This is a genomic window from Pseudonocardia sp. NPDC049635, from assembly GCF_040659795.1.
Taxonomy (GTDB): Bacteria; Actinomycetota; Actinomycetes; order Mycobacteriales; family Pseudonocardiaceae; genus Pseudonocardia.
The window spans coordinates 110,734-195,567 of record NZ_JBFAON010000006.1 but is presented as its reverse complement, the minus strand read 5'-3'; the positions used below and the strand labels follow the sequence as shown (position 1 = coordinate 195,567).

General features: G+C 73.8%; 80 protein-coding genes and 1 tRNA gene (1 of these 81 only partly in view). 33 read left to right on the top strand and 48 right to left on the bottom strand.

Translation table 11 applies throughout. From position 1 onward, the window contains the following. Nucleotides 1–119 precede the first annotated feature (119 nt). Nucleotides 120–192: transfer RNA gene (locus AB0J24_RS10525), tRNA-Gly, on the top strand. 14 nt (nucleotides 193–206) lie between these two features. Here AB0J24_RS10525 and AB0J24_RS10520 read toward each other — a convergent pair. From AB0J24_RS10520 to AB0J24_RS10500, 5 genes are all read right to left on the bottom strand, one after another. Then, on the bottom strand, nucleotides 207–1,031 hold the full coding sequence (locus tag AB0J24_RS10520) for an SDR family oxidoreductase (protein ID WP_358678602.1): 825 nt from the start codon (nucleotides 1,029–1,031) through the stop codon (nucleotides 207–209). A gap of 155 nt (nucleotides 1,032–1,186) precedes the next feature. Continuing rightward, nucleotides 1,187–1,873, bottom strand: a complete 687-nt coding sequence (locus AB0J24_RS10515; RefSeq protein ID WP_358678599.1) for a maleylpyruvate isomerase family mycothiol-dependent enzyme — start codon at nucleotides 1,871–1,873, stop codon at nucleotides 1,187–1,189. Further along, nucleotides 1,870–2,715, bottom strand: coding sequence for a fumarylacetoacetate hydrolase family protein (locus AB0J24_RS10510; RefSeq protein WP_358678596.1), 846 nt, complete (start codon nucleotides 2,713–2,715; stop codon nucleotides 1,870–1,872). The genes AB0J24_RS10515 and AB0J24_RS10510 overlap by 4 nt, the downstream gene beginning before the upstream one ends. Before the next feature lie 30 nt (nucleotides 2,716–2,745). Continuing rightward, nucleotides 2,746–3,855 (bottom strand): cupin domain-containing protein, encoded by a 1,110-nt coding sequence (locus AB0J24_RS10505; protein ID WP_358678593.1) that lies wholly within the window; start codon nucleotides 3,853–3,855, stop codon nucleotides 2,746–2,748. Beyond that, the gene (locus tag AB0J24_RS10500) at nucleotides 3,852–5,147 is read right to left on the bottom strand and encodes an MFS transporter (protein WP_358678591.1); all 1,296 of its coding nucleotides are present in this window, start codon (nucleotides 5,145–5,147) and stop codon (nucleotides 3,852–3,854) included. The genes AB0J24_RS10505 and AB0J24_RS10500 overlap by 4 nt, the downstream gene beginning before the upstream one ends. A gap of 48 nt (nucleotides 5,148–5,195) precedes the next feature. Here AB0J24_RS10500 and AB0J24_RS10495 point away from each other — a divergent pair, with 48 nt between their 5' ends. Together AB0J24_RS10495 and AB0J24_RS10490 are read left to right on the top strand one after the other, a co-directional pair. Next, entirely contained in the window at nucleotides 5,196–5,969 is a 774-nt protein-coding gene (locus AB0J24_RS10495) for an IclR family transcriptional regulator (protein WP_358678588.1), read from the top strand. Between the two features lie 92 nt (nucleotides 5,970–6,061). Then, nucleotides 6,062–6,313, top strand: coding sequence for a type B 50S ribosomal protein L31 (locus AB0J24_RS10490; protein WP_358678585.1), 252 nt, complete (start codon nucleotides 6,062–6,064; stop codon nucleotides 6,311–6,313). Between the two features lie 77 nt (nucleotides 6,314–6,390). Here the strand turns inward: AB0J24_RS10490 and AB0J24_RS10485 are convergent, their stop codons facing one another. Continuing rightward, nucleotides 6,391–7,719, bottom strand: coding sequence for an FAD-dependent oxidoreductase (locus AB0J24_RS10485; RefSeq protein ID WP_358678582.1), 1,329 nt, complete (start codon nucleotides 7,717–7,719; stop codon nucleotides 6,391–6,393). Between the two features lie 102 nt (nucleotides 7,720–7,821). Then, nucleotides 7,822–8,658, bottom strand: coding sequence for a metallophosphoesterase (locus AB0J24_RS10480; protein WP_358678579.1), 837 nt, complete (start codon nucleotides 8,656–8,658; stop codon nucleotides 7,822–7,824). A gap of 164 nt (nucleotides 8,659–8,822) precedes the next feature. Here AB0J24_RS10480 and AB0J24_RS10475 point away from each other — a divergent pair, with 164 nt between their 5' ends. After that, on the top strand, nucleotides 8,823–10,184 hold the full coding sequence (locus tag AB0J24_RS10475) for a cytochrome P450 (protein WP_358678576.1): 1,362 nt from the start codon (nucleotides 8,823–8,825) through the stop codon (nucleotides 10,182–10,184). Nucleotides 10,185–10,191: 7 nt separating this feature from the next. On the opposite strand, the gene AB0J24_RS10470 is transcribed toward AB0J24_RS10475, so the two are convergent. The 4 genes from AB0J24_RS10470 to AB0J24_RS10455 form a co-directional block, all read right to left on the bottom strand. Further along, entirely contained in the window at nucleotides 10,192–10,671 is a 480-nt protein-coding gene (locus AB0J24_RS10470) for a DUF6069 family protein (protein ID WP_358678573.1), read from the bottom strand. 278 nt (nucleotides 10,672–10,949) lie between these two features. After that, the gene (locus AB0J24_RS10465; protein WP_358678570.1) at nucleotides 10,950–11,393 is read right to left on the bottom strand and encodes a DUF3037 domain-containing protein; all 444 of its coding nucleotides are present in this window, start codon (nucleotides 11,391–11,393) and stop codon (nucleotides 10,950–10,952) included. Continuing rightward, complete coding sequence (locus tag AB0J24_RS10460; protein WP_358678567.1) at nucleotides 11,390–12,259, bottom strand: HipA family kinase; 870 nt, start codon at nucleotides 12,257–12,259, stop codon at nucleotides 11,390–11,392. Before AB0J24_RS10460 ends, AB0J24_RS10465 begins: the two co-directional genes overlap by 4 nt. A 128-nt stretch (nucleotides 12,260–12,387) precedes the next feature. After that, nucleotides 12,388–12,855, bottom strand: a complete 468-nt coding sequence (locus tag AB0J24_RS10455; protein ID WP_358678564.1) for a DoxX family protein — start codon at nucleotides 12,853–12,855, stop codon at nucleotides 12,388–12,390. Between the two features lie 528 nt (nucleotides 12,856–13,383). On the opposite strand from AB0J24_RS10455, the gene pgi reads away from it, so the two are divergent. Then, entirely contained in the window at nucleotides 13,384–15,069 is a 1,686-nt protein-coding gene (pgi, locus tag AB0J24_RS10450; RefSeq protein ID WP_358678561.1) for a glucose-6-phosphate isomerase, read from the top strand. Continuing rightward, nucleotides 15,066–15,707: a phosphatase PAP2 family protein gene (locus AB0J24_RS10445; RefSeq protein WP_358678558.1), complete on the top strand. Its 642-nt coding sequence runs from the start codon at nucleotides 15,066–15,068 to the stop codon at nucleotides 15,705–15,707. The genes pgi and AB0J24_RS10445 overlap by 4 nt, the downstream gene beginning before the upstream one ends. Before the next feature lie 33 nt (nucleotides 15,708–15,740). Here the strand turns inward: AB0J24_RS10445 and AB0J24_RS10440 are convergent, their stop codons facing one another. The 5 genes from AB0J24_RS10440 to AB0J24_RS10420 form a co-directional block, all read right to left on the bottom strand. Continuing rightward, a complete protein-coding gene (locus tag AB0J24_RS10440) occupies nucleotides 15,741–16,322 on the bottom strand; it encodes a hypothetical protein (protein WP_358678555.1) in 582 nt (193 codons plus the stop codon). A gap of 183 nt (nucleotides 16,323–16,505) precedes the next feature. Further along, nucleotides 16,506–17,147, bottom strand: coding sequence for a response regulator transcription factor (locus AB0J24_RS10435; protein WP_358678764.1), 642 nt, complete (start codon nucleotides 17,145–17,147; stop codon nucleotides 16,506–16,508). Between the two features lie 38 nt (nucleotides 17,148–17,185). Beyond that, on the bottom strand, nucleotides 17,186–18,661 hold the full coding sequence (locus AB0J24_RS10430) for a sensor domain-containing protein (protein ID WP_358678552.1): 1,476 nt from the start codon (nucleotides 18,659–18,661) through the stop codon (nucleotides 17,186–17,188). Between the two features lie 256 nt (nucleotides 18,662–18,917). Then, nucleotides 18,918–19,316 (bottom strand): cytochrome c oxidase subunit 4, encoded by a 399-nt coding sequence (locus tag AB0J24_RS10425; RefSeq protein WP_358678550.1) that lies wholly within the window; start codon nucleotides 19,314–19,316, stop codon nucleotides 18,918–18,920. A gap of 14 nt (nucleotides 19,317–19,330) precedes the next feature. Continuing rightward, nucleotides 19,331–20,239 carry a cytochrome c oxidase subunit II gene (locus tag AB0J24_RS10420; RefSeq protein ID WP_358678761.1) on the bottom strand — a complete coding sequence of 303 codons (909 nt, stop codon included), beginning with the start codon at nucleotides 20,237–20,239 and terminating at the stop codon, nucleotides 19,331–19,333. Between the two features lie 348 nt (nucleotides 20,240–20,587). Here AB0J24_RS10420 and asnB point away from each other — a divergent pair, with 348 nt between their 5' ends. Next, nucleotides 20,588–22,534 carry an asparagine synthase (glutamine-hydrolyzing) gene (asnB, locus tag AB0J24_RS10415; RefSeq protein WP_358678547.1) on the top strand — a complete coding sequence of 649 codons (1,947 nt, stop codon included), beginning with the start codon at nucleotides 20,588–20,590 and terminating at the stop codon, nucleotides 22,532–22,534. Between the two features lie 142 nt (nucleotides 22,535–22,676). Here asnB and AB0J24_RS10410 read toward each other — a convergent pair whose 3' ends face one another. From AB0J24_RS10410 to AB0J24_RS10400, 3 genes are all read right to left on the bottom strand, one after another. Beyond that, nucleotides 22,677–23,612, bottom strand: a complete 936-nt coding sequence (locus AB0J24_RS10410) for a carbohydrate kinase family protein (protein ID WP_358678758.1) — start codon at nucleotides 23,610–23,612, stop codon at nucleotides 22,677–22,679. Between the two features lie 146 nt (nucleotides 23,613–23,758). Beyond that, entirely contained in the window at nucleotides 23,759–24,136 is a 378-nt protein-coding gene (locus AB0J24_RS10405; protein WP_358678544.1) for an iron-sulfur cluster assembly accessory protein, read from the bottom strand. A 164-nt stretch (nucleotides 24,137–24,300) separates the two neighbouring features. Next, entirely contained in the window at nucleotides 24,301–25,428 is a 1,128-nt protein-coding gene (locus AB0J24_RS10400) for a glycerate kinase (RefSeq protein ID WP_358678541.1), read from the bottom strand. Between the two features lie 38 nt (nucleotides 25,429–25,466). Between AB0J24_RS10400 and AB0J24_RS10395 the strand changes: the two genes are divergently transcribed. From AB0J24_RS10395 to AB0J24_RS10385, 3 genes are all read left to right on the top strand, one after another. Then, on the top strand, nucleotides 25,467–26,135 hold the full coding sequence (locus AB0J24_RS10395; protein WP_358678538.1) for a DUF3043 domain-containing protein: 669 nt from the start codon (nucleotides 25,467–25,469) through the stop codon (nucleotides 26,133–26,135). Between the two features lie 111 nt (nucleotides 26,136–26,246). Further along, nucleotides 26,247–28,049: a bifunctional adenosylcobinamide kinase/adenosylcobinamide-phosphate guanylyltransferase gene (locus tag AB0J24_RS10390; protein WP_358678535.1), complete on the top strand. Its 1,803-nt coding sequence runs from the start codon at nucleotides 26,247–26,249 to the stop codon at nucleotides 28,047–28,049. After that, nucleotides 28,046–28,921 carry an adenosylcobinamide-GDP ribazoletransferase gene (locus AB0J24_RS10385; protein ID WP_358678532.1) on the top strand — a complete coding sequence of 292 codons (876 nt, stop codon included), beginning with the start codon at nucleotides 28,046–28,048 and terminating at the stop codon, nucleotides 28,919–28,921. Before AB0J24_RS10390 ends, AB0J24_RS10385 begins: the two co-directional genes overlap by 4 nt. A gap of 108 nt (nucleotides 28,922–29,029) precedes the next feature. On the opposite strand, the gene AB0J24_RS10380 is transcribed toward AB0J24_RS10385, so the two are convergent. The 3 genes from AB0J24_RS10380 to AB0J24_RS10370 all read right to left on the bottom strand — a co-directional run bounded on the left by AB0J24_RS10380 (nucleotide 29,030) and on the right by AB0J24_RS10370 (nucleotide 32,746). Next, nucleotides 29,030–30,151: a branched-chain amino acid aminotransferase gene (locus AB0J24_RS10380; RefSeq protein ID WP_358678529.1), complete on the bottom strand. Its 1,122-nt coding sequence runs from the start codon at nucleotides 30,149–30,151 to the stop codon at nucleotides 29,030–29,032. 99 nt (nucleotides 30,152–30,250) lie between these two features. Next, complete coding sequence (gene gcvT, locus AB0J24_RS10375) at nucleotides 30,251–31,366, bottom strand: glycine cleavage system aminomethyltransferase GcvT (protein ID WP_358678526.1); 1,116 nt, start codon at nucleotides 31,364–31,366, stop codon at nucleotides 30,251–30,253. 18 nt (nucleotides 31,367–31,384) lie between these two features. Next, nucleotides 31,385–32,746, bottom strand: coding sequence for a hypothetical protein (locus AB0J24_RS10370; protein WP_358678523.1), 1,362 nt, complete (start codon nucleotides 32,744–32,746; stop codon nucleotides 31,385–31,387). A 170-nt stretch (nucleotides 32,747–32,916) separates the two neighbouring features. Here AB0J24_RS10370 and AB0J24_RS10365 point away from each other — a divergent pair, with 170 nt between their 5' ends. After that, nucleotides 32,917–34,449 carry a leucyl aminopeptidase gene (locus AB0J24_RS10365; protein WP_358678520.1) on the top strand — a complete coding sequence of 511 codons (1,533 nt, stop codon included), beginning with the start codon at nucleotides 32,917–32,919 and terminating at the stop codon, nucleotides 34,447–34,449. 16 nt (nucleotides 34,450–34,465) lie between these two features. Here AB0J24_RS10365 and AB0J24_RS10360 read toward each other — a convergent pair whose 3' ends face one another. Next, a complete protein-coding gene (locus AB0J24_RS10360; RefSeq protein WP_358678517.1) occupies nucleotides 34,466–35,023 on the bottom strand; it encodes a Uma2 family endonuclease in 558 nt (185 codons plus the stop codon). Nucleotides 35,024–35,136: 113 nt separating this feature from the next. On the opposite strand from AB0J24_RS10360, the gene AB0J24_RS10355 reads away from it, so the two are divergent. Beyond that, nucleotides 35,137–35,979 (top strand): SDR family NAD(P)-dependent oxidoreductase, encoded by an 843-nt coding sequence (locus tag AB0J24_RS10355; protein WP_358678514.1) that lies wholly within the window; start codon nucleotides 35,137–35,139, stop codon nucleotides 35,977–35,979. A 5-nt stretch (nucleotides 35,980–35,984) separates the two neighbouring features. Here AB0J24_RS10355 and AB0J24_RS10350 read toward each other — a convergent pair whose 3' ends face one another. Further along, on the bottom strand, nucleotides 35,985–36,356 hold the full coding sequence (locus AB0J24_RS10350; protein WP_358678511.1) for an oxidoreductase: 372 nt from the start codon (nucleotides 36,354–36,356) through the stop codon (nucleotides 35,985–35,987). A 210-nt stretch (nucleotides 36,357–36,566) separates the two neighbouring features. On the opposite strand from AB0J24_RS10350, the gene lpdA reads away from it, so the two are divergent. The 6 genes from lpdA (at nucleotide 36,567) to AB0J24_RS10320 (ending at nucleotide 43,367) form a co-directional block, all read left to right on the top strand. Beyond that, nucleotides 36,567–37,961: a dihydrolipoyl dehydrogenase gene (gene lpdA / locus AB0J24_RS10345; RefSeq protein ID WP_358678508.1), complete on the top strand. Its 1,395-nt coding sequence runs from the start codon at nucleotides 36,567–36,569 to the stop codon at nucleotides 37,959–37,961. Between the two features lie 55 nt (nucleotides 37,962–38,016). Next, nucleotides 38,017–39,801 (top strand): 2-oxoglutarate dehydrogenase, E2 component, dihydrolipoamide succinyltransferase, encoded by a 1,785-nt coding sequence (gene sucB, locus AB0J24_RS10340; protein ID WP_358678505.1) that lies wholly within the window; start codon nucleotides 38,017–38,019, stop codon nucleotides 39,799–39,801. A 146-nt stretch (nucleotides 39,802–39,947) separates the two neighbouring features. Then, a complete protein-coding gene (locus tag AB0J24_RS10335; RefSeq protein ID WP_358678502.1) occupies nucleotides 39,948–40,838 on the top strand; it encodes a TIGR01777 family oxidoreductase in 891 nt (296 codons plus the stop codon). Beyond that, nucleotides 40,835–42,106 (top strand): FAD-dependent oxidoreductase, encoded by a 1,272-nt coding sequence (locus tag AB0J24_RS10330; protein ID WP_358678499.1) that lies wholly within the window; start codon nucleotides 40,835–40,837, stop codon nucleotides 42,104–42,106. Before AB0J24_RS10335 ends, AB0J24_RS10330 begins: the two co-directional genes overlap by 4 nt. A 10-nt stretch (nucleotides 42,107–42,116) precedes the next feature. Then, nucleotides 42,117–42,839, top strand: a complete 723-nt coding sequence (gene lipB / locus AB0J24_RS10325; RefSeq protein WP_358678496.1) for a lipoyl(octanoyl) transferase LipB — start codon at nucleotides 42,117–42,119, stop codon at nucleotides 42,837–42,839. 36 nt (nucleotides 42,840–42,875) lie between these two features. Beyond that, complete coding sequence (locus AB0J24_RS10320) at nucleotides 42,876–43,367, top strand: helix-turn-helix domain-containing protein (RefSeq protein WP_358678494.1); 492 nt, start codon at nucleotides 42,876–42,878, stop codon at nucleotides 43,365–43,367. A 28-nt stretch (nucleotides 43,368–43,395) separates the two neighbouring features. On the opposite strand, the gene AB0J24_RS10315 is transcribed toward AB0J24_RS10320, so the two are convergent. Then, complete coding sequence (locus AB0J24_RS10315) at nucleotides 43,396–44,334, bottom strand: LLM class F420-dependent oxidoreductase (protein ID WP_358678491.1); 939 nt, start codon at nucleotides 44,332–44,334, stop codon at nucleotides 43,396–43,398. 36 nt (nucleotides 44,335–44,370) lie between these two features. Here AB0J24_RS10315 and AB0J24_RS10310 point away from each other — a divergent pair, with 36 nt between their 5' ends. Genes AB0J24_RS10310 through AB0J24_RS10300 form a run of 3 tightly spaced genes read left to right on the top strand, consistent with a single transcriptional unit; the run spans nucleotide 44,371 to nucleotide 47,082 of the window. Further along, nucleotides 44,371–45,297 carry an SDR family NAD(P)-dependent oxidoreductase gene (locus tag AB0J24_RS10310; RefSeq protein ID WP_358678488.1) on the top strand — a complete coding sequence of 309 codons (927 nt, stop codon included), beginning with the start codon at nucleotides 44,371–44,373 and terminating at the stop codon, nucleotides 45,295–45,297. Further along, nucleotides 45,294–46,298: a lipoyl synthase gene (lipA, locus tag AB0J24_RS10305; RefSeq protein ID WP_358678485.1), complete on the top strand. Its 1,005-nt coding sequence runs from the start codon at nucleotides 45,294–45,296 to the stop codon at nucleotides 46,296–46,298. The genes AB0J24_RS10310 and lipA overlap by 4 nt, the downstream gene beginning before the upstream one ends. A 46-nt stretch (nucleotides 46,299–46,344) precedes the next feature. Next, nucleotides 46,345–47,082, top strand: coding sequence for a DUF4191 domain-containing protein (locus tag AB0J24_RS10300; protein WP_358678482.1), 738 nt, complete (start codon nucleotides 46,345–46,347; stop codon nucleotides 47,080–47,082). A gap of 37 nt (nucleotides 47,083–47,119) precedes the next feature. Here the strand turns inward: AB0J24_RS10300 and AB0J24_RS10295 are convergent, their stop codons facing one another. Continuing rightward, a complete protein-coding gene (locus AB0J24_RS10295) occupies nucleotides 47,120–47,593 on the bottom strand; it encodes an RDD family protein (RefSeq protein ID WP_358678480.1) in 474 nt (157 codons plus the stop codon). A gap of 184 nt (nucleotides 47,594–47,777) precedes the next feature. On the opposite strand from AB0J24_RS10295, the gene glnA (AB0J24_RS10290) reads away from it, so the two are divergent. Beyond that, the gene (glnA, locus tag AB0J24_RS10290; protein WP_358678477.1) at nucleotides 47,778–49,199 is read left to right on the top strand and encodes a type I glutamate--ammonia ligase; all 1,422 of its coding nucleotides are present in this window, start codon (nucleotides 47,778–47,780) and stop codon (nucleotides 49,197–49,199) included. A 121-nt stretch (nucleotides 49,200–49,320) separates the two neighbouring features. Here glnA (AB0J24_RS10290) and AB0J24_RS10285 read toward each other — a convergent pair whose 3' ends face one another. The 5 genes from AB0J24_RS10285 to AB0J24_RS10265 all read right to left on the bottom strand — a co-directional run bounded on the left by AB0J24_RS10285 (nucleotide 49,321) and on the right by AB0J24_RS10265 (nucleotide 51,891). After that, a complete protein-coding gene (locus AB0J24_RS10285) occupies nucleotides 49,321–49,575 on the bottom strand; it encodes a hypothetical protein (protein ID WP_358678770.1) in 255 nt (84 codons plus the stop codon). Beyond that, the gene (locus AB0J24_RS10280; protein ID WP_358678474.1) at nucleotides 49,473–49,814 is read right to left on the bottom strand and encodes a siderophore-interacting protein; all 342 of its coding nucleotides are present in this window, start codon (nucleotides 49,812–49,814) and stop codon (nucleotides 49,473–49,475) included. Before AB0J24_RS10280 ends, AB0J24_RS10285 begins: the two co-directional genes overlap by 103 nt. A 240-nt stretch (nucleotides 49,815–50,054) precedes the next feature. Then, a complete protein-coding gene (locus AB0J24_RS10275; RefSeq protein WP_358678471.1) occupies nucleotides 50,055–51,350 on the bottom strand; it encodes an isochorismate synthase in 1,296 nt (431 codons plus the stop codon). Continuing rightward, nucleotides 51,343–51,474 (bottom strand): hypothetical protein, encoded by a 132-nt coding sequence (locus AB0J24_RS10270; RefSeq protein ID WP_358678468.1) that lies wholly within the window; start codon nucleotides 51,472–51,474, stop codon nucleotides 51,343–51,345. The genes AB0J24_RS10275 and AB0J24_RS10270 overlap by 8 nt, the downstream gene beginning before the upstream one ends. 150 nt (nucleotides 51,475–51,624) lie before the next feature. Further along, nucleotides 51,625–51,891, bottom strand: coding sequence for a GlsB/YeaQ/YmgE family stress response membrane protein (locus tag AB0J24_RS10265; RefSeq protein WP_358678465.1), 267 nt, complete (start codon nucleotides 51,889–51,891; stop codon nucleotides 51,625–51,627). Between the two features lie 217 nt (nucleotides 51,892–52,108). Here AB0J24_RS10265 and AB0J24_RS10260 point away from each other — a divergent pair, with 217 nt between their 5' ends. Further along, the gene (locus AB0J24_RS10260; protein ID WP_358678462.1) at nucleotides 52,109–53,194 is read left to right on the top strand and encodes a 2-oxoglutarate and iron-dependent oxygenase domain-containing protein; all 1,086 of its coding nucleotides are present in this window, start codon (nucleotides 52,109–52,111) and stop codon (nucleotides 53,192–53,194) included. Between the two features lie 316 nt (nucleotides 53,195–53,510). Here the strand turns inward: AB0J24_RS10260 and AB0J24_RS10255 are convergent, their stop codons facing one another. From AB0J24_RS10255 to AB0J24_RS10240, 4 genes are read right to left on the bottom strand one after another with little or no spacing between them, the layout of a single operon-like run. After that, nucleotides 53,511–53,945 carry a heme-binding protein gene (locus tag AB0J24_RS10255; protein WP_358678460.1) on the bottom strand — a complete coding sequence of 145 codons (435 nt, stop codon included), beginning with the start codon at nucleotides 53,943–53,945 and terminating at the stop codon, nucleotides 53,511–53,513. A gap of 34 nt (nucleotides 53,946–53,979) precedes the next feature. Beyond that, on the bottom strand, nucleotides 53,980–54,402 hold the full coding sequence (locus AB0J24_RS10250) for a nitroreductase family deazaflavin-dependent oxidoreductase (protein ID WP_358678457.1): 423 nt from the start codon (nucleotides 54,400–54,402) through the stop codon (nucleotides 53,980–53,982). A gap of 25 nt (nucleotides 54,403–54,427) precedes the next feature. Then, nucleotides 54,428–55,141: a M50 family metallopeptidase gene (locus AB0J24_RS10245; RefSeq protein ID WP_358678455.1), complete on the bottom strand. Its 714-nt coding sequence runs from the start codon at nucleotides 55,139–55,141 to the stop codon at nucleotides 54,428–54,430. 30 nt (nucleotides 55,142–55,171) lie between these two features. Beyond that, a complete protein-coding gene (locus tag AB0J24_RS10240) occupies nucleotides 55,172–56,125 on the bottom strand; it encodes a TIGR03619 family F420-dependent LLM class oxidoreductase (RefSeq protein WP_358678452.1) in 954 nt (317 codons plus the stop codon). Here AB0J24_RS10240 and AB0J24_RS10235 point away from each other — a divergent pair. Continuing rightward, nucleotides 56,099–57,040: a MerR family transcriptional regulator gene (locus tag AB0J24_RS10235; RefSeq protein ID WP_358678450.1), complete on the top strand. Its 942-nt coding sequence runs from the start codon at nucleotides 56,099–56,101 to the stop codon at nucleotides 57,038–57,040. The genes AB0J24_RS10240 and AB0J24_RS10235 overlap by 27 nt on opposite strands. On the opposite strand, the gene AB0J24_RS10230 is transcribed toward AB0J24_RS10235, so the two are convergent. Together AB0J24_RS10230 and AB0J24_RS10225 are read right to left on the bottom strand one after the other, a co-directional pair. Continuing rightward, complete coding sequence (locus tag AB0J24_RS10230) at nucleotides 57,022–60,057, bottom strand: bifunctional [glutamine synthetase] adenylyltransferase/[glutamine synthetase]-adenylyl-L-tyrosine phosphorylase (protein WP_358678447.1); 3,036 nt, start codon at nucleotides 60,055–60,057, stop codon at nucleotides 57,022–57,024. The two genes, AB0J24_RS10235 and AB0J24_RS10230, sit on opposite strands and share 19 nt — an antisense overlap. A 79-nt stretch (nucleotides 60,058–60,136) precedes the next feature. Continuing rightward, on the bottom strand, nucleotides 60,137–60,586 hold the full coding sequence (locus tag AB0J24_RS10225; RefSeq protein WP_358678444.1) for a Rid family hydrolase: 450 nt from the start codon (nucleotides 60,584–60,586) through the stop codon (nucleotides 60,137–60,139). 44 nt (nucleotides 60,587–60,630) lie between these two features. Here AB0J24_RS10225 and AB0J24_RS10220 point away from each other — a divergent pair, with 44 nt between their 5' ends. Next, complete coding sequence (locus AB0J24_RS10220; RefSeq protein WP_358678440.1) at nucleotides 60,631–61,110, top strand: MarR family transcriptional regulator; 480 nt, start codon at nucleotides 60,631–60,633, stop codon at nucleotides 61,108–61,110. A 67-nt stretch (nucleotides 61,111–61,177) separates the two neighbouring features. On the opposite strand, the gene AB0J24_RS10215 is transcribed toward AB0J24_RS10220, so the two are convergent. The 3 genes from AB0J24_RS10215 to AB0J24_RS10205 all read right to left on the bottom strand — a co-directional run bounded on the left by AB0J24_RS10215 (nucleotide 61,178) and on the right by AB0J24_RS10205 (nucleotide 65,146). Continuing rightward, nucleotides 61,178–62,011, bottom strand: a complete 834-nt coding sequence (locus AB0J24_RS10215) for an alpha/beta hydrolase (protein WP_358678437.1) — start codon at nucleotides 62,009–62,011, stop codon at nucleotides 61,178–61,180. Between the two features lie 57 nt (nucleotides 62,012–62,068). After that, nucleotides 62,069–63,412, bottom strand: coding sequence for a type I glutamate--ammonia ligase (gene glnA, locus AB0J24_RS10210; RefSeq protein ID WP_358678434.1), 1,344 nt, complete (start codon nucleotides 63,410–63,412; stop codon nucleotides 62,069–62,071). Between the two features lie 93 nt (nucleotides 63,413–63,505). Next, nucleotides 63,506–65,146: an alpha/beta hydrolase gene (locus AB0J24_RS10205; protein ID WP_358678431.1), complete on the bottom strand. Its 1,641-nt coding sequence runs from the start codon at nucleotides 65,144–65,146 to the stop codon at nucleotides 63,506–63,508. Between the two features lie 172 nt (nucleotides 65,147–65,318). On the opposite strand from AB0J24_RS10205, the gene panB reads away from it, so the two are divergent. Beyond that, a complete protein-coding gene (gene panB, locus AB0J24_RS10200) occupies nucleotides 65,319–66,173 on the top strand; it encodes a 3-methyl-2-oxobutanoate hydroxymethyltransferase (protein ID WP_358678429.1) in 855 nt (284 codons plus the stop codon). 60 nt (nucleotides 66,174–66,233) lie between these two features. On the opposite strand, the gene AB0J24_RS10195 is transcribed toward panB, so the two are convergent. Beyond that, on the bottom strand, nucleotides 66,234–67,409 hold the full coding sequence (locus tag AB0J24_RS10195; protein ID WP_358678426.1) for a glutamate-cysteine ligase family protein: 1,176 nt from the start codon (nucleotides 67,407–67,409) through the stop codon (nucleotides 66,234–66,236). Between the two features lie 149 nt (nucleotides 67,410–67,558). Here AB0J24_RS10195 and AB0J24_RS10190 point away from each other — a divergent pair, with 149 nt between their 5' ends. Both AB0J24_RS10190 and AB0J24_RS10185 read left to right on the top strand, forming a co-directional pair. Next, on the top strand, nucleotides 67,559–67,726 hold the full coding sequence (locus tag AB0J24_RS10190; protein WP_358678423.1) for a hypothetical protein: 168 nt from the start codon (nucleotides 67,559–67,561) through the stop codon (nucleotides 67,724–67,726). A gap of 5 nt (nucleotides 67,727–67,731) precedes the next feature. After that, on the top strand, nucleotides 67,732–68,493 hold the full coding sequence (locus tag AB0J24_RS10185) for a hypothetical protein (RefSeq protein ID WP_358678420.1): 762 nt from the start codon (nucleotides 67,732–67,734) through the stop codon (nucleotides 68,491–68,493). A gap of 15 nt (nucleotides 68,494–68,508) precedes the next feature. Here AB0J24_RS10185 and AB0J24_RS10180 read toward each other — a convergent pair whose 3' ends face one another. The 3 genes from AB0J24_RS10180 to AB0J24_RS10170 form a co-directional block, all read right to left on the bottom strand. Continuing rightward, nucleotides 68,509–69,300, bottom strand: coding sequence for a maleylpyruvate isomerase family mycothiol-dependent enzyme (locus AB0J24_RS10180; protein ID WP_358678417.1), 792 nt, complete (start codon nucleotides 69,298–69,300; stop codon nucleotides 68,509–68,511). Further along, entirely contained in the window at nucleotides 69,297–70,136 is an 840-nt protein-coding gene (locus AB0J24_RS10175; RefSeq protein ID WP_358678414.1) for a fumarylacetoacetate hydrolase family protein, read from the bottom strand. The genes AB0J24_RS10180 and AB0J24_RS10175 overlap by 4 nt, the downstream gene beginning before the upstream one ends. A gap of 131 nt (nucleotides 70,137–70,267) precedes the next feature. After that, a complete protein-coding gene (locus AB0J24_RS10170; protein WP_358678411.1) occupies nucleotides 70,268–72,640 on the bottom strand; it encodes a xanthine dehydrogenase family protein molybdopterin-binding subunit in 2,373 nt (790 codons plus the stop codon). 121 nt (nucleotides 72,641–72,761) lie between these two features. Here AB0J24_RS10170 and AB0J24_RS10165 point away from each other — a divergent pair, with 121 nt between their 5' ends. Continuing rightward, entirely contained in the window at nucleotides 72,762–74,411 is a 1,650-nt protein-coding gene (locus tag AB0J24_RS10165; protein ID WP_358678408.1) for a fumarate hydratase, read from the top strand. A 35-nt stretch (nucleotides 74,412–74,446) separates the two neighbouring features. On the opposite strand, the gene AB0J24_RS10160 is transcribed toward AB0J24_RS10165, so the two are convergent. Genes AB0J24_RS10160 through AB0J24_RS10150 form a run of 3 tightly spaced genes read right to left on the bottom strand, consistent with a single transcriptional unit; the run spans nucleotide 74,447 to nucleotide 79,279 of the window. Further along, nucleotides 74,447–77,155 carry a GNAT family N-acetyltransferase gene (locus AB0J24_RS10160; RefSeq protein ID WP_358678405.1) on the bottom strand — a complete coding sequence of 903 codons (2,709 nt, stop codon included), beginning with the start codon at nucleotides 77,153–77,155 and terminating at the stop codon, nucleotides 74,447–74,449. A gap of 20 nt (nucleotides 77,156–77,175) precedes the next feature. Continuing rightward, nucleotides 77,176–78,348 carry an acetoin utilization protein AcuC gene (locus AB0J24_RS10155; RefSeq protein ID WP_358678402.1) on the bottom strand — a complete coding sequence of 391 codons (1,173 nt, stop codon included), beginning with the start codon at nucleotides 78,346–78,348 and terminating at the stop codon, nucleotides 77,176–77,178. 34 nt (nucleotides 78,349–78,382) lie between these two features. Next, nucleotides 78,383–79,279, bottom strand: a complete 897-nt coding sequence (locus AB0J24_RS10150; RefSeq protein WP_358678755.1) for a sulfurtransferase — start codon at nucleotides 79,277–79,279, stop codon at nucleotides 78,383–78,385. Nucleotides 79,280–79,372: 93 nt separating this feature from the next. On the opposite strand from AB0J24_RS10150, the gene AB0J24_RS10145 reads away from it, so the two are divergent. Next, a complete protein-coding gene (locus tag AB0J24_RS10145) occupies nucleotides 79,373–80,089 on the top strand; it encodes a metal-dependent transcriptional regulator (protein ID WP_358678399.1) in 717 nt (238 codons plus the stop codon). 87 nt (nucleotides 80,090–80,176) lie between these two features. Further along, nucleotides 80,177–81,145, top strand: a complete 969-nt coding sequence (galE, locus tag AB0J24_RS10140) for a UDP-glucose 4-epimerase GalE (RefSeq protein WP_358678397.1) — start codon at nucleotides 80,177–80,179, stop codon at nucleotides 81,143–81,145. A 5-nt stretch (nucleotides 81,146–81,150) separates the two neighbouring features. Here galE and AB0J24_RS10135 read toward each other — a convergent pair whose 3' ends face one another. Further along, a complete protein-coding gene (locus AB0J24_RS10135; protein ID WP_358678394.1) occupies nucleotides 81,151–82,293 on the bottom strand; it encodes a DUF4192 domain-containing protein in 1,143 nt (380 codons plus the stop codon). 239 nt (nucleotides 82,294–82,532) lie between these two features. On the opposite strand from AB0J24_RS10135, the gene AB0J24_RS10130 reads away from it, so the two are divergent. Together AB0J24_RS10130 and sthA are read left to right on the top strand one after the other, a co-directional pair. Further along, nucleotides 82,533–84,023, top strand: coding sequence for an FGGY-family carbohydrate kinase (locus AB0J24_RS10130; protein ID WP_358678391.1), 1,491 nt, complete (start codon nucleotides 82,533–82,535; stop codon nucleotides 84,021–84,023). A 58-nt stretch (nucleotides 84,024–84,081) separates the two neighbouring features. Continuing rightward, nucleotides 84,082–84,834, top strand: the 5' portion of a protein-coding gene (gene sthA, locus AB0J24_RS10125) for a Si-specific NAD(P)(+) transhydrogenase (protein WP_358678388.1). The gene runs 681 nt beyond the window's last position; only the first 753 of its 1,434 coding nucleotides appear in the window; its start codon is at nucleotides 84,082–84,084; its stop codon lies off the right edge, out of view.

Here is an 84,834-nt window from a genome sequence, read left to right as displayed (position 1 = left end):
ATTTCTTCTTTGTTGTCCTGTGTCCTCACCTCCCTCCCGGCCCGCGCCCCCCGCCCCCCCCCCACGACACCCGTGTGCGCTAGGGTTGCCCCGCAGATCGCGCCGGTGACGGTGCGGGTGCGGACGTAGCGCAGCTGGTAGCGCATCACCTTGCCAAGGTGAGGGTCGCGGGTTCGAGTCCCGTCGTCCGCTCGGGACTCGGCCCCTCAGGGGCGCCATCCGTTGCGGTGCCGCGCGAACCCGCCCTCGGAGGCGATCACCTGACCGGTGATCCAGTACGCCTCGTCGGTGCACAGCCAGGCGATCAGCCGGGCCGGGTCGTCCGGCTCCCCGAAGCGGCCGAACGGGAACATCTCCGCCATCGCGCGGAACGCCTCCGGCCCCAGGTAGCCGGTGTCGACCGGCCCCGGATTGACCGTGTTGACCCGGATCCGCCGGTCCGCCAGCTGATCGGCCAGGGTGAGCGTGATCCCGGCGACGGCGGCCTTCGCGGCCGCGTAGGCGACCTCACCGGGCATCGGGCCCTCCGCCTGACCGGAGGTCAGGAGCACGATCGCCGCGCCGGGGCGGTCGTCGTCGTGGGTGTTCGCGTACGCCTGGGCGAGCAGTATCGACGCCCGGGCGTCGACCGCCCAGTGCCGGTCCAGCTCCTCCCCCAGTTCCCCGAGCGGGCCGTCCGAACCGGACAGCGCCTGGTTCGCGACCAGCAGGTCCAGCGGGCCGGCGAGCCGGCGGGCGGTCTCGACGAGCTGCTGTGGGCCCGCCGGGTCGGCGAGGTCGGCGTGCACGTCGGCGACGATCGCGCCCTCGGCGGCCAGATGGCCGCGCACCTGTGCCACGGCGGCGGTGACGTCGTCGGCGCCCCACTCCTGGGTCGCGTCGTGCGGCGCGAAGTGGTGCACGACGACGCTCGCACCGTAGGCGGCGAACCGGCACGCCGTGGCGTGCCCGATCCCGCCGCGCCGCCCGGCGCCGGTGACGAGCGCGGTCCGGCCGCGCAGGGGCATCGGATCCCGCCGCAGGCTGTTCACCGCACCGGCATACCGGACGGCGCGGGCCACGTGCGACCCGATTTCACCCGCGGGACCGGTGCGCGGGCCGCTCGGTCCCCCGGGCGGGCGCCGGGCCGCCCGTCGTCACTGCGCCCGCGGCGCAGCCGCGTCACTGCGCCCGCGGCGCGGCGCCGTCAGAGCCACCGGGGCAGCTCCGGCAGGTCCGGCCGGGCCGGGCCGCGCCCGACCAACCAGGCCGCGGCCATCGCCACCGGCAGCTCCACCTTCTGCCGGTCGCCCTTGCCCGGAAGCTCGTGCAACGTCCGCGGGGTGCGCAGCACCACGGGCGGGCCGGTGCGCGAGGAACGCCAGGTCACCACGTCCTCGATCAGCGCGACCAGGAAGTCGGCCGGCAGGTCGGTGAACCGGACCCCGGCGTCGAGGTCGACCGCGTGGATGCAGGTCTCCCGGGCGCGCAGCCAGATCGTCTCCGCGGCCCGCACCGTGCGCCCCTGGGCCGTCACCACCGGTGCGGTCCAGGCGAGTGCCGGCATCGCGTCCATCGCCACCGCCAGCCGCTGCGCGGTGTCGCGGACCCGTTCCCGCAGATCCGGCCGCAGCGCCCCGGACTCGATCTCCGCGGCACGCTGCTCGGCGGAGGCGTACATCGGGTTCTCGACCCCGGTCCGGGCCCAGTCCAGCAGCCGGCCGAGCGCCTCGGCGTTCGACGCGACGTGGGCGAGCAGGTGTCTCCTGCTCCAGCCGGGCAGCGCGCACGGCAGGTCCAGCGCCGCGTCGTCGAGGGTGTCCACGGCGTCGAGCAGCAGCCGGGTCCCGGCGTCGGCCCAGGTGCGCGCGGCGGAGGTGGTCGCCGCCGTCACGCCGGCACCGAGGCGGGCGCGGCGACCGCGTTGCGCTGCGCCCCGAGACCCTCGACGGCGGTCTCGAGCACCGCACCGTCGGTGAGGTAGCGGCGCGGATCGCGGGCGTGCCCGACGCCACCCGGTGTGCCGGTGGCGATCACGTCACCCGGGTTGAGGGTGACGATGGTGGAGATGTAGGCGATCAGTGCGACCGGGTCGAACACCAGGTCGGAGGTGTCGGCCCGCTGGACGGTCTCGCCGTCGACGGCGCAGCTCAGGTCGAGCGCCGGGCGGACCCCGCCGGGCAGCTCGTCCGGGGTGACCAGCTGCGGGCCGAGCGGCGTCGTGGCTTCGAACGTCTTGCCCTGCAGCCACTGCACCGAGCGGTACTGCCAGTCCCGCATGGTCACGTCGTTGAGCACGGCGAATCCGGCGATGGCCGCCGCCGCCTCGGCCTCCGACGCCCGGCGGGTCCGCCGGCCGACGACGACCGCCAGCTCGGCCTCCCAGTCGACGCTCGACGACACGACGTCGAGCTCGATCACGTCGTTCGGGCCGATCAGCGCCTCGGGGAACTTCGCGAACAGCGTCGGGTGCTCGGGAAGCTCCCGGCCCATCTCCAGGATGTGCGAGCGGTAGTTCAGCCCGACGCAGAAGATCTTGCCGGGGTTCGGGACGACCGGGGCCAGGTCGGCGCCTGCCAGGTCGTGCCGCGGCCCGTCGGCCGAGGCGGCGCGTGCCTCCCACGTCGGGTCGGCGAGCAGGGCACCGAGGTCGGGGGCGCCGATCTCGACGGCCGTGTCACCGTCGATCCGGGCCGCCCGGTTGCCGGCGGGGGTCCGCAGGGTGGTCAGTCGCATGCTGTGTTCCTCTTTCTTCTCTGGTGGAGTTCAGGGGTTGTCGAGCTGGACGCGATCGAGGTGCAGACGTTCGAGGATCGGCGCGTCGCTGAACCGGAACAGGTCCAGTCCGGTCGCGGCGGTCACGGTGAGCGGTGCCCAGGACGGGACCGTCACCAGGTCGCCCCGGTGCACCGGCCACTCGCGGTCACCGACCCGCACGGTCGCCTCGCCGTCGAACACCTGCCAGACCGACGAGCCGACCTCGCGACGGGTCGCCGTCCGGGTGCCGGGGAGCAGCCGGTGCATCTCGGCGCGGATGGTGGGGAGCACGTCGCCGCCGGTGACCGGGTTGCTGAACCGCACGGCGGCGTGGCCGGGCTCCAGCACCCCGGGGCGGCCCTCGTCGGAGAGCGCCAGCTGCTCGCGCAACGCGGCGTCGGTGTGCTCCCACCGGTAGGCGGCGATCGGTGAGCACCGGGTCTCCCCGGTGACACCGACCGGCCGCAGGCCGGGGTGGGACCACAACCGCTCGGAGCGGGAGCGCGCCGGTGCCGACCGGTCGGGAACCTCCTCCGGGCCGTCCTCGAAGAAGCCGGAGCCCATGTGGTGGGCGAACGGGATGTCCAGCCCGTCCAGCCAGGCCATCGGCGCGTCCGACCGGTTGTGGTGGCCGTGGAAGCGCCAGCCGGGGGTGAGCAGGAAGTCGCCGCGGCGCATCGCGACCGGGTCGTCGTCGACGACGGTCCAGACACCCTCGCCCTCGACGACGAACCGGAACGCGTTCTGCGCGTGCCGGTGCACCGGGGCGTCCTCGCGGGGGTTCAGGTACTGGATCGCCGCCCACAACGTCGGGGTCGCGAACGGGGCGCCGCCCAGGCCGGGATTGGCGAGCGCGATCGCACGCCGTTCACCGCCCCGGCCGACCGGGACGAGATCACCGGAGCGTTCGGCCAGCTGCAGCAGCTCCGACCAGCACCACCGGTGCGGCACCGCCCGCGGCCGCGGCGACGGCGGCATCAGGTCACCGATCTCGGTCCACAGCGGGACCAGCGACTGCCGCTCGAAACCCCGGTAGAGCTCGGAGAGTGCGGGGCCGGGTTCGGGCTGGCCGGGTCCGCCGGTGGCACGCAGGGACACCGGCGAGGCATGGACGGTCATGCAGGGACTCCTTCCGGGCGGGACTCGCCCACCGGACGGCGGATCATCAGGAGGACGGCCCCGGCCGCCGCGGCGGCGAGGGCGAAGATCAGGAAGTTCGCGGCGACACCCATGCCCGCGGCCAGCAGCAGGCCACCGACCTGGGGAGCGGCGACGGCGCCGATCCGGCCGATCCCGAGCGCGACACCCAGCGCCGAGCCACGCATCGCGGCCGGGTACCGGCTCGCGACCATCGCGATGATCAGGCACTGCGTACCGTGGGTGCCGATCCCGGCGAGGACCAGTGCGAGATAGGACAGCACCGTTCCCGGGCCGGTCAGCAGCACCAGCAGCCCTCCGGCCGCGAGCGTGCAGGAGCCGATCGCGGTGTTCGCCGCCCCGAACCGCACCGCGGCGGCCGCGGCCAGCACCGACCCGGCGACCGCACCGAGGTTGAGCGCGAGCAGGAAGCCCAGCGCCGGTCCGAGCTCGAAGCCGGCGGTCCGCATCAGCTGGGGCAGCCAGGTGCCCAGCCCGTACCAGGTGAACAGGGTGGCGGCGGTGGCCAGCGCGAACAGCACGGTCGGGCGCAGGTAGGGCCCGCGGACCAGCTCGCGCGGTCCGGCCGCGGTCACGGTCCGCGCCGTGGGCCCGGGTTCCGGTTCGCGTGGTACGCGGTAGCGGGCCTCGATGATCTCGGCCTCCGCGGTGCGGCCCCGGCCGCGCAGCCACGCCGGGGACTCGGGCAGCCGGGCCATGCAGACCGGGACGACCAGCACCAGTGCGAGCAGGGCGATCCAGAACATCGGCCGCCAGCCGCCGACCGGGAGCACACCGATCCCGACGAGCGCGGCGATCGACCCTCCGATCGGGATGCCGGACATCATCAGGGTCGCGACCATCGGCCGGTAGCGCGCCGGGACGAACTCCGCACCGAGGGCGCTGGCCGCCGGGACGAGCCCGCCGAGCCCGAGGCCGGCCAGCAGCCGGAAGGTCCCGAACATGGCGGGCCCGGTCGCCAGTCCGCAGAACGCCGTGCACACCGAGAACAGCACGGTGCAGGCCAGGATGGTCCGCCGCCGGCCGAGCCGGTCGGTGAGGAAACCGGCCGCGAGGGCACCGAGCAGCATCCCGACGAACGCCATGCTCCCGATGAGGCCTGCGAGGCCGGGGTCCATGCCCCACCCCGGCTCCTCCAGGAGTGCGGGTAGCACGGTCCCGTAGACGATCAGGTCGTAACCGTCGAAGACGATCAGAAGCCAGCAGAGCAGCGTCACCGTGGCCGCCGCCCCTTGCCGAGACGTCACTGTCATGTCCCGGACGGTATGGGGATTCTGTAGAGCAGGCGATAGAATTCTGACATGAAGAATCGTCCGGCGTACGGGATCGACTCGGTCGATCACGCGCTGCGCCTCGCCACCCTGCTCAAACAGGAGGGCCCGCTGCGGGTCATGGAGGCCGCCGAGCACCTCGGCGTGGCTCGGTCCACCGCGCACCGGCTGCTCGCGATGCTGGTCTACCGCGACTTCGCCGAGCAGGACGACGACCGTCGCTACGTGGCCGGTCCCGCGTTGCGTCACCCGTCGTCGCCGGAGCCGGTCGCCGACCTGCGCCGGATCGCCGAACCGCACCTGCGCGAGCTGACCGCGCGGACCGGGGAGACGACCAGCGTGACCGTGACCGTCGGGCACCGGACCCGGTTCGTGGCGACCGTGGAGTGCACCCAGGTGCTACGCGTCGGGGACCGCGCCGGGCGAGTGCTCCCGGCCCATCTCGCCTCCGGCGGGAAGGCCGTGCTCGCCACACTGCCCGAGGAGGAGGTCCGGGCCCGCCTGGCCGAGCCGGACGCGGCCGAGACCGGTCCGGTCGACGTCGAGGCGCTGCTGCGCGAGCTGCGCCGGTGCCGCCGCCGCGGCTACGCGCTGAACGACCAGGCCACCGAGTCCGGGGTGACCGCGATCGGGCGGGCCGTGGACGGCCCGCCCGGGGCCGTCCCGGCCGCCGTCGCGATCGCCATGCCGACGGTGCGGTTCCGGCGGGACCGGATGGCCGAGCTCGGCGGCGCGCTGGCGAGCGCGACCGACCGGATCGGCACCGAGTGGGCCGCGGAGACGGCCGAGTACCGGGGCCGGTGACCGGGGTGCGACCCGGAGCCGGGAATCTCCTGCAAACCGGAACCGTTATCGTTTGTGGCCGCGACAGCAGGCGTCGACACAGGAGGAACCCCGTGAAGCCCGACATCCACCCCCAGTACGGACCGGTCGTGTACCAGGACATGTCGACCGGTGACCGGTTCCTGACCCGGTCCACAGAGACCTCCCGGGAGAGCGTCGAGTGGTCCGACGGCAACACCTACCCGCTGGTCCGGGTCGACATCACCTCGGCGTCGCACCCGTTCTGGACCGGCAACACCCGGGTGCTCGACGCCGCCGGGCAGGTGGAGAAGTTCCGCCGCCGGTTCGGCGAGCGCAAGCGCTGACCATCGGGCGGGCGGCCGCGGGGCTCCGCGACCGCCCGCCCTTGAGCCCGGTCTCGCACCGGGTGGTCCGGCCCGGATCAGCCTGCGCGACTGATCTCGGTCATCTCCGCGCGCGGGATCACCTTGATCCGCTCGCGACCGCGGGCCTCGCCCAGCCCTCGCTCGTGCTTGTCCAGGGCGAGCCAGCCGTCCCAGGTCGTGAACGGGACCCCCCGTCCTTCCAGCAGCGCGTCGACGGCCTCCGGGTCGCGCTGCGGGGCGCGGCGCAGCCCGGCGGCGTCGGCGAGCAGGCTGCCGACGGTCTCCGAGGCACAGCCCTTGGTGTGCCCGATCAGCCCGACCGGGCCGCGCTTGATCCACCCGACGGCGTAGACACCGGGGAGGCCCGCCACCCGGCCCGCCTCGTGCGGAACGACCCCGCGCGCCGCGTCGAAGGGCAGCCCGGCGAGCGGCGAGCCCGTGTAGCCGACGGCCCGGTACACCGCACCGACCGGGTACTCGGTGTACACCCCGGTACCGCGCACCGAGCCGTTGCCGGTGTACTCGGTGCGCTCGACCCGCAGCCCCTCCACCCGGTCGGTGCCGAGCACCCGGTCCGGGCGGGCGAAGAAGTGCAGGTGCACCCGGCGCGGATCACCGCGGCGGTCGCGGATGGCCCACTCCTGGAGAATCTTGACCACCATCTGGACGTGCTTGGTGGCCCGGATGTCGGCCATCGACCCGTCGTCGAACTCGACGTCCTCGGGGTCGACGATCACCTCGAGGCCGGGCACGTGGTCGAGCTCGCGCAGCTCCATCGGGCTGAACCGGGCCTGCGCGAGACCGCGTCGGGCGAACACGTGGACGTCGGTCGCCGGGTTCGCGGCGAGACCCGCGTGCACCGAGTCCGGTATCTCGGTGGTGAGCATGTCGTCGGTGGACTTGGCGAGCACCCTGGCGACGTCGAGCGCGACGTTGCCGGCGCCGATGACGGCCACCGACTGCGCATCGAGGGTCCACTCGCGGCCGACGTCGGGGTGGCCGTCGTACCACTGCACGAACTCGGCGGCACCGTGGCTGCCGGGCAGGTCGATACCCGGGATGTCCAGGTCACGATCGCGCTCGCATCCGGTCGCCACGATCACCGCGTCGTAGTGCTCGCGCAGGTCGTCCAGCGTCAGATCGGTGCCGTAGTGCACGTTGCCGAACAGCCGGACCGCCGGATTGTCCAGCACCCGGTGCAGGGCGTGCACGATCTGTTTGATCCGCGGGTGGTCGGGCGCGACGCCGTAGCGCACCAGGCCGAACGGTGCGGGCAGCTTCTCGAACAGGTCCACCGCCACCTCGGCGTCGGACTTGACCAGGGTGTCGGCGGCGTAGATCCCGGCCGGGCCGGCACCCACCACCGCGACGCGCAGCGCGTTCATCGTTCTCCTCGGGTCGACGACCCCCGAGCGTAGATGAAGGTAAGCCTTACCTTATTATGAGATAGCCGACATCGAGGTGCTGATCACCACGGTCGATGCGGGCTAGCCGAGCACCGTGCGCGGCAGCAGGTCCGGGAAGTGCCCGCCGATCCGCTCCGAGTGCCGACGCCACTCACGCGGGTACCCGAGCGAGACCTCGACGAACGGGACGCCGTCGACGGTCACCGTCCGCGGGATGTGCAGGTGACCGTGCACGACGGCCAGCGCCCGGTAGCGCCGGTGCCAGTCCGCGGTCGCCGTGGTCCCGCACCACAGCGCGAACTCCGGATGGTGCAGCACGTCGCAGGGTTCGCGGACCAGCGGCCAGTGGTTGACCAGCACCGTGGGCAGGGCGTCGTCGATCCCGTCGAGCCGGGCCGTCGTGGCCGCCACCCGGGCGACGCTCCACGCCTCCCGCGTCGGGTACGGGTCCGGGTGCATCAGGTGCTCGTCGGTGCACACCACCCCGGCCGCGTAGGCCACCGCGAGACCTTCCGCCGAGGTGGAGGTCCCGGCGGGCAGGAACGAATAGTCGTAGGGCACGAACAGCGGGGCGACCACCGCCGGTCCGCCCGGCCCGTCCCACACCGGGTACGCGTCCTCCGGGGTGTGCACGCCGATCTCGCGGCAACGGCGGACCAGCTCGTCGTACCGGGCGACGCCGGCCAGCTGTTCGACCTCCTCCGCACGGGCGTTCTTGGCGCGGGTCCAGAGCTCGTGGTTGCCGGGCGTCCAGAGCACCGCGTCGAACCGCTCGCGCAGCGCCGCCAGGGTGCCGACGACTCCCTCGATGCGTTCGTCGACGTCACCGGCGACGATCAGCCAGTCGTCGGGATGGGCCGGGGTGAGCGCGTCGGCGATCGTCCGGTTCTCGGCGTGCCGGACGTGCAGATCGCTCACCGCGAGCAGACGCGGACCGTTGTGGGCTGGCACGACACCAGTAGTACCCGGCGCAGGCCACCGGACCGGACAGGGATGGCCGAAAGTTCCTTACCGCCAGTAGCTTACCGGCAGTAGCCTCGACGTCGAGCTGCGACGACGAGGACACGACCGAGGAGGTCACCATGGCGGGATCGCGCGGGGCGCGGCGCTGGATCCGATGGGTGCTGCGGCACGGGGCGGTACGGCGGGAGGTCACCCGGCAGGCGGCCAAGGGCGACCTGGGCGCCCGGATGATCATCGACGCGGACGCGGTACGGGACCCGTACCCGCACTACGAGGCCCTCCGGGCGCAGGGCCGTCTCGTGCGCTCCGCGCTGAGCTGGACCACCGTCGACCACGAGATCACCACCGAGGTGCTGCGCAGCCCCGACTTCTGCGTCGGGATGCGGATGCCGGAGAACACCCCCGGCCTGCTCAATGCGGCGCTGCGGGCGGGCGGCCGCTGGCCGCTGGGGCCCGCCGAGCCGCCGTCGCTGCTCTCGATCGACCCGCCCGACCACAACCGGATCCGCAAGCTGGTCGCCCGCTCGTTCAGCGCGAAGGCGATCACCCGGTTGCGCGGCCGCACCGAGGAGGTCGCCACCGCCCTGCTCGACGACATGGACGCCCGCGGCACGGCACGCTCCGGTGGGTTGCGGCGGGCCGACGTCGTCGCGCAGTACGCCTCGCTGCTGCCCGCCACCGTGATCGCCGAGATGCTCGGGGCGCCGCTGTCGATGCGCGAGGACTTCCTGCGCTGGGGCGAGGGCGGCGCCTACTCCCTCGACATGGGCCTGACCTACCCGATGTTCCGGCGCTCGGAGCGCGACATCGACGCGCTGGCCGACTGGATGGACGGGCACTTCGAGCACCTGCGCCGCAACCCCAACGACAGCATCCTGTCCTCACTGGTCCAGGCCTACGACGACGAGGAGGGCCGGCTCACCCACGACGAGCTGCTGTCGCTGGCGATGCTGCTGCTCGCCGCCGGGTTCGAGACCACCGTCAACCTGATCGGCAACGGCACCCGGCTGCTGCTGACCCACCCCGACCAGCTGGAACGGCTGCGCGCCGATCCCTCCCTCTGGCCCAATGCCGTCGACGAGATCCTGCGCTTCGACTCCCCGGTGCAACGCACCGGCCGGGTCGCCGCGCGGGACACCGAGGTCTGCGGCTTCCCGATCAGGCGGGGTGCGCTGGTGCTGACCCAGCTCGGCGGAGCCAACCGGGACCCGGCGGTGTTCACCGACCCCGGGCGGTTCGACGTCGGCCGGGAGAACGCGGACCGGCACGTCGCGTTCAGCCAGGGCATCCACTACTGCCTGGGTGCGGCGCTGGCCAAGATGGAGGGCGAGGTCGGCCTGCGGGCGCTGTTCGACCGTTACCCGGACCTGCAGAGCGACGGGCCCGCGGAGCTGCGCGGGACCAGGGTGCTGCGCGGCTACCGCAGCCTGCCGGTCCGGCTGGGCGAGACCAGGACCGGCGTGGGGGAGCCGGTCGGCTGAACCCGGCTCAGGCCCGGGTGGACGCGCTCGTCACGCTCGTCGTGACCAGGCTGATGATCGCCATGCCGATCACCAGGTGGATGACCCCGGTGGCGATCCGGACGGTGAGCGGCTCGGTCGAGAACGCCAGCGGGTAGACCGTCGCCACCGCGGTGAGCAGGCCCGCGATCCAGCCGAAGTAGGCCATCGGGCTGGGCACCGCGATCAGCAGGAGCTGCGCGAGCCCGGTCGCCGCCAGCGCGGCGAGCGCGGCCACGACGGCGAGCTGGACCGCGGCGTCCCAGCCGCCGATCGCGTCGCCCTCGATCGGCGCCAGGTACGGGATCTGCAGCAGCACCCGGACGATCAGGAACCCGACCATCGCGATCAGCGCGGCGATCACCGCGGTCGCGACACCACCGGCCCACAAGCGGCCTGCCTGAACGGCCGGCCGTCGCGGGACGTGCGGGTCCCGGCTCATCTCACGGGTCCGGTCGTCCTCGGACATCGTCGTCTCCCCCGGGTCTCGCGGTCGTCAGTGGATCGGGCAGGTGGATCGGGCCGGTGGATCGCGCGCGACAGTGTGACGCATCCGTGCCGGGCACGCGTGATCACCCGGCGTGCCCGGAGGTTACGCCGCGGTCGGACGGTGCGGAACCGGCGGCATCGAGCGGCCAGGTGAGTCCCACCGATCGTGGGTGCTCCGCCCGCACCCACCGAGATGCAGATCAGCGGGCCGGGTACGCAGCACGGCGCCCGCTGAGCTGCATCTCGGCGAGCTGCAGGTCAGCCGCACGGCGGGCCCGGGGGGCGGACCAGGCGGACGAGCAGCCGGTCCGCCTCGGCGACCGGGTCCGTGGTCAGGCCCGCGTGCACCGGGCCGGGCGCGACGATGGTGCTGCGCGCCGTCGTCAGCCTGCGGAAGCGACGCCCGATGTCCTCGCCCGCACCCGGGCCGCGGGCGGCGAGCGCCCCGGTGGCGTGCCGGTCCGAGCGGGGCGGCTCCGGGACCGAGGCGACCGCCGCGATCGTCGCGAGCACATCGGCGACGGCGTCGGCGTCGGCGTACGGGTCCAGCGCGGCGAGCCGGCCGCGGTCGAGCTCGACCCGGACGACGAGTGCGTCGCGCGCGCGGCAGTACAGCAGCACCCCGGCGTTCATCGCCTCGCCGCGCTCGATCCGGGGGATCACCTGGAGCAGCGCGTACTCGTAGCCGACCGGGCCGCTCACCGACCCGCTCCCCCGATCCGCAGCCAGGACGGGTGGCGCGGCTCCCGGGCGACCGGCCGCGGCCTGCCCCCCGCGACCGTCTCGGCCACCCCCGGCAGCCAGGACGAGCGCTGCGCCACCCGTTCGAGCAGCGCACCGCGGTAAGCGGCCCGGACCGCATCGGCCGAGTCGAAGCCGTCGGCGACCTCCAGCCACTCGTCGGGCACGAGCGCCAGCACGTCGTCGAGCAGCTCCGCGGTGACCAGCGGGGCGAGCGCGGCGTCGGCGGCGGCCAGGTCCGGGTGCGCCCCCAGCAGCACGTGGTCACCCGCGTCGAACGGGCGGGCCGGGAACCGCGAGACCGAGGGCCAGTCATGGGCGAAGGTGAGCGTCGCCCCGTGGTCGATCAGGTACGGGCTGCGATGCCACAGCAGCATGTTCGAGTTCCGCCAGGACCGGTCGACGTTGCCGACCAGCGCGTCGAACCACAGCACCCGCCCGGCGAGGGCGGGGCCGACGTCGAAGGCCAGCGGGTCGAGGTCCAGCGCCCCGGGCAGGAAGTCGATCGCCAGGTTCAGTCCCGAGGACCGTCGCAGCAGCTCCTGGACCTCCTGGTCCGGCTCGGTGCGGCCGAGGCCGCCGTCGACGGTGATCGTCACGATCTCCGGGACCGGCAGCCCCAGCCCGCGGGCCAGCTCCCCCGCCACGATCTCGTTGACCAGCACCGGCCGGCCCTGCCCGGCGCCGGTGAACTTCACCGCGTAGCTGCCGAGGTCGTCGGCTTCCATCAGGCCGGGCAGCGAGCCGCCCTCGCGCAGCGGGAGCACGTAGCGGACGGCGGTCACATGACGCAGGCCCCGCTCGGGCGAGGCCGGTGGGGAGGACACGGCGCGAGGGTAGTGGTGCGCGACCGCCCGCACCCCGTGGCGTCGGGGTGCGGGCGGGTGGCGGGTCACCGGCCCGTCCGGCACCGGGGTCGCGCGGACGGGCCGGGAGGTCCGGGGGGTCCGGCGCGTCAGACCGACACGGTCTGCCGCGGAATGGCCTGGGTCTGCTCGATCCGGCGCTCGGCGTGCTTGGCGATCAGGTCGTCCGCGCTGAACCGGCCGGGGCCGGAGACCATGAAGGCGAGGAGCGCGCAGATGATCACACCGACCAGCGCCCAGCCGTTGTCGGCCATGAACAGGCCGTTCTGCCCGTGCACGAAGTAGATCGCTCCGGCCATCACGAACACCATCAGTGCCGAGGGAACGACCATCCGCAGGCCCAGCAGCAGCGACACGGACACGACCAGCTCGACGACGATCGTGAACGAGGCCGCCGCGATGGCCAGCGGGATGCCGAACTTGCTGAACACCGCGGCCGTGTCGAACACGCCCGCCTGGATCTTGTTCAGGGCGTGCATCATCAGGATGTAGGCGAGCACGACACGACCGACGAGCAGGACGACGTCGCGGGGGGTGCCGGTCAGGGAGCGGTACACGGTGCCTCCAGGGTGCAGACATGATCACGTCGGGTGACACGGTGATCACTGGCTGCACAAGAGCCTAGGAGATCAATCGCCCTGCGCCACCCGGCCCAGCGACTCTGCGCGACGAGCTGACTGCATCACGCGACGAGTGTCGTCGCGCTCACAGCTCACCGCGCGGCGCCCGCCACGACCGGACGGTCCGACACCGCGACCGGTCCGGGCCACGACGAGCGGACCCGACCTCCGCCCGTCCGTGCTGGTCACGCGCACGGAACGTGCACGCCGGCCGGGCTCGCCTCACCCGACCGCACCATTACCGTCGAGTAACCCATGGCGGGATCACCGACGGTTCGCGGCCCCCGCAGCCGGACGTTCCCGACGGACCGCCCGTCGCGGACGGCGCCGTGCGCGGCGGGCGGTACCCCCGGCTGGCCCAGCGCAGCGGACCCCGTGTGGAGCGCCGCCGGTGCCACCACCGGCCCCGGCGCCGCCCGGACGTGTCGGCGCGCTCCGGGGTGGGTGCTGGGGAATGATGGGACCGTGTCCGACACGAGCACCGACATCACCGCCACTCCGGAGTGGACCGCGCTGACCGAGCACGCGGCGCAGGTCGAGCCCCGCCACCTACGGGACCTCTTCGACGAGGACCCGGGCCGGGCGGCCGCGTTCACCGTCCGCGGCGCCGACCTGGTCCTCGACCACTCCAAGCACCGGATCACCCGGGAGACGGTCGGTCTGCTGGTGGCGCTCGCCCGCGCGGCCGGGCTCGCCGAACGCACCGAGGCCATGTTCAACGGTGAGCGCATCAACACCTCCGAGAACCGGGCGGTGCTGCACACCGCCCTGCGGTTGCCCCGCGACGCGACGCTCGTCGTGGACGGTCGGGACGTCGTCGCCGACGTGCACGAGGTGCTCGACCGGATGGGGGCCTTCACCGACGCGGTGCGATCCGGCGCCTGGACCGGTTTCACCGGGCAGCCGATCCGCACCGTGGTCAACATCGGCATCGGCGGTTCCGACCTCGGCCCGGTGATGGCCTACGAGGCACTGCGCGACTACGCGCGGCGCGACCTCGAGTGCCGCTTCGTGTCCAACATCGACCCGACCGACCTGACCGAGGCGCTGACCGGGCTGGACCCGGCGACCACGCTGTTCGTCGTCTCCTCCAAGACCTTCACCACCCAGGAGACGCTGACCAACGCGCGCAACGCCCGGTCCTGGCTGCTCGCCGGGCTCGGCACCGACGACGAGAAGGCGATCGCCCAGCACTTCGTCGCCGTGTCCACCAACGCCGAGAAGGTCGCCGGGTTCGGCATCTCCACCGACAACATGTTCGGGTTCTGGGACTGGGTCGGCGGCCGGTACTCGGTCGACTCCGCGATCGGGTTGTCGCTGATGTGCGCCATCGGCAAGGAGCACTTCGCCGAGTTCCTGGCCGGCATGCACGCCATGGACGAGCACTTCCGGACCGCTCCGCCGGAGGAGAACCTGCCGGTCATCGCCGGGCTGCTCGGCATCTGGTACACGAACTTCTTCGGCGCCGAGACCCGCGCGGTGCTCCCCTACAGCCAGTACCTGCACCGGCTGCCCGCCTATCTGCAGCAGCTGACGATGGAGTCCAACGGCAAGTCCGTCCGCGGTGACGGCACCCCGGTCACCACCGTCACCGGTGAGATCTTCTGGGGCGAACCGGGCACCAACGGCCAGCACGCCTTCTACCAGCTGCTGCACCAGGGCACCCGGCTCGTCCCGGCGGACTTCATCGGCTTCGCCCGCCCGCACCACTCGCTCCCCGGCTCCGGCGACGGCCCTGACGACGGCGCCGGGGACATGCACGACCTGTTCATGGCGAACCTGTTCGCGCAGACCGCGGCGCTCGCATTCGGCCGGACCGCCGAGGAGATCGCGGCCGAGGGCACCCCGGCCGAGCTGGTGCCGCACAAGGTGATGCCCGGCAACCGGCCGTCGTCGACGATCCTGGCCGAGAAGCTGACCCCCTCCGTACTGGGCCAGCTGATCGCGTTCTACGAGCACGTCACGTTCGTCGAGGGCACGATCTGGGGCATCGACTCCTTCGACCAGTGGGGCGTGGAGCTCGGCAAGGTGATGGCCCGGCAGTTCGGGCCCGCGCTCTCCGCGGCGAACCCGCCGTCGGCCCAGGAGGCCGGTCTGGACCCGTCCACGGCGGCGCTGATCGAGCGCTACCGGGCGTGGCGCGGGCGGTGAGCGCCCGCGCCACGCGCCCGCTCGCGGCCGTCGCGCTCGGTCTGCTCGTGGTGGCGGCGGCTCTGATGGCCGTCGCCGGCTCCGGTGCGCTGAACGAGCGGGACGTCGAGACCGTCGCCGGCCTGGCCGAGGAGCGGCGGCCGGTGGCGACCGCGACGGCGCTGGTCGTCACCGAGCTCGGCAACACCGTGGCCAGCGCGGCCCTCGCGCTCCTCGTCGGCGGGGTGCTGGCCTGGCGCGGGCACCGGGCCGAGGGGTTGTGCGTGGCCGTCGTGCCGCTGCTGTCGAGCGTGGTGTTCACCGTCTTGAAGCGGCTCCTCGACCGGGCCCGGCCGCCGGAGGAGCTGCAGGTGATGGCGGTGGCGAACGAGTCGCTGCCCTCCGGTCACGCGGCGATGGCGGCCGCCGCGTGGACCGTGCTGGTGCTCGTGCTGTGGCCGCGCCTGGCGGCGCGGGGTCGCGCGCTGCTCACCGCGTTCGCGGTGCTGTGGGTCGCCGCCGTCGGTCTCACCCGGATCTACCTGGGCGTGCACTGGGTGTCCGACGTGCTCGCCGGCTGGGCACTGGGGGCCGGGCTGGCCTTCGCGGCAGTGGCGGTACTGGCCGCGGTGACGGCGCGCCGCGCCGCGCAGGTCTGACCGGCCGCGCCGGGCCGCCCGGTGCGGCCGGGATCAGCCCCCGGGCGCCCGCTCCTCGTCGGCCGGCGGGTCCAGGGCGCGGGTGACGGCCTCGGCACGCGAGCGGGTCGCGGCGAGTTCGCGGGCGGTCTCGATCCAGGCGACGACGTCGGAGCGCACCCAGGCCCCGCGCAGCGCGTCGGCACCGCGCGACCAGGTGCGCAGCACGCCGGTCGCCTCACCGGCCGAGGCCGAACGCCGCCACCGGCGATCCGTGGCGAGCACCCTGGTCATCGCCCCGACCGCGCGCATGGCCTTCGCCACCTCGGCCACGTTCTCGATCGGCACCGGCAGCCCGGCGACGGCGTGCGCGACCTGCGCCCGGCGCGCCACGACGACCAGGACGACCAGCAGCACCAGCACCAGCGCCAGCCCGGTCAGTGCCGGGCCGGTGCCGAGGAAGGCACCGAGCACGGCGGCGACGGCGACCACCGGCACCGCGAACCGCAACCGGCGGGTCCAGCCGCTCAGCGCGAGCGCCCTGCGCTGCGCGGCCCGGTCCGGCGGGCCCTGCTCGGCCCGGACCAGGCCGCGCTCGGCGAACAGCAGGGCGGCATCCGAGTCGTCGTCCGGCACACCGGGATCATGCCACCGTGCCCGGCACGCGGAACACGCGCGCACCGCCCCCGCGCACCGGCACGCACCTCGACAACCGGTTCGACGACCCGTCCTCGTCGACCGTGGCCGCCGGCCGGCCCGAGCCGCTGCGCGCCGGCCCCCTGCGGCCCCTCCAACGCGATCCCGGGGTCCCTGCCGACGTCAACCCTCCAGCCAGGTCAGCACCGCCATCACCCGCCGGTGGTCGTCCGACGACGGCGGCAGCCCGAGCTTGGTGAAGATCGACGAGATGTGCTTCTCGACGGCCCCCTGGGTGATCACCATCAGGCGTCCGATGGCGGTGTTGGTGCGGCCCTGCGCCATCAGCTCCAGCACTTCGCGTTCGCGGGGCGACAGCTCCGCCAGCGGGTCGCGGCGACGGCGCCGGGTGAGCAGGGCCGAGACGACCTCCGGGTCCAGCACGGTGCCACCTGCCGCGACCCTGGTGAGCGCGTCGGAGAGGTCGGCGAGCTTGGACACCCGGTCCTTGAGCAGGTAGCCGACACCGCCACCGGCCTCCAGCAGGTCGGTCGCGTAGGACTCCTCCACGTACTGGGAGAGCACCAGGATCCCGATGTCCGGGTGGGTCCTGCGCACCTCCAGGGCCGCCCGCAGTCCCTCGTCGGTGAACGACGGCGGCATCCGCACGTCCACCACCGCCACTTCCGGACGGTGCTCGGCCACCGCCGAGACCAGCGTCCCGCCGTCCCCGACGGCGGCGAGCACCGTCGCGCCCGCCTCCTCCAGGAGCCGGACCAGTCCCTCCCGCAGGAGCATCGAGTCCTCGGCGAGCACAACGCGCATCGTCATGGGGCCATCCTCGTCCGTGGTCCGCGGCGTGCTCACCCCTCCCCCAGCCCGGCGACCGGCACCTCGGCGGTGAGCACGGTCGGCCCGCCCGGCGGGCTGTGCACCTCCAGGCTGCCCTCGACGATCTCCAGCCGGTCGGCCAGTCCGGCCAGGCCGTGCCCCTTGCCCAGGTGCGCGCCACCGCGGCCGTCGTCGCGCACCTCGACCCGCAGCACCGTGTCGTCGGCGGTGACCGTCACCGTCACCGCCGACGCCCCGGCGTGCTTGGCGACGTTGGTCAGGGCCTCGGACACCACGAAGTAGGCGGTGCTCTCGACCAGCGCGGGGAGCCGGGTGCCCGCCGCCAGCCCCACGTCGAGGTCCACCGGGACCGGGCACCGGCCTGCCGCGGCGGCCAGCGCGGGCCCCAGGCCACGGTCGGCGAGGATCGGCGGGGCGATGCCGCGGGACAGGGCGCGCAGCTCCGACAGCGCCTCGCGGGTCTGCTCCAGCGCTTCGTCCAGCAGCGGGCGGGCGCGTTCGGGATCGTCGTCGTCGAGTCGCCGCACCGCCGCCTCGAGATCCATCCCGAGCCGGACCAGCCGTTGCTGCGGCCCGTCGTGGATGTCCCGTTCGAGCCGCAGCAGTGTCTGGGCCTCCGCGGCGACGGCGGCCCGCCTGCCCGACGCGAGGGCCTGCGCGCGGGCGCGCAGCGCCGCGGTCTGGTTGGTGAGCAGACCACGGGCCAGCAGCGCCCGCACGTCGGTCAGCCACCGCACGACCGTGGGCAGCGTGACCAGCAGCAGGACGCCGAGGCCGGTGTTCAGCGCGATGTCCCCCGCTCCGGAGTGCACACCGGTGACCGACCGGAACAGGGTCCAGTCCTCCCGGCCGCGCGGGATCGACCACTGCCAGAACACGTAGAGCAGACCACCGAGCCCCGCCACCGACCAGGCGAGAGCGACCGCGGCCGTCACCGCTCGCAGCGGTAACCCGGTCACCGCGTGCGCGACGTCGCGCCAGCTCTGCGGATCGGCCAGGGCCCGGAAGAGCCTGCCCATCAGCCGCCGGCCGCGGTTGGCGCGGTAGTGGTGCGGTGGCAGCGGGCGCCCGGTCGCCGCCTCGGTGGCACGCCGCTCCAGCTCGGCGAACCCGCGGGCGGCGGCCAGCGTGCCGACGGTGATCGGGATCCCGATCCACAGGACGAACGTCCCCGCCCCGAGTAGCAGCCCCACGATCACGACCACCCCGCTGACGACCGCCAACGGCAGGCCGGCCAGCAGGTAGGTCATCTGCGCTCCGAGCCGGGTCCGGCCGGGCCAGCCGGACGGCCAGTGCACCGAATGCGGCAGCTGCAACGACCCGTCCCGGACCACCTGGTCGCGGACCGCGCCGGTGCCCCAGCGCTCCATCGCAGGGACCAGGTGTGGATCCAGCGGGCTGCCGGAGGCGCCCCGGACCGGGCCCGCCACCGGCCCACCGGAACCCGCCGGATCGCCCCCGGGCCCTCGGGCGGGCGTCTCGGGCATGGCGGGTCCCCTCAGGTCTCGGTGATGCGGTCGAGAATAGGTGGCGCGACCCGGCCCGCAGCGCCGCCGTGCACACCGGCACCGGCCGTCCGCACGGGGGTCGTGGCGTCCGCACGGGATCCGGCCCCACGCGGACGGGGTGATCCGTGTGGCCCCCGGCTCCGGGGCCGGCGCGGTGGCGACGCCGGATGTGCGGCACCGGGAACGGGGAACGCCCCGCCCGGCGATGCCGGACGGGGCGTTCGCCGGAGCGGGATCAGTGGTGGGCGACACCCCGGTGGTACTCGAACACGAGCCCACCGACGGCGATCAGGATCAGGGTGAACCCGACCGTCACCAGCCAGAGGTGCCAGAACGCGAGACCGATCGCGGTCAGCGCCGCGGCGGCGGCCACACCCAGCGGCCAGTAGCTGCCCGGGGAGAAGAAGCCGACCTCGCCCGCCCCGTCGGAGATCTCGGCCTCCGGGTTGTCCTCGGGCCGCTCCTCCAACCGGCGGGCGACGAACCGGAAGTAGGTACCGATGATCAACGACAGGCCCGCGGTCAACCAGAGCGCCGTCGTGCCCACGACCTCCTGGGTCAGGAACATGTAGACCAGCGCGGCGATGATGAAGAACCCGGTGCAGATCTCGAAGATCCGGGACTCGATCTTCATGAGTCGTACTCCCCTCAGCCCGTGACCTGCGCGGCCAGCTGGCCACGGTCGGTCGGGAACGGCGTCGTCGTGATCGCCTCGGGAGCGCACCACTCGCCGCAGTTCAGCTGCTGCAGTGCCTCACCGGCGGTGTAGGGCCGGCCGGTGACCGGGTTGGATTCCTTGCGGAGCTGGATGTACCGGTCGTAGAGAGCGGGCTCGAGAGCGCGCACCTCGAAGTTCATCTGTGAGTGGTAGGTGCCGCAGAGCTCGGCGCAGCGGCCGACGAAGGCACCCTCGGTGTCGATGTTGTCGATCACGTAGGAGTTGTCCTGGTCGTTGCGCTCGGGGAACGGGAAGACGTCGCGCTTGAACAGGAACTCGGGCACCCAGAACGAGTGGACCACGTCGGGCGAGCGCTGGGTGAACTCGATCGACCGGTCCGTCGGCAACACCAGGATCGGAATGACGTCGCTGGTGCCCAGGGTGCTCACCGGCCGGCCGTCGGGGCCGAGCTCGTCGGGGTAGGAGAACTCCCAGTTCCACTGGAAACCGACGATGTCGACCCGGACGTCGGCCGGTCCACCCGCGGAGGCCTCGTCCTTGTCCACGTAGTTCTGCACGTTGACGGTGAAACCGAACAGCACGGCGACGATGACGGTCGGGATGGCGGTGAAGACGAGCTCCACCGGCAGGTTGTACTGGGTCTGACGCGGGAGGGAACCGTCGTCGTCTTTGCGCTTGCGGTGGAAGATCATCGTCCAGAACATGGTGCCCCAGGTGATGACGCCGACGAGGAGCGCAGCGATCGCGGACCAGGTCCAGAGGTTCCGCATGCTCTCGGCCTCGGGGGTGACCCCGACCGGCCACCCGAAGCGGATGACCTCCTCGACCGAGCAGCCGGACAGCACCGGTACCGCCAGCACGCCCGCGATCCCGACCATCGCCGCCCGGGTGGTCCGGGAGCGGCCTTTCGTTCGGGCCACTGCGCGCCGCCTTCCTGTCGTCTCCTGCGTCAGCCGCACTGCCAGCACGTTCTTACCTGCCTCGCCGTCACCACGGGAACGGCCGGGACGGCCACCACCCACTCGAACGGAGCACCGTCTTCGACCTCGCGTAGAGACTAGACGAACACCGCTCGGCGCGCGTGCCCCGGGGTCGTCGGCGCGGACGCCTCGCCGGGCCGCGCCGAGCCCGGCGGCCGGGCCGGAATCGGGCAGTCTCGCAGCACGAAGTCCGCTTCGCCCCGGGGCGCGCACGACGCGTCCGGATGACTCGTCATACTGGCTTTCGTGTGCGGACTGCTGGGACTGCTGACCGCCGGGGCGGACGCCGCCAACCGGGTCGAGCCGATCGCCGACGCGCTGCGCTGTGCGCGGCACCGCGGCCCGGACGAGGGCGCGACGTGGAACGACCACGATCTCGTCCTCGGGTTCAACCGCCTGTCGATCATCGACGTCGACCACTCGCACCAGCCCCTGCACTGGGGCCCGGTGCCGGGTGAGGACACCCGTTACACGATCGTCTTCAACGGCGAGATCTACAACTACCTCGAGCTCCGCGAGGAGCTGATCGAGACCTACGACGCCGCGTTCGCCACCGAGGGCGACGGCGAGGTCATCGTCGCCGCGTTCCACTACTGGGGGCCGGACGCCGTGCAGCGGCTGCGCGGGATGTTCGCGTTCGCCATCTGGGACGCCGTCGAGCGGGAGATGTTCCTGGCCCGCGACCCGTTCGGCATCAAGCCGATGTTCCTGGCGACCACCGCCGCCGGCACCGTGTTCGCGAGCGAGAAGAAGTCGATCCTCGCGCTGAGCGCCGAGCTGGGGCTGGGCCTGGACCTGGAGCCCGCGGCGCTGCAGCACTACCTGACCCTGCAGTACGTCCCGGAGCCGATGTCGCTGCACCGGATGATCTCCCGGGTCGAGTCCGGCACGCACGTCACCGTCCGGCCCGGCGAGGAGCCGCTGCACCAGCGCTACTTCGCACCGAAGTTCATCTCGCTGCCCAGCCATGCCCCGGCCAGCGCCGAGGCGGAGGCGATCGTGCACGGCGAGATCGCCGATGTGCTGCGGGACTCGGTGGCCAAGCACATGCGCGCGGACGTGACCGTGGGCGCGTTCCTCTCCGGCGGCATCGACTCGACCGCGATCGCGGCGCTCGCCAAGGAGCACAACCCGAACCTGATCACCTTCACCACCGGCTTCGAGCGCGAGGGCTACTCCGAGGTCGACGTGGCCGCCGAGTCGGCCGCCGCGATCGGCGTCCGGCACGTGGTCCGCACGGTCAAGCCGGACGAGATGATGGAGTCGCTGCCGCTGATCATCTGGTACCTCGACGACCCGGTCGCCGATCCGGCCCTGGTCCCGCTGTGGTTCATCGCCCGCGAGGCCCGCGAGCACGTCAAGGTCGTGCTGTCCGGGGAGGGGGCCGACGAGCTGTTCGGCGGCTACTCGATCTACCGGGAGCCGCTGTCGCTGGCCCCGTTCGAGAAGGTCCCCGGCAGCCTCAAGCCGATCATGCGCCGGGCGTCGCGGCGGATGCCGGAGGGCATGCGCGGCAAGGACCTGCTGCGCCGCGGTTCACTGAGCCTGGAGCAGCGCTACTACGGCAACGCGCGGATCTTCCGGGACGACCAGCTGCACCAGGTGCTGCGCGGCTACGACCCCCGGGTGTCGCACCAGGACGTCACCGCCCCGCACTACTTCGCCTCGCACGACTGGGATCCGGTCGCGCGGATGCAGCACGTGGACCTGTTCACCTGGCTGCGCGGCGACATCCTGGTCAAGGCCGACAAGATGACGATGGCGCACTCGCTGGAGCTGCGGGTGCCCTTCCTCGATCCCGAGGTGTTCGAGATCGCGTCGTCCCTGCCGCAGTCGCAGAAGATCACCCACGGGTCGAACGGCACCACCAAGTACGCGCTGCGCCGGGCCTGCGAGGGCATCATCCCGCCGCACGTGCTGAACCGGCCCAAGCTGGGCTTCCCGGTGCCGATCCGGCACTGGCTGCGGGACGAGATGTACGCCTGGGCCCGCGACATCCTGCAGAACTCCGGTGCCGGGCACCTGATCGACCTGCAGGCGGTGCACCGCATGCTGGACGCGCACCGGGAGGGTCCGATCGACCACTCGCGGCGCATCTGGGCCGTGCTGGTGTTCCTGATCTGGCACGGCATCTTCGTCGAGCGCCGGATCGTGCCGGACGTGCCGACGCCCAGCTACCCGGTCAAGATCTGACCCGGAGCGCGCCCGCCGGGCCGCGGACCTCGCCGGGCCGTGGTGCGCCGGCGGGGAGCGCAGCCGCACCGGCCCGGATAGCGGACCGGCCGGCACCCGCGGTGTCGCGGAGCCGGCCGATCGGTGGCACGGGAGCGGATGGTCAGGCGGGGAGCGCGGCCGTGATCTCGTCGGCCGCGCTGTCCCCGAAGGCGTCGCGCAGCCGGGCCAGGGCGGCGTCCCGCTGCCAGGTCCACTCCTGCGGCCCGTCGGTCTCCAGCACGTAGGTCGCGATCAGCGCGCCGAGCTGGGCGGAACGCTCCAGGGGCAGCCCGCCGCTCAGCCCGGTCAGCAGCCCGGCGCGGAACGCGTCCCCCACGCCGGTCGGGTCGACCGTCTCGGTCGGGGGCACCACGTCCACCCACGTCTCGGTCCCGTCCGCGGCGACGATCACCGAGCCCTTCTCGCTGTAGGTGGTGATCCGGGTGCCGACCCGGGAGGCGACGTCCTGGGCGGTCCAGCCGGTCTTCTTGAGCAGCAACTCGAACTCGTAGTCGTTGCTGATCAGGTAGGTGGCCCCGTCGACCAGCCGCTTCACCTCGTCGCCGCCCATCCGGGCGAGCTGCTGCGAGGGATCGGCGATGAACGGGTAGCCCTTCTCCCGGCACTCGTCGGTGTGCCGGAGCATGGCCTCGGGGTCGTTCGCGCCGATGTGCACGAACTCGAACCCGCCGAGGCGTTCGGCGATCGGGGCCAGCTCGATCTCGCGGGCGCGGGCCATCGCGCCGGTGTAGAAGGACGCGATCTGGCGCATGTCGTCGTCGGTGGTGCAGGTGAACCGGGCGGTGTGCACGTCGTCGAAGGTGGCGACCCCCGAGGTGTCGACGCCGGCCTTCTCCAGCACCGAGCGGTACTCGGCGAAGTCCGGGCCCACCGCGCCCACCAGGACCGGCTTCTGGCCGAGCACCCCGAGCGCGTAGGAGATGTTCCCCGCCACCCCGCCACGGCGGACCACGAGCTCGTCGACCAGGAAGCTGACCGAGATCCGGTCGAGCTGCTCGGCGAGGATCTGCTCGGAGAACTTCCCCGGGAAGTGCATCAGGTTGTCGGAGGCGATCGATCCCGTCACGGCAATAGGCACGGCTGGGACCCTACGTCACGCAGACGGGCCCCGTCATGATCGCAAGGATCATGACGGGGCCCGTGTACGGCTCCGACCAGGCGTGATGCCCGGTGACGGAGAACTCAGTTGAAGCTGTCGCCGCAGGCGCAGGAGCCGCCCGCGTTCGGGTTGTCGATGGTGAAGCCCTGCTTCTCGATGGTGTCGACGAAGTCGATCGTCGCGCCCTGCAGGTACGGCGCGCTCATCCGGTCGACGCCCACCTTGAGGCCCTGGAAGTCGCGGAACAGGTCGCCGTCGAGCGAGCGGTCGTCGAAGAACAGCTGGTAGCGCAGCCCGGCGCAGCCGCCCGGCTGCACCGCGATACGCAGGTGCATGTCGTCGCGGCCTTCCTGCTCGAGCAGGGTGCGCGCCTTCAGGGCGGCGGACTCCGTGAGCTCCACACCGTGGGTCTCTTCCGCGGTGGCGGCGTTTCCGGCGGTCACTGCGTTCTCGACGGTCATGGCTCTCCCAACAACGTGCGGGTCCGCCGTGTTCCCCGGCGGTGCTCTTCCTCAGGTCAATACTACGACGCCGGACGGACGTCCAGCCCGGTGGCGAAGCCCCGTTCGGCGACCGTGGACGTGGCGCCGGTCACCGGAGCCACCGCCGCACCGGACCCACTGCCTCACCGGACCCACTGCGGCGCCACCCGGGCCGCCAGCTCGGCCAGGGTGCCCGCCGGGTCGGCCATCGACGCGTCCAGCCCGAACTCGTCGGCGACACCGTGCGCGGCGTCGACGCCGACGGCGCCCGCCTCCCGGCGCCCGACGCTGACCTGCCCGGCCAGCACGACGCACGGAATCCCCCGGTCGGCGGCGCCGCGGGCGACCGCGGTGATCAGCTTGCCGCGCAGCGACTGCCAGTCGAAACTGCCCTCCCCGGTGACGGCCAGGCCACCGGTCCCCGCGGCGGCGTCCAGCTCGGCGTCCAGCCCGACCAGCTGCCGGACCAGGCCGGCGCCGGACTCGACCCGGGCACCGAGCGCGAGCAGCGCCGCACCGAGCCCACCGGCCGCGCCGGCCGCGGTGTCGCCACCGACGTCACGTCCGGCGAGTCCGGCCAGCACCCCGGCGAAGTTCCCCAGTGCCGCGTCCAGTTCGGCGACGGTGCCTGCGTCGGCGCCCTTCTGCGGCCCGAACACCGCTGCCGCGCCGTGCTCGCCCAGCAGCGGGTTGTCGACGTCGGAGGCCGCGACGAGCTGCATCCCGCCCAGATCGGGTCGGCCGTCCAGGTGGTCGCACAGGGCGAGTGCCGCGCCGCCGGGTGGCAACGCCAGACCGTCCTCGTCGACCGGCGCGGCACCCAGCGCGGCGAGCATCCCGGCGCCGCCGTCGGTGGTGGCCGAGCCGCCGAGCCCGACGACGGCCGTCCGGACGCCCCGGTCACGGGCGTCGGCGAGCAGCTCACCGACGCCGTGGGTGGTGGCGGTGCGGGCCACCCCCGGGACCCGGTCCTCGCGCGCGACGTGGTGCAACCCGCAGGCCGACGCGCACTCCAGGTAGCCGGTGTCGCCCACCTGAAGCCACGACCCCGGCACCGGGTCGCCGAGCGGGCCGGTCACCTGGAGCTCGTGGAGCGTGCCGCCGAGCGCGGTGTGCAGCACCTCGACGAAACCGGTGCCGCCGTCGGCCAGCGGGACCAGTCGCAGCTCCGCCGCCGGCACCGATCGCCGCCAGCCCTCGGCGATCGCCTCGGCCGCCGCACGCGCGCTGAGCGTCCCGCCGAAGGAGTCCGGGGCAACCACGATCCGCATGCGGGCGAGGCTAGCCGGGGCCCGTATTGTGAGCAGGTGTGAGGTTCCTGCGCCGTTCCGAGAGCTCCGACCAGGCCGGGCAGACCGCGGTCGACACCCCCGCCGCCGAGGGCGCCGACGGCACCGGGGACCAGGGCGCCGAGGGTCGGTCGCGCACCCGCACCACCCCCGGCAAGGGCCGTGCGACGCCGAAGCGCCGGGAGGCCGAGGGCAAGCGCCGCGGGCCGGCCCCGCCCCCGCCGCGCACCCAGCGGGAGGCGGCGAGGCTGGCCAAGGCCAACCGGCCGTCCAAGGAGGACCGGCGGGCCAAGGCCGCGGAACGCCGCCGCCGGATGGATGCCGGTGACGACCGGGTGCTGCTTCCCCGGGACCGGGGCAAGGTGCGGGCCTACGTGCGCGACGTCGTCGACTCCCGGCCGCACGTGATCGGTCTGTTCCTGCCGCTGGCGGCGCTGGTGCTGGTCGCCGCACTGATCCAGAACCCGGTGATCCAGCAGTACGTCACGCTGTTCACCTTCCTGATGCTCGCGGTGATGGTCGTCGAGGGCACGCTGCTCGGCGTCCAGGTGCTGCGCAAGGCACGGGCGAAATTCCCGGACGAGGACATCCGGGGCCTCGGCACCGGCTGGTACGCGTTCTCCCGGGCGACCCAGCCGCGCCGGATGCGGGTACCGAAGCCTCGGGTGAAGCGCGGCGAGAATCCCTGACGCCGCGGCTCCACCCGCGCGACGCGGGTACGCGCGGCGGCCGGTGACGAAGCTCTGACGGGCGGCCCCCTTCCGGAGAGCGCGCCACCGGCGTGCGACACGATGTGCCCCATGAACGCAACGCTCGTCATCGGAGGCACCCGGTCGGGCAAGTCGCGCTACGCCGAGGAGCTGTTCGGCGGGGACGTGCCCGTCCGGTACCTGGCGACCGGGCGACGGAGGGCCGACGACGCCGAGTGGGACGCGCGGATCGCCGCGCACGTGGCCCGCCGGCCGGTCACGTGGACGACCCAGGAGGTCGCCGGCGGCGACCTCCTCACGGCGCTCGCCTCGCCCGGCCCGGTGCTCGTCGACGATCTCGGCACCTGGCTGGCCGGTGTGCTCGACGACGCCGGTGCCTGGGAGCGGCCCGGACCGCTCACCCGGGTGGACGAACTGGTGGCCGGCCTGGTCGCAGCGGTGGCCGAGGCGCCGGGCCCGGTCGTGCTGGTCTCGGCGGAGGTCGGGTTGGGCGTGGTCCCCGAGTCGGCCTCCGGGCGACTGTTCCGGGACCTGCTGGGCGAGTTGAACGCCGCGCTCGCCGAGGTCTGCGCGGAGACGGTGCTGGTCCTCGCCGGGCAGGCGTTGCGGTTGCCGGGCCCGCAGGCCCGCCCCGCCGGTCCCGCCCCCGAGACCCCGGCCACGGCGCCCGCGGCCGAGGTGCCGGTTCCGGTCACCGCAGACCCGGGGCCCGAGGTCGCCGACCCGGGCGGTGACGTCGCGGGTACCCCGGCGGGCGTCCCCGGCGCGGTCACCCCGCCGACCGGTTCGTCCGCCGCCCCGGTGACCGGTGCCGAGCCGATCGAGCGACCCTCCGGCCCCGCCGCCGTCGGGCGGCCCGATCTGCGGGCCCGCCGCGAGGCGGTCGCCCTCCTCGACGGTCTCGCACTGCCGGTCGGCGGCCTGGGCCGGCTCGGCGAACTCGGCGTCTGGCTCGCGGCCTGCCAGGGCGAGTGCCCGCCGCGGCCGCCGGTGAACGCGCGTGTGCTGCTGCTCGCGGCGGACCACGGCATCGCCGCCGACGGGGTGTCGGCCTACCCTCCCGAGGTGTCCGCACTCCGGGCCGCGGCCGCCGCCGCCGGACGGCTGCCGGTCACCGTCGCCGCGCGGGCCGCGGGAGCGTCGGTGCGCACCGTCGACGTCGGGCTCGCCCGGGACGCAGACGGTGTCGAGTCCGGTCACCGCGTGGTCCGCGGCACCGGCCGGATCGACCGCGAGGACGCGCTCACCGACGACCGGGCCACCGCAGCGTGGCGGACCGGCAGGCTGCTCGCCGACGAGGAGATCGACGCCGGGGCGGACGTCCTGGTGCCCGCCACCCTGGCCGTCGGCGCGACCACCCCGGCGGCGATCCTGGTCGCCGCGCTCACCGGTGCCGAACCGGTCGCGGTCGTCGGACGCGCCTCCGGGATCGACGACCGCGCCTGGATGCGCAAGGCCGTCGCCGTCCGGGACGGGCTGCGCCGCGCCCGCCCGCACCTGCGCGACCCGCTGGCACTGCTGCGGGCCGTGGGCGGCACCGATCTCGTCGTGCTCGCCGGTGTCCTCGCCCGCGCCGCGGAGCGGAAGGTCCCGGCCGTGCTGGACGGCCTCGCCGTCGGTGCCGCCGCGCTGATGGCCGAGGAGCTCGCCCCCGGCGCCAAGCAGTGGTGGCTGGCGGCGCAGCCCTCCACCGAGCCGGCGGCCGGGATGGTCCTGGACCAGCTCGCCCTCACCCCGGTGCTCGATCTCGCGCTGCGCACCGAGGACGGGACGGCAGGCGTCGCGGTGCTGCCGTTGCTGAGCACGGCGGCCCGGCTGCTGGGTGAGACCGGGACGGCCGAGGACACCGGCGTCGTCACCGGCGACACGACGATGACGGGCGCCACCCGGTGACCGACGGCGGGCCGCTCGCCGCCCTGCGCCTGGCGGTGAGCTGGCTGACCGTGCTCCCGGTCCGGATCCGGACCGGGCCGGACGGCGGCCTCCCCGACGGTGCTCCGGCGGCCGCGCTCCGGTGGGCGCCGGTGATCGGGCTCGGGCTCGGGCTGGCCGGCGGGACGCTGCTGATCGGGTTCACCGCGCTGGGGGTGTCCCCGCTGGTGGCGGGCTTCCTCGTGGTGGGGGCGGGCGCGCTCGCGACCCGCGGGATGCACCTGGACGGACTCGCCGACACCGCCGACGGGCTCGGCAGCTACGGGCCTCCCGAGCGGGCGCTGCGGATCATGGCCGAGGGCGGTGCGGGGCCGTTCGCCGTCGTCACGCTGGTGATCGTGCTCGGCGGACAGGCCGCCGCGCTGGCCCAGCTCGCCTCCGCCGCACCCGCGGCGGTGCTCGTGTCCTGTGCACTGGCCGCCGCGGTGGGACGGGCCGGTTTCTGCTGGGTCGCCCGCCGCGGGACGCCCGCCGCACGGCCGGGTGGGCTGGGCGCCACGGTGGCCGGTTCCCAGCCCCCCTGGGTCGCGCCGCTGTGGTGGACGGTGCTGGCCGGCCTCGGCGCGTCCGGCCTGGTGGCGGCCGGCCCGGCCGAGGGCCCCCGGCGGTACGCCGACTACCTCGCCGGTGGCTCCACCGAGCTCCCTGGGGTGCTGGCCGGAGCCGGGCTCGCGCTGGTCACGGTAGGCGCGGTGCTGGCCGCCGCGCTGCTCGTGGCGGGCCTGGCCCGGCACACCCGTCGCCGGTTCGGTGGGATGAGCGGGGACGTGCTGGGCGCCGCGGAGCAGCTGGCCGCCACCACCGTCCTGGTCGTCCTGGCCGCCGCGCTCTGATCGCCGGTCGCTCGTGCGGTCCGGGCCCGGTGGGTGCGGGCCGGTGTGCCCCGCCCGGGGCCCGGGTGGGGTCCGCGGACGCGCGCGTGCTCGCCCGACCGTGATCGCTCAGACCGACGCCGGGGCCGGGACCTGCGTGTGCATCCAGCCGTGCGGGTCCGGTGCCGCGCCACGCTGGATCGCGGTGAGCGCCTCGCGCAGCTGCAGCGTGATCGGGCCGGGCTCGCCGTTGCCCACCGTCACCTCGCCGCCGGAGTGCTTCACGGTGCCGATCGGTGTGATCACCGCGGCGGTGCCGCAGCCGAACACCTCGGTGAGCACACCGCTCGCGGCGCCGCCCAGCCACTCCTGGCCCGCGATCCGCCGCTCCACCACGGTCATGCCCAGGTCCCGGGCCAGCGTGATCAGCGAGTCGCGGGTGATGCCGGGCAGCACCGCACCGCGCAGGTCGGGGGTGGCGAGCTCGACGCCGCCGTCCTCCGTCCGGAAGACGAAGAACAGGTTGTTCGAGCCCATCTCGTCGATCCAGGTGCGCTCCTCGGCGTCGAGGTAGGCGACCTGGGCACAGCCGTGCCGGGCGCCGACCGCCTGGGGCAGCAGCGACGCGGCGTAGTTCCCACCGCACTTGGCGGTCCCGGTGCCGCCCAGCGCGGCCCGGGTGTACTCGGTCTCCAGCCAAACGTCCATCGGCTTGACACCACCGGCGAAGTAGGGCCCGGCCGGTGAGGCCAGCACCGCGTAGAGGTACTCCGCGGAGGGCCGCACACCCAGCCCCACCTCAGTGGCGATCATGAAGGGGCGCAGGTACAGCGAGTCCTCCCCGCCGGCCGCGGGCACCCACTCCGAGTCCACCGCCAGCAGCTCGGCCAGCGACGCGAGGAACAGGTCCTCGGGCAGCTCGGCCATCGCCAGCCGGCGGGCGGACCCGGCGAACCGGCGGGCGTTCTGCTCCGGCCGGAACAGGGCGACCGAGCCGTCCGGCTGCCGGTAGGCCTTGAGCCCCTCGAAGATCTCCTGGCCGTAGTGCAGCACCATCGACGACGGATCGAGGGTCAACGGCCCGTAGGGCACGACCTGCGGATCGTGCCAGCCGGTCCCCTCCGTGTAGCGGATGGTGACCATGTGGTCGGTCATGTGCCGGCCGAAACCGGGGTCGGCCAGTACCTGGGCGCGCCGCTGCGGGGACGCCGGGGCCGGGTTGCGGGTGACGGTGAACTGCGGCGCGCTCATGGGTGAACGGTAGCCCCGCCGCCCGGTCCGGAAGTAATCGGATTCCCGACGGTCGGGATGCGATCTTCCACTACGGGACGGACACCGGTCACACCGTCGTCAGCGCACCCGCGAGGGCACCAGTGGCGGCTTCACGACCTCGACCGGCAGTGCCCGGCCGCGGACGTCGATCACCAGCGCGTCGCCGGGCGAGACCGCCGCCTCGGTGTCGATCAGTGCGAGCGCGATCCCGGTCCTCAGGGTGGGCGAGAAGGTGCCCGAGGTGACCGTCCCGACCGCGCTCCCGGCCGCGGCGTCGCGCACCGTCATCCCGGCCCGGGGCACGCCGCGGCCGGTCGCCCGCAACGCGCGCAGCCGGCGTGCCGGGCCCGCCTCCCGTTCCGCGACCAGGGCGTCCCGGCCCCAGAACGACGGCTTGTCCCAGCCGACCGCCCACGCACTCCCGGCCTGTACCGGGCTGATCTCCTCGGACAGCTCGTGGCCGTGCAGCGGGTAACCCATCTCGGTGCGCAGGGTGTCGCGGGCGGCCAGGCCGCAGGGGCCGCCACCCACCGTGCGGACGGCGTCCAGCAGGGCGTCCCAGAGCGCGGGGGCGGCCTCGGCGTCGAGGACCAGTTCGTACCCGTGCTCGCCGGTGTAACCGGTCCGGCACACCCGCACCGCACCGCCCTCGATGTCGGTGAACGACATGTAGTCCAGGTCGGTGACCGCCGCGCCCGCCGCACCCAGGGCGGCCGTGAGCGCCTCCGCCGAACGCGGTCCCTGCACGGCGAGCACCGCGAGTTCGCGATGCCGGTCGATGACGGTGACCCCCTCGGGCGCGCCGTCCTGCAGCATCCGGACGATCCGGGTGGAGTTCGCGGCGTTCGGGACGAGCAGCAGGTCGTCGTCTGCGGCCAGGTAGATGATCATGTCGTCGATCACCCCGCCGGACTCGTTGCAGGCCAGCGTGTACTGCGCCCGCCCCGGGCCGATCCGGCCCAGGTCGTTGCTGAGGCAGGTGTTCACGTGCGCGGCGGCCCCCGGCCCAGAGATCGCGACGGTGCCGAGGTGGCTCACGTCGAACAACCCGGCACTCTCCCGCACCGACGTGTGCTCGGCGACGGTGCCACCCGGGTAGGAGATCGGCATCGACCAGCCACCGAACCCGCCGAGGGTGGCGGCGAGGGCGACGTGCCGGTCGTGCAGCGGGCTGGGCAGAAGATCGTCGGTCACGCCGGGGACCCTAGTGCCTCAGGCGGCGCGTTCCTCGGGATCGGCCGGACCCGCCACCTGCTCCCCGCCGGGGGTCGCGGCCGACCGCGCGGACACCGCGCACAGCACCCAACCCGCCGCGAGGGCGGCCGCCGTCACCAGCAGCGGCCACAGCGGGAGCACCGCGATCAGCACCAGACACCCGGTGCCGCCGGCGCCCGCCACGAACGCCACCGCCGCCGGGCGGCCGGGCAACCGGAGCACGGCGACGTGCAGCAGGGCGTGGTGCACCAGGCATGCCCCGACCGCGATCGCGATCGCGGTGATCGGCCCGACGGCCAGCGCGACCAGCAGGGTCAGACCGCCCAGAACCAGATCGGCCACCCACGGTGTTCCGCGTGCCCCGCCCCGGCCCAGGACGGCGGGCAGCTCGCCCTCCAGGGCCAGCCGGGAGGCTCCGGCCGCAGCCCGGGACAGCGCCCCGAGCAGCGCGGCAGCGGTCCCCGCGGCGGCCGCGATCCGGACCAGCACACCGAGCGCCGGACTGCCGCCGGTGTCCATCAGTGAGGCGAGCGGGGTCGGTGAGGCCGCGAGCCGCTCGACGCCGAGGCCGTGCAGCAGCGCCGTCGAGAGCACCAGCAGCAGGCCGGTGGTGATCAGCACGGCGATCGTGGGTGCGCGGCGGATCGCACGCATCGGGTCGCGCAGGCTGCCCCCGAGCTCGGCCACCCGGGCCAGGCCGGTGAACACGAAGAACGCGAACGCGGCGGCGGTCAGCACACCGAGCGGCCCGGGCTCGACCGCGGCCTGCAACGTGCCGGCGACCGGATCGTCCGGCGTACCGGCCCCGTCCGCGACGGCGCCGACCGCGAGCTCCGCGGCGGGCATCGCGGATGAGGGCCCGGCCCCCTCCGGGGCGTCGGTCGTCAGTCCGACCCCGGCCACCAGAACCAGCACCAGCACCGTCCCCACGACCAGGCCACCGGACGCCGCCGGGGAGACACGGACCCCGGCGGCGTTCACCGCGATGACGGCGAGCACCGCGACCACCGCGACCGGCAACGGCTGGGTGGGCAGCACGTAGGCCCCGAACACACCGGCGGCGGCCGCGGCCGCCGCGACCCGGGAGACCAGCCGCGCCACCGCCCCGAGCCGCACCGCGGAGGCCGGCAGATCACCGCGGACGAGCTCCGGGCCGGCCGGGCGGGCCGTCGCCAGGTGCGCGGTCGAGGCGACCACGCCGAGCGCGACCAGCGCCGCGAGGAGCACGCCGAGCGGGAACCAGGGCCCCGCCGACGCCGCAGCCGGGGCCAGCGCCGCGTACAGACCGGTGCCGAACATCGCCGCGAGCGCGACGACGACCGCGGTCGCGGTCGGCATCCGGTACGGGGGGCGGGGCACCCGATCACCTTCCCACCCGACCCTGTGCCGCGTGGCGCCGCGGGGGTGTCATTACCATCTCGGTCCGGTCTCACCGCCCCGCTCCCCGCCCGGCCGGCGCACGCCACGAGCGGTGCGCCGGGCCACCCGTCCGACACCGATCCATCCGTCCACGACCGAGGAGCTCCCCCGTGCCGACCGCCGAAACGACCATTCCGGACACCGCCGCGACGAGCGCGTCCCCGTCCACCGTCGAGGCCGGGGCGCTGGTGATCGGCCTGCACCCGGCGGTGGCCGCCGACGGCGAGGAGAGCAGCGGGGCCGCGCCGGTGCTCGCCGCCGGTGCCGCCGACGTGGACGCCGCGTTCGGCGGTGAGCTCGCCGAGCTGCTCCGGGTCGTCGGCGCGACCGGCAAGGTCGAGCAGGTCGTCTCGCTGCCGACCCGCGGGGCGGTGCCCGCCCCGCGGCTGGTGGCCGTCGGTCTCGGCGAGCCCGGTGGCGACGCCGCCGCGGCCGACCGGGTCCGCCGGGCGGCCGGTGCGGCGGCCCGGGCGCTGGCCGGGACGCCCGCGGCGGTGAGCACCCTCGGCGCCGCCGGTGAGGGTGCGGCCGAGGCCGCCGTGGCCGGGGCGCTGCTCGGCGGTTACCGGTTCGACCTGCACCGCTCCAGCACCGACGCCGGGTCGGCGCCGGTGGCCTCCTGGACGTTCACCGGTGTCACCGCCGAACAGGTCCGCCACGCGACGCTGGTCGCCGAGGCCGTCGCGACCGCGCGCGACCTGGTGAACACCGCCCCGAACGTGCTGGTCCCGGAGACGTTCGCGAGCCGCGCGGTGGCGCTGGGCGAGCGGGCCGGTCTCGTCACCGAGGTGCTCGACGACCAGCAGCTGCGGGACAACGGTTACGGCGGGATCATCGGGGTCGGGAAGGGTTCGTCGAACCCGCCACGACTGGTCCGGCTGACCTGGCACGGCGGCGCTGCACCCACCCGGAAGGTCGCGCTCGTCGGCAAGGGCATCACGTTCGACACCGGTGGTATCTCGCTCAAGCCGAACGCCGGGATGGCCGACATGACCTCGGACATGGGCGGGGCTGCGGCCGTGATCGCCACCGTGGTCCTCGCCGCGAAGCTGGAACTCCCGGTCGCGGTGACCGCGACCGTGCCGATGGCGGAGAACATGCCGTCGGCCACCGCGTACAAGCCCGGTGACGTGCTCACGATGTACGGGGGGCGGACCGTCGAGGTGCTCAACACCGACGCCGAGGGGCGGCTGATCCTCGCCGACGCGCTCGTCCGGGCGGGTGAGGACGCCCCCGACTACCTGGTGGAGACCTCGACGCTGACCGGGGCCCAGCAGGTCGCACTGGGGCTGCGCACCGCCGGGATCATGGGGTCGGACGAGCTGCGGGACCGGGTGGCCGGGCACGCCGTCGCCACCGGCGAGGACGGCTGGGCGATGCCGCTGCCCGAGTACCTGCGCTCCGACCTCGACTCCCGGGTCGCCGACATCGCCAACGTCAGCGGGCAGCGGTTCGCCGGGATGCTGCTGGCCGGGCTGTTCCTGAAGGAGTTCGTGCCGGACGGCGTGCCGTGGGCGCACATCGACGTCGCGGGCCCGGCCTACAACACCGGCGGCCCGCGCGGCTACACCACCAAGGGCGGCACCGGGGTGCCGGTGCGTACCCTGATCGCCTTCCTGGAGGACGTCGCGGCGAACGGCTGAGGGCCGGCCTCCCGGGTCACTCGACACCTTCGAAGAGACCGGTGACCGACAGCGTGAAACCGGGGAGCAGCGGGCTGGTGAGATCGCCGCCCGCGACCTCCAGCGCGGTGCCGAACCCGGCGGTCCCGGGGCCGCCGTCGCGCCGGAAGACGAGCACGGTCCAGGCCGGCGGGTCGACCAGCCACAGCTCGGCGGTGCCCGCGGCCTCGTAGCGGCGCAGCTTCGGGCCCACGTCGAGCGCCCAGGTGCCGGGGGAACGGACCTCGACGGCGAGCTCCGGCGGGCCGGCGTGCCGGGTGCCGCGCGGGGGTGCGGCGGCCCACCACACGTCGGGCTTGTAGACGTTGCGCCCGGCGAGCACCCAGTTCCCGCCGAACCCGACCCGGCCGTGGCCGGGCTCGGTCCGGGTCCAGGCGGCCAGCGCCTGCAACAGGCGCGACACCACTTCCTGGTGCAGGAACGCCGGATCGTTCACGTGGACCACCCCGTCGACGAGCTCCGAGCCGACCGGGAAGTCGCCCGTGAGGAATTCGTCGACCTCGACCGGGCGGGCCGGGACGGCGGGGGCGGGCATGGTCGTCATGGTGGCGCCCTGACAGGGGGGGCCGACAGTTCCGCCGGTCCGCGATGCCGGGACGGACGTATCACCCGGCCCGGTTACCCGCCGGTAGGGCATACTCCCCGGCCATGCGACGACGCCGGCACGAGATCCCCGCGCACGCCCCCCGTTCCGCCGTGGTCACCGGCGCCGCCCGCGGCATCGGCGAGGCGATCGCCGCCGAGCTGGTGGACCGCGGCTACCGGGTGCTCGTCACCGATCTCGACGCGCAGGCCGCGCGGGCGACCGCCGAGCGGATCGGGGCGGCGGACGGTGCCGGGCACGACGTGACCGATCCCGCCGGTGCGAGCACCGTCGCCGACCGCGCCCGCGAGCTCGCCCCGCTCGGCGCCTGGGTCGCCAACGCGGGCGTCGGCTTCGACGGCACGCTCACCGAGCTGTCCGAGGCGCACGTCCGAGCGCTGGTCGAGGTCAACCTGCTCGGCCCGGTGTGGGGCGCGCGGGCCGCCGTCGCGGCGTTCCGGGAGCAGGCCGCCGCCGGAGTCGCGCACGGCGGTGAGATCGGGGTGACGGTGTCGCTCTCCGCGCTCGGGCCGGTCCCGGGGCTGTCGGTGTACGCGGCGTCCAAGGCGGGTGCGCTGTCGGTGGTCTCCGGGCTCGCCTCCGAGGTCCGCCGGGAGGGGATCGGGGTGCACGCGATCTGCCCGGACGGTGTCGACACCGCACTGCTGCGCGGGATGAAGCCCGGCGGGCAGGCCCAGGCACTGGTCCGGTCCGGGACGCTGGTCACCACCGAACAGGCGGCGCGGGGGCTGGTCGGGATGTTCGGCACGCGCCGGGTCTACCGGACGATCCCGGCCTGGCGCGGTGCCGTGCTGCGGCTGACCGCGCTGACCCCCGGGCCCGTACTGCGCCTGGAGCCTGCGATGCGCGCGATCGGCGCCCGGAAGGCACGCTCGCTGCGGCAGTAGCGCTGCTACCGGTCGCGGTCCTTCTCCCGCAGCTGGCGCAGCATCTCCTCCTGCCGGACCTTCTTCCGCAGCGCCCGCTCGCGCGCGTCGTGGTCGCGCATCCGCTTCGGGTACCCGACCAGCAGGACGTCGTAGATCGGGATCTGCATCGAGCGGGCCAGTTTCGTGGCCCGCTTCGGGTTCCCGACCCGTCGCCGGGTCCATTCGCCGTCGTGTGCGACGAACACCACCGTCGTCTCGGTCACTGTCGTCCGCGGCTCGACGAACGCCTCCACCCCGATCCGCGCACTCGTCCATTCCCGCAGGTAGGATTCCGCGTCCGGAGCCTTGCCGGCACCCGCGGACCGGCGGGAACGGAACCTGTCCAGCAGGCCCATGGGCGTCACCTTCTCGTCGGCTCGTACGACATCCGCACCGCCGACGGGCGAAACGGACACACGTGATCGGTAGGTACAACGCGCGAGGAGCATGATCTGCTCCCGGCACCCGCACTGGCGCACCTCGCGGGTAGTGACAAGATGGGCGCCGCACTGCGGTGTCACGGCGGTGGAGGCCCCCGCCGCACGTGACCGGGAGGGAGCTGATCGGTGTCCGAGACGGGCTCGGCGAGTACGACCGACCTGGTGATCCTGGGCGGCGGCTCCGGCGGGTACGCCTGCGCACTGCGCGCTGCCGAGCTGGGACTCTCGGTCGTCCTGGTCGAGAAGGACAAGATCGGCGGGACCTGCCTGCACCGCGGCTGCATCCCGACCAAGGCGCTGCTGCACGCCGCGGAGGTGGCCGACAGCGCCCGTGACGGGGCGAAGGTGGGTGTCCGGTCGACCTTCGACGGGATCGACATGGCCGGCGTCCACTCCTACAAGGACGGTGTCGTCGGGCGCCTCCACAAGGGCCTGCAGAGCCTGGTCGCCTCCCGCGGGATCACCGTGGTCGACGGCGCCGGGACCCTCGAGGGCCCCGGCGTGGTGCGGGTCGGGGACCGGCGGTACCGGGGGCGGCACGTGGTGCTCGCGACCGGCTCCTACGCCCGCTCGCTGCCCGGCCTGGAGCTGGACGACCGGATCGTCACCTCCGACGGCGCCCTCGCCCTGGACCGGGTCCCCGAACGGGTGGTCGTGCTCGGCGGCGGTGTCATCGGGGTCGAGTTCGCCAGCGCGTGGCGCTCCTTCGGCGCCGAGGTCACGATCGTCGAGGCACTCCCCCGGCTCGTCCCGGCCGAGGACGAGTTCTGCTCCACCCAGCTGAGCCGGGCGTTCCGCCGCCGGAAGATCACCACCCGGACCGGTGTGCGGTTCAGCGGCGCCACCCGGTCCGGCGACACCGTCACCGTCTCGCTGGAGAACGGCGAGGAGATCGAGGCCGACCTGCTGCTCGTGGCCGTCGGCCGTGGCCCCAACACCACCGGTCACGGCTTCGCCGAGGCCGGTGTGCCGATGGTCGAGGGCCACGTCACCGTCGACGAACGGCTGCGCACCGGCCTGGACGGCGTGTACGCCGTCGGTGACGTCACCCCCGGTCTGCAGCTCGCGCACCGCGGGTTCGCCCACGGCATCTTCGTGGCCGAGGAGGTGGCCGGGCTCTCCCCCGTCCCGCCGTCCGACGACCGGATCCCGCGGGTGACCTACTGCGACCCGGAGATCGCCTCGGTCGGGCTGACCGAGGACGCCGCCCGCGAGCGCTATCCCGAGGTGCACACACTCACCTACGATCTTGCGGGCAACGGCAGATCGCAGATCCTGCAGACGTCCGGGGCGATCAAGCTCGTCCAGGCCGGGCCGTCCGGATCGGACGGACCGGTGGTGGGCGTCCACATGGTCGGTTCGCGGGTCGGCGAGCTCGTCGGGGAGGCCCAGCTGATCTACAACTGGGAGGCCGTCCCCGCGGATGTCGCCGCACTGATCCACGCACACCCCACGCAGAGCGAGGCCCTCGGAGAAGCCCACCTCGCGCTGGCCGGGAAACCGCTACACACCCACGGCTGATCCCGGTCGCCCCAGACCCGAACATCCACGCGGAACAAGAGGAGCTCCAGCCGACATGGCCGTCACCGTAGAGATGCCCGCTCTGGGCGAGAGTGTCACCGAGGGCACCGTCACCCGCTGGCTCAAGTCCGAGGGCGACTCCGTCGAGGTCGACGAGCCGTTGCTCGAGGTCTCCACCGACAAGGTCGACACCGAGATCCCGTCGCCCGCGGCCGGTGTGCTCAAGCGCATCATCGCCGGTGAGGACGAGACCGTCGAGGTCGGCGGCGAGCTCGCCGTGATCGGCGACGCCGACGAGTCCGACGGGGGTGGCTCCGCCGGTTCCGACCAGGCCGCCGAGGAGTCCGAGCCCGAACAGTCCGAGCAGCCCGAGCCCGAGCCCGCCCAGGAGCAGGCTCCGCAGTCGTCCTCCGGGAACTCCGGTGGCTCCGCGGGCGGCTCCGGCACCCCGGTGACCATGCCCGAGCTGGGTGAGTCGGTCACCGAGGGCACCGTGACCCGCTGGCTCAAGCAGGTCGGCGACTCGGTGGAGGTCGACGAGCCGCTGCTCGAGGTGTCCACCGACAAGGTCGACACCGAGATCCCGTCGCCGGTGGCCGGCACCGTGCTGGAGCACACCGTCGGTGAGGACGAGACGGTCGAGGTCGGCGCCCAGCTCGCCCTGGTGGGCGACGGTTCGGCGGCGCCCGCCGAGAAGGCTCCCGAGCAGAAGACCCCCGAGCAGGAGGCCCCCGCCCCGGAGCCGAAGAAGGAGGCCCCGAAGCAGGAGGCCCCCGAACCGAAGGCCGAGCAGCCCAAGGCCGAGGCCCCCCGCGAGCAGCTGGCCGAGCCGAAGGGCTCCACCGACACGCAGGGCCCCGCAGCGTCGTCGTCCGACGGGTCGGGCGACAAGCCCTACGTCACCCCGCTGGTCCGCAAGCTCGCCCAGGAGCACGGTGTCGACCTCGCCTCGGTCACCGGGTCCGGGGTGGGCGGTCGCATCCGCAAGCAGGACGTGCTGGCCGCCGCCGAGCAGAAGTCGGCTCCGGCGCCCGCTGCGGACTCCGGACAGCCGGCTGCGTCCGGCGGTGCGCCGAAGCAGCCGCAGACCGTCCCCACCCGCTCCGAGGACGGCCCGCAGCCGGGCACCACGGTGAAGCTGCCGCGCCTGCGCCAGGTGATCGCCCAGCGGATGAACGAGTCGCTCGCGGTGTCCGCCCAGCTGACCACCGTGCAGCAGGTCGACCTCACCCGCATCGTCAAGCTGCGCAACAAGGTCAAGGAGGAGTTCACCCGCCGCGAAGGCGCCAACCTCACCTACCTGGCCTTCATCGCCAAGGCGACCATCGAGGCGCTCAAGGCGTTCCCGGCGGTCAACGCCTCGATCTCCGAGGACAACAAGCAGGTCACCTACCACGGCTCGGTGCACCTCGGGATCGCCGTGGACACCCCCCGCGGCCTGCTCGTCCCGGTGATCAAGGACGCCGACGACCTGTCGCTGGCCGGGATCGCCAAGAAGATCGCCGACGTCGCCGCCCGCACCCGGGCCGCGAAGATCGGCCCGGACGAGCTGTCCGGCGGCACGTTCACGATCACCAACATCGGGTCCGCGGGGGCGCTGTTCGACACCCCGATCCTGAACCAGCCGCAGGTCGGCATCCTCGGCACCGGCGCCATCTCCAAGGAGCCCAAGGTCGTCACCGGCCCCGAGGGCGACGACGTGATCGCCGTCCGCTCGGTCTGCTACCTGCCGCTGACCTACGACCACCGGCTGGTCGACGGTGCGGACGCCGGCCGCTTCCTGTCGGCGGTCCGGGCCCGCCTGGAGGAGGGCGCCTTCGAGGCCGAGCTCGGCCTGTAGGCCCACCCGCCGGTCACGACGACGGTCACGGCCCGCCCCGGTTCCCCCGGGGCGGGCCGTCCTCGTCCCACGGCCGGGGGAACCGGTGATCACCGTCGCCGCCCGTCGGGTCGCGCGCCGGAGCGGAACCCGGAAGGATCGCGGCCGTGCGAGTCGTCGTCGCCGGTTCGTCCGGCCTGATCGGAACCGCCCTGGTCGCCCACCTGCGGGGCGCCGGGCACGACGTGCTGCGCCTGGTGCGGCGCAGCCCGGCCGCCCCCGACGAGCGGGGCTGGGACCCCCCGGCGGGCACCATCGAGGACGGCGCCCTGGCGGGCGTCGACGCCGTCGTGAACCTCAACGGCGCCGGGCTCGCGGACCGGCCGTGGAGCGGGGCCCGCAAGCAGCTGATCCGGGACTCCCGCAACGTGCCCACCGAGGTGCTCGCCACCGCGGTGGCCCGGCACGGTGTCCCGGCCTTCATCAGCGGCTCGGCGGTCGGGTACTACGGCGACACCGGCGACCACGTCACCGACGAGTCCGCGCCGTCGGGCAGCGGGTTCCTCGCCGACGTCTGCCGGGACTGGGAGGCCGCCACCGCCCCGGCCGTGGACGCGGGCGCCCGGGTGGTGCTGGTCCGTACCGGCCTGGTGCTCTCGCCGTCGGGCGGGCTGTTGTCGATGCTGCGGCCGCTGTTCCGCGGCTTCCTCGGCGGCCGGATCGGGAAGGGCACCCAGTACATGCCCTGGGTGTCGCTCGACGACGAGGTCTCCGCGCTGCAGTTCGCGGTCGAGAGCGGGTCGCTGGCCGGACCGGTCAACGTCACCGGCCCGGTGCCGGTCACCAACGCCGAGTTCACCCGCGAGCTGGGCGCGGCGGTCGGGCGGCCCACGCCGTTCGCCGTACCGGCCCCGGTGGTCTCCGCCGTCCTGGGTGAGCTGGGCCGGGAGACGCTGCTCAGCGGGCAGCGGGCGGTACCCAAGGCGCTGCTCGACGCCGGGTTCCGGTTCCGCCACCACACGGTCTCCGACGCACTGTCCGCCGCGGTCGGTACGTGAGCGTGCCGGACGTCCTGGTCGTCGGGGCCGGTCTCGCCGGGCTGCGGGCGGCCGCCGTCCTGCACCGGGCCGGGCTCGCGGTGCAGGTGCTGGAGGCGTCCGACCGGGTCGGCGGCCGGATGGCCACCGACGTGATCGACGGGTTCCGCTGCGACCGCGGTTTCCAGGTGCTCAACTCCTCGTACCCGGCGCTGCGCGCGGCGCTCGCACCGCACGGTCTCGACTCGCTCGCCGCGCGTGCCTTCGAGCCGGGCGCCGCGGTCCGGGCCGGTGACGGTGCGCTGCACCGGTTCGTCAACCCGCTGCGCCGCCCGGCGTCCCTGCCTGCGACCGTCACCGACGACCTGTTCGGCCCGCTGGACAAGGCGAAGCTGGTGGCCTGGACGGGGTGGGTGCTGGGCTCGCCCCCGGCGCGCACCGCGACGATCCTCGACCGCAGCGCCGCCGAGGATCTGGACGCCGCCGGGATCGGCGGTGCGGTCACCGACCGGTTCCTGCGCCCGTTCCTGTCCGGGGTGCTGGCCGAGACCGCGCTGGAGAGCTCCGCGGCGTTCGTCCGGCTGGTGTGGCGCAGCTTCGCGCTCGGCACGGTCGTCGTACCCGACGACGGGATCGAGGCGCTCCCCCGGCGGCTGGCGGCGGCGCTGCCCGCCGGAGCCGTCTCGTTGCGTACCCGGGTGCACGCCGTGCACGGCGGGGACGCGCCGAGGGCGGACACCGACCAGGGCACGCTGAGCGCTCGTGCGGTGCTGGTCGCCGCCGACCCGAGGACGGCCGCAGCCCTGCTGCCCGGTATCGCCGAGCCCCGGATGAACTCCCTGACCACGTTCTTCCACGTGCCCCCGCGGCCGCCGTCGTCGGTGCCGCTGCTGCACCTCGACGGCACCGGTGGCCCGGTCGTCAACAGCGTGGTCCTGACGGCCGCCGCACCCGGTTACTCGGCCGACGGCCGGCCGCTGGTCGCGTCGTCGATCGTGGGGACCCCGGGCCGCACCGGGGTCGACGAGCCCGCCGTGCGCCGCGAGCTGGCCCGCATCTGGGGCGTGCCGACCGGCGACTGGATGCACCTGCACACCGCGCAGATCGACGAGGCGCTGCCGTTGCTGGAGGCCGGGCGGCCGTTGCGCCGCGACGTCGACCTGGGCCGCAACCTGTTCGTCGCGGGTGACCACCGGGACACCCCCTCCACCCAGGGGGCGCTGGTCAGCGGTCGCCGCGCCGCCCGGGCGGTGCTGGCACGCCTGCGCAGCGGACGGGCCGCGGAGTAATCTCGCCGCCATGCCCGCCCCCGATCAGAGCTGCCGTGCAGGAACCGACGACGTCCGCGTGGACCGGCTGGGCCGGGTGGAGTACCTCGCCGCCTGGGACACCCAGCGGGCGCACGCCGCCGCCCGCAAGGACGGCGGCCCGGACGTGCTGATGCTGCTCGAGCACCCGCCGGTCTACACGGCGGGGCGCCGCACCCGGCCCGAGGACCGCCCGCAGGACGGTACCCCGGTGATCGACGTCGACCGGGGCGGCCGGATCACCTGGCACGGCCCGGGGCAGCTGGTCGGCTACCCGATCGTCGCGCTGAGCGAGCCGATGGACGTCGTCGACTACGTCCGGCGGCTGGAGGAGGCTCTGATCCGGGTCTGCCACGACCTCGGTCTGACGAAGGCCGGCCGGGTGGAGGGCCGCTCCGGGGTGTGGCTGCCCGCGGAGGGGATGCGTCCCGAGCGGAAGGTCGCCGCCATCGGGGTCCGCATCCAGGGCGGGATCACCCAGCACGGCTTCGCCGTCAACTGCGACGCCGACCTCGGTGACTTCGGCCGGATCGTGCCGTGCGGCATCGCCGACGCCGGGGTCACCACGCTGAGTGCCGAGCTCGGCCGCGAGGTCACCGTCGACGACGTCACCGACGCCGTGACCACCGCCGTGCTGGACGCGCTCGACGGGCGGCTGCCGGTCGCCGAGCACCCGGTCGCCCGGATGGTCGACCTGATGAGCGGGCTGGGATGACCCCCTCGCTCTTCCGTAGTTCCGTAACATGAGGCCATGAACGGAGTGAGCGTCGACCGCCTCGCCGACCTGGAACGGCGGGTCGCCGTGCTGGAGCGGCGGCTCGCCGGAGCAACGGGGCCGGAAGCTCCGCAGGAGCCGGCCGGAACCGGTGCGGGCACCGTGCGCTACTCCGGCGAGATCACCCTGCACGGTGAGGTCGGCTGGCGCATCGAGTACGACGCCGGCGCCGCGCTCGCCCTCGACGACGAGCCGCGCACCGCGGTGCTCGCCGCGCTCGGGCATCCGGTGCGGGTCCGGATCGTGCGCGGCCTGCTGCACGGCCCGCGCGGCACCACCGAACTGACCGAGGTCGCCGAGCTGGCCTCGACCGGCCAGCTCTACCACCACCTGAAGGCGCTGACCCACGCCGGACTGGTCGAGCAGGACGGCCGCGGCAGCTACCGGATCGCACCGAGGGCCGTCGTCCCCGCGGTGGTCCTGCTCACCGCCGCGGCGGACGTCGCGGGCCAGCTCCGCGGGGCCTGACCGACCCCGTCGGGCCGGACGGATGGTCTCAGCTGCCGGTCAGCTGCGGGACGACCTCGGCGGCGAACTGCTCGATGTGGGCGAGATCGGTCAGATCCAGGATCTGCAGGTAGACCCGGCTCACGCCGGTCCGCTCCGCCCAGGCGCCGAGCCGGTCGACGACCTCGCCCGGGGTGCCTGCCAGGCCGTTGCGGCGCACCTCGGCGGCGTCCCGGCCGATCGCGGCGGCCCGGCGGGCGACCTCGCTGTCGTCACCGCCGAGGCAGAGCACCTGGGCGACCGACCAGGTCAGCCCGGCCGGGTCCCGGTCGATCGCCCGGCAGGCCTGCCGCACCCGTCCGAACTGTTCCGCGACGATCTCCGGCTGTTCGAACGGCACGTTGAACTCGGAGGCGAACCGGGCCGCCAGTGCGGGGGTGCGCCGCTTCCCCTTGCCCCCGACGATGATCGGCGGCGGGTCCTGGACGGGCCGCGGCAGCGCCGGCGACGCGGTGACCGAGTAGTGCCTCCCCTGATGGTCGAACCGGCCGCCCGGCGGTGTCGACCACAGCCCGGTGAGGATCTCCAGCTGCTCGGTCAGCATCTCGAAGCGCTGCCCGAGCGGCGGGAACGGGATCGCGAACGCCGCGTGCTCGGCCTCGTACCACCCCGCACCCAGGCCCAGCTCGATCCGGCCGCCGGACATCTCGTCCGCCTGGGCGACGGCGACGGCGAGCGGGCCCGGGTAGCGGAACGTCGCGCTGGTGACGAGCGTGCCGAGCCGGATCCGCTCCGTCTCGCGGCCGAGAGCGGCCAGCGTCACCCAGGCGTCGGTGGGGCCGGGCGGTCCGGCACCGTCACCCATCGCGAGGAAGTGGTCGGAGCGGAAGAAGCCGTCGTATCCGGCGTCCTGGGCGGTACGCGCCACCCGCAGCAGATCGGAGTAGGTCGCCCCCTGCTGGGGCTCGGTGAAGATCCGGAAGTCCACGGCGGTGGACGCTAGCCGCCCGCTACCGTCCCTGCCGTGCAACCGCTCCCCGACCTCCGCTCCCGCACGGTCCTCGTCACCGGCACGACGTCCGGGCTCGGCCGTGCGCTCTCCGGCGCCCTCGCCGGGGCCGGTGCCCGGGTGCTGATGACGGCCCGCGACGCCGTACGGGGGCAGGCCGCCGCCGAGCAGGCGGGCGGTGAGCTGGTGCTGCTCGACCTGGCCGATCTCGCCTCGGTCCGGGCCGCCGCGCTGGAGATCCGGGAACGCACCGGTGACCGGCTCGACGTGCTGATCAACAACGCGGGTGTCGCCATGGGGCCGCGCGCCGAGACGGCGGACGGGTTCGAGCTGCAGATCGGCACGAACCACCTCGGGCCGGCGGCGCTGACCTGGCTGCTGATGCCGGCGTTACGGGCCGCGGGCGGCCCCGAGCAGCCCTCCCGGGTGGTGACGACGTCGAGCCTCGGGCACCGGACCGGCCGGCTCGACCTCGACGACCTGCACTGGAAGGCCCGGCGGTACTCGCCGAACGCCGCGTACGGGGCCTCGAAGCTGGCGAACCTGCTGTTCGCCGCGGAGCTGGACCGCAGGCTGCGACTCGCCGGGGACCCGGTGCTGTCGGTGTCGGCGCACCCGGGGATGACCGAGTCGTCGCTGATCCAGAACGCCTTCCGCCGGCGCGGGCGCAGCACCCGGTGGGACCGCGCGTTCGGGGTTCTCGACCGGATGATCACCCAGCCCGTCGAGGACGGGATCGGACCTCAGCTGGCGGCCGCGACCGGCCCGGTGCACGGCGGTGACCACCTCGGCCCCTCCGGCCCCGCCGAGCTGCACGGCCCACCGGGTCCGGCACGGCGTTCCGCCGCCGCCCAGGACCCGGTGCTCGCCGGCCGGTTGTGGGAGATCACCACGGCCGCGACCGGCATCACACCGGACCCCGGGCGTACGGTGTGGAGGTGACCGTCGCACCCGAAGGCCGCAAGCTGCTCCGCCTCGAGGTCCGCAACTCGGAGACCCCGATCGAGCGGAAGCCCTCCTGGATCCGTACCCGCGCCCGTACCGGTCCGCAGTACACCGAGCTGAAGGGCCTGGTCCGGTCCGGCGGCCTGCACACGGTGTGCGAGGAGGCCGGGTGCCCCAACATCTACGAGTGCTGGGAGGACCGGGAGGCCACGTTCCTGATCGGCGGCGAGCAGTGCACCCGGCGCTGCGACTTCTGCCAGATCGACACCGGCAAGCCCTCGGCGCTCGACGTCGACGAGCCGCGCCGGGTCGCCGAGTCGGTGCGCCAGATGGGCCTGCGCTACTCCACCGTGACCGGTGTCGCCCGCGACGACCTCGACGACGGCGGCTCGTGGCTCTACGCCGAGACCGTCCGGCTGATCCACGAGATGAACCCGGGCACCGGTGTCGAGCTGCTGATCCCGGACTTCAACTCGCGTGACGAGCAGCTCGGCCCGGTGTTCGACACCCGCCCCGAGGTGCTGGCGCACAACCTGGAGACGGTCCCGCGGATCTTCAAGCGGATCCGCCCGGCGTTCCGCTACGAGCGCTCGCTCGAGGTGATCACCAAGGCCCGGGAGAAGGGCCTGGTGACCAAGTCCAACCTGATCCTGGGTATGGGCGAGACCCCGGACGAGGTGACCGCCGCGCTGCGCGATCTGCACTCCGCCGGCTGCGAGATCATCACGATCACCCAGTACCTGCGCCCCACCAAGCGGCACCACCCGGTGGAGCGCTGGGTGAAGCCGGAGGAGTTCGTCGAGCACTCCAGGACGGCCGAGGAGATCGGCTTCGCGGGCGTGATGGCCGGGCCGCTGGTGCGCTCGTCGTACCGGGCGGGGCGGCTCTACGCGCAGACCGTGGCGCACCGCGGCGAGCAGCTGCACCCGGATCTGGCGCACCTCGCCGAGTCCGGTCCGGCCGCCCAGGAGGCGAGCTCGCTGCTCGCCCGCAGCTGACCACCTCCGCGCACCGTTGATCGCGGCGGGGACGTAGGCTGGGCACATGCCCGGCAAGCCCCGCAAGCCCACGCCAGAAGAGAAGAAGGCGCGCAAGGCCGCGAAGAAGGCTGCGTCGAAGCAGCGCCGCCAGCAGATCTGGCAGGCGTTCCAGATGCAGCGCAAGGAGGACAAGAAGCTCCTCCCGATCATGATCGGGGTCTTCGTCGGTGCCGTCGCGCTGATCACCCTCATCGGCTGGCTCTTCGGGCTGACCTGGTTCTTCGTCCCGTTCGGCGTGATGATCGGCGCGCTGGGAGCGTTCAGCGTGTTCGGGCGCCGGGTGCAGCGTTCGATCTACACCAAGGCCGAGGGGCAGCCGGGCGCGGCGGGCTGGGCGTTGGACAACATGCGCGGGCAGTGGCGGATCACGCAGGGCATCGCGGGCACCACACACCTCGACGCGGTGCACCGGGTCATCGGGCGGCCCGGGATCATCTTCGTCGCCGAGGGCGCCCCGCACCGGGTGAAGAGCCTCATCGCGCAGGAGAAGAAGCGCACCGCCCGGGTCGCCGGCAGCACCCCGATCTACGACATCGTGGTCGGCAACGACGAGGGCCAGGTCCCGCTCAAGAAGCTGCAGCGTCACCTGATGAAGCTGCCGCGCAACATCTCCGCGGCCGAGATGGACTCGTTGGAGAACAAGCTCAACGCGCTCGGCAGCCGGGCCGCCGCCATGCCGAAGGGCCCGCTGCCCCAGGGCGCGAAGATGCGCAGCATCCAGCGCACCGTCCGCCGCCGCTGAGATCCGGCTGCTGGACTGCTGGGCTGCTGGCTGGGCTTCAGCCGCGCAGCACACGCACCACGATCGTCGTACTGGCCCGGTCGTGCCAGCCCCGGCCGTCCGGGTCGCGGATGAACGGCGGGACCACCAGGGCGATCAGGGCGGTGCGCAGCAGCGCTCGCGGGATGCCCACGTAGTGGGCCATGTCGGTGCGGGCGACCCGCATCCCGAGCGCGATGTGGCCCGGGCTCATGCCGAACACCGACACCATGAGCGCGGTGATCACGAACCACACCCCGAGCACCCCCCAGCTGAAGTCGGGGGTGCCGAGCGCATCGGTGCCGGCGACGAGCAGCACCAACAGGTAGGCCAGCGCCCAGTCGATGCACACGCCGCCGATCCGCCGTCCGAGCCCTGCCACCGAGTAGTGCCCGGTCTCGGGCAGGCCGAAGCGCTGCCCCGGGTACCCGCTCGGCTCCCGGCCGGGGGCGACGGGTGAACCGGGGAGCCAGGACTCGATCCAGCGGGCCATGCCTTCTAGCCTAGGCCTCGCAGCGGGACCGCCGCCGTCGGCCGCTACCGGACATGTGGAACGAATGTGACCGTCGTCCCGGTCCGTGCAGTTAACGCCGGCGAAACAGGTGAGTGATGGGTGGGCAACACGGCACTCCTACCGTCGCCCACGATCTCACCAGCGATCGAAGGAGCCCGAGAGAGTGTTCAGCAACGCCGAAGAGGTACTCAAGTACATCTCGGACGAGAAGGTCGAGTACGTCGACATCAGGTTCTGCGACCTGCCCGGCGTCATGCAGCACCTCACCGTCCCCGCCCAGACGGCCGGCGACCTCCTGGAGAACGGCGCCGCGTTCGACGGTTCCTCCGTCCGCGGTTTCCAGGCGATCAACGAGTCCGACATGGCGCTGTTCCCGGACCCCGCCACGGCCCGCCTCGATCCGTTCCGCAAGCACCGGACGCTGAACGTCAACTTCTTCGTGCACGACCCGGTCACCGGTGAGCCCTACTCCCGTGACCCGCGCAACATCGCCCGCAAGGCGGAGGAGTACCTGGCGGCGTCGGGCATCGCCGACACCGCCTTCATGGCTCCGGAGGCGGAGTTCTACGTCTTCGACTCGATCCGGTTCGGCACCGACCCGCACCAGGCCTACCACCACATCGACTCGGCCGAGGGCTGGTGGAACACCGGCCGCGAGGAGGCCGGCGGCAACCTGGGCTACAAGGTCAACTACAAGGGCGGGTACTTCCCCGTCCCGCCGGTCGACCACTACGCCGACCTGCGTGCCGACATCGTGAGCACGATGCAGGCGTCGGGCTTCGAGGTGGAGCGTGAGCACCACGAGGTCGGCACCGCCGGGCAGGCGGAGATCAACTACAAGTTCAACACCCTGCTCCACGCGGCCGACGACATCATGCTCTTCAAGTACCTGGTGAAGAACGTGGCGTGGCAGAACGGCAAGACCGCCACCTTCATGCCGAAGCCGCTGTTCGGTGACAACGGTTCGGGCATGCACGTGCACCAGTCGCTCTGGAAGGACGGCCAGCCGCTCTTCCACGACGAGTCCGGTTACGGCGGCCTGTCCGACACCGCGCGGTACTACATCGGCGGGCTGCTGCACCACGCGCCGTCGCTGCTGGCCTTCACCAACCCGACGGTGAACTCCTACCACCGCCTGGTGCCGGGCTTCGAGGCACCGGTCAACCTGGTCTACTCGGCCCGGAACCGCTCGGCCTGCATCCGGATCCCGCTGTCCGGGGACAGCCCCAAGGCCAAGCGCATCGAGTTCCGCTGCCCGGACTCGTCCGGCAACCCGTACCTGGCGTTCTCGGCGATGCTGATGGCCGGCCTGGACGGCATCAAGAACAAGATCGAGCCGGCCGCGCCGATCGACAAGGACCTCTACGAGCTGCCGCCCGAGGAGGCCAAGGACATCGCCCAGGTCCCGAGCAGCCTGGCGGCGGTCATCGACAAGCTCGAGGAGGACCACGACTACCTGCTCGAGGGCGGCGTGTTCACCCCGGACCTGATCGAGACCTGGATCTCCTACAAGCGGGAGAACGAGATCGACCCGCTCCGGCTGCGCCCGCACCCGTACGAGTTCGCGCTCTACTACGACGTGTGATCGCTCCGGCCGCCTGACCTGGTGGCCCTCGCCGGGCGCCACGAGACGTCCGCGGCACCGAAGGCCCGGTGCCCCCGTACCCGACGGGGGCACCGGGCCTTCGCCGTGCCCGGCAGGCGCCTCACCCAGGAGGCGGTTCCTGCCCGTAGGGCTCCGCCACGCACCGTCCGGCCAGGGCCGGGAACCCGGTGAGCGCATCGGTCAGCGCGCCCACCCGGCGCCGCTCCCCCGCCAGCCAGGCCCGGCCCCGGCCGGCCCCCGGCACGGCCTCCCTCACCACCCGCAGCACCGGCGCCAGCTCGTGACCGGCGTGCACGAACACGGTCGTGAGGTCCGCGGCCGTCGCCAGCAACCGCTCCTCCGCCGCGTCCGGCACGACGGCGACGGCGACCGCCCGGTCGCCGGTCGTAGCGCGGCCACCCGGGCCGCGAGCGCCGGCTGGGCCGGGTGGTCGGCGACGAGCAGCGTCCAGTCCACCGGGCCCGCCGGGAGTTCCGGCACGTCGCGCGGCCCGTCGACGACGACGGCGGCACCGCGGCGGACGCTGCCCGCCCAGCGGCCGAGCGCGCCCCCGTCGTGGACGACGAGATCGATGTCCAGCTCGCCGCTGGCCACGTGCGGGATGCACGGTGACCGGGCGGGCCCCGGGAATCCCCTGGGCGTGCAGCAACCCGTACGAGCCGGGCCGGGCGTCGGCGAACCGGGCGGCGCGGTCCTCCAGGGTCACCCGGACCGTTCGCGGGGTCAGCTGCTCGACCCGCACCACCGTCGTCGTCAGCGGTCCGGGACCGAGCGGTGGGAGCGCCCCCTCGGCGGGCGACCCCACCTGCGGGTCGAGCCCTTCTCCCGTGCTGCTCACGGCTCCGCGTCCAGCCCGACGGCGGCGAGGAAGGTCCGGAACTTCGCCCGGGTCTCGGCCAGCTCCGCGGCCGGCTCGGAGCCGGCGACGATGCCGCCGCCCGCATAGAGCCGCAGCGCCGCACCCCTGACCTCGGCACAGCGCAGGGCGATCGCCCACTCCCCGTCACCGCGCTCGTCGGTCCAGCCGACGACGCCGGTGTAGTAGCGGCGGTCGTATCCCTCGACCGCCGCGATCAGCGCCGTCGCCGCCGCGAGCGGCACCCCGCCGACCGCCGGTGTGGGGTGCAGGGCCTGGGCGATGTCGAGCGATCCGGTGTCCGGGTCCCGCACCGTCGCGGTGACCCGGGTGGAGAGGTGCCACATCGACGGCGTGCGCACCAGCACCGGCTCGGCCGGCACCACGAGGTCCGTGCAGAGCGGGCCCAGCCGGGCCGCGAGGTCGTCCACCACGGCCCGGTGCTCCCGCCGGTCCTTCTCCGAGGCGGCGAGCGCGGCGGCCCGTGCCCGGTCGGTGACCGGGTCCGGGTGACGCGCGGCGGAACCGGCGAGCGGATTGGACACCACGGCGCGCCCGTGCCGGGACACCAGCAGCTCGGGGCTGGCACCGACCAGCGTCCGGGTGCCCGGCTCGGCGGGATCGGACACGTCGGCGGCGAACACGTGGCCGCGGGGCTCGCGATCGGCGAGCCTGCGCAGCAGTGCACCGATCGGGACGGGCCCGTCACCGGTCAGGTCGAGCGCCCGGGAGAGCACGACCTTCTCCAGCTCCCCGGCGCCGATCGCACGGACGGCGGCCGCGACACCGGCCAGGTACTCCTCGACCGGTGGGGTGGGGGCCGCCCGCCAGCGGCCGGGCAGCGCCGGTGGGACACCGGGCAGCCACCGCGGCGGACCTCCCCGGTACACCTGCCGGGGCACCAGCAGCCGCGGCGGGGTGACCGGATCGAAACCGAGCGCGCCGACCACGATCGGTTCGGGGACCCCACCGGCGCGTGCCGCGGTGAGCAGCGACGACGCGATCTCGGACCACCGGTCGGTGCGCCCGATGGCGTGGCCCGGCGCGACCGCGGTGCCGCGGCCCAGCAGGCTGCCGAAGGGCGAGGAGAAGAAGTGGTCCCCGGGCCGGTAACCGGGCAGCGGGGACGGGGCCGGCCGGACGCCGGTAACCGCGACACCGGAACGCCCCCGCCGGTGCGAGGTGTCGAGGCCGGACCCCGGCCCGGCGGTGTCGAGGCCGGACCCCGGCCCGGCGGTGTCGAGGGCCGGGTCGGTGGATCCGATCTCACCCACCGACGTGCTCGAGCGGCTCCCGGTAGGTGGCGGGGGCGGACGCCGCCGGCCGGCCGGAGGGGACCTCGGCGGACGCGGGCCGGAGCGGGAACCGGCCCGCGTCGTCACACGGGTTCGTCGACATGTGAGGAGACTCCAGTGAGCGAGACGCTGTGACGTGGGCGATCCGCGCGGGCGCCGCCCGCAGCGCCCGCGCCCGGCCCCGGACACACGTCGGCGCCGCCCGGCAGAGCCGAGCGGCGCCGAAGCGAGCAGCCAGGTGAGCGCGTGGACGTCAGGCCTTGACGCGGCGTCCGATCACGACCCGGTAGATGCCCAGCAGCAGCAGCGACCCGAGGATCGCGATGATCCAGGTCTGGAAGCTCCAGAAGTTCTCCAGTCCGACGCCGAAGATCGCGCTGCCCAGGAACCCGCCGACGAGCGCACCCACCACACCGATGCCGAGCGTGACGAGGATTCCGCCCGGGTCCTTACCCGGCATGATCGCCTTCGCGATAGCTCCTGCGAGCAGTCCCAGCACGATCCATCCGATGATGCCCATCTTTTCCTCCCCTAGCCGGTCTGCCCTCACGACAGACCAGATGATCACTGGTCCGAGCTGACATGGAGTGACCAGTGGAACGCCGATCGAAACGTCGCCGAGAGTAAACCCCCCGACCGGACCTGGCATGCAGGAAACGCCCCTGGATACCCGATTCGGGGTCCCCGGATCGAGAGGAGGGTCGTCCCGGAGGCGCGAGCCGGGGAGGATGGTGTCCATGACCGGGCTGACCACGGCGAACGACCCCGTCCCCGCGCTCGCGCTGGACCGCGCACGCCGCCCGGACGGGAGGTTCGACCCCGCGTTCACGACCGCCCTGCGGGAGGCTCTGCACCACATCGGTTTCCTGCGCCTGCACGGATTCGGTGCCGCGCCCGGCCAGGTCAGGGAGCTGATGGCGGCAGCGGGCGCGTTCTTCGACCTGCCTCCGGAGCAACGCCTGACACTGGACAACCGGGAGTCGCCGCACTTCCGCGGCTACACCCGGCTGGGCCACGAGATCACCGCCGGCCGGCCGGACGCCCGTGAGCAGATCGACTTCGGCCCGGAGCTCCCCGCCCGGCCCCGCGCCGAGTGGGACGAGCCGTACCGACTACTCGAGGGACCCAACCGCTGGCCCGACGACTCCGTCCCGCAACTGCGCGCACGGGCGCACGACTGGGCCGAGCTCATGTCGCGGGTCGCCACCGAGCTGACCAGGGCACTGGCCGCCGGGCTCGGACTGCCCGAGGACCACTTCGATCCGCTGTTCACCGGTGAACCGCACTGGTTCGGCAAGGTCATCCGCTACGTCGGCCCGCCGGACGGTGCGGAGCTCGCACCGGACGCGCAGGGCGTCGGACCGCACGCCGACTGGGGCTTCCTGACCCTGCTGCTGCAGGACCCGGACGGCCCGGCGAGCGGGCTCCAGGCACGCCCGCCCGGGTCCGACTGGGTGGACGTCCCACCGCACGGCGACTCGCTGGTCGTCAACGTCGGCGAGATGCTGGAGGTCGCGACCGACGGCTACCTGGTCGCCACCCCGCACCGGGTGCTGGCCTGCGGCCCCGGGGCCACCCGGCAGTCGGTCGGGTTCTTCTGGTCCCCCCGGCTCGACGCCCGCCTCGATCCGGTGCCGCTGCCCCCCGACCTGGCGGCGCAGGCACCGGGGGTGCACGAGACGGCGCAGAACGCGTTGCTGCCCCGCTTCGGGGACAACGCGCTCAAGGGATGGCTGCGTTCGCATCCCGAGGTGGCGGCCCGGCACCACCCTGATCTTGTGCGGGCCGCCCGGGGTACGGTGGACGCAGAATCGGTCCAGTGATCCGCTCGCGGACCGCGCCCGCGGAGGCGTTGACAGGGGGCAGGGCAGGCTGGTTGACTCGCAGGTACCGTGTTCCACGTCACACCGTGTGACGGCTGTAACCGCCTGATCACGAAGCGTGGCTCGGCCACGAGGCGTGACGGGGCCGTTGGCATTCGTCCCGGCCACCACCACGCGATGACCTGCGCGCCGCACCGCACCCGCGCGCCCACGCACGTGCACGATCCTTCCTCGGCGGCAGGATCGTGTCCCCTCCGCGCCCCCGGGCTGACCTCGTCGCCCGGGGGTGCGGCTCGTCCCTGGGGCCGCCGTGCCCCTACTCGGCTCCGGTCACGGCCACCAGCCCGGCGGCCTCGATCCCGGCCACAGCGGCCGCCTCGTCGTTCAGCGACGCGTCACCGGTCACGCCGACCGCGCCGAGCAGCGCGCCGGAGGCGTCCTTCACGAACACACCCCCCGGCACCGAGAGGATCTTCCCGCCGGCCAGGTTGGCGACCGAGGTGAAGAACTCCGGCGAGTCGGCGGCGCGCGCCGCGATGGCCCGGTTGGTCATCCCCAGGGCCAACACCCCGCTCGCCTTCCCGACCGCGAGATCGGGACGCAGGAAACCGGACCCGTCCTGACGGGCCAGCGCGACGATCGCACCGCCCGGGTCGAGCACCGCGACCGTCAGCGGGTTGAAGCCCTGCTCGGTGCCGTACCGCAACGCCGCGGCGGTGATGGTCTGTGCCTGCTCCAGGGTGATCGTCATGACCGGCACCCTGCCATCACCGGTGCGCGGACGCTCAGCGCGGGGTGAGTGCGACCAGCGGGATCGTCCGGTCGGTGGCCCGCTCGTAGTCGGCGAAGCCGCCGTTGTTCTCCTTGATCCAGGTCCAGATCCGGTCCCGTTCGTCACCCGGGAGCTCGCTCGCCCGGACCTGCTTCGTCGCGACCTGACCCGCGCCGTCCGAGACCTCCACGACGACGTCCGGGTGGGCCTTCAGGTTGTGGTACCAGGCCGGGTGCTCCGGCGCGCCGCCCTTCGACGCGACGACGACGTACCGGTCACCGTCGGCGAACCAGCGCAGCGGGGTCACGCGCTCGATGCCGCTCCTGGCGCCCACGTGGTGGACCAGGATCATCGGCAGGCCGGTGAACGGCTCACCGACCTTCCCGTCGTTCTCCCGGAACTCGCGGAGCACACGGCTGTTGAAGTCCTCTGCCATGCCGGTGATCTCACCACGGAACGCGTCACGCCGGGGCGCCGCCCGGAGCGAACACCACCCATCCCGCGGTCACCGTCGCCGCGACCGAGACGAGCACGAAGAACGCCGCCCACACGCCACCGGACAGCGGGGTCAGCTCGGCGAGCCGGTCGGCGTCGGAGTGCCGCAACCGCCCGCCACGGCGGCCGCGGCGCAGCTCCACGCATGCTTTCACCCCGCCGAACAGGAGGAACCAGCTCAGCGCCGCGGCGAAACCGGTCCGCAGGTCCTCCTCGGCCCGCACCGCGACCAGTACCAGCAGCGCGCCGGTGGCGACGACGGCGAGCCCGCCGTAGACGTTGCGGATCTGCAGCAGCGTGGCGGCCAGCAACGCCGCCCCGATCCACAGCATCGCGCCCGCGGCGTCGGCACCGACCAGCACGGCGCCACCGAGGCCGAGCAGCGGCGGGAAGAGGTAGCCGGCGAGGAACATCACGACCACCCCCGGGCCACGACCGGCACCGGTGGAGTAGGTGACGCCCGAGGAGTCGGCATGCAGCCGGATACCGGCCAGCCCGCGCCCGACCAGCACCGCGACCAGCGCGTGGCCGCCCTCGTGCGCGATGGTCACCGCGGTCCGGGTCAGCCGCCAGGTCGGCCGCCAGGCGACCACCACCAGTGCGAGCGCCGCCGCCAGCAGCGACGCCGGCCGCGCGGCGAGCAGCTCGTAGCCTCGCGTGATCAGCTCCAGGGGGGCCACCCGACCAGTGAACCAGTGCCGGAGCCCTCCTCAGACGGCGGCCAGCACCTCCTCCGCGACACGCAGCGCGGCGCCCCCGCCCGCGGCGGCGCCCGGCAGGTACATCAGGTCGACGAAGGCGTGCGGGACCTCGGTCTCGTCGCGGACCCGGCACAGCGTCGACGCGGCATCGGCGACCGTCGACCCCGGCGGCAGGTTGACCCGGAGCACCGCGCCGATCGCGGCGGGATCGCGCCCGGCCTCGGCCGCCGCGGCGCGCAGCTCCGCCCACGGCCGCGCGACGGCCGCGTCCAGATCCCGGACCCCCGGCGTCACCACCGGCAGGAACCCGTCGGCGCGCCGCGCGATCCGGCGGCGCGCCCGTGGCGCCCACCCGGCCAGGTAGACCGGGATGCCGTGCGGCTTCACCCGCACGTGCGACGGCGCGATGGTGGCGGTCGGGCCGTCGTGGGCGACCGGGTCGTCGTTCCACCAGGTGTCGAGCACGTCGAGCGCCTCGTCGAGCCGGTCACCGCGCTCGGCCATCGGGACGCCGACCGCGGCGTACTCCTCCGGCGACCAGCCCGTCCCCAGGCCCAGCAGCAACCGCCCGCCGGACACCCGGTCCACGGTCAGCGCGTGCCGGGCCAGCACCGCAGGCGGGTACCAGGGCGCGTTGAGCGTGCTGGTGCCCAGCTGCACCCTGGTGGTGACGGCGGCCGCCGCGGTCAGCAGCGCGAGCGGATCGAGCGAGGCCCGGAACACCTCGGGCACCGTGTCGGAACCGCCGTAGCCGACCGACGGTTCGACCGCCGCGAGCAGCCGGTCACCGGCCCACAGACTCGCCGCCCGAGCTCCTCGGCCCCCGCGGCGAACCGCATCGTCTCGTCGGCCCTGGCCGCGGCCGCCCCGAACTGCGGCAGACCGAATCCGATTCGCACTTGACCTCCAGTGGCTGGAACCCGCGACGCTGTTCCCGTGACCGCACCGCACACCAGTGATCATCCCGTGTCGCTGACGATCGGCCAGTTGGCCCAGCGAACCGGGCTGCCGGTACGCACGATCCGCTTCTGGTCGGACGAGGGCCTGGTGCCCTCCGACCGGAACGCATCGGGCCACCGGATGTACGACGCGGTCGCCGTGGCCCGGCTCGACCTGGTCCGGACCCTGCGCGAGCTGGGTCTGGGCCTGGGCGACGTGCGCGCGGTGCTGACCCGCCGCCGGGGAGTCGGCGAGGTGGCGCAGGCGCACGTGCGGGCCCTGGAGAGCCGGATCCGAGAGCTGAAGGCGCAGCGCGCGGTGTGCGTGCTGCTGGCCAGGACCGGCACCGAACCCGATGAGAGGAGCGTGACCCTGATGAACGATCTCGCGCGGCTGTCCGCCGCCGAGCGGCAGCACCTGATCGACGAGTTCGTCGACCGGGCGTTCGCCGGGATCCCGGACGACGCCCCCGGCGCCGGTATCGCCACCGGCATGCGCAGCCTGCCCGCCGAGCTGCCCGACGACCCGACCCCGGAGCAGGTCGGCGCCTGGGTGGAGCTGGCCGAACTGGTCCGGGACCCGGACTTCGCGGCCCGCTGCCGGGAGATGGCCGTCGCCGGGGCGACCGCACCCGAGCACCGGGAGCGGCTCACCGACCCGGCGGCGGTGATCGAGCACGCCGGGGCCGCCCGGGCCGCCGGCGTGGCACCGGGCTCGGCGCAGGCCGAGCAGGTGCTCGGACGGATCTTCGACGGCGCCGTGCCGGACGCCGCCGGCCGGGCCGCCGCCGCGGACAGCGTCGACCTGTTCGCCGACCGGCGGGTCGAGCGCTACTGGGCGCTGCTCGGCGTCCTCAACGGCTGGCCGGCCCGGGAGCCGTCGGTCCCGGCGTTCGAGTGGTTCGCGGCGGCGCTGCGCGCTCAGGACTCCCAGCCGTAGAACACCCGCTCGACGACGGCGCGGGCCCGCCGGGTCGTGCGCCGGTAGTCGTCGAGGAACACCCCCGGGTCGCCGCCCGCCGGATAGCCGAGCGCGGCGGCGACCGCGGCCAGCTCCCGCCCCGAACGCGGGAGCTGGTCGCCGGGCTTGCCCTTCACCAGCATGATCGCGTTCCGCGCACTGGTCGCGGCACGCCAGCCCTCCTCGAGCTCGCGGGCGTCGCCGACGTCGATCAGGCCGGCCTCGGCGGCCTCCCGCAGGCCCTCCAGGGTCGAGGTGGTCCGCAGCTCCGGCAGGTCACCGGCGTGCTGCAGCTGCAGCAGCTGCACCGTCCACTCCACGTCCGCGAGCCCGCCGAGCCCCAGCTTGGTGTGGGTGGACCGGTCCGCGCCGCGCGGCAGGCGCTCGGCGTCCACCCGTGCCTTGATCCGCCGGATCTCGGCGACCGAGGAATCCGCGAGCCCGTCGACCGGGTAGCGGATGGGATCGATCAGGGCGGTGAACTCCCGGCCCAGTGCGCGGTCCCCGGCGATCGGCCGGGCCCGCAGCAGCGCCTGGGCCTCCCACACCTCGCCCCACCGGGCGTAGTACTCGCGGTAGGAGGCCAGCGTCCGCACCATCGGGCCGGACCGGCCCTCCGGCCGCAGGTCGGCGTCCACCGGGAGCGCCGGATCGGGGCTGGGCGACCCCAGCAGCCTGCGCACCTTCTCCACCACCCGGGTGGCCCACCGGACGGCGTCGTGGTCGGTGACGCCCTCGGCCGGCTCGCAGACGAACATGACGTCCGCGTCGCTGCCGTAGCTGGACTCGCCGCCGCCGAGGCGGCCCATCCCGATCACCGACAGGGCGGCGGGCCGCTCCTGTTCCGCCCGGAGCACGGCGTCCAGCGTCGAGGCGATCACGGCCTCGTTCACCGAGTTCAGCGCCGCGCACACCGCCTCGACGTCGAGCAGACCCAGCAGGTCGGCGCAGGCGATGCGGAGCATCTCGTGCCGCCGGTAGGACCGTGCCGAGGCCACCGCCGACTCCGGCGACGCCTGCCGGGCGACGGTCGTGCGCAGCGCCACCGACACCTCGCCCGGGTCCCGGGTGAGCTCCGGGCTCTGTCCCCCGGAGGAGGTGGTCAGCATCCGCAGCACCTCCGGCGCCCGCTGCAGCAGGTCCGGGACCAGCGCGGACGTCCCGAGCAGGATCATCAGGCGCTGGGCGACCGCGCCCTCGTCACGCAGCAACCGCAGGTACCACGGGGTCGCGGCGAGCGCCTCGGACACCCGCCGGTAGGCGAGCAGGCCCCGGTCCGGGTCCGGGCTGTGGGACAGCTCGTCGAGCAGCACCGGCAGCAGCGCGCGCTGGATCGACGCGGCCCGCGACACCCCGCCGGTGAGCGCCCGCAGGTGCCCGAGCGCACCCTCCGGGGACACCCAGCCGAGCGCCTTCAGCCGCGCCTTCGCCGCGTCCGGCGACAGGACGGCGTCCGCCTCCTCCCCCGCGAGCCGGGAGACCGCGGACAGCAGCGGCCGGTAGAACAGCTTCTCGTGCAGCCGGCTGACCCGCCGCGCGTTGCGCTGCCACTCCGCGACCAGCACCCCGACGACGTCGCGCCGGCCGTCCGGCCGGATCCGGGCCGCACGGGCCAGCCAGCGCAGCGCGTCGGTGTCGTCGGCGGCGGGCAGCAGGTGGGTGCGGCGCAGCTTCTGCAGCTGCAGCCGGTGCTCCAGCAACCGCAGGAACCGGTACGACGCGGCGAGGTTGGCGCCGTCGTCGCGCCCGACGTAACCGCCCGCCGACAGCGCGGCGAGCGCGACCAGGGTGGTGCCCGAGTGCAGCGTCTCGTCGCTGCGGCCGTGCACGAGCTGCAGCAGCTGGACCGCGAACTCGACGTCGCGCAGCCCGCCGCGGCCCAGTTTCAGCTCGCGTTCGCGCTGGTCGGACGGGATGTTCTCGACGACGCGGGCGCGCATGGCCTGCACCTCGGCGACGAAGTCGTCGCGGGTCGAGACCTGCCAGACCATCGGGGCCAGCGCGTCGACGTAGGCCCGGCCCAGATCGGGGTCGCCGGCGATCGGTCGGGCCTTGAGCAGCGCCTGGAACTCCCAGGTCTTCGCCCAGCGCTTGTAGTAGGTCACGTGCCCGTCGAGGGTCCGGACGAGCGCACCCTGGCGGCCCTCCGGGCGCAGGTTCGCGTCCACCTCGAAGCAGGCCTCCCCGGCGACCCGCATCACCCGCGCGGCGAGCTTCGTCGCCGGCTGGGTCAGCTCCCCCCCGGGCTCGGCCACGAACACGACGTCGACGTCGGAGACGTAGTTCAGCTCCCGGCCCCCGCACTTGCCGAGACCGATGATCGCCAGCCGCAGCTCGTCCGGGGGGTCCTGCTCCGCGACCGCGACCGCCAGTGCCGCCGTCAGCGCCGCCTCGGCCAGGTCGGCGAGCTGGGCGGCGACGTCGTCGACCTCCATCACCGGCAGTGCCGGGTCGCCGACCGCGGCGAGATCGGCCGAGGCCAGCCCGAGCAGCTCGTCGCGGTAGGCGGAGCGCAGCGCGGCCACCGCCTCGGTGCCGGTGCGGGTGGCGCGGGCGCCCCCCGGGGTTCCCGGGGGTGGCGACGCCGGGTCGGCGCCGACCGCACGCAGCAGGTTCGCCGTGCGCCGGGGCAGGTCCGGCGGCGGGTTCCGGCGGTCCGGGGTGTCGGCGAGCAGCTCCCACCGGTCCGGATGGGTGATCAGGTGGTCTCCGAGCACCGTCGAGGACCCCAGTGTCGCGAACAGCCGTCCGCGCAGACCGCGGTCGGTGCGCAGGGCCCGGTCGATCTGCGGCCAGGGCGGGGTCTGCGCGAGCCGCTCGACGGCACGCAGCGCCAGGTTCTGGTCGGGGCTGCGGGCGAGCGCCCACATGATCTCCTCGCAACCGGCGGCGGGGCCGTCACCCGTCCACCAGCCGAGCGTCCGCAGGGTCTCCCCCGCGTCCGGTCCGGTCAGGCCCAGCCGGGCCAGCGAGGTCCCCGTGCGCCGCTCCATCACGGTCGTCGATCCTGCCCCATGACGAGCGGGGCCGACGGACCGCTCCGGCACCGGTCCCCCACGGCCGCGCCCGGCCGGGTCAGACCGCGGCGGCCGAACCGTCTCCGACCAGTGCGGTGACCCGGATCTCGATCCGCATGGTGGCGAGCCCCAGCACGGTCACCCCGGTCTGCGTCCACACCGGGGCGCGCCCGTTCATCCGGGCCCGGAACTCCCTGGTCATGATCCGGTTGTGGTCGTCGCCGATCGCGGCGTCACCCGGCGCGACCTTGTGGTACGAGTTCACGTGCACGACGTCCGCCCAGGTCGCGCCGGCCTCGGCCAGCGTGCGTCCGACGTTGTCGAAGGCCCGCACGATCTCGGTCTCCAGGTCCTCGGCGACGACCAGCTCGTCGTCCCAGCCGCCCTGGCCGGAGGTCTCGATCCGGTTCCCGATGCGCACGGCCTGGCTGTACCCGAGCAGCTCGCGCGCGGTCTCACCGTAACCGGGGGTCACGTGGAAGGTCGCACTCTCAGTCACTTCATGCATGAATTCAATCTACAAGTAACCACTTCACATGTAAAGTGGCGCTGGTGACGCAAGGATCCGAGCCCGAGCCGCGCTGGTTGGACGCGACCGACAAGGCGGCGTGGACCGGCATCGTCTCGATGATCATGTTGTTGCCCGGAAGACTGGAGTCCCCACTGCGCCGCGAGCACGGGCTCACCCTGTTCGAGTACCTCACGCTCAGTCACATGTCCGAGGCACCGGAACGCAAGTTGCGGATGAGCGAACTCGCGTTCCTCACCAACGGGTCGCTGTCCCGGCTCTCCAACGTGGTCAAACGCCTGGAGGGCCGCGGGTGGGTACGACGCTCCCCCGATCCCGACGACGGCCGCTACACCGTCGCCTCCCTCACCGACGCCGGGTTCGAGATCGTCCGCGAGGCCGCACCGACGCACCTGCGCACCGTCCGGGAACTGGTCCTCGACCGGCTCGGTGACGCCGACCGGGAGGTGCTCGGCCGGATCCCCGAGACCCTGGCGTTGTCCTTCCCCCGCGCCGGGCGCTGAGCTCGGCGCCGGACCGAACCTGCTCCCGCACACCACCCGGATGCTCGACGGGTCCGGGCTGCTCGACTCAGCCACCCCGCGGATCGTCGGGTTCCCGTTGTGCGACCGCGGCGAACAGCGCATCGAGCACCGCCTCCGAGGGCAGGTGGCCCGGTTCGACCTGCTCGAGCAGCCTGCCGCCGGCCACCATCGCGACCGTACGCTCGGCCGCGGCGAACGGGATCTGGTCGTCGCCCCGGGAGTGCCACGCGGTGACCGGGCGCAGCACGTCGGCGGGTTCGAAGCCCCACGGGTGCACCTGCAGCCGGGCCTCCAGGGCAGGGCCCACGTAACCGGTGGCCCGGCTCTCCTCGAGCGCCCGGACCAGGTGCGGGACGTCCGGGAACGCGGCGACCAGCCGGTCGTGCGCCTCGGCGAAGGACGCCGCGACCTCGGCCGGGTCCGCGGTGCCGTAGAACTCCCAGGCCCGCAGTGAGGCGTCCGGGTAGAGCCCGCGCACGGCGTCGTCGTAGACGTAGGGCAGGCCGGAGAGCAGCCAGGCCGCACGGACCCGTTCGGGACGCAGGGCGGCGAGCGCATAGGTGTAGGGCGCACCCGCCGAGATCCCGACGACGTCGATCGGCGCGCCCGCGCGGCCGCACAGCAGCTCCAGCAGCGGATCGAGGATCGCGCACCAGTCCGCGACCGCCGTCATCGGCGCCGGCGCGGACCGGCCGTAACCGGGTCGCTCGACGGCGACCAGCCGTACACCGTGCGCCTCGGCGCGGTCGAGCCAGGGATCCCCCAGCTCGGCCGAGCCGAACAGCCCGTGCTGCACCAGCAGCACCGGGCCGTCCGGCGGTCCGTACTCCGCCCGGCCGAGCGGCAGGCCGTGTCCACCCGTGATCGTCGTGCGTTCCACCCGACCGATGCTAAGGCAAGCCTTACCTGATCGGGATCCGACCGTCGTCCGAACCCGTCACAGCACCGGAAGGTAGGTGGCCAGCTCGTGCGGCGTCACGTTCCGCCGGTAGGCGTCCCACTCGGCACGCTTGTTGCGCAGGAAGAAGTCGAACACGTGCTCGCCGAGGTACTCCGCGACCAGCTCGGAGCGCTCCATCACGTCCAGCGCCTCGGTCAGGTTCTGCGGCAGCAGCTCGTAACCCAGTGCCTTGCGCTCGGTGTCGGTGAGCGCCCAGACGTCGTCCTCGGTGGCCGGCGGCAGCTCGTAACCCTTCTGGATGCCGGTCAGCCCGGCGCCCAGGATCACGGCGTAGGCGAGGTACGGGTTGCACGCCGAGTCCAGCGTGCGGACCTCGATCCGGCGTGAGGACGACTTGCCCGGCGAGTACATCGGCACCCGGACCAGCGCGGACCGGTTCGCGTGCCCCCAGGACACCGCCGTCGGCGCCTCGCCGCCGGTGATCAGCCGCTTGTAGGAGTTCACCCACTGGTTGGTGACCGCGGTGATCTCCCTGGCGTGCCGGAGCACCCCGGCCACGAACGCCTTGCCGGTCGCCGACAGCTCGTACGGGTCGTCCGGGTCGTGGAAGGCGTTGTGGTCGCCCTCGAACAGGGAGAAGTGTGTGTGCATCGCCGAGCCGGGGTGCTCGGAGAACGGCTTGGGCATGAACGAGGCCCGCACGCCCTGGGTGAGCGCGACCTCCTTCACGACGTAGCGGAACGTCATGAGGTTGTCGGCCATCGTGAGCGCGTCGGCGTAGCGCAGGTCGATCTCCTGCTGACCGGGCCCGCCCTCGTGGTGGCTGAACTCCACCGAGATCCCCATCGACTCCAGGGTCTCGATGGTGTTGCGCCGGAAGTGCGGTGCGACGTCGTGGCTGGCCTGGTCGAAGTAGCCGCCGGAGTCGGCCGGGATCGGCCGGGAACCGTCGTCGGGGAGGTCGCGCAGCAGGTAGAACTCGATCTCCGGGTGCACGTAGCAGGTGAACCCGGCCTCGCCCGCCTTGTTGAGCGCGCGGGTCAGCACGTGCCGCGGGTCCGCCCAGGACGGCGAGCCGTCCGGCATCGCGATGTCGCAGAACATCCGGGCCGAGTAGTGCTCACCGGAGGCGGTCTCCCAGGGCAGCACCTGGAACGTCGACGGGTCGGGCTTCGCGACCATGTCCGACTCGTAGACCCGGGCGAAGCCCTCGATGGCGGAGCCGTCGAAGCCGATGCCCTCCGCGAACGCCCCCTCCAGCTCGGCCGGGGCGATCGCCACCGACTTGAGATAACCGAGCACGTCGGTGAACCACAGGCGTACGAAACGGATGTCGCGCTCCTCGAGCGTGCGGAGCACGAACTCCTGCTGGCGGTCCATGCGGCGGAGCCTAGGAAGTCCGTGTTACGCGGAGGTTACCGGGGTGTGCGGGGGCCCCGGCCGAGGCACCGGCCACCGCATCGGGGCCCGGCGTCACGACGGCGACAGGGTGCACTCGGCGCCCTCCTGCGGCACCGTCAGGTTCACCAGGTAGTCGATCGCGAGCCGGTCCACACACGGGTCTCCCTGCAGGGACGCGGTGTGCTGCTCGCCGTTGACCGAGATCAGGCTGCCGCCGAGCTGGGCGGCGAGATCGACCCCGGCCTGGTACGGGGTGGCCGGGTCACCGGTGACCGACACCACGACGACCGGCGGGAGCCCGTCGACCTGCGGCACGTGCGGTTCGCTGGTCGGCGGCACCGGCCAGAACGCGCAGGCGTCCCGCGCGCCGACCGGGCCGCGCCCGGTGGACCGGAACGGCGCCGCCTCCTCGGCCCGGGTGGCGAGTTCGAGCGCCTCGGCGGGCTCGGTGAGCGGAGGCTGGTTCACGCAGGTGATCGCCTGGAACGCCTGCAGCATGTTCGAGTACTCGCCCTGCGCGTCACGCCGGTGGTAGAGGTCGGCGAGCTGCATGAGGAACTCGCCGCTACCGTTCGCCACCTGCGAGATGCCCTGCTGCAGGGCGGGCCACAGCTGGGAGACGTAGAGCGCCTGGCTGACCCCGGTCTGCGCGTCGTTGAAGCTCAGCATCCGGCCGTCGCCCGCCGGGACCGGGTCGTCGATCAGTGGCTGCATGATCGCCTGGAACGCGGCCGTGGCCTGCGCCGGGTCGGTGCCGAGCGGGCAGTTCTCGCGGGTGGTGCAGTCCTTCGCGAAGTTGTCGAAGGCGAGCTGGAACCCGGCGTTCTGCTTGACCGTCGACTCGATCGTGGTCTGCGTCGGGTCGACCGCGCCGTCGAGCAGCAGGGCGCGCACGTTCTGCGGGAACGCCTCGGCGTAGGCGGTGCCCAGCTCGGTGCCGTAGGAGAAGCCCGCGTAGGTAAGCTTCTCGTCACCGACGACGGCACGCAGGATGTCCATGTCCTTCGCGACGTCCCGGGTGCCGACGTTGGCCAGCACCTCGGCACCGGTCCGCTCGGTGCAGCGCTCGGCGAACTGCCTGCTGTGCGCCTCGGCGGCCGCGACGCCCTCCGGCGACGGGTCGGCGAAGACCTTCGTGCGGTCCTCGTCGTTCTCCTGGTCGGTCAGGCACTCGATCAGCGGCACGCTGGCACCGGTGCCGCGCGGGTCGAACCCGATCAGGTCGAACCGGTCACCGAGGCCGTTCGCCGCCCAGGTCGAGGCCTGGCCCGCCAGGAACGAGGTGCCCGACGCACCGGGGCCACCGGGGTCGGTGAACAGCGAGCCGATCTTGTCGCCGGTGGCCTTCTTGCGCAGCAGCGCGATCTGCATGGTCTCGCCGTCGGGCTCGGCGTAGGCCTGCGGGACGGTGACCCGGGTGCAGTCGAGCTCCGGATCGGCGTAGGCCGCCTGGTCCTGCGCGGTGGGCGCGTAGTCGGCGCACGGGCCCCAGCTGAGCTCCTGGCCGTAGAACCGGTCGAGGCCCTGCGGCCGCGTGGGATCCGGCGCCTCGTCGGTCGCCCCCGGGCCCGAGCACGCACCGACCAGCACCAGCACCGCCACCCCCAGCGATGCGACGCCCGCGGCCCGCCCGCGCTGCCGGCCGGGAAGCGCTGCGGGACGGGATCGTGAGACGGGTCCGCCGACCCGGGAGCGCAGCATTCGGGGGAGCATGTCCGGAGCATGCCATCGCCCCCCGACGGTCACCGACGCGGCACCGGCTGGTGAGCGTTCCCACACCTCGGCCCGCTGCAGGGCGTTCCGCTGCCACCCTGGGAACAGCCATCGACGGCGAACCCGGGGACCCGTGACCAGCGCGGGCCTCGAGGACGGAAGGAGCTCAGCGATGAGCACTCAGGACCACGGCGAGGTCACCGCGCCCTACCGGGCTCCGGCGGCGCCCCCGAAGCGCACCCGCGTGCACCACCTGCTGCAGTGGAAGCAGGAGGGCAGGCGCTGGCCGATGCTGACCGCCTACGACGTCTACACCGCGGAGATCTTCGACGACGCCGGCATCCCGGTGCTGCTCGTCGGCGACTCGGCGGGCAACAACGTCTTCGGCCACGACAACACGATCCCGGTCACGGTCGACGAGCTGATCGGGCTGACCCGGGCCGTGGTGCGCGGCGCGCGCAGCGCGCTGGTCGTGGCGGACCTGCCCTTCGGCAGCTACCAGGTCTCGCCCGGCCAGGCCCAGGAGACGGCGTTCCGGTTCATGAAGGAAGCCGGTGCGCACGCGGTGAAGCTCGAGGGCGGCGCCCGGTTCGCACCCCAGGTCGAGGCGCTGACCTCGTCCGGTGTGCCGGTGATGGCGCACCTGGGCTTCACCCCGCAGAGCGAGCACGCGCTGGGCGGGTTCCGGATCCAGGGTCGTGGCGACGGGGCCGACCGGCTCGTCGAGGACGCGCTGGCGCTGCAGGAGGCGGGCGCGTTCGCGGTCGTGCTGGAGATGGTGCCCGCCGACGTGGCGAAGCGGGTCACCGCGGAGCTGCGGATCCCGACCGTCGGGATCGGCGCCGGCCCGGAGTGCGACGCCCAGGTGCTCGTCTGGTCGGACATGGCCGGGATGAACCGTGGGAAGGTGCCGCGGTTCGTGCGCCGCTACGCCGACGTGGGCGGGGTGCTGCACCGGGCGGCCACCGCGTTCGCCGCCGACGTGCGCGGCGGCGAGTACCCGGCCGAGGAGCACAGCTACCACTGACGACCACTGACACCACTGCCCCGGTCCGGGGCGGGCCGGGCGCGGCCCGCCCCGGACGGCTCAGGCGCCGTGCGGTGCGGTCACGATGCCGGGGATCCCGCCGCCCGCGCGGTGCCGGGCGAGCATCCTGGTTGCCGGGTTCTCCCGGCGGGTGAGCAGAACCTGCAGCGACGCCAGCCGCTCGAGGTGCCCGGGTTCGCCACGCAGCGCGGTCGCCGCGGCGTCGAGCACGGCCTGGGAGCCGCTGCGGATCGCCGGGTCCGACCAGCCACGCAGCGCGGCGCGCCGGTGTGCGAGCGCATCCGGGGTACGCCGGCGCCCGGTCAGCGTGCCGTCGCGCAGCACCCCGGTGAGCAGGCTCAGCAACGCGCCCGGCAGCCCGGCACGCCCACCGTCGGCGGGCTCCTCCCCCGGCAGCACCGCCACCGCGTCGAACGCCTTGAACTCGATCCGGCCGATCTCACCCGGGATCGCGGCGTGCCGGGTGAGGCTGGGGTCGGTCGGCAGCAGCGTCGCGGCCGGGTCCAGATAGGCGAGCGCGGCCGGGCGCGGCCCGGTCCGCCGCGACGTCCGCGCCGACTCGCCGACCCAGGGCCGGCCGTCGCGGAACGGCGACGAGAACGACCACGGCACCAGGTAGGGGCTGTAGTAGGTGAGCTTGGCGGCGGCGTCGGCCAGGTCCGCCGGGTCGGTCCCGCACTCCGGGAAGGACAGGTTGAGGTCCGGCCCCCAGGTGACCATGTGCAGGTGGGCGGTCCGTTCCTCGGGCGAGGACGCCATCAGCGTGCGCTCGTGCGCGTTCGCGGGCGGGTCCAGGCGGTAGGCCGAGCGCGCCGGGTGGAACCCGAACGCGACGGGGCGCAGCCCGTGCCGCGCGGCGACCCGGGCGAGCAGCTCGGCGTCGGCGCACAGCGCGGATTCGGCGGCCTCGACCGAGTCGTGCACGGCCGTGCGGATCTCGATTCCCTTCGGATCGAAGCGCCACAGCTCACCGTGCTCGTCGAGCCGCTCGTAGCCCTCGGCGTACCAGCGCTTGCAGCGGATCCCGGCGTCACCGATGCGCAGGTCGTGCTGGTCGTCGGGGAGCTCGGGCAGCTCGTCGACGACGGCGGCGACCTCGGCGTGGCTCAACGTCGCGAAGTCGGCGAGGGAGCCGTCCGCCCGCAGCAGGGCGAGCTCGTGCTCGATGCCGTACCGCACCGGCCCCCGCACGATCACCCCCGGCCCGCCTGTCATGGTGAGCCTACCGGCGCGCCGCCGCGTCGGGATGTGATCCGGACCCGGCCGTGCTCACCCGTTCCGCCCTGGACAACACCGCGTCGAACGGTCAGCCTGGTGACGGCAGCCACACCAGGTCCGCCCGGACCCGGATCACGGGAGGCGTCATGAGGTTGGGTCGCAAGATCTCCGAGGGATTCGCCGTGGACCACGAGGCCGACCGGATAGCTGCGGCGCAGGAGGCCCCCCGGCCCACCGCCGCCGAGCCCGAGTTCGCGGACTGGTCGCCGGTCGATCACGAGCACCCGGCGCGCTCGGGGTCCCGCGAGGACTGATCGCCGTGCGCGGCCCGTTCCACCGCACACCGCGGGAACACCCGACCGGCCCGCTCGACGGGCACAAGCTGGCCTTCCCGATGCTGTCCGCCGACGGCACGCGGGCCGGTTTCAGCGGTGTCACGCTCGGCCGGGCGCACGTCTACCGCACCGTCGACGACGCGGTGTGCGCGCACGGCTGCCGGCACGCCTGCCCGTCCCGCTGGTGCGACTGCGGCTTCTACTGCTTCCACTCCGACACCGACGCCCGCGAGCTGGCCTGCGCCCCGGAGCACCAGGGCTCGGTGCTGCTCGAGGTCACCGTGTCGGGCCGGTTCCGCCGCTACGAGCTGGGCCTGCGGTACGCCCGGCAGCGGGTCCGCTCGATCCGGATGCGGCCGTGCCGGTGCGGGGCGGCGGTGTCCGCGCTGGCCGACACCGGCGCGGGCCAGCGGGGCTGGCGCCGTCTCGAACCGGTCTGCGGCCGCTGCGCGGGCGCCCGGCCGGTGCTGACCCCGGACCGGTTCGCCCGGCTGGCCGGGATCGAACGGTTGCCCGACGACGTCCCGGCCGGGCCGCTGGCCCCGGTCGGCGGTGCGGCCGAGCGCCTGCTGGACGACTCGGCGTTCGGTGGGCGGGACCCGATCGAGGGCGACGCGGTCGCGACGGCCGGTGCGGTCACCGTGCTCACCGCCGAGATGGCACTGCTGCAGGCCCGGCTCGACGAGATGGCCCGTCAGCTCGGCCGGGCCACCGCGCGGCTCGACGAGCTGGAGGGGCGGGACTGAGCCGTCGGACCGCCGTCACAGCCAGGACGGCAGCGGCCCGGGCAGGTTGCCCCCGGCATCGCGTACCCCCTTGCCGAACGGCCGCCCGAGCAGCCAGGCGATGAGGTCCGGGGCACGGCCCCGGACCGTGCCCAGGTCCGTCGGGGCCGTCCCGTCGGCGCCGGCGGGCCCGGGTCCGAACTCGAGCACCTGACCGGTCCGTGACTCCTCCAGCCGGACGCGTGGGCACCCGGGTGTGCGTTCCAGGTGCGCGGCGACGTCGGCCACCAGTACCCGGCGCATCGGGATCGGCAGGTCCTTGAACGATGCACCGACGTCGAGGTCCACCGCGTGGATCCACACCTCCCTGGCGCGCAGCCAGGGCACCGCCCTCGCCGGGATCTCGATGCCCTGCGCGGTGCGGACCCTGGCCGACCAGGCCCGCGCCGGCATCGTCCGCACGGTGTCGGCCAAGCGGTCGGACGAGGCGATGACGTCGGCCCGGATCCGGTCGGGGTCACGCGCGGCGCCCGCGGCGATGTCGGCGTCGCGCGCCTGGGGGCTGCGGTAGGCGGGCGTCTCGGTCCCGGTCCGCGCCCAGCTCAGCAGGTTGCACATGGCGTCGGCGTTGCGGGCGACGTGGGTGAGCACGTGCGCCCTGGTCCAGCCGCCGAGCAGCGACGGCGCGGTGAACGCCTCGTCGCCCATCCGGGTCATCAGGCCGCGCAGGTGGGCCTGGCCGTCGCCGGCCCAGGCCAGCGAGTCCGGCAGCGGCGGTGGGACGGCGGGTCCGGCAGCGGGTTCGGCGGCGGGCAGGCCCCCGCTCACCGCACGGACCGGCAGACGTTGCGGCACTCACCGACCCCGTCCACCGCGGTGACGATCTCGCAGCCCTCGGTCAGGTAGCGCGGCGGCGTGCGGGCGTCGCCGACGCCGCCGGGGGTGCCGGTGGCGATGACGTCACCGGGGTTGAGGGTGAGGATCGTGGACAGGTACACGATCAGGTCGACGACGCCGAAGACCAGCTGGTCGGTGGTCGAGTCCTGCATGATCTCGCCGTCCAGCTCGGAGCGGATGCGCAGCGCGCCGCCGTCCGCCGGGTCGGCCGGCAGCTCGTCCGGGGTGACCAGCTCGGGCCCCAGCGGGGTGGAGTGCTCCCAGGTCTTGCCCTGCAGGAACTGCTTGGTGCGACGCTGGTAGTCGCGCATGCTCACGTCGTTCAGCACGGTGTAACCGGCGATCGCGGCCCGGGCCGCCTCGGCGTCGGCGTGCCGGACCGACCGCCCGATGACGACGGTCAGCTCCGCCTCGTAGTCGACCCGGTCCGACTGGGCGGGCAGCTCGATCTCGTCCCGCGCCCCGATCAGCGCGGGCGCGAACTTGCCGAAGATCGTCGGGTACTCGGGCAGCTCGTTGCCCATCTCCAGCACGTGATCGCGGTAGTTCAGCCCGATGCAGATGATCTTCTCCGGGCTGGGAACGAGCGGCGCGTGATCCAGCCGGGCGGCGTCGTGCACCGGGCCGTCGGCGCCGGTGGCGTGCTCGAACCAGTCGGGGCGCTCGAGCAGCGCACGGACGTCGGCCTCCCCCGTCTCGACGGCGCTGTCGCCGTCGATGCGCACCGCCCGGTGCCCGGTCGCGGTGCGGATCGTCGCGAGCCTCATCGTGAGCGTCCCTCCAGTGGATCCGTCGGCTGGGTCGACGGCCGTGTCGTCACCACCGCCGCCTGCGTCCGGCTGAGAGTCTGCGGCACCGCCTCCGGTGACCCCACCCCAGGGGTGGGGTCACCGGAGGCTCAGATGGCGGCGGCCTCGTCCTCGGCCTCCCCGCCGCGGACCGGGAGATCCGCGAACACCGCGGGCGGCTCCCGCCAGGCGTCCTGCGGGGCGCCGGACCGGGCGGCGGTCACCGCCCGCCACACCCGCTGCGGGGTGCACGGCAGGTCGATGTGCCGCACACCGAGATCGGCGAGCGCATCGACCACCGCGTTCTGCACCGCGGGTGTCGAACCGACCGTCGCGGACTCGCCGATCCCCTTCGCCCCCAGCGAGTTCAGCGGCGTCGGGGTCTCGGTGGTCGCCACCTCGAACTCGAACAGGTCGGCCGCGGTCGGGATCGTGTAGGCGGCCAGGCTCGAGGTCAGCGGCTGGCCCTCCTCGTCGAACAGGACCTGCTCGTGCAGCGCCTGGGCGATGCCCTGGGCCAGGCCGCCGTGCTGCTGGCCCTCGACCAGCAGCGGGTTGAGGATCCGCCCGCAGTCGTCGACGGCGACGTGGCGCAGCGGGGTGACCCGCCCGGTGTCGGTGTCGACCTCGACGACCGAGACGTGCGCGCCGAACGGGAACGTCGGCCCGGCCTGCCGGGAGTCCAGACCCACGTGCAGCTCCTCCCCCACCAGCGCGGCCCGGCGGTGCACCTCGGCCCAGCCCACGGTCGGGCCACCCGGCACACCGGAGACGCCGAACCGGCCGTCGTCGGTGATCCGCACGTCGTCGGCGGAGGCCTCCAGCAGCGACGCGGCGAGCTTGCGGGCCCGCTCGTAGAGCTCGTGCGCGGCCTCGGCCACGGCGGTGCCGCCCAGCTGCAGCGAGCGCGACCCGCCGGTCCCCGCGCCACGTGGGACCAGCGCCGTGTCGGACTGCACGTACCGGATGTTCTCCAGCGGGATGCCCAGCCGGTCGGCGACCAGCATCGAGAACGACGTCGCGTGCCCCTGCCCGTGCGCGGAGGTCCCGGCCGACACGGTCGCGGTGCCGTCCTCGTGCACGGTCACCGAGCCGTACTCCCCGCCACCCCCGCCCGCGGTGATCTCCACGTAGACGGCGGTGCCGATGCCGAGGCGGACCGGGTCGCCGGCGGCCCGCCGGCGCGCCTGCTCGGCGCGGAGCTCGTCGTAGCCTGCGATCCGCAGTGCCTCGCGCAGCGGCAGGTCGTAGTCGCCGACGTCGTAGGTCGCCCCGGTCGGCGTGGTGTGCGGGAACGCCGTGGGATCCAGGAAGTTGCGCCGGCGCAGCTCCACCGGGTCCATGTCCAGCTCGACCGCGGCCACGTCGACCAGGCGTTCCAGGTGCGCGGCGGCCTCCGGGCGGCCGGCGCCGCGGAAGGCACCCATCGGCGTCGTGTTGGTCAGCGCGGCGACGGCGTCGTAGCGCAGCGCCGGGATGTCGTAGACCCCGGTCGCCATCAGGTAGGTGGTCCGCAGCGGCAGCGCGCCGCCGAACCCCGCGTACGCGCCGGAGTCACCGATGACCCGGGCGCGCAGGCCGGTCATCCGGCCGTCGCGGGTGAGACCCAGCTCGTAGTAGCCGACCTGGCCGCGGCCGTGCGGCATCGACACCATGTTCTCCGAGCGGGTCTCCACCCAGGTCAGCGGGCGGCCGAGCGCGCGGGCGGCGACGGCGACCGCGGTGTGCTCGGCGAGCACACCCGCCTTGGCGCCGAACCCGCCGCCGACGTGCGGTGCGATCACCCGGATGTCGCCGGGTTCCAGGCCGAGCAGGCCTGCCAGCTGGGCGCGGAAGCCGTGCGGCATCTGGGTGGAGACGTGCACGGTGAGCGCGAACTCGTCATCGGGCCCACCGGGTTCGACGGCGATCGCGTTGCCCTCCAGCGGCACCGCCGCCACCCGCTGGTTCTCCATCCGGACCCGGACGACCACCTCGGCACCCTCGATCGGGTCCGGCCCGGGCCCACGCTCCCCGGCCGCGAGGTTGCTGCCCAGCTCCGGGAACTGCAGCTCGGCGCCGTCGGCCAGCGCCGCTTCGGGATCGGTGACGGCGGGCAGCGGGTCGTAGTCGACCTCGACCAGCTCGGCCGCGTCCACCGCGGCCGCCCGGCTGTCGGCGACGACGAGCGCGACCGCCTCACCGACGAACCGGACCCGGTCGGTCGCCAGCGGCGGGCGCGGGATCTCGGGGTTGAGCACCATCAGGCCGTGGTGGGCGGGCAGGGCGAGATCGGCCGCGGTGTGCACGGCGAGCACCCCGGGCGCGGCCGCGGCCGCGGTGGTGTCGATGCCGGTGACCAGCGCGTGCGCCAGCGGCGACCGGACGAAGACGACGTGCGCGAGCGAGTCCCGGCGCAGGTTTCCCACATAGGTGCTGCGGCCGGTGATCAGGTCGGCGTCCTCGACGCGGCGGACCGATGTTCCCAGGATCGAACCAGGCATGTGAGCCACGCTACCGGACAACCGGAGGGCCGTCCGGTTAGCCGGCGCGGCGGACGGGTCACGTCGTCGCGTGCGTCTCCACCTGCGGTCACCGGCCGGGACGGCCGGTAGCGTCCCGGCCATGCCCGAGTTCCACCACACCGACGTGCTCCCGCTCGGTCCGGACGACACCGAGTACCGCGAGCTCGACCTGCCCGCGGGCGCCGTGACCGAGGCCGCCGGCCGCACCTTCCTCGAGGTGCCGCCGGAGACGATCACCGGACTGGTCCGCGCCGCCGTCACCGACATCCAGCACCTGCTGCGGCCCTCGCACCTGCGGCAGCTGCGCGCCATCGTCGACGACCCGGAGGCGAGCGGGAACGACCGGTTCGTCGCCATGGACCTGCTGCGCAACGCCTGCGTCTCGGCCGGCGGCGTGCTCCCGATGTGCCAGGACACCGGCACCGCCATCGTGGTCGGCAAGAAGACCGAGACCGTGCTGACCGGTGGCGACGACGAGGCGGCGGTCTCCCGCGGCGTGTTCGAGGCCTACCAGGAGCTGAACCTGCGCTACTCGCAGATGGCGCCGCTGAGCTTCTGGGAGGAGAAGAACACCGGGACCAACCTCCCGGCCCAGGTCGAGCTCTACACCAAGCCCGGCCGCGACCCGTTCTACGAGTTCCTGGTCATGGCCAAGGGCGGTGGATCGGCCAACAAGACGTTCCTCTACCAGGAGACGAAGGCGCTGCTGAACCCCAAGCGCCTCGCCGCCTTCCTCGACGAGAAACTGCGTTCGCTGGGCACCGCGGCCTGCCCGCCCTACCACCTCGCGATCGTCGTCGGCGGCATGTCCGCCGAGTACACCCTCAAGGTCGCCAAGCTCGCCTCCGCCCGCTACCTGGACAACCTGCCCACCGAGGGCTCGCCGCTGGGGCACGCGATCCGGGACACCGACCTGGAGCAGCAGGTGCTGGAGCTGACCCGCAACTTCGGGATCGGCGCCCAGTTCGGCGGCAAGTACTTCTGCCACGACGTACGCGTGATCCGGCTGCCCCGGCACGGCGCGTCGCTGCCGGTCGGCGTGGCGGTGTCCTGCTCGGCCGACCGCCAGGCCAAGGCGAAGATCACCCCGTCCGGGGTGTACCTGGAGCAGCTCGAGCGCGACCCGGCCCAGTACCTGCCGGACACGGTGTCGGAGAACCTGTCCGACGAGGTCGTGCGGATCGACCTGAACCGGCCGATGGACGAGATCCGGGCCCAGCTCTCCCAGCTGCCGGTGAAGACCCGGCTCTCGCTGACCGGTCCGCTGGTCGTGGCCCGCGACATCGCCCACGCGAAGATCGCCGAGCGGCTGGACGCGGGCGAGCCGATGCCGCAGTACCTGCGCGACCACGCCGTCTACTACGCGGGCCCGGCCAAGACCCCCGAGGGGTACGCGTCCGGCTCGTTCGGCCCGACCACCGCGGGCCGGATGGACTCCTACGTGAAGCAGTTCCAGGAGGCCGGTGGGTCGCTGGTGATGCTCGCGAAGGGCAACCGGTCCCGGCAGGTCGTCGACTCCTGCGCCGCCAACGGCGGGTTCTACCTGGGTTCGATCGGTGGCCCCGCGGCCCGGCTCGCACAGGACTGCATTCGCAAGGTCGACGTGCTGGAGTACCCGGAGCTCGGCATGGAGGCGGTCTGGAAGATCGAGGTCGAGGACTTCCCGGCCTTCGTCGTGATGGACGACAAGGGCAACGACTTCTTCGCCGACACCTCGGCACCCACCCTGCAGGTCTCGTTCCGCAGCTGAGGCACGCCGGCCCCCGGCCGACCCCGCACAGGGCGTCAGGCCAGCTTGCGGGGGCCGGCGTCACGGCGGCTGGGCGGCCGCCCGACCGTCACCCTGGCCCCGGTCACGAATGCACCCTCCGGGGACGCCAGCACCGGGTCCAGGGCCAGCGACCGGATCTGCGGGATGTCCTCGGCGAGCCGGCCGATCCGCAGCACGACATCCTCCAGCGCGGCCGTGTCGACCGGCTCGGTGCCGCGGTAGCCGGTCAGCAGCGGGGCGGCGCGAGGCGCCCGGATCAACCGGCGGGCGTCCTCGGTCGACACCGGCAGCACCCGGTAGGCACGGTCGTCGAGCAGCTCGGTCGCCATGCCGGAGAGGCCGAACGCGAGCAGCGAACCGAACGACGGGTCGTCGACGACCTCCAGCTTGCAGGACGTGCCCTTGGGAGCCATCCGCTGCACGTACACCTCCCCCGACCCGGTGACCCGGGACAGCTCGGCGTGCGCCACGCGCACAGCCTCCGCCGAGGCCAGGTCCAGCCGGACGCCGACGAAGTCCCCGCGGTGCCGCCACTCGTCGGCGGTCGCCTTGAGCACCACCGGGTAGCCGACCCGCTCGGCCGCGGCGACCGCGGCGTCGGCGCCGTCGACCCGCTCGAAGGCGACGACCCGTAGCCCGTAGCAGTCGAGCAGCTCGACCGCCTCGTCGTCGGTCAGCTGGTGCTCCGCGTCCGGCCCGAAGGAGGCGACCAGCCGCCGCGCCCGTTCGGTGTCGATCCCCTCGGGGACGACGAACTCGCCGACCGGCGTGTTCCGCCAGGCCGCGTACCGGGTGACCCGGCCGAGGGCCGACGTCGCCCGTTCCGGGCTGGCGTAGCTGGGGACCGAGCCGCGCCCGGGGGTGCCGTCGGCCTGCGGTACCGACAGCTCCTCCGGTATCCCCTCCGCGGCCAGGAAGACCGCGATCACCGGGACCCCGGCGCCGTCCGCCGCCTCGCGCAGCGCATGCGCGTGCGCCGTGCCCTCGACGGCGACCGGCGGCACGAACACCGCGATCAGCGCGTCCGGATGTCCCGGGCCCTCCAGCGCGGAACGCACCGCATCGGCGAACTCCGCGGGCGACGCCCGGGTGCCGACGTCGATCGGCTCGGCGGCAGGCTCCAGCCCCTCGTCCAGCAGGCCGTCGGTGACCAGGAGGTTCACCGCCGTCGAGTTCCCGACGACGCGGACCCGTCGCCCGGCGGGCAAGGGCTGGTAAGCGAGCAGCAGCGCGGTGTCGAACAGCTGCGGCAGGGTCTGCACCCGGATGACACCGGACTGCTCGAACAGCGCCTGCACGCTGGGCTCGTCGATCGGCGCGGCGACCGAGGCCAGCGACGGCAGTGGCCCGGTGTGCCGGCCGGACTTCACCGCGACGATCGGCTTGGTCCGGGCCAACCGGCGGGCGACCCTGGCGAACTTGCGCGGGTTGCCGAAGGTCTCCAGGTAGAGCAACACCTGGTCGGTGGCCGGGTCGGTCTGCCAGTACTGCAGGAGGTCGTTGCCGGAGACGTCGGCGCGGTTGCCCGCCGACACGAACGACGACAGGCCCAGCCCGCGGCTGCGCGCGTTCGCCAGGATCGCGGTGCCCAGCGCACCGGACTGGCAGAAGAAGCCCGTGCGGCCCGGGCCCGGCAGCGCCGGGGCGAGCGTCGCGTTGAGCCGGACCGCCGGATCGGGGTTGGCCACACCGAGCGCGTTCGGCCCGACGACCCGCATGCCGTGCGCCCGGGCCTCCGCGACGAGCCTGCGCTCGGCCACCGTGCCGCCGCCACCGGCGTCGGCGAACCCGGAGCTGATCACCACCAGCGCCTTGACGCCCTTGGCCAGGCAGGAGTCCATGACCTCGTCGATGTTCGCCGCCGGGACGGCGACCACGGCGAGATCCACCTCGTCCGGGATGTCGATCACCGACGGGTAGGCGCGCACGCCGCGCACCGAACGCGCGTCGGGGTTGACCGGGTAGACCGGGCCGGTGAACCCGGCCTGCAGCAGGTTCGACAGGACGGTGTGGCCGAGCTTGGTCTCGTCCGCCGACGCCCCGATCACCGCGACCGAACCGGGGTGCAGCAGGTTGGCCACGCTGCGCGCCTCGGCGGCCTGCTCCCGGGAGTCGCGCACCGCGATCGACTTCTCGGTCGGGTCGATGTCGAACTCCAGGTGCAGCACGCCCTCGGCGAAGGCCCGTTTGACCTGGTAGCCCGCTTCCCGGAAGACCCGGACCATCGCATGGTTCTCGACCAGCACCTCGGCCTCGAACCGGGAGAGGCCGTTCTCCCGGGCGGCCGCGGCGAGGTGCTCCAGCAGGATCGAGCCGAGCCCGCGGGACTGGTGGTCGTCGCGCACGACGAACGCGACCTCGGCGGAGGTGACCGGCTCGTCGGTCCCGGCCCCCTGCGCCGCGGCCGCCGAGCCGTTGGCGGTGAGCCCTTCGTACCGGCCGACCGCGATGATCTCGTCACCGAGCAGTGCCAGGAACGCCACCCGGGTGCGGTGGTCCACCACGGTGAACCGCTCCAGGTCGCGGGGCGAGATCCGCGGGTAGGGGCCGAAGTAGCGCAGGTAGCGGGTGCGGTCGGAGAGCTTGGCGTGGAAGGCGAGCAGGGCGTCGGCGTCGGCGGGGGTGATCGGGCGCAGATGCACGATCCCGCCGTCGGAGGCGACGACGTCGGCCTCCCACTGCCGGGGGTAGGGGTGCTCGTGCTGCGGGTCGTCGTCGGGCATGGGTCCGTCCTGTCCGCCGCTCAGTCCCGCGGGTCGTCGGGTTCGAGGCCGTGCAGCGGGAAGAGCGCACGGCGGGTCTCCAGGATGGCCGAGTCGACCCGATCACCGAACGACCCGCCCCAGCGCTCGAACGACGGGTCCGCGCCGTCGGACATCGAGACCGGCAGCGGCGCCCGGGTCCGGGTGGACGCCTTCGCCGTCCAGTCCGCCGGGATCGAGGTCTGCGGGTCGAGGTCGCGATCGAGCGCGACGGCCATCAGGTGTGTCCAGGAACGTGGGACCACCCGGTAGAGGGCGTAACCACCGCCGCCGAGGACCAGCCACTTCCCGCCCGCGGTGGTCTCGGCGAGCTCGCGCAGCGCGTGATAGATCGCGCGGTGGCCGTCCACGGACAGCTCCAGGTTCGCCAGCGGGTCCTCGGCGTGGGTGTCGGCGCCGCACTCGGTGACCAGCACCTGCGGCCGGAACTGCCCGAGCAGCGAGGGCACCACTCCGTGGAAGGCGCGCAGCCAGCCCGCGTCGCCGATCCCCGGTGGGAGCGCGACGTTCACGGCGTAGCCCTCACCGGCGCCCCGGCCCAGCTCACCCGCCCAGCCGGTGCCCGGCCACAGGGTCAGCGGATGCTGGTGCAGGGAGATCGTCATGACCCGCGGGTCGTCGTAGAACGCGTCCTGCACACCGTCACCGTGGTGCACGTCGACGTCGACGTAGGCGATCCGCTCGTAACCCTGCTCCAGCAGCCAGGCGATCGCCACCGAGCAGTCGTTGTAGACACAGAACCCGGCGGCACGGTCGCGCATCGCGTGGTGCAGCCCGCCCGCCATGTTCACGGCCCGGTCCGCGCGGCCCTCCGCGATCTCCCGGGCCGCCCGCAGCGATCCGCCTGCGATGAGGGCGGCCGCCTCGTGCATGCCGAAGAAGACCGGGTTGTCGGCGGTGCCGAGCCCGTGGCCGACGCCGAACGGCGCCTCCGGCGCCGACCGCACGGCCGTCTGGTAGCCGGGGGTGTGCACGCGGCTGAGGTCGGCCTCGCTCGCCGGCTCCGGCTCGATCAGCTCGACGCCGTCGAGTACGCCCAGACCGCGCGACAGCTCCATCATCAGATCGAGCCGCACCGGGTTGAGGGGGTGGTCGTCGGACAGCTGGTAGCCGAGGAACTCCGGTGTCCACACCACCGACGTGCGCGCGCTCATGGGTGGGGACCGTATGTCAGGCGCGGGGTCACGGTCACCTCCGAGCCGCCCACGGCCGGTCCCCGGTGGCGGCGGGGCGCTGCGGGTCCGAACTCCACTCCGACCAGGAACCCGGGTACAGCGCAGCCGGTGCGTCCGGTGTGGTGAGCCCCGACTCCTCCAGCGCCAGCACCAGCGCGCAGGCGTTGACCCCCGATCCGCAGTAGGCGCCGGCCGGGGCCCCCGGGGTCATCCCGGCGGCGCGGAACCGGTCGGCCAGCTGCGCGGGGGGCAGCCAGCGTCCGTCCGGCCCCGCGTTGGCCGCCGCCGGGGTGTTGCGGGCGCCGGGGATGTGCCCGGCCCGCGGATCGACCGGCTCGGTCTCGCCACGGAACCGGGCCGCGGCGCGGGCGTCGAGCAGCACTCCGTCGCGGGCCAGCGCGGCAGCGCCGTCGGCGTCGACCACAGGCATCCCGCCCGGACGGACCACCACGTCACCGGGCGGCGGTGCCGCGGGCTCCGGGGCGGTGCCGTCGGTACCGGCGACCGGCAACCCGGCCGCCTCCCACGCGGTGAACCCGCCGTCGAGCACCCGGACCCGGCCGGGCGCGACACCGGCCCAGCGCAGCAGCCACCAGGCACGGGCGGCGACCGAGCCGTCGACGTCGTCGTAGGCGACGACGAGCTGCCCGGGCGCGTCGTCGCGGATCCCCGCGCCGCGCAGCACCACCTGCAGCGCGGCGGGATCCGGCAGCGGGTGCCGCCCGCCCGGACCCGGCGACGCCGGACCGGCCGCCAGTTCGGAGTCGAGGTCGACGAAGACCGCGCCCGGTATCCGGCGGGCGGCGTGGTCGCCACGCCCGGGCGGCCCGAGCAGCCGCCATCGCACGTCGAGCAGCACGGGGCGGACGGTGGAGGCGAGCAGGTCCGCAAGGGCCTCGGGCGCGATCATGGAACCGGACACGCGCCCCATCCTGCCCCGGACGGGCGCACCGTGCCCGGGCGCCGGCCTGGGTAGACTGGACGTCGAACGAAGGGGCCCCACGTGAACGACCTCATCGACACGACGGAGATGTATCTCCGAACCATCTACGAACTCGAGGAGGAAGGCGTCGTCCCGCTGCGCGCGCGGATCGCCGAACGCCTCGGTCAGAGCGGTCCGACCGTCAGCCAGACCGTCGCCCGGATGGAGCGGGACGGTCTGGTGGTCGTGGCCGGGGACCGGCACCTCGAACTGACCGACGAGGGCCGCAGCCGCGCCGTCGCCGTCATGCGCAAGCACCGGCTCGCGGAGCGTCTGCTGATCGACGTGATCGGCCTGGAGTGGGAGCTCGTCCACGCCGAGGCGTGCCGCTGGGAGCACGTCATGAGCGAGGACGTCGAGCGCAAGCTGCTCCGGCTGCTCGACAAGCCGACGGTGTCGCCCTACGGGAACCCGATCCCGGGCCTGGAGGAGCTGGAACGTGGCGACGGCCTGTCCGCCTCGTCCTCGGTGCCGCCCGCGCTCGAGATCGGCCTGCAGCGCCTCGACGAGTTCGCCCGCCGTGGTGGCGGCGGGGTCGAGGTGCGCCGGATCGCCGAGCACGTGCAGAACGACGCGGACCTGATGGCCGAGCTCAAGCTGGCCGGGATCGTGCCAGGGCACGTGGTCGAGGTCGGCTCGATCCCGCGGTTCGGCGATCCCGTCCCGGTGGTCACCGAGGGCGAGAAGGCCACCGTCGCGCCCCTGGTGGCGCACGCCGTCCTGGTCCGGGCGCAGTAGGCGCCCTGCGTCCCGGGGGGCCGACGACCCGTCCGGGCGCGGGGTGAGAGGCTCGCACCGTCGGATCGGCGCGGTGGGAGGACCGGAGTGAAGCTGCTCGTCACCGGTGGGGCGGGGTACGTCGGCAGTGTGTGCGCGGCACATCTGCTCGGGGCCGGGCACGAGGTGGTCGTGCTCGACGACCTGTCCACCGGCCACCGGGACGCGGTCCCCGCCGGAGCGGCCCTCGTCGAGGGTGAACTCGGTGCGACCGCCGGGGACGTGCTCGCCGGTGGCTCGTTCGACGGGGTCCTGCACTTCGCCGCACGATCGCTGGTCGGTGAGTCGGTCGAGCGCCCGCAGCGGTACTGGGAGGGCAACGTCGTCGCCTCGTTCCGGCTGCTGGAGGCGATCCGCGAACACTCGGTGCCGCGACTGGTCTTCTCCTCGACCGCCGCCACCTACGGTGAGCCGGACCGCACACCGATCCCGGAGACCGCGGCGACCAGCCCGACGAACCCGTACGGGGCCAGCAAGCTCGCCATCGACCACATGATCACCTCGTACGCGCACGCACACGGCCTGGCCGCGACCAGCCTGCGGTATTTCAACGTGGCCGGTGCGCACGTCGACGGCGAGCACCGGATCGGTGAGCGGCACGCGGTCGAGACCCACCTGATCCCGCTGGTGTTGCAGGTCGCCGGTGGCACCCGGGAGTCCATCTCGATCTACGGGGACGACTGGCCGACCCCGGACGGCACCTGCGTGCGTGACTACATCCACGTCGACGACCTGGCCGACGCTCACCTCCTCGCCCTCGAGCACGCCACCCCCGGCAGGCATGACATCTACAACCTGGGCAGCGGTCGCGGCTTCTCCGTGCTCGAGGTGGTGGAGACCTGCCGCAGGGTGACCGGGCACCCGATCCCGGCGGTCGTGGCGCCGCGACGCGGGGGCGACCCGGCGGTGCTGGTCGCCTCGAGCGACCGGGCGGCCGAGCAGCTGGGCTGGAAGCCCTCGCGCACGGAGATCGAACGGATCGTCTCCGACGCGTGGGAGTTCGCCCGTAGCCGCTGATCCGGTCACCGGGGGCCGCCCGGTCCGCCGGTGCCGATCAGCTCGGTGAGCAGACCCCGCAGACCCCGGGGGCCTGCGCACGGTGACGCCGCCCCCGGCGTCATCGCCTCCCGCAAGGAGGTGTCCACCACCGCGGCAAGGACGTGATCCGGGTTGTCGGCGAACGCCCGCTCCACCGCGAGCGCGGCCAGCGGCCCGTCGCCGCGCAGCAGCGCGCACACCGCCAGCAGCGCCGCCGGATGTGCCCGGTCGGGGGACGGCAGCGCCCGGGTCAGGGCCGCCCACAGCTGCTCGGCGTGCGGGGCCTGCGCCCCCAGACACCGCCGCAGGGCCTCGTCCCGGAAGGCCGGGTCACCGAAGGCACCGCGGAAGCGCTGCGCGACGCGGTCGTCGACGACGAGCCGGCCGGCGGCCGCCTCGGTCATCGCGGAGCCCAGCAGGGTGAGCCCGGAGCGCGCCGCGGCGCGATCGCGCAACGGCACGACCGTGGCGAGCCGGTCCCGCCGCTCGCGGTCGGCGGCACCCCCGTCGAGCTGGCTGCGGACGGCCGCCCGGTCGGGGAGCACCGCCGTGCCCTCCAGCACCGCGGCGGCCGCGGCCAACGGGGTGGCGGACGGGCCGGGCACCGACCCCGAGCATCCGCACTCCTGCCCGGGCAACGGGTAACAGCTCCAGCGGTCGCCCTCCCCGGTCCCCGCCGTCCAGATGATCGCCAGCGGAACGATCCCCGCCCGTCCGAGCGCGCGCCGGACGGCGACCGCGACGTCACGACGGGTGCGCCGGGGTACCCGCCGCCCTGCGGTGTCCCCCCGTCCGGTGCCGCGGACGACGACGGCCACCGCCTGCGCCGGCCCGTCCCCGGACAACACCGACACCGCCTCGTCGCACACCCGCCGCACCGCGTGCGGGGCCGGCAGGTCGGCCCGCAGGGTGAGGCCCACCCGGCCGGCCCCCTCCGGGCCACCGATCCCGACCAGGACCAGTGAGTCCTGCGGGTGGAAGCCGATCAGCACCGGGACGGCCGCCAGGACGGCGCCGGCATCGGCGAGCCGCAGCACCGTGGCCCCGGGCCCCGATGACGAGGACGGTGAGGACGGCGGCCGGCCACCGGGCCGGGTGTGGGGATCGGGCTGCGCGGAAGTCGTCATACGGCGATCCTGCGCCGGACGGGCACGACCGCGCCGAAGCCGGAGCGGCGGCTGTGGACAACCGCCCTCGTGACCACTTCCGGAGGGGGTGTCGTGGACAACTCCGGGCACCGGACCCTCGAGCGCGCGGAATCGTCGGACCGGTCTGCTACGAGCGCCCCGCCGCATCGCCGGAACCTGCACCGATGTTCTGCCCGCGCCCGCTGCGCAGCAGACCCGCGGGAGGGTAGGAAAGACCCATGCGGGTGTATCTGGGTATCGACATCGGGACCTCCGGCTCGAAGGGCGTCGTGGTCGACACCACCGGCCGCCTGGTCGCCCGCGCCGACCGCGCGCACGACACCGCCCAGCCCCGCCCGGGCTGGGCCGAGCACGACGCGGAGGCGATCTGGTGGGGCGACTTCACCGGGATCGTGCGCGAGCTTCTCGCCGCCGTCCCGGAGGCGGAACCGGCGGGTCTGGGCGTGTCCGGGATCGGCCCCACCCTGCTCCCGGCCGACGCGGACGGCCGCCCACTGCGCCCGGCGATCCTCTACGGCGTCGACACCCGGGCCGGTGTGGAGATCGACGAACTGACCGCCGAGCTGGGTGCCGAGGCGATCCTCGCCCGCGCCGGGACACCGCTGTCGTCGCAGGCGGTGGGCCCGAAGTGGCGCTGGCTGGCCCGGCACGAGCCCGACGTCTACCGGCGGAGCTCGCTGTTCCTCATGTGCTCGTCCTACCTGGTGCACCGGCTCACCGGGGAGTACGTGCTCGACCACCACTCGGCGAGCCAGTGCGACCCGATGTACGACCTCGCCGCCGCGGACTGGGCCCGCGACTGGGCCGGGCTGACGGCGCCGGGGATCGAGCTGCCGCGGTTGCTGTGGCCGACCGAGGTGGCCGGCCACGTCACTGCCGCCGCGGCGGCCGAGACCGGGCTGCCGCAGGGCCTGCCGGTCACCGCCGGGACCGTCGACGCCTGGGCCGAGGCCACCAGCGCCGGTGTCACCTCCCCCGGAGAGGTCATGGTCATGTACGGCACCACCATGTTCCTGATCGAGGTGATCGACCGGGCGCACCCGCACCCGGCGATGTGGACCACCCGCGGCGTCGTCCCCGGCAGCACCACCCTCGCGGCCGGGATGGCCACCTCCGGCGCCATCACGAACTGGTTGCGGGACCTGACCGGTGAGGGCTTCGCCACGCTCGTCGCCGAAGCCGCACAGGTGCCGCCGGGCAGCGGCGGCCTGTTGCTGCTCCCCTACTTCGCCGGCGAGCGGACCCCGCTGTTCGACCCGGACGCCCGCGGCATCGTCGCCGGGTTGACCACCGGGCACACCCGCGGCGAGCTCTACCGGGCGGCGCTCGAGGGCATCGCGCACGGCGTCCGGCACAACCTGGAGGTGATGCGGCAGGCGGGTGGCGGAACGAAGCGGCTGGTCGCGGTGGGTGGCGGGGTCCAGGGCGGGCTGTGGACGCGGATCGTCACCGACGTGACCGGGGTGCCGCAGGACGTCCCGGAGCAGACCGTCGGCGCCGCGTTCGGCGACGCGTGGCTGGCCGCCGTCGCCACCGGTGCCGAGCCCGAGCTGCGCCGGTGGAACCCGGTCGCCCGGACCATCGAACCGGATCCGGCGGCCCGCGAGACCTACGACCGGTTCCATCCGCACTACCGCTCGCTCTACACCGCGACCCGGGAGACCGCGCATTTCCTGGCGGACCAGCGCCGGCGCGCATACCAGGCGTGACACGCTGTTCACGCGCCGGCTGTTGCCCGGCGCCCCGTCGGCGATGAGGCTGGGCGGTGTGACCGCCCCGGATGCCCTCCCCGCGTACGACTACGACCTGATCGTGATCGGTTCCGGACCCGGGGGGCAGAAGGCCGCGATCGCCGCCGCCAAGCTCGGCCGGCGGGTCGCGATCGCCGACCGTGAGCACATGATGGGCGGCGTCTGCGTCAACACCGGGACGATCCCGTCGAAGACGCTGCGCGAGGCGGTCCTCTACCTCTCCGGTTTCAGCCAGCGGGAGATGTACGGCGCGAGCTACCGGGTCAAGGCCGAGATCACGATCGACGACCTGCTCGCCCGGACCCGGCACGTGATCGGCCGGGAGACCGAGATCGTCCGCAACCAACTGCTGCGCAACCACGTGGACATCCTGACCGGCACCGCCCGGTTCGCCGATCCGCACACGGTCGTGGTCGAGGGCAGCGGGCGGGGCGACCACACCCGGGTCACCGCGGACAAGTTCGTGATCGCCACCGGCACCTGCCCGGCCCACCCGGACGCCGTCGCGTTCGACGGCGAGCGGGTGGTCGACTCCGACCAGGTGCTGCAGCTGGGCCGGGTGCCGGCCTCGATGGTCGTCGTCGGCGCGGGTGTGATCGGGATCGAGTACGCCTCGATGTTCGCAGCGCTCGGCACCCGCGTCACCGTCGTGGAGAAGCGCGACACGATGCTCGACTTCTGCGACCCGGAGGTCGTGGAGTCGCTCAAGTTCCACCTGCGCGACCAGGCCGTGACGTTCCGGTTCGGCGAGGAGGTGTCCTCGGTCGAG

Excerpts from the sequence above, each read along its gene's own strand:
- AB0J24_RS10510 (WP_358678596.1), bottom strand. The coding sequence starts at position 2,715 with ATGCGACTGACCACCCTGCGGACCCCCGCCGGCAACCGGGCGGCCCGG.
- AB0J24_RS10505 (WP_358678593.1), bottom strand. The coding sequence starts at position 3,855 with ATGACCGTCCATGCCTCGCCGGTGTCCCTGCGTGCCACCGGCGGACCC.
- AB0J24_RS10500 (WP_358678591.1), bottom strand. The coding sequence starts at position 5,147 with ATGACAGTGACGTCTCGGCAAGGGGCGGCGGCCACGGTGACGCTGCTC.
- AB0J24_RS10495 (WP_358678588.1), top strand. The coding sequence starts at position 5,196 with ATGAAGAATCGTCCGGCGTACGGGATCGACTCGGTCGATCACGCGCTG.
- AB0J24_RS10485 (WP_358678582.1), bottom strand. The coding sequence starts at position 7,719 with ATGAACGCGCTGCGCGTCGCGGTGGTGGGTGCCGGCCCGGCCGGGATC.
- AB0J24_RS10475 (WP_358678576.1), top strand. The coding sequence starts at position 8,823 with ATGGCGGGATCGCGCGGGGCGCGGCGCTGGATCCGATGGGTGCTGCGG.
- AB0J24_RS10470 (WP_358678573.1), bottom strand. The coding sequence starts at position 10,671 with ATGTCCGAGGACGACCGGACCCGTGAGATGAGCCGGGACCCGCACGTC.
- AB0J24_RS10435 (WP_358678764.1), bottom strand. The coding sequence starts at position 17,147 with ATGCGCGTTGTGCTCGCCGAGGACTCGATGCTCCTGCGGGAGGGACTG.
- AB0J24_RS10430 (WP_358678552.1), bottom strand. The coding sequence starts at position 18,661 with ATGCCCGAGACGCCCGCCCGAGGGCCCGGGGGCGATCCGGCGGGTTCC.
- AB0J24_RS10425 (WP_358678550.1), bottom strand. The coding sequence starts at position 19,316 with ATGAAGATCGAGTCCCGGATCTTCGAGATCTGCACCGGGTTCTTCATC.
- AB0J24_RS10420 (WP_358678761.1), bottom strand. The coding sequence starts at position 20,239 with ATGGTCGGGATCGCGGGCGTGCTGGCGGTACCGGTGCTGTCCGGCTGC.
- AB0J24_RS10410 (WP_358678758.1), bottom strand. The coding sequence starts at position 23,612 with ATGCACTTCCCGGGGAAGTTCTCCGAGCAGATCCTCGCCGAGCAGCTC.
- AB0J24_RS10405 (WP_358678544.1), bottom strand. The coding sequence starts at position 24,136 with ATGACCGTCGAGAACGCAGTGACCGCCGGAAACGCCGCCACCGCGGAA.
- AB0J24_RS10400 (WP_358678541.1), bottom strand. The coding sequence starts at position 25,428 with ATGCGGATCGTGGTTGCCCCGGACTCCTTCGGCGGGACGCTCAGCGCG.
- AB0J24_RS10390 (WP_358678535.1), top strand. The coding sequence starts at position 26,247 with ATGAACGCAACGCTCGTCATCGGAGGCACCCGGTCGGGCAAGTCGCGC.
- AB0J24_RS10380 (WP_358678529.1), bottom strand. The coding sequence starts at position 30,151 with ATGAGCGCGCCGCAGTTCACCGTCACCCGCAACCCGGCCCCGGCGTCC.
- AB0J24_RS10360 (WP_358678517.1), bottom strand. The coding sequence starts at position 35,023 with ATGCCCGCCCCCGCCGTCCCGGCCCGCCCGGTCGAGGTCGACGAATTC.
- AB0J24_RS10355 (WP_358678514.1), top strand. The coding sequence starts at position 35,137 with ATGCGACGACGCCGGCACGAGATCCCCGCGCACGCCCCCCGTTCCGCC.
- AB0J24_RS10350 (WP_358678511.1), bottom strand. The coding sequence starts at position 36,356 with ATGGGCCTGCTGGACAGGTTCCGTTCCCGCCGGTCCGCGGGTGCCGGC.
- sucB (WP_358678505.1), top strand. The coding sequence starts at position 38,017 with ATGGCCGTCACCGTAGAGATGCCCGCTCTGGGCGAGAGTGTCACCGAG.
- lipB (WP_358678496.1), top strand. The coding sequence starts at position 42,117 with ATGCCCGCCCCCGATCAGAGCTGCCGTGCAGGAACCGACGACGTCCGC.
- AB0J24_RS10320 (WP_358678494.1), top strand. The coding sequence starts at position 42,876 with ATGAACGGAGTGAGCGTCGACCGCCTCGCCGACCTGGAACGGCGGGTC.
- AB0J24_RS10300 (WP_358678482.1), top strand. The coding sequence starts at position 46,345 with ATGCCCGGCAAGCCCCGCAAGCCCACGCCAGAAGAGAAGAAGGCGCGC.
- AB0J24_RS10295 (WP_358678480.1), bottom strand. The coding sequence starts at position 47,593 with ATGGCCCGCTGGATCGAGTCCTGGCTCCCCGGTTCACCCGTCGCCCCC.
- AB0J24_RS10270 (WP_358678468.1), bottom strand. The coding sequence starts at position 51,474 with ATGTCGACGAACCCGTGTGACGACGCGGGCCGGTTCCCGCTCCGGCCC.
- AB0J24_RS10265 (WP_358678465.1), bottom strand. The coding sequence starts at position 51,891 with ATGGGCATCATCGGATGGATCGTGCTGGGACTGCTCGCAGGAGCTATC.
- AB0J24_RS10260 (WP_358678462.1), top strand. The coding sequence starts at position 52,109 with ATGACCGGGCTGACCACGGCGAACGACCCCGTCCCCGCGCTCGCGCTG.
- AB0J24_RS10255 (WP_358678460.1), bottom strand. The coding sequence starts at position 53,945 with ATGACGATCACCCTGGAGCAGGCACAGACCATCACCGCCGCGGCGTTG.
- AB0J24_RS10250 (WP_358678457.1), bottom strand. The coding sequence starts at position 54,402 with ATGGCAGAGGACTTCAACAGCCGTGTGCTCCGCGAGTTCCGGGAGAAC.
- AB0J24_RS10240 (WP_358678452.1), bottom strand. The coding sequence starts at position 56,125 with ATGATCACTGGTGTGCGGTGCGGTCACGGGAACAGCGTCGCGGGTTCC.
- AB0J24_RS10225 (WP_358678444.1), bottom strand. The coding sequence starts at position 60,586 with ATGCATGAAGTGACTGAGAGTGCGACCTTCCACGTGACCCCCGGTTAC.
- glnA (WP_358678434.1), bottom strand. The coding sequence starts at position 63,412 with ATGGACCGCCAGCAGGAGTTCGTGCTCCGCACGCTCGAGGAGCGCGAC.
- AB0J24_RS10205 (WP_358678431.1), bottom strand. The coding sequence starts at position 65,146 with ATGCTCCCCCGAATGCTGCGCTCCCGGGTCGGCGGACCCGTCTCACGA.
- panB (WP_358678429.1), top strand. The coding sequence starts at position 65,319 with ATGAGCACTCAGGACCACGGCGAGGTCACCGCGCCCTACCGGGCTCCG.
- AB0J24_RS10195 (WP_358678426.1), bottom strand. The coding sequence starts at position 67,409 with ATGACAGGCGGGCCGGGGGTGATCGTGCGGGGGCCGGTGCGGTACGGC.
- AB0J24_RS10190 (WP_358678423.1), top strand. The coding sequence starts at position 67,559 with ATGAGGTTGGGTCGCAAGATCTCCGAGGGATTCGCCGTGGACCACGAG.
- AB0J24_RS10175 (WP_358678414.1), bottom strand. The coding sequence starts at position 70,136 with ATGAGGCTCGCGACGATCCGCACCGCGACCGGGCACCGGGCGGTGCGC.
- AB0J24_RS10170 (WP_358678411.1), bottom strand. The coding sequence starts at position 72,640 with ATGCCTGGTTCGATCCTGGGAACATCGGTCCGCCGCGTCGAGGACGCC.
- AB0J24_RS10165 (WP_358678408.1), top strand. The coding sequence starts at position 72,762 with ATGCCCGAGTTCCACCACACCGACGTGCTCCCGCTCGGTCCGGACGAC.
- AB0J24_RS10160 (WP_358678405.1), bottom strand. The coding sequence starts at position 77,155 with ATGCCCGACGACGACCCGCAGCACGAGCACCCCTACCCCCGGCAGTGG.
- AB0J24_RS10155 (WP_358678402.1), bottom strand. The coding sequence starts at position 78,348 with ATGAGCGCGCGCACGTCGGTGGTGTGGACACCGGAGTTCCTCGGCTAC.
- AB0J24_RS10150 (WP_358678755.1), bottom strand. The coding sequence starts at position 79,279 with ATGATCGCGCCCGAGGCCCTTGCGGACCTGCTCGCCTCCACCGTCCGC.
- AB0J24_RS10135 (WP_358678394.1), bottom strand. The coding sequence starts at position 82,293 with ATGACGACTTCCGCGCAGCCCGATCCCCACACCCGGCCCGGTGGCCGG.
- AB0J24_RS10130 (WP_358678391.1), top strand. The coding sequence starts at position 82,533 with ATGCGGGTGTATCTGGGTATCGACATCGGGACCTCCGGCTCGAAGGGC.